The organism is Micromonospora ureilytica, from assembly GCF_015751765.1.
GTDB classification, from domain to species: domain Bacteria; phylum Actinomycetota; class Actinomycetes; order Mycobacteriales; family Micromonosporaceae; genus Micromonospora; species Micromonospora ureilytica.
Genome location: NZ_JADOTX010000001.1, coordinates 2067977 through 2179849 on the forward strand (window position 1 = coordinate 2067977; position 111873 = coordinate 2179849).

Sequence of the window (111873 nt, forward strand, 5' to 3'; positions counted from 1 at the left end):
TCGCCCCGACTTCGTCCTGGACGACGTCATCCTCGTACTCATGGCCAACAGCGGTATCCACACGACCTCGCCGACTACCCAGGTCAGCGCGTCCCGGCGCTTCGCCGCGCTCGCCATCTCGGCATTCCAAGCCTCCCCTGATGTCTCGCCGCTCCCACCCGTGGCGTTGTTGGCGCGCCCGGCGTCGGCATCCAGACGCAGCCCAGTGGGCTAGTACTCCCGACGACCCAGCCGGCCGGGATCCCGGCCGGCTGGGTCGTCGCGTCGATCATGCTCCGGGCGAGGTGGGGTTTGGTCGCGGAGCCAACCCAGCCGCGTCGGACGGTTCGCTGACCATGCTCAGCGGGCGCTGGCGCCGATGCGCGGGGGCGTGGCGGTGCCGTGCACCCGCTTGGCGTGCCGGGCGAACAGCCGGGGCGCGATGATCGGCATGAGCAGCCGTGCCGGCAGCGGGGCGTGCGCCAGCACCGCCTTGACCACCTCCGGGTCGCCCTCGTACATGGCCAGGCCGAAGGCCAGCGGCAGCTGCTTCTTCGGGGACTTGCTCATGCCGTGCTCGCCGAGTTGCATCCACTCCCGGGCGGTGATGTGCCGTTCCGCCAGGGGCAGGATCTGGCTCTCCTCCAGGGCCATGTGCTCGATCAGCGCGACGCGTAGCTGCTCCAGGGCGTCGGTGAGCTGCTCACCGCCGCGTCCGGTGCGGCGCCACTGGGGGAGGAGGGCGACCACCGCCGCGTGGGCGTCCTCGATGGCGTGGTGCTGCGCCTCCATGGAGGGGACGATCGCGGCGGCCTCCGCGCCTCCGCGCTCCAGCAGCCGAGGCCACAGCAGCAGGTCCTCGCCCTCGTGGTGCATGTGCAGGATGTGGCAGAGCATCTCGGCGTGGGCGCCGACGACCTCCGCGCGCGTGGCGTCGCCCGGCGTGACGCCCCGGACGAGCTGCGGTAGCAGGCTGAACTCGCGACGGAGCGCCGAGTGCGCCATGTACATGTCGCGCACGTCGGCCATGGCTTCGCGGTGGTTCTGGTTCACGGTGACCTTTCCGAGGGATCAACTGGCACAGATCTGTTGATCATGCTCGGTGTCACTTGGAACCGGCTTGGAATCCACACACCGTGACGGTCAGTCGGCCAGGGCCGCCGTCGCCTCGGCCAGCCAGTGCGGTGACTCCCACCGGCGGGCCACCCGCGCGGCGAGGGTGAAGTGCCGGGCCGCCTCGTCGGTGCGGCCCAGGAGCCGGAACAGCTCTCCGAGCGTCAACGCGACCGGCCGTACCACGGCCGCGGTGGTGGAGAAACCGGCCAGTTGGTCACGTACCGGGAGCAGCGCGTCGATCACGGGTTGGGCCAGGTCCCGTCGACCCAGCGCCACGATGACCATCCCGCGTACGGTGAGCAACGCCGATTCGAAGTAGTCCGGGCGGTAGGGGTGCCGCCCGATCGGCATGGCCCGCGCCTCGTCCACGCGTCCGCTTCCGATCAGCGCCAGTGCCAGCAGGTCGTCCACGATCGGGCCCAACGACGTCCGTATCCGCCGGGTGGCCTCCAGGTGTTCGCCGAAACGCCCCTGGCTGATCAGCAGGGTCCCGGTGGAGAAATAGTGGAAGGCTTCGGCGTGCAGTGAACCCTGCCGCCGCATCTGCACGGCGACCTGGTCGTAGTGTCGCCGCGCGGCGGCGAAGTCACCGGCGATGTGCGCGAGGGCGCCCAGCGAGCACAGGTTGATCGTCTGCGCCTCGTTGAGCTGGTACGTCTCGGCCAGCCACCCCTGCCGGGCGACGCTGCGGCGCAGTTCGTCCGGCTCGTTGAGCGCGGCTGCGGAGTGGCCCAGCGCCTGCTCGGCGACCGAGCGGTAGGTCACCAGCCCGTGCTCGTCGGCGAGGTCGCGCAACTCCAGGGCGAACATCCGGCGGTCCGGCGCCTCCCGCTCGTAGCTCATTGTGCGCAGCCGCGCGGCCAGCCCGAGGGCGCGCAGCTCGGGGTCGCCCAGCCGCCGCGACAGGGTCAGCGCCTCCCGTCCGGCCGCCACGCCTCGCGGATCGGACTCGCCGTCCAACTCGGTGGCCAGCGCTTCGAGCAACCGGCAGCGGGCGACCGGGTCCAGGTCGTCGGCGCGCAGCAGCCGGGTGAGCAGTTCGACGACGCGGTGGTCCACCACCCCGTACTCGTGGGTCAGCCACGGGGTGGGGACGGTCCACGCGGTGAACGCCGCGACCAGCAGGTCGTCGCGGCCGGACTCCGCGGCGACGTCGATCGCCCGAGCGCGGGTCTGCCGGGCGGCGGCCACCGCGCCGGCCCGCGCCTGGGCGCGCAGCAACCGTCCGAGCAGGTCGACCCGGAGCGGGTCGCGGTCCTCCCCGGGGACCGTGGCGGCGGCCGCGACGGCGTTGCCGAGAAACTCGATCGCGGCGTCGTACGCGTACCGCCGCTCGGCCAGCTCGGCGGCCCGGATGGCGTAGTCGACGGCGAGTGGCGCGGTGTCGGCCGACGCGGCGCGGGCGTACTGGTGGGCCAGGGCCGGGTAGTCGTCGGGCCGCAGCCGGCGGGTGGCGGCGGCGATCCGCGCGTGCAGGCGGGTGCGGCGCAGCTGCGGCAGGTCGGTGTAGATGGTGTCGCAGACCAGGCCGTGGACGAACCGCACCCGCCCGGGCGCCGGTTCGGTGAGCAGCCCGGCGGTCAGTCCGGCCTCCAGCGCCCGCAGGACGGTGCCCTCGTCGGTGCCGGCGGCGTCGACGAGCGTTCGTACGTCAGCCTCCCGCCCGACGGCCGCGGTGAGGCGCAGCATCGAGACGGCCGTCGCCGGCAGGCGGGAGAGTCGTCGGCGCAGCACGTCGCGTACGCCCTCGGGCACGTCGGAGGTGGCGACGAGCGTGCCCTCGGCGGCGAGTAGCCGCGCCGACTCCCGGACGTAGAACGGGTTGCCGCCGGTCCGCTCGGCCAACGCGCTGACGGTGTCCGGGTCGACGGTGGTCCGGGCCAGCGCGCCGAGCAGCCGTTCGACCTCGGACGTGCTCAGACCGCCCAACGGGATCCGGTGCGGTGACTTGCGAGCCAGGACGGCCATCGTCTCGGCGAGCCGCTCGGCGTTGTCCGCGGGTCGCAGCGCGGCGACGAACAGGACGGTGCCGGTGGTCATCTCGCTGACGCTCTGCAACAGGAGCAACGTCTCGGCGTCGGCCGCGTGCAGGTCGTCGAGGATCACGGCGACCGGTCTGCGGGTCGCGGCGGCATCCAACCAGACGCCAACGGCGCGGTGCAGCCGGAACCGGCCGGCGGTGACGTCGCCGCCGGGCTCACCGTCGCCCCCGCCGAGCAGCGGGGCGAGCGCGGGTGCCAGGTCGCCCGGGGGTGCCTGCTCGGCGAGTTGCCGCAGCGCCTCGACCCAGGCCCAGGCCGGCGGTGCGCCCTCGACCTCGGGGCAGCGGCCGACGGTGACCAGCCAGCCGCTGGCGGTGAGCTCCTCCCGAAACCGGGTGAGCAGGCTCGTCTTGCCGGCCCCGGCCTCACCGCTGAGCAGCGCGACGCGCGGGCCGCCCGCCACCGCGTCGGCGGCTGCCTGCCGGAGCGCCTCCAGCTCGACCTCCCGGCCGACGAAGACCTCCTCGGACGGCTGTCGCTCGACGCGCACCGCTGTCGCCGGCACGGGTGGCAGCAGGTCGAGCCGCTGGCCCAGGATCGCGGACTCCACCTCGACCAGCGCCGGGCCCGGGTCCAGTCCGAGCTGGTCCGCCAGGGTCGCCCGTGCCCGGCGCAGCGCGGCGAGCGCGTCGCCCTGCCGACCGGTACGCCACAACGCCAGCGCCAGCAGCCGCCAACTCTCCTCCCGCAGCGGCGCCTGCCGGGTCAACAGTTCCGCCTCCGGCACCGCCTCGGCCGCGTCACCGCAGCGCACCGTCACGTCGAGCAGCAGCTCCCGGGCGCCGAGCCGCAGCTCCTCCAGCCGCAGCACCTCCGGCTGCGCCCACGGCTCACCGGCGAACTCGGCGTACGCCCGACCGCGCCACAGCTCGAGCCCGCCGCCCAGCAGGTGACGTGCCCGGCCCGGATCGGCGGGGCCGACCGCACGTGCCTCGGCGAGCAGCGTCTCGAACCGAGCGGCGTCGACGGCGTCGGCGGGCAGCCGCAGCGCGTAGCCCGGTGGCGCGGTGATCAGGACCCGGGCCGGCGCCCGGCGCTCGCGGGCCGGCTCCAGAATGCGGCGCAGATGCGAGACGTACGCCTGGAGGGAGGCGATCGCCCGGGGCGGCGCGTCACCCCGCCACAGATCCTCGATCATCTGACCGACGGAGACGACCTCGCCACGGGCCGCGAGCAGGAGCGCGAGCACGGCGCGTTGACGGGGGCCGCCGAGGTCGACCGGCCCGCCTGTGTCGATCTCGACCTCAAGCGGCCCGAGCACCCGTAGCAGCATGACGGGACCAATCCTAGTCACGCTGGTGGGCTGCTCACCCGCTCCCGCTGGACAACGCCGTAGCGGTCGGCGACACCCCGGCCCACCCGGGTCGGCGGCATCGCGGCGAGAATGCGGCATGGAGTTTCTGTGTTACCACCGTGACCGGCCCGGCTCGGCGGCGTTGCGTGACGAACTGCTGGACGCGCACTGGTCCTACATGGACCGGTACGCGGCGGGGATGATCGCCCGTGGCCCGACCTTCGTCGGTGCCACGCCCACCGGCAGCGTGCACATCGTCGACGTGCCCGACCCGGCCGCCGCCCGAGCGTTCGCCTTCGAGGAGCCGAACTACCAGGCCGGCGTGTACCGGGACGTGGCGGTGCGCCGGTGGCGCAACACGTTGGGCCGCACCATGTGGGACTTCTCTGGCGGTCGGAACGGCGGCAACCGCTATCTGGTGCTCGGTCTCGGCGCCGGGCAGGCCGCCGACCTGGCCCTGCCGCCCGACCCGGACGAACTGATCGCGTACGGGCCGCTGCTGGCCGACGACGGCGTCACCTGGCTCGGCACCGCCGTGCTGCTCCGGGCGCCGAACCCGGACGCGGCGCGCGCCATCCTGACGGCGGACCGGTACGCCGACGTCGAGGTGCACAACTGGCAGTTCGGCGGGAGGCCGTCCTGAGCCGCCTGCTCCCTCGATCACGTGCTGCCGGGTAGTCGTCGAAGGGACCGGTCCGAGCCTCTTGGCATCACGTGATCATCGGAGTCAGGCGGAGGCTGCCAGGCCGTCCGGTCGGCGGAGCAACGGCGGGCGGGGTATCGCCCGCACCGGGCCCGGCGGTGTGCCGACGTCGGCGAGCGTCCAGCGCCCCGCCGCACCCGATGGCGTGGTGCGGCTCGACGCGGCGGGCCGTCCGATGTCCCGGGGCGAGTTACCGCCCGCACCGCGAGGAGACAGGGACGCCGCTGTGGCGGGCGTCGGCGCTACGTCGTCCGCCGCGGGGACGGCTCGGAGCCGGCGTGAGCCCGCCGTACGGTCGGTGCCGGAGCCCGACACGGCTGGACGGGCGGCCATCGTCGGGGCGGGGTTGGGTCGCCTCAGCGTCGTCGGGCCGGCGGCACCGCCCGGCTCCACCGGGGTCAGCGCCGCGAAGACGGCGTCGAGGCGTTCGGCCCGAGCGCCGACGGTGTCGAGGCGGACGATCTCGGCGCTCCTCGCCGCCGGGCCGTTGAGCGCAGCAGCGCGCCGGTCGGGCGGGTTGGCGTCCCGGTGGACGCTGTCGAGGTGCGGGGCACCGGCGGCCCGGCGCTGGAAGACGGCCCGCAGGGCGCGGGGCAACCGCTCGGCGGCGACCTGGCGCAGCGCGGGCGCGGCGAACGCGTACCCGTCGACGTGGTGGGGGAGCAGCAGCCCGGCGGCGACCAGCCCGCGTAGTGCGGGTAGTGACCGGCCGGGCGTCCAGCCGAGCGCCCGGTCCACGGCCGCGCCGGAGATCAGGCCACCGAGGGTGCCGGCGGCCATCAGCACCGCCCGCCGCTCACCGTCGAGGTGGTCCAGTTCCGCGCCGACGGCCCGGCGTACCGCCTCGGGCAGCGGGAGCGCCGCCGGATCGGCACCGTCCACGACCGACGTGACGTACGCCGCCGCGTGCCCGGGGCGGCCTCCCACCAGCGGCAGCAGCCGGTCCACCAGGGCCACCGGCTGCCCGGCCCGGGTGAGCAGGTGGCGCAGCAGCCGCCCGGACTGCACCGTGGCCAGCGGTCCGATCGTCACCCGTCGGGCCGGGCCGGGTCGGGTGTCGGCCCACTGCGGCTGGTGCACGGTGAGCAGGGCCAGCGGCAGCCCGCGCTCGGTCGCCGCGCTGAACAGCGCGTGCAGGAATCGGCTCACCGCCGGCGCGGCCCGGTCCAGGTCGTCGACCGCCACGATCAGCGGCCGGTGGGCGGCCAGGAGCAGCAGGACCTCCCGGCAGATCGCCGCGCCGGCGAGGGCGGCGGCCGAGCCGTCCGGGGTGGTCAGCATCCGCTGGAGCGCCGGGACCGCGGTGGCCACCCTGGTCGGCGGGAACAGCGGCGTCAGGGCGGCGACGAGCCGGTCGTGGACCGCTGCCGGGCCGTCGCTGGGCCGGATCCCGGCGAGGCCGCGGAGCAGGTGCGCGACCGGCGCCAACGCCTGATCGGGGTACGGCTGGCAGGTCGCCACGCACCAGCGGACCGCCATGCCGTCCACCGTGGTCAGCCCCCGGGTCAGCTCGTGCAGCAGCCGACTGCGGCCACTGCCGGTGGGGCCGACCAGGGAGATCCAACGTGGCGTTCTTTCCCGGATGGCCCAGCCCAGCTGGTCGCGGATGGTGGCCAGCTCGCGGCGTCGACCGATCAACGGGCCGTCGTGCCGGTCGACGCCGGGGCGTACCGGGCCGACGGCGTGCCAGACCGGCATCGGTGGCACCCGGCCGGCGACCGGCACCGGTGTCAGCTGGCGCTGGGCGATCAGCCCGGCGGTGGCGCGGGCGGTGGCCGCGCAGAGCGCGACGGCGCCGGGTGCGGCGTACTCCTGCAGGCGGGCCGCGGTGGTGATCACCGCGCCGCTGGCGACGCCGTGCCCGCCGGTGACGACATCGCCCAGGTCGACCACGACCTCGCCGGTGGCGACCCCGACCCGGACGCGCAGCCTGATGCCGCCGACCATGGACCGCCGGTCCAGCGCGGCCTGGATCTCGAGCCCGGCGCGCACCGCCCGGTACGCGTCGAAGCCGTCGGAGTGCCGAGCGCCGAAGAGTGCCATCACGGCGTCGCCGATGTACTTCTCCACCACCCCCTGCCAGCGGTGCAGCACACCGGCGACGGTATCGAAGTAGGCCCGCTGCAACGCTCGCACGTCCTCCGGGTCGAGCCGGTCCACCAGGGCCGTGGAGCCGACGATGTCCGCGAAGAGGACGGTGACGACGCGCCGCTCCTGGGGCACCGGCCAGAGCGGGGTGACGGTCCGTTGCGTGTCGACGATTATGCTGGTGGTCATGGGTGTCGCACCGGCCCTTCTTCCCGCTGTTGCCTGATCACCTCCGGAGATTGGCATTCCTGGGCCGACGGGGGATCTGCAGAACGACGTATGTCGGCCACCTGCAACCTTTAGTCGCAAAGTCGACGCGAGGAGTACCACAAGCGGTAGGCGGCCGTAGAACGGTGTGGGGCCCTGTGATTAGGCTGCGTGGCATGGCCAGCGATGTGGACACCGCACCGCTCGTGGGCCGGGCCGAGCTCGTGCAGACGGTTCGGTCCGCGTTGCTCGGTGACGGCGCGCACGGGCAGACCGCTGCGGTCTTCCTGACCGGCGAGAGCGGTGTGGGAAAGACCCGGCTGTTGGGTGAGATCGGCGACCGCCTGCGGGAACGGGGCGCCGTGGTGCTCACCGGCAGCTGTCTGGACATTGGCGACGCCTCACCGCTGCACCCGCTGTTGCAGGCGCTGCGCCGGTTCGACACCGAGGTGTCCACCTCGCACGCCCGCACCTCCTCGGCGGTGCGGGGGCTGTTGCAGATGTTCGCCGACGAGACCGCCGGCCCGGACGGCGCGGGCGCGTTGCTGGAGCGGGTCTCCCGGGGCCTGCACCTGATCGCCGAGGGTCGTCCGCTGGTGCTGATCCTGGACGACCTGCAGTGGGTCGACCGCAGCACCCGGCAGCTCCTGCTCTACCTGCTCGCCGGCCTCGGCGATCTTCAGCTGTCGGTGTTGGCCGCTGTGCGTGCCGAGTCGTTGCAGGGCGCGCACCCGCTGCGCCGGGTGCTCACCGAGCTGCGTCGGCTGCGCACGGTACGGGTGCTCGACCTGGTGCCGCTGGGACGGGCCGACACCGAGACGCTCGCCGCCGCGGTGGTCGGCCGGACGCTGACCGCCGACGCGGCCGAGCAGGTGTGGCAGCGCAGCGGAGGCAACCCGTTCGTCATCGAGGAGCTGGCCCGGGATCTGCGCGACGGCCGCGACGGCCTGTCCGAGACGCTGCGGGAGATCTTCCTCGACCGGGTCGACGCGCTGCCCCAGCACGCGCACGCCGTGGTGCACGCGGTGGCCGCCGGTGTCGAGCCGGTGCAGCACTGGCTGTTGGCCGAGGTGCTGCGGATGCCGGAGGACGAGCTGATCGCCGCGGCGCGGGCCGCGGTGGCGCACCGGCTGCTGGTCGGCGCCGACGACGGCTACCGGCTGCGGCACCGCCTCGTCGCCGAGGTGCTGGCCCACGAACTGCTGCCGGCCGAGCGCTCCGGGCTGCACCGCCGCTACGCCGAGGCGCTGACCACGGCGCCGGGTGAGCTGCACCAGGCCCGGCTGGCGCACCACTGGCGGCTGGCCGGCGAGCCGACGCGCGCCCTGCCGGCGGCGGTGGCAGCCGCCCAGGAGGCCGAGCGGCTGCACGGTTACGCCGAGGCGCACCGGCACTGGTCGGCGGCGTTGCAGTTGGCCGCCGAGCCGGGCCCGCTGACGGTGGACCGGGTCGAGTTGCTCGAGAACGCCGCCGAGGCGGCCCACCACTGTGGGGAGCACGCCCGCGCGCTGGCCCTGCTGGAGGAGCTGGCCGCGCTGCGGGGTGGCGAGCCGAGCTGCGCGCTGCACATCCGCCGCGCCCGCTACCTCGCCGCCGCCGGTCGCTCCGCGCTGGCCGAGGAGGAATACCAGCGGGCGCTGAAGGCAGGCGACTGCTCCCCTCGGGACCGGGCGAGCGCGGCCGCCCGTCTGGCCGAGCTGCTGCTGCACCTGGGTCGGTACGCCGACGCCGGCGAGCGGGCCCGCGAGGCGCTGGCGTTGGCCGAGAACGTGGAGGGCTCGGCCACCGAGATAGTGCTGGCCAGTTCGGCGTTGGGCTTCAGCGACGCCTGCCTGGAGGACCCGGACGCCGGTCTGGCGGTCATGCGCGACGCCCTTGACACCGCCGAGCGTGCCGGTCAGCCCGAAGACGTGGCGTGCGCGTACCTGCATCTCGCGGAGCTGTTGACCGGGCCGCTGAACGTCCTCGAAGAGGGCGTGGTGGTGGCGCGCCGGGGCGCCGAACGGGTGGCCGAGCTGGGGCTGGGCCGCACCTGGGGCACCCGCCTGCTGGCCATCGCCATCAACGGGCTGTTCCGGGTGGGCCAGTGGGCCGAGGCGGAGAAGGTGGTGGCCGCGGCCCTACGACACCGACCGTCCGGTGCGGACGCGGTGGAGCTGCTGCTGGCCCGGTGCCGGCTGTCGGTGGGCTACGGCGACATCGAGGCCGCCGGTCGGGACCTCGACGCGGTGGCGACCCTGCTCGCCGGGGGCGGGGCGCGACACGTCATTCCGCTGCTCACCCTGCGTTCCGGGCTGGCGATGTGGGAGGGCCGGCACGACGTGGCGCGGCAGGCGGTGCAGCGCGGCCTCACCGAGAGCCGCTCCGACGACGTGATGATCCTCTCCGCGTTGGTCTGGCACGGCCTGCGTGCCGAGGCGGAGGCGCACGCCAGCCGCACCGTGGAGGTGGACCCGACGGCGGTACGCCGGTTGCGCGACGTGGCCGAGCGGGTGGCCCGCAAGAGCGCCGGGGCGGCCCGGCCGGTGCGCTCGGTGGTGGAGGGCTTCCTGGCGCTGTGCGCCGCCGAGGTGAGCCGCCTCGACGGCAGCGACCCGGAGCTGTGGGCCGTGTCGGCCGCCGAGTGGGATCGACGCCATCACCCCTACCCGGCGGCGTACTCGCGGCTGCGGCAGGCCGAGGCGCTGCTGGCCCGCCGCAGCCGGGTGGCCACCGCCGGCAAGCTCCTGCGGGAGGCGTACCGGGTCGCCCAGGGGTTGGGCGCGGTGCCGTTGACCTCGGAGATCCGTGAGCTGGCCGGGCGGGCCCGGGTGTCGCTGGACGAGCGGGACACCCCCGCCGGCACGCGCAGCGCGCCGGCCGAGGCGTCCGACGACGAGTTGACGGCGCTCACCGCACGGGAGCGGGAAGTGCTCGCCCTGGTCGCGGAGGGGTTGACCAACAAGGAGATCGGCCAGCGGCTGTTCATCAGCGAGCGGACCATCGGTGTGCACGTGTCGCACATCTTCGACAAGCTCCAGGTCCGGACCCGGGTGCAGGCCAGCGCGATCCAGTTGCGCAACCAACGGGGCTGACCGAACCGACGTACGTATCCCGGCGCGTGTGCGCGCCGGGATACGTCGTTTTACTGATCCGTTGGCCCGGTGTCGGCTGAGAGGCTGGGCCGCGTCGACGACGGCACGGGGGATGCCGCCGACCACAATGGAGGAGAAATGATCGAACCGGTCTGGGGGCCCGTGCACCGGGACATCGTCGACCTGCTCGCCGATCATCCCGCGGACGTGCCGGCCGTGGTCGATCACCTGACCAAGCTCCAGGACATGCTGGTGCGGCTGCCACCGTTGGAGGCCAGTTGCCCACTGGCCGACTTCAACAGGCTCTACCTGACCATCACCAGCAGTGTGCTGGACGGGTTGTACGACGACCGCTTCGTCGACCCGGTCTTTCTCTCCCGGCTCGACGTCGAGTTCGCCGCCCGCTATTTCGACGCGATGCGGCTGTGGACCGACTCCAGCCCCGGCACCCCGAAGGCGTGGTCGTGTCTCTTCGAGCGGATGCAGGGGCCGGACGCTCGCCCGTTGCCGTCGGCGGCGGCCGGGGTGAACGCCCACATCAACTTCGACCTGCCGTTCGCCCTGGTGACCACGTTCGACCACCTGGAGTCGGAACCGGTCGATGGCAGCGACCAGCACCACGACTACCTCGAGATCAACAACATCTTCGCCGACAAGATCCCCGGCCTGCGTCGGGGCTATCTGGAGCGGTGGCAGCTGCTCATCGACATGCTCAATGGCGACATCGACGACTGGTACCAGGGGGAACTGGTCGAGTACACGCGCGATGTCGCCTGGCGCAACGCGCAGAAGATCTGGCGGTGCCGGCACGATCCGGACGCCCGCGAGTGTGAGCGCACACGGTTGGACGACAACGCCGCGGCGCTCGGCCGGCTGCTGCTCTCGCCCCTCGGGGCGTTCCTGCAGTAGCCGGGACGGGGGGTCCCCGCGCTCCGCCCCGTGGGGGGCGGCGGAGCGCGGGGGCGCGTCCCACCAGTTCCACCCCGCGTGGCCGCCCGAGGTCGGGTCGGCCAGGCAGGGGGACAGCCGGTCGGCCCGGGGGGTGTCGACCGTCTGCCACCGTCGGCCGGCCCGGGGGGTGCCGGCCGGCGGTGGGGGAGCGCCGGCCGGGGTCACGTCGAACGGCGTGCCGATCCGGGGGTGTCGGCGGGCCCGGATCGGGTACGCCCGCGCCATGACCGTCCTGGCCCGGCGTCGGCCCGCCGCCCGCCCCCGGCCCGCGCGCCCCGGCCCCCTGCGGCCGGGTGGCCCGGTGTCGCGGCCCACCGCTCGGCCCGGCACCCGGTGACCGGCGTCGCGACGCGGTTTCCGTTCCGCTTCGATCCGGTGTTCCGTCCGGTGCTGGCCCTGCTGGGGGTCCGCCCGGCGACGGCCTGGGTCGCCGTCACCGAGCGGGATCTGATGATCCGGTACGGGCCCTGGCGGCTGCGGACCGACCGGGGCAACGTCACCGCCGTCGAGCTGAGCGGACCGTACCGCTGGTGGCGGGCGATCGGCCCGCACCTGTCACTGGCCGACGGTGGTGCGACCTTCGGCAGCAGTACGGCCGGCGGGATCTGCCTGCGCTTCGGCGTGCCGGTGCCGGCGCTGGTGCCCGGCGGGCGGCCCCGGCACCCGGCGGCCACGGTGACCGTCGCCGACCCACCCGCGCTGGCCCGGCTTCTCGCCGTCCCGGACCTGTCCTGAGCAGGCCGAACAGGTGCCCGGTTCGGCCGACCGGGCGTCGGGACGCCGCCTACCGTCGGATCAGGACCTGTGAGGGTGGGACTGGCGATGGCTGACGAGCACCGAGCGAAACCACGACGCTGGAACGGACGCCGCCACGCGCCGACCGGGCCGGACCCGGCACTGCGAGCGGCCCGCGATCCGGCCCGCCCGCACCGCGGCGGCCGGCAGGGAGTCGTGGTGCCCGAACGCGTGGCCACCCCGACCCGCTCGGGGCCGCCGGCCAGTCCGCTGCGCCGGTGGCTCTTCCAGCACCAGGTGCAGCCCCCCGGCCCCGAGGCGACCGAGGGGCAGAACCGCCGGCACTCATGGTGGCAGGTGATGTGCCTGACCGGCGTGGACTACTTCTCCACGCTGTCGTACCTGCCGGGCATCGCGGCGGTGGCGGCCGGCGCGCTCTCCCCGCTGGCGACCCTGTTGATCGTCGTGCTCACCCTGTTCGGCATGCTGCCGATGTACCGCCGGGTGGCCCACGAGAGCCCGCACGGGCAGGGTTCGGTGGCGATGTTGGAGCGGTTGTTGCCGTTCTGGCGGGGCAAGATCTTCGTCCTCGTGCTGCTCGGCTTCGTGGCCACCTCCTGGATCATCACGATCACCCTCTCCTCGGCCGACGCCACAGTGCACCTGTTGGAGAACCCGTACCTGCCGGACGCCCTGCACGGATCCCTGGTGTCGGTCGTGGTGACGGTGGTGCTCCTGCTGATCCTCGGCGGGGTGTTCCTGCTCGGGTTCCGCGAGGCGGTGGTCGTGGCCATCCCGCTGGTCGCGGTCTTCCTGGTGCTCAACGCGGTGATCGTCGTGGTCGCGGTGGCCCGGATCGCCGAGGACCCGGGAATCGTGTCGAACTGGACGGCCGCGGTGACCTCGACCGGCGGCGGGCCGGGCCACGTGCTGCTCACCGCCGTGTTGGCGTTCCCGCTGCTGGTGCTGGGGCTGTCCGGTTTCGAGACCGGGGTCAGCATGATGCCCCTGATCGCGGCCGACGGCCCGGACAAGCAGGCCCGACTCGCCGCCCGGATCCGCAACACGCGTCGGCTGCTCACCACCGCAGCGCTGATCATGTCGGTGTACCTGATCTCGACGACCTTCGTGACCACGGCGCTCATCCCGGAGGAGGAGTTCCGGCCGGGCGGCGGCGCGAACGGGCGGGCGCTGGCGTTCCTGGCGCACACCTATCTGGGTGAGGTGTTCGGCAGCGTCTACGACGTGAGCAGTGTGCTCATCCTCTGGTTCGCCGGCGCCTCGGCGATGGCCGGGTTGATCAACATCGTGCCGCGTTACCTGCCGTCGTACGGCATGGCGCCGGAGTGGGCGCGGGCGGTCCGCCCCGTGGTGATCGTCTACACCGTCGTCAGCGTCGCCATCACAATCGCCTTCCGCGCCGACGTCAACGCCCAGGCCGGCGCGTACGCCACCGGGATCCTGGCGATGATGGTCTCCGGGGCGGTGGCGGTGACGATCTCCGCGGCCCGTCACCACCGGCGCGCCTCGGCGATCGGCTTCACAGTGCTGACGCTGGTGCTGCTGTACGCGCTGCTGGAGAACGTCATCGAACAGCCGGACGGCATTACGATCTCCGCGCTGTTCATCCTCGGCATCATCGTGGTCTCGTTGGTCTCCCGGGTCACCCGGACCACCGAGCTGCGCGCCGAGCGGATCGAATTCGACGAGGAGGCGCGTCGGTTCATCACCGAGTCGCTGGCGCACGACGGGCAGCTGCACCTGATCGCGAACAAGCGGCAGAAGGGGTCGGTGAAGGAGTACACGCTCAAGGAGCGGGCGCAGCGCGGGATGAATCCGGTGCCGGGGGCCGCGGACGTGCTGTTCCTGGAGATCGACGTGGTCGATCCGTCGGAGTTCAGTCAGGTGTTACGCGTGCACGGGATCGAGGTGGGCGGCTTCCGGGTGCTGCGGGCCAACAGCCCGGCCGCGCCCAACGCGATCGCCGCGATCCTGCTGGCCCTGCGTGACGCGACAGGGGTTCGGCCGCACGCGCACTTCGAGTGGTCGGAGGGGAGCCCGATCGCGCACCTGGCGCGCTACCTGATCCTGGGTCGGGGGGACACCCCGCCGGTGGTGCGGGAGATCATCCGCCGGACCGAACGGGACCCGCTGCGCCGGCCCGGCATCCACGTCGGTGGCTGACGTCGATGCCGGTCTGCCAGCTTTAAAGATGAAAGAGGGCACTATTCACGTTCACACCTTCCTGTCCGTATTGCGGACTTATCGTGACGTTTGGTGGTCGGCGAGCACGTCGAGCCCCCGCGCCCGGATCGACGCGCGGTCACGTCAGGTAGGCAGGAAGGTAGGCACCGTTGATGTCCACGTACCGAGAGGGAGACCGCGCCACCCGACCCAGACGGCGGTCCCGACGGTTCTTAGCCAGCGGTCTGCTGGCGGGGAGCCTGGTCGTGGGAGCGGCCGGAGCGGCCGCCGCCGCCGACCGCGCCCTCACCCTCCCCGGTCTGGCCCGGCTCACCCCGGCGGCCGACGACGACCGCCATGACGGCGACCGGCGGGCGCCGCAGCAGGGCCAGGACGGTGCCGAGCGGGCCCGTCCGGCGACCCCGGGCACCGGCAAGCGGGGCGTGGTGTCGGTGCCGTGCGACGCCGCGAAGCTGGTGGCGGCGCTGGTGACGGCCAACGCCGAGGGCGGCGGCGAACTTCGGCTCGCGCCCAGGTGCCGCTACACCCTCACTGAGGCGTTCCACGAGACCGACCAGTACGACGGCGGGATCCGTGACGCCCGGGAAGCCGCCGACGCGGCGGAGACCCCCGGCGACGCCGAGGCGCCGCCGCACAACCCGGCCGACGACACCGCCGGCCTGCCGGTGATCTACCAGGCCATCACGATCGACGGCGCGGGCGCCACCATCGCCCGGGACGCCCACGCCGCCCCGTTCCGCTTCTTCACCGTCCGTGACGGCGGCGAGCTGACCCTGCGGGACGTGGAACTGCACAACGGCCGCTCGGCCATCGAGGGCGGCAGCGTGCACGTGGTGCACGGCGCCACCGCCGTGGTGGAACGGGTCACCGTCACCCAGAGCACGTCGCTGTCGCCCGAGGGCGGCGGCGGAGGCATCTTCAACGACGGCAACATGGTGGTCACCGACTCCACGTTCGTCGGCAACAGCGCCTCCGGCGCCGCGGGCAAGGGCGGGGGCCTGCTCAACGGTGGTGTGCTGACGCTGAAGCGTTCCGAGTTCCACCGCAACAGCGCCAACGCCTATGGCGGCGGGCTCGGCAACTACCGTGGCGCCGCCGACGTGGAGAGCGTCTCCTTCACTCAGAACAGCGCCGCTCAGGGTGGTGGGCTGGCCAGCTTCTCGGCCCGCACGAAGGTCTCCGACACCGAGTTGCTGAACAACACCGCACAGGTTGGCGGCGGTGCCGCCAACTCCGACGCGGTGCTGGTGATGCGCACGATGACCATCCGCGGCAACACGTCCACAGTCAACGGGGGCGGCATCTCGACGGTGAAGGGCCTGACGCCGATCGACGACAGCGTGATCGAGGGCAACACCACTCACGGCCTCGGGGCCGGCATCTACGCCGAGAAGGCGAACCTGCTGGTCCGCGGCAGTGACGTGACCCGGAACGAGGCCGTCGGCGCCGCGTCCCAGGGTGGCGGCATCTACGCCACCGCGGGCTCGGTGGCGATCTACACCAGCAAGGTCACCCACAACGCGTCGACGGTGAAGCCCGGTGGCATCTTCGCCTCCCACGCCCAGGTCAAGATCGACGACGAGAGCGTGGTCGTCGAGAACGAGCCGACCAACTGCGAGGGCAGCCAGGCGCCGATCGCGCACTGCTTCCGCTGAACGTCGACCCCGCGCACCTCATCCCGCGCCGGCGAGCCGCCCCGATGATCGGTCGGGGCGGCTCGCCGCGCTCTGCCCTGGTCGGTTGCCGCCCGCCGGCGTCAGCCCATCGCCCGCCGGCGTCAGCCCATCGCCCGCCGGCGTCAGCCCATCGCGCGCAGCCGGCCGGACAGGTCGCCGGCGAAGAAGTCGAGGAAGCCGTCCGGGTCGGGGCCGGCGTTCTGCAGGACGATGTGGTCGAAGCCGGCCCCGACGTACGACCGGACCTTGGCGACGTGCGGTTCCGGGTCCGGGCCTACGGCGAAGAGTTGCCGGATGTGCTTCTCCTCGACGTACGCGCTGGCCGCGTCGAAGTTGACCGGGTTCGGCAGCTCGCTCATCACCTTCCAGCCGGTCACCAACCACCGGCTCGTCTGCAACACTGCCTGCACGGCCTGTCGTTCGTCGGTGGCCCAGGCCAGTGGCACCTCGGCGTAGCGCGGGCCCGAACCCTGTGCGCGTCGGTAGTGCTCGACGATCGACGCGTCTGGTTCGGTGGCGAACAGGCCGTCGCCCAATTCGGCGGCGAGCCGCGCCGACACTTCACCGCTGGCCGCCACCGCGATCACGGGCAGGGTGTCCGGCAGATCGAAGACCCGGGCGTCCTCCAGTTGCAGGTGCCGGCCCTCGTACGACTGGTAGCCGCCCTGCCAGAGCAGCCGGATGATCTCCAGCGCCTCGCGTAGTCGCTCGTGTCGGCCCCGCACGCTCGGGAAGCCCTGCCCGACCACGTGCTCGTTGAGCCGCTCGCCGGCGCCCACCCCGAGGGTGAACCGGCCGTCGGAGATCAGCGCCATGGTCGCGGCGGCCTGCGCGATGATCGCCGGGTGGTAGCGGACCGTCGGGCAGGTGACACCGGTGGCCAGGCGCAGGGTGCTGGTCTTGGCCGCGATGGCGCCGAGCACGCTCCAGGTGTAGGACGAGTGCCCCTGCACGTCCAGCCACGGGTGGAAGTGGTCGCTCATCTCGACGAAGTCGAAACCAGCCCGCTCGGCCAGGACGGCCTGTCGGATGATCTCCTGCGGGCCGTACCCCTCCGAGGCCAGCTTGTAGCCGATCTGCATGCCACGCTCCCGACTCCATCCGGCGACTGACGCCCGATCGTTTCCCGGCTGTGGCACCGACAAACGCCGCCGCACCCTGCGAACCAGCCTCCTAGGACGCCTCAGGGGGTGTGCCGGTCCGCACGAACAGATCCGAACACGCGGCTGACCAGCCCGAACATCCAGGTGACCGTTCGGAACAGAGCTCAACTCTTTCTCGGGTCGGCATGGGGCCATGACACTTCCTGGCATCCGAAAGGGCCAGCCGGAAGCCGAGCGCGGGCACCGGACCGCTGTCCGCCTCGTGCTGGTCGACAAATGGCGGGACCCGACGAATACCGATCAGTGCCGTCGCCCGGACAGGTCGCGGCAGAGCCGACAGGGGAGTGCCCGATGACCAACCGACTGTTCCGCCGTGCCGCCGCCGTGGTCGTGGCGGCCGTGCTCGGGGGCGGTGTAGCCCTCGCCGCCGCGTCACCAGCCCAGGCCGCGACTACCTGCAAGCACGGCGAAAACACGGTGGCCAGCCCGACCGGTGGGGCGGGAGCCACCGCAGCGGCGGGCATCTGCATCGACAGCACCGGTCACGCGTGGATCGACTGGTACGACTACAACTACGTCAAGGACCGTAAGGCCGACGGGTACGCCGCCCGCGTGTACGTCTACTGGGCGACGCGGTACACCGGAGCGATCGCCGTCGACGACACCGCCACCTCCCAGCCCGCCATGCTGAGCTGGGAATCCAACGGCGGCACCCAGTACCGCTGGACGGAGGTCTGGGTCTGCCTGGGCTTCGCCCAGCCCGAGGACGGCAGCGGCCGCTGCGCCCTGGTCGTCTACCACACCTGATCGGCCCTACCGAAGCGCACCGGCCCGTGCCCCTGACACAGGGGCACGGGCCGGGGTACGTCTGTCGTCTACTTGGAGGGCTCGGGCAGCTTGCAGTCGACCTTCGGGTTGGCGCCGATGTAGTTCAGCGGCCCGGCCACGATGGTGACCAGGATGGTGCCGGCCTCGGCGCAGTTGGTGTCGTCGCCGCTGTAGTAACCGCGCTGGCCACCGGCGATCGCGCCGATCACCAACCAGATCACGACGATGACTCCGAGAATCGAGGTGCCGCGCATCGCTGCCTCCTGAGGTATGTGGTGGATCTGAGGTGCAGCCGTTGTACCCAATCGGGTCGCGCGGCTAACGGTTGCGTGCTACAGCCTCCGCCGGATCCTCCATCCGGCCGATGCCGTCCACCGTTGTGTACCGCCTGGGCATCCGCCGCCCGCACCGGGTAGCGCCTGTCGGCTATCGGATCCGCGACCGACCTCGCCGTCATCAGGGTGAGTGGACGTAGAACTGCCTCACGGCCCCGCCGAGGAGGACTCATGGACGCCCCGACACCGCCCCTCTACATCGACCGCCCCGAAGACGTCGCGGTCGCGGCCCGCGCGCTGGCTGGCGGCGCGATCGTCGCGGCGGCGTTCGCCAACTTCTACGTCATCGTCACGCGTCCCGACGCGGCCACCGTCCGGCGGGTCAACCTGGCCAAGGGTCGACCGGTCCACCAGGTCGGCAGCATCACCACAGCGATCGGCCGGATCCCGGGGATGTTCGACTGGACGCGGATCTCGCCGCGCCTGCCGGTCGGTCGGGTGCGAGCGCTGATGGATGCCCTCTACGGGGCCGGGCCGTTCGGCTTCCGGGGGCCGGCGGCCGAACGGCTCCCCGACCACCTCACCCAGATCGACCAGGGGATGCGGACCACCCAGGTGATCGCACCGGGCCTGACCTGCCCGTCCAATGCCTTCTTCGAGCGGGCGCTCGCCGAGACCGGAACGGATCACCTCTACATCACCTCGGCGAACCGGTCCCGGCATCTGACCGGCGCGACGGAGGAGCCGGCGCACTGGAAGGCGGGAGCCCTTGCCGCCGACTTCGCCCACCTCGACGATCTGGTGGTGCTCGTCCACCGCAACGAGGCGGCGGCCCGCGCCGCGTACCCGGGTTACCTCACCACGTCGGTCACCCTGCTGTCGTTCCACGCACCGGAGGGTGACCTCGAGGAACCGCCGGTGCTCACCGTGGACCGGCACGGATCGCTGCACCTGGACGACGTCCGCCGGGCCGCCGCGCCGCTCGGCCTGCAGGTGCGCCTGGCCGGCGGCGCCCGGGAACGGTTGCAGGTCCGGGGGTACGCCGGGGCACTGGTGTGAGCGGCTACCGCGTCGGCCTGGTGGTGCCCAGTTCCAACACCACAATGGAAACCGAGATCCCGGCGATGCTGCGCCGACGCGAGGCCGTTGATCCGACGGTCCGCTTCACCACCCACGCCAGCCGGGTACGGCTGCGCCAGGTGACCCCCGACGAGCTGGCCCGGATGAACCGATCCGCCCTACGGTGTGTCGCCGAGCTGGCCGACGCCCACTGCGACGTGCTCGCGTACGCCTGTCTGGTGGCGGTGATGTGCGAGGGCGCCGGCGCGCACGAGCGGGCCGAGCGGCGGTTGGCCCGCGCGGCCGGTCGTGCCGGGCACGACATGCCGGTGGTCACCAGTGCCGGCGCGCTGGTCGCCGGGCTGCGGGCGTTGGGTGCCCGCCGGGTGGCCCTGATCGCGCCGTACCTGCCGCCGTTGACCGCGACCGTCGCTGCCTACCTCGCCGCGTACGGCGTACAGGTGACCGACGCGGTGAGCCTCGGCGAGCCGGACAACGTGGCGGTCGGGCGCATCCCCGCGGCACGCCTGGTCGAACTGGCGGATCGTCTGGACGTGACCGACGTGGACGCGGTGGTCCTCTCCGCCTGCGTGCAGCTGCCGTCGTTGGCGGCGGTGCCGCAGGTGGAGGCCCGGCTCGGTCGCCCGGTGCTCACCGCGGCGACAGCGACAGTGCATCAACTGCTCACCGGTCTGGGTGTCGAGCCGTACGTGCCCGACGCCGGCCGGCTGCTGGCCGGCCCGACTGCGGGGTGAGTGCGGGGTTGAGGAAGAGCGGTTGGCGGCGCTGAGGCCGAGGTCGGTGGGTCCGTCGTCGCGTCCTAGTCCTCTGGCTCCCAGGCGATCAGCTGGTCGAGGACGCGCACGTCGCCCTCGATCCGCAGCGCGTCCATCGTGATGCGGCCGTAGCAGAACATCACCAGCTCGTTGGCCGTGCCCCGGACGGAGACATGGGCCACCTCCGGGCCCTCGTCGGTGACCGGCGTGCGGAGGCGGGCGGTCCGGGCGCCGTCGGCGGAGAACCAGAGCCGCCAGGAACGGCCCTCGGTGGCGTGGTAGTCGACGACCGCGGGCTTGTGCGGCCACGCGGCCGTCGTCGCGACGCAGGTGGTCACGAACTCGTCGACACCGTCGAGGGCCACCTCGTCCGGCAGCGGCTGCGGGGCGCCCACGGCGACCTGGGCGTCGTAGGTGTGCACGGCGACCTGCTGGAGCTGGTGCCGGGCGACGGCACCAGTCGTCTGCGGAGACTGCGACGGACCCCACCACGTCCAGCAACCACGATCCGGGCCGGCCTCCCGCAGCGTGGCCAGCAGCTCCTCGGTCGACGCGGCGAACCAGGCCAGTAGGGCCTCGCGCTCGTGGGGCGCCACCGCGGCGGACATCGCCGGAGGAGCGTCGGCGGGCCCCGCGGCCACGATGGCAGCCCACTTGCGGCGCCCATCGCCCAGGTGCTGCACCAGGTCGAACAATGTCCACTCGGGGCAGGTGGGGACCCGCACGTCGAGGCTGGGTGCCGCGACGACTGCCGCCTGGAAGGCGGCCGATCGTTCGTCCATCAGCCGCAACAGGTCAGCGAACCCCAGAGTCTCTTCCACCGCGGCTTTGTACCACCCCCCTCCGCCAACCGACAGCGGATTACCCGCCTCCGGCGGCGGGGACACGCGGAAAATCCGTTGCCTGGCGGCCAACGGGTTGACGATGCTGACACGCATGGATCAGTGACCAGTGGCGCACGTGCGCGATGACGACGGGTTCGAGTCACCTCCCCGTCTCCGTCCGCCGCGCCACTCGAAGCCCGCACCGCAGGAGCGGTGCGGGCTTCCCTCACGCGACGTGATCTGCGACGTCGTCCCAGCCGGTGTGCTCCCCGCCGAGATGCCGGCTGCCCGCCACTGGATCCGGGAGGCCCCCCGGGGCGCGCCATCGCGCTGCCGCGCGCCTCCTGCCTAGACCTTGGAATGGCCGAAGCCATGAATAGTTCCCGTCATATCCGCGTCGCGGCCGACCGTCGCGGATCCGGCATCGACCGCAAAGCGCTGTGGGTGGTCAGCGAGCTCGGACTGCCGACCATCGTCAAAACCTGCGTGTCGTGCAGGTCCACCCGTCACCGTCCCACCGGGAAGATCCGAGTCAACGCGAACCACAAGCTGCTTGACGTGTGGCTGCTGATCTGTTGCGACCTGTGCGGCCGCACGTCGAAAATCCCCGTTCACGAGCGCGTGAACGTACGGGCGCTGGACAACGAGCGGCTGCTGAGGTTCGAGAACAACGATCCGGCCATGGTGCGACAGCTGACCATGGACGCGGCGCGATGACCTGCGCCGTGGGGCGGCCCCCGTACCAACCGGCCCGCCGGCCGTCGTGGTCGGCGGGCCGGCCCGGCGCGGAGCGCGGTGGTTCAGTGCGGCGGTGCGGGAGCCTCCGGCGGCTTGCCGTGGCTACGCCGGAAGTCCGCGTAGGCCACGCCGGCCAGCACCAGCAGCCCGCCGAGGGAGGCGAACACCGGGGCCAGGTACAGCAGGCCGGGGGCGATGGTCAGCAGCACCAGCACCCCGCCGGGTCGGGACCAGGACACCCGGCTGAACACCTCGTACTCGAAGGAGGCCCGGCCGGCCAGGAACAGCGCCGGGCCGCCGAGGATCACCGCCAGCCAGGCCGGCGGCGTGCGCCCGGTCGGCTCGTGCAACACCAGGTGGAAGCCGGCCGCCGTGGTGACCACACCGGCGATCATCAACAGATGGGTGTACGGGGCGCTGAACAGGAACTTGCTGGGTGACTTGGCGGCCTGGATGGCGGTCGGCAGCAGCTCGCCGGACTTGTGCACGTAGATCCGCCAGAGCAGCAGCGTGGTCAGGAACGCCACCGCGAACGCCCCGATGTTCTCGCCCTCGTTGTGTTCCATGCTGAACATGGTGCCGATCGTCAGGATGGCGTCGCCGAGCGCGATGATGAAGAACTGCTGGTAGCGCTCGGAGAGATGCTCCGCGGTGACGTTTCGCTGCCGCTCGGGCACCACTCCGAGCCCCGGCACCGGGTACGCGAGCCGGAAGCCGACGTAGTCGATGGCGAGCGCGGTGGCCCAGCACGCGATCCGGGCGTCCCCGCTGACGAATGCGCCGATGAGCCACGGGATCGCCGACACCGCGAACCAGATGAAGATGCGGGCCGCCCGGCGCTGGGTCTGCGGTTCGCGGCGTACCGCCGGCATCAGGAACAGCCCACGTCCCAGGTGGATCGCCACGTACGTGCCGGCGAAGACGAGCCCTCGATCGTCGAACGCCTTCGGGATCGCCGTGGTCATCAGCAGCGCGCCGAACATCACGGCGCTGATCAGCAGCTTGATCTCGGTGCGTTCCGGGTTGTAGAGGTCGGTGACCAGGGTGGTGATCGTCCAGGTCCACCAGACGGCGGCCAGCATGATCAGTGCCTCGGCGGCTCGGTGCCAGTCGAGCTGGTCGACCATTCCCCGGGAGATGAGCGCCAGCGCGACCACGTACACCAGGTCGAAGAAGAGTTCGAGGAGGGTGACCCGGCGCGGGGCCTCCGGGTCGCGCACCGGCGGACCGCTGGCCCGCGGCGACCCGGGCTCCGGCTCGGCGAGATGCACGGGTTACTCCTGCGGAACCGCTCGACTCGACGGACCTGTCCGGTCCACCTCAACGGACGGTAACGAGCGGGGGAGCGCGGGATCCCGCGTTCGCTCCCCGCTTCCCCCGACCGAGTTGATCGACAGGGGTTACCCCGGTTGCGGGGATGTCGAGTGGATCTCCTGCCCACGGGGTGCGGCGAGGGCGTCGACCAGGCGGCGGGCCGAGCCGGCGAGGTTCCATCGTTGGGCGAGCTCGAGCAGCCGATCCGGGTCGGCCGGCGCGGTCGGCAGCGCGGTGGGCAGCTCCGGCAGGGGCACGTCCAGGGCGACCCGGACCACCGTCGGCGCGACGCCCAGATAGTCGCGCGCCGCGACCAGCTTGGCACGCAGGCCCGGTGCGAAGGACGAGTCGGAGTCGTCGAGCGCGGCCAGGATTCCGGCGATGCTGCCGTAGCGCTCGATCAGCCGGGCGGCGGTCTTGTCGCCGACGCCGGCCACCCCGGGCAACCCGTCACTCGGATCGCCGCGCAGCGCGGCGAAGTCGGCGTACCGGTCGGCCGGCACGCCGTAGCGGGCCCGCACCGCCGCGTCGTCGCAGTCGTCGAGCTTGGCGACACCGCGCCCGACGTAGAGCAGCCGTACCGGTCGGGCGTCGTCGACGAGCTGGAACAGGTCCCGGTCTCCGGAGACCACCTCGACCGGACCCGGCTGGGTCACCGAGAGGGTGCCGAGCACGTCGTCCGCCTCGTAGCCGGTTGCGCCGACCGCTGTGATGCCCACCGCGGCCAGCACCTCCAGGATCATCGGCACCTGCGGGGAGAGAGTGTCCGGAACGACCTCGCCGCCCTCGGGGGCGACCCGGTGCGCCTTGTACGACGGCAGCAGGTCGACCCGCCACGCCGGGCGCCAGTCGTAGTCCAGCGCGCAGACCATCCGGTCGGCGCCCCGCACCCGGATCAGGGTGGCGAGCATGTCGAGGAAACCGCGCACCGCGTTGACCGGGGTGCCGTCGTCGGCCTTGGCGACGGACTCCGGAATGCCGAAGTAGGCCCGGAAGTAGAGGCTGGCTGCGTCGATCAGCAGGATCGGGGGTCGGTGTGCCACGCCGGACAGCCTGGCACAACCGTCCGACGATCTGGCGTACGCCCGGCCGCCCGGTGGTGTCAGCGCCGCTCGTCGTGCCGGTAGACGGTCTCCCGCCGGGCCAGGTGCTGCACGATGTAGCTGGTCACCAGCAGCAGGATCGCGACCACCACCTCGACCCAGGCGGCGACGCCGTCGGCGACGGTGACGCCGATGATCAGCAGGACCAGGCCGACGAGTGCGAGGACCCCGGCCCACAGTTGGTGGCGACGGCGGGTCGCCGCCCGGTTCGCCTCGTTTCCTGCCACGTCGGTCCTCCCGGTGGGGTCGCCCGCGCGGGCGACCCGATCCCAGGCTAGGGCCGCGCGGGCGCGCCGGGCCGGAAAACGCGGGCGGAGCACCTGCCCGGCCGGTGGGCGCGGTCGATCAGTACGTGCGCGGCGCCGATGTCCTCGGCGAACGGAACCGGTCGACGGGCGGAATGTGAAATCGCCCTTGTGGCGGAGGATAGGAAATTTGCTCTCACGCCGCTGGCGAGAGCCGGTGTTAGCACCTCTGTCATTAATGCGTCACTGTCAGTGACAGTCGCTTCGCGTTCACCGATGGAAGGCTGTCGATGGCAACCCGGCCCGCCGTGCGAGCCGTCCAGGGCCGAGCCGCCCGCCAAGGGGCAGACCTTTCGGCGTTCTTCTTCAGAAGAGGTGTCACATCATGCGAGACGGATTCGCGGATCGAACCAACGACGAGTTCCTGCAAGAGGTGCTGAGCAGGGTCAACGAACTGCGGGCACGGCACGGATCGTCGCTGCTCACCCTCGACCCGGAGCTCGTGGAGTACTCGAAGTCGCGGGCGTCCTTCATGGCCGAGAAGGACAACCTCACCCACGAGGGTCTGCGATCGGGCACCGGTGAGAACGGGGCGTGGGCGGGTGCCTCGACTGGCCCCACGGCAGGCTCCGGGATCGCTGCCGTCGACTCCTGGTACAGCGAAATCAGCAACTACGCCTTCGCCACGGGCAAGGCCATCGACTCCACGAAGGCCATCGGGCATTTCACGGCACTGGTCTGGAAGAACACCACGAAGCTGGGTGTGGGGCGGGTCGCCGGCCAGGGCACGAAATGGTGGGAGACCTACATCGTGGCCAACTTCTCGCCGCCCGGAAACATGGGAGGCCAGTACGTGATGAACGTGGTGCCCGCGAGCTGACACACCGACCCCTCGCGGCGGGCGTGCCGGCGGCAACCGGTGCGCCCCCCGCGCTGCCCCGAACTGCCATACGGGCCAGGCGACGGGCATGCCATCATCACGGCCTCCTTCCGCACACCCGACACCGGCCGGCCAGCACGTATGTCGTCGTCCCCGTCCGCCACAACAGTTCGTTCCAGACTGGAACGGACTATAGTCGGAGCGGGAGCGACGGAGGTGGCGGGTGCGGCGAGAGGATCTTGCCGATGCGGACTGCGGCATCGCGCAGGCGCTCGGCGTACTGGGGGACTGGTGGACGTTCCTCATCGTGCGCGACGTCGCCGGCGGAACGACGCGCTTCGACGCGCTGCAACGTGAGCTGGGCGTCAGCCGTCGGGCGCTGACCGAACGCCTCGGCGCGCTGGTCGAGCACGGCGTCCTGGAGCGCCGGGCGTACTCCCGGCACCCTCCGCGCTACGACTACCTGCTCACCGGCAAGGGCGAGGGGCTGCTGCCGGTGCTGATCGCCCTACAGGACTGGGGGACGAGGCATCTGATGGGCGACGGTGAGCTGACCGCGACGGCCGACGCCGGGTCTGCCGAGGCGCGCCGGGCGCACGACCTGATCGGGCGGCGGTTGCCCGAGGCCGTGCTGCCGGGCCTCGACGGTCAACCGGTGTCGGTGGCCGCGACGGGCGCCTGGCGCGTCCTCTATCTCTTCCCCGGGGCGTACGCGCCGGGGACGCAGGACTATCCGCCGGCCTGGTCGGAGATTCCCGGTGCCCGTGGCTGCACCCTGGAATCGACCACCTACGCCAAGCGGCACCCGGACTTCCAGGCCGCCGGGGTGCGGGTGTACGGGATCAGCACGCAACGCCCGGACCAGCTCGCCGACTTCGCCGCGTACGCCGGACTGCCGTTTCCCCTGCTGTCCGACCAGGACGGCCGGTTGGCCGCCGGGCTGCTGCTGCCCGTCTTCCGCGCCGGTGGGATGACCCGGTTCAAGCGGCTGACGCTGCTGGTCGACCCGACGACGGTGGTCCGAGCCGTGCAGTTCCCGGTCACCGACCCAGCGGGGTCGGTGGACGAGATGCTCACCCTGGTCCGCGCGCACCAGGTGTGAGCCCCCCGCTTGGGTAGCTGTCCCAGGCAGTCCCGCCGCGTCCCCGAGGTCGGCCCTCAGTCGGTTGCCGCGTGCCGCAGTGCGGCGAGCAATCCGTCGAGCGCCGGCTGGCCCAGCGATGTCTGCCGCACCGCCGCCTGGATCGCCCGAACGGGTTCCGGGTTGCGGATCTTGCGCATCACGACGCCGGGGTGCCGGTTGGCCAGCGCAAGCCACGCTCTGGGTAGGTGGTGCCGTGCTGACGGTGGCCTTCCTGCCCGTGTTTCTCTCGCCCCTTCGCACCCGCCGCGACTTGCCGGAATCGCCGGCGGGCAAGGACGACGACGGCGCCGATCAGCGAACCGGGTCGCTGGTGCTGGCCGGTGCGAACCGTCCGGTGGCTGAAACGCCGGGTCTGCGGTAAGGGCCACCACCGCCGAACACCGACCGCGCCATGATCAGGTAATTGGCGAGCTGGGACAGCAACCCAAGCGCGGGGCCGGTTCGGCAAGGGCCTCTTGTTGACGTGCGTACGTCAACAAGAGGCCCTCCTTACCCCTTGCCGTCAGGCCGGGAGCGTCCAGCGCTGGTTGGCACCGGCGAAGCAGTCCCAGATCTGTAGCCGGGTGCCGTCGGTGGAGCTGTTGTCGCTGGCGTCCAGGCACTTGTTCGACTGCGGGTTGCGCAGGGTGCCGTTGGACTGCGCCTGCCAGACCTGCGCGCCGCTGCCGTTGCAGTCCCAGAGCTGGACCTTCGCACCGTTGGCGGTGGAGCCGCTGGCGATGTCGGCGCACTTGCCGAGGGCGCGCAAGGTGCTGTCGCTGGCCACGGTCCAGGTCTGCGCGTTGGTGCCGTTGCAGCTCCAGAGCTGGACGGCGGCGCCGTTGGCGGTGCTGGCCGAGGCCACGTCGATGCACTTGCCGCCGAGGCCGGTGATCTGGCCGGTGCGACCGGTCGGCGGCGGGGTGGTGCCGCCCATGATGGTGTCGTACATGGCGCTGACCAGTGAGGTCGAGCCGCTGGTGTCCTGCGACAGCTCCCAGTTCATCACGCCGCCGGCGTTGGCCAGCGCCCACTGCGTCTTGCGCTTCACCGTCGGGATGCCGTTGTAGCACTGCTGCGCGCCGCCGGCGGTGGTGCAGTCCCGGTTGGCGTTGGCCGGGTCCAGCGCGACGAGCGCCGAGTAGGTGAAGTAACCGGGACGGCTGTAGAACGGGATGCCGAGGACGGCCTTGCTGGCCGGTAGGCCGCGGGCCTTCCACAGGTTGATGCTGTTGATCGACCAGTCGTAGTTGGCGTGCGGGCTGCCACCGTCGTACGCCATGATGTTGAGCCAGTCGACCTGGTTGAACACGGCCGTCTGGACGCCCTGGACGCTGCCGCCCTCGGAGACCACGGCGGCGGTGAGCAGCTTGCCGCGGCTGTGCATCGCGCTGCCGAGCTGCGTCATGAGCGCGGTGTAGTTGTTGGCCGAGGCGCCCGGGTCGGGGTATTCCCAGTCCATGTCGACGCCGTCGAGGTTGTACTGGTTGACGAAGTTGACCAGGTTGTTGACGAAGTTGGTGCGGCTGCCGGAGTTGGCGGCGAGCGCCTCGAAGGCCGAGTCGTTGCCGTCGTTCCAGCCACCGACGGCGATCGACACCTTGACGTTGCTGGAGTGCGCCCGGGAGACCAGCGAGGAGAGTTTGCTCGGGTTCTCCACCGCGCGCAGGCTGCCGTCGTTGTTGGGCAGCACGAACGCGTAGTTGATGTGGGTGAGCTTGTTGTACTGGATGGCGTTGACGTCGCCGGCCCAGGATGGCATGTAGCCGACGCTCTTGAAGTTGTTCGGCAGCACCACGGCCTGTGCGGCGGTGGAGGTGACGGTGAGGGTGGCGCCGGCAGTGGCCAGCGCGAGCAGGCCGGCGGCGAGGGCGCGGCGCAGTGGTGAGGACATCGGGGGCCTTCCCGTGGGCGGGGGACGACACCCGCCCGCGCAGGGTTGTCGCGGGCGGGGGGTGCGGGACGCAGGGACGGGTGGGCCTCGAGGCAGCCAAATCTTAAAGAGTGTTAACTGTCCGCGTCAATCAACATCTGTGGATTTCCGGTCGACCGGTGTCAATAGGGTGTTTCCCCAAACGACCGTTAAGCTGGCGGGGTGGGAATCGACGAGCTGTATCCGCCGGATCGGCTGATCGCCGCGCAGCGCGCGGCGGCCGCCGCCGGCCTGGACGCCCTGCTGCTCACACCCGGCTCCGACCTGCGGTATCTGACCGGGTACGACGCCCACGCGGGGGAGCGCCTGACCTGCCTGGTGCTGCCCGCCGAGGGCGAGCCGACCCTCGTCGTGCCCCGGCTCGAACGCCCGGCCGCCGAGGCGTCCCCGGCACCGACGACCGGGGTACGCATCGTCGACCACGTCGACGGCACCGACCCGTGCCCCCTGGTCGTCGCCGCCCTCGACGGCCCGGTCGCGACGGTCGGACTCGCCGACCGGATGTGGGCCGAGCAGGTCCTCGGCCTGCGCGCGGCGCTGCCCTACGCCACGCAACGGCTCGCCGGGGAGGTGCTGCGCGAGCTGCGGATCCGCAAGTCCCCGGCGGAGGTCGCGGCGCTCGCCGAGGCCGGCGCGGCGATCGACGAGGTGCACCTGCGGATGGGCGAGTGGCTGCGCCCCGGGCGCACCGAGGCCGAGGTCGCCACCGACATCGCCGCGGCGATCCGCGCCGCCGGGCACGTCACCGTCGACTTCGTCATCGTGGCGGCCGGGCCGAACGGAGCCAGCCCGCACCACGGCACCTCCGACCGGCCGATCGGCGTAGGTGAGCCGGTGGTGGTCGACATCGGTGGCACGATGGCGTCCGGCTACCGCTCGGACTGCACCCGCACCTACCTGGCGGGCGGAGCGGCGCCGGCCGACTTCCTGGACTACTACGCGGTGCTGCGCGACGCCCAGCGCGCCGCCGTCGAGGCGGTGCGGCCCGGGATCACCGCCGCGGAGGCCGACGCTTCAGCCCGGGCGCCGATCGCGGCCGCCGGCTACGGTCCCGCGTTCCTGCACCGCACCGGCCACGGCATCGGTCTGGACGGGCACGAGGAGCCGTACCTGGTGGCCGGCAACGACCGACCCCTCGAGGCCGGCATGGCGTTCTCCATCGAACCGGGCATCTACCTGGCGGGCCGGCACGGCGCCCGCATCGAGGACATCGTCGTCTGCACAACGGACGGCGTGCAACAGCTCAACACCACCCCCACGGAGCTCATCGCGCTATGACTGTCGACCGGATCCTCCCCACCGACGAGGCCCACGACCTGCTGGGTCTCGCCACCGAGCTCGCCGACCGCGAGCTCGCGCCGAAGGCCGCGGCCTTCGAGGAACGCGCCGAGTTCCCCCGCGAGGTGCTGCGCACGCTGGGCCGCGCCGGCCTGCTCGGCCTGCCCTACCCCGAGGAGTACGGCGGCGCGGCGCAGCCGTACGAGGTGTACCTCCAGGTGCTGGAGATCCTTGCCAGCCGCTGGCTCGCGGTCGCCGAGGCGGTCAGCGTGCACACCCTGTCCTGCTACCCGGTGGCGGCGTTCGGCAGCGACGAGCAGCGCAAGCTGCTGCCGGACATGCTCGGTGGCGAGTTGCTGGGCGCGTACTGCCTCTCCGAGCCGCAGGGTGGCTCGGACGCGGCGGCACTGACCACCCGGGCGGATCGCGACGGCGACTCGTACCTGGTCTCCGGCACCAAGGCGTGGATCACCCACGCCCGGACGGCCGACTTCTACAACATCTTCTGCCGTACCTCGGGGCCCGGTCCGAAGGGAATCTCCTGCCTGCTCGCCGACGCGGGCACGGCCGGCATCACCCCGCAGGCGGCCGAGCGGACGATGGGGCTGCGCGCCTCCCCGGTGGCGCAGATCGCCTTCGACGAGGCGCGGGTGCCGGCCGACCGGCTGATCGGCGGCGAGGGGATGGGCTTCACCATCGCCATGTCCGCGCTGGACTCCGGCCGGCTGGGCATCGCCGCGTGCGCGGTCGGGCTGGCCCAGGCCGCCCTCGACTACGCGGTCTCCTACGCCCGGGAGCGGCAGCAGTTCGGGCGCTCCATCATCGACTTCCAGGGGCTGGGGTTCCTCCTCGCCGACGCGGCCACCCAGATCTCCGCCGCCCGCGCGCTGACCCTGGCGGCGGCCCGGCTGCGCGACGCCGGCCGCCCGTACGCGATCGAGGCGGCCAAGGCGAAGCTCTTCGCCACCGACATGGCGATGCGGGTGACCACCGACGCGGTGCAGGTCCTCGGCGGCGCCGGTTACGTGGCCGACCACCCGGTGGAGCGGTACATGCGCGAGGCGAAGGTGTTGCAGATCGTGGAGGGCACCAACCAGATCCAGCGGATGGTGATCTCCCGGGCGCTGGCCAAGGACTGACGACGGCGCGTGGTGGCGCGGCTGCGGTGGGTGCGTCGCGGCCCGTCGCGGCCCGCCACCCGGGTACCTCGTCGCCGTGCGGCGGTTTTCCCGGTAGGTTGCACGCCGTGGAGGAGATCGACCGCGCTATCGTCGCCGCGCTGACCGCCGACGGCCGTCTGTCGTACACCGACCTGGCCGAGCGGGTGGGGCTGTCGGTGTCCGCCGTGCACCAGCGGGTCCGCCGGCTGGAGCAGCGCGGGGTGCTCAAGGGGTACGCCGCCCGGGTGTCGTTCGAGGCGTTGGACCTGCCGCTGACCGCGTTCGTGGCGATCCGGCCGTTCGATCCGTCGCAGCCGGACGACGCCCCGGAGCGGCTGGCCCACCTACCGGAGATCGATTCCTGCTACTCGGTTGCGGGGGAGGACTTCTACCTGCTGCTGGTGCGGGTGGCCAGCCCCACGGACCTGGAGCGGGTGCTGCAGGAGATCCGTACCTCGGCGAACGTCACGACCCGGACGACTGTGGTGTTGTCCACGCCGTACGAGAACCGGCCGCCGAAGATCAGCGCTGGGGCGCCGAGTCGGTCGCGGTCCCGGGCGCCGGGGGAGCCGGCTGGTTCCACCGCAGGATGACCTGCCGGCCGTGTTCGTGACCGAGCGCGCTGACCGTGGCGGTCTCCAGGCGTAGCCGTCCGCCGGCGGACGGGGGCAGGCCGATCCAGCGGGCGCCGAGCACCCGCAGGCTGTGCGCGTGCCCGACCAGCGCGACGGTGCCCCGGTCGAGCAGCGGGGTGACGCGGGCCAGCACCCGGTCGAGCCGTTCGCCCACCTGCGCGGGGGACTCCCCGCCGGGGCAGCCGTCGGTCCAGATGTTCCAGTGCGGATTGTCGTCGTGGATGTCGACTGTGGTGCGGCCCTCGTATTCGCCGTAGTTCCACTCGCTGAGGTCCTCGTCGACGGCGTCGACGGTGAGCCCGGCCAGCTGCGCGGTGCGCAGCGCCCGGGAGCGGGGGCTGGCCAGCACGGTGACGAAGCGCCGGCCGGCCAGGAACGCGGCCAGGGTGCGGGCCTGTCGCTCGCCGTCGGGGGTCAGCTCCAGGTCGGTGTACGAGGTGTGCCGCAGGCTGGCGCTCCAGGTGGTCTCGCCGTGCCGGATCAGCAGGAGCTCTCCCATGCGGTCAGTTAACCATCGTGGGGCCGGGCCGACAGGCGACCCACCCACAACCTATCTTCCTAGGATGCCCTACAGGGTGTGTGCCGCCCCGCACCACCGGTTTCGGCACCCGGAGACCGGGCAAGCGAGCCGGGACAACCGCCAGACCGAGGAGGCGCGATGAGCTTCACCGAGAAGGCCAAGAACAAGGCTGAGCAGATGGCCGGCGCCGCGAGGGAGCGCGTCGGCGACATGACCGACAACGAGCGGATGCGTGGCGAGGGCGCCAGCCAGCAGAGCGACGCGCGCGCCAAGCAGGCCGGTCAGAACGTCAAGGACGCCGGTCGCAACGTGAAGGACTCCTTCACGAAGTGACCTGAGCGCGTCCGCGGATCCCCGGGTGGCAGTTGCCACCCGGGGATCCGTCATGGCCGCCTCGGTGGCCAGGTGAGACTCTCTGCCCCGCCGATCTTGCACTTACTGTCCCGACATAAGGGACCTTCGACCCATGTCGGCAACCGAAGGCGCAAGATCGGCGGGGTTGGGCTTGAGCCCTGGGGGACAGTGAGGTCGTTTCGCGTCTGCGATGATCTGCGGCGTGATCCGACCTCGGCTCCGCCCATTGTGGTGTGGCGTACTGGTTGCAGTGGGCCTCGTCGGCGGTGTCGCGTGCTCGGCGTCCCGGGTGCCGCCGTCGGACCGTCCCGTCTTCGTCGGCTCGTCCGCCTCTCCGGCCGCGCCGACCGCCAGCGGCACGCCATCGCAGGCGGTTGCGACGCCGACGGCTCCCGCCACCCCGCAGGCTGTCCCGGGTGCCACGCGGGTGGGGACCAGGGCGCCGGTGGTGGATCACGGGCCCCGTACCGGTGCCAAGGTCGCGCTCACCTTCGACGCGGACATGACCGACGGAATGTTGGCCAGCCTGCGGGCCGGCCGAGTGAAGTCGTACGCGAACCTGCGCATCCTCGATCTGCTGGAGCGCGAGCGGGTGCCGGCGACGTTCTTCCTGACCGGCAAGTGGGTGCAGCGGTATCCGGACGTGACCCGGCGGATCGCCGGCAACCCGCGCTTCGAGTTGGCCAACCACACCTACGGGCACGCGGCGTTCACCGCCGACTGTTATGACCTGCCTCGGCTGCCGGTCGACAAGTTGGCCGCCGACGTGGCGAAGACGTTCGAGGTGATCGAGCCGTACGGGGGTCGGCAGACCCGGTACTTCCGGTTTCCGGGGTTGTGCCACGACGCGGCGGCGCTTGACGCGTTGGCGCCGCTGGGTGTGACGGTGGTCGACGGGGACGTAGTCAGCGGTGACCCGTTCGCGACGGCGTGGAAGCCGTTGGTGCGGGCGGTGTTGGACCACGTCCACCCCGGATCGGTGGTGATCATGCACGTGACCGAGGCGAACGCGGCGATGACCGATGAGGCGTTGCCGCACATCCTGGCCGGGTTGCGGGAGCGAGGGCTGGTGCCGGCGCCGTTGTCCGAGGTGCTGGCCGAGGGCTGAGGCTCAGCTTTCCCGCACGTCGTCGACGGTAAGGACGATCTTGCCGCGGCGGGGTCCGTGCTCGGCCGTCCGGTGTGCGTCGGCCGCCTTCTCCAGGGGGAAGGCGGCCCCGATCGGCACCGTGAACCGGCCCTCGGTGAAGAGGTCGGCTGCGGCGGGCAGGCCGTGGCGGCCGTCGGGTTCGCCGGCCAGTTGCCCCATGGACAGGCGGACGCCGTGGGTGGGGGCGGTGAAGTCGGCCACTGTGAGCACCGCTGTCGGGTCGCCGGTGAGGTGGAGCAGCTCGGTCAGGGAGCCGGCGCCGGCGACGTCGAGGGCGCGGTCGATCCGGGTCACGCCCAGGGCGTCGAGGCGGGTGGTGAGGTCGGGGCCGTAGGTGACAGGTGTCGTCCCGAGTTGGCGGAGGAAGTTGTGGTTGTCGGCGCGGGCGGTGCCGATGACGTGGACGCCGCGGGCGGTGGCGAGTTGGACGGCGGTGCTGCCGACGCCACCGGCGGCGCCGTCGACGAGGAGCGTCATGCCGGGCCGTAGGTCCAGCAGGTCGAGGGCACGGGTGGCGGTTTCGATGCTGGTGCCCGCCGCGCCCGCCTGGGCCCACGGCATGGTGGTGGGCTTGTGCGCCCAGAGCTGTAGTACCGCGAACTGTGCGCTCGCGCCGCCGAGTGTGGCCAGCTCGACGATGCCGAAGACATGGTCGCCGAGGGTGACCCCGTCGACGTCGTCGCCGATCTCGTCGACGATGCCGGCCGCGTCGACGCCGGGGATGTGTGGCAATGGCAGTTGGGCGCTCATCGGGGTGCGGCCGGAGCGGAGGCCGACGTCGACGGGGGAGACCCCGGCGGCGTGGACGCGGATGCGGATCTGGCCGGCCCGGGGCCGTGGCGGGGTGGTGGTGCCGAGGTGGAGTACCTCGGGGCCGCCGAACCGGTCGTACTGCACGGCGAACATCAGGGGCTCCTCTGCCTGGGGTGACGTGGTGGTGGTCGTACCGTAGGCATGGAAACGGAGCAGGCGTTCCGCTGTGGGGTCAAGTGAGAGGGGGCCGGTCGGAGATGTCTCAGATGCAGCGTGCCGATGCCCGGTCCAACCGTGATCGGGTGGTGGCGGCGGCACGGGAGGCGTTCGCGTCGGCGGGGCTCGAAGTGCCCATGCGGGAGGTGGCGCGACGGGCGGGGGTGGGTGTGGCGACCCTGTACCGGCATTTTCCGACGCGTACGGAGTTGGTGGCGACGGTCCTGGCCGAGCGGGTGGACGATTGCGGTGTGCAGGTGCGCCGGGCGCTCGATGACCCGGACCCCTGGCGGGCGCTGTCCTGCGTGGTGCGCGAGTTCGCCGAGCGGCAGATCCATGACCGGGCGCTCAACGAGGCGTTGTTGGGGCCGGGTGAGGTGAGTGCGGCGTTTCAGCGGGAGCGGCGGGAGCACGCGCAGGCGTTGAACGTGCTGGTCGGGCGGGCCCGGGCGGCGGGTGTGCTGCGCGACGGCGTCGACGTGGACGACGTGCGGGCCGGTCTGTTGGCCATCGCGTCGCTTCGGCGGTTGCCGGCGGCGACGAGCGCCCGGGTGATCGGTCGGGTCGCCGATCTGGTGCTCGCCGGTATCCGCGCCTGACTGGTGTGGGCTGTCGGCGGTGCTGGCCGGGGGTTGAGCCGGCCCGGGCAGCCAGGGTCTTTACGCTCGTTCCGCTTCGAGGGATGCCCTCTCGTCGTCACCGTGGCGGGTGGACCGCCGGGCGTCGGTCACCAGCATCAGCACCAGGATGGCGATGGTGGTGACGAGCTGGACGGTCGCCGGAAGAGTGACGCCGATGGCGGCGGTGGCCAACGCGGCCATCGGCGGCGAGTCGGGCCAGGGGGACGGGCAGGCGTAGGCGCGGCGTACGGCGGCGATGCCGACCAGGCAGAGCGCGCCGCCGCCGGTGGGAGCGTCGGGTAGTGCGACGGCGCTGAGCAGGAAGCCGGCCATGCCGGCGAAGAGCAGCAGTCTGGTGGCGTTCTGTCGGGGTGGCAGGTGGTTGTTGAGCCAGGCAGGGAGCGTCGTGGGTGGTGGTCGGCTGTGCCGGCCGCTGCTGGTGCCGCGCGTTGCGAGGTGGTTTTCGAGGGCTGTCACGGTTGGGGTCCTACCGGACATGGAGTGGATGTGAGCTCCGGCATTGAGTACTACGAGGACCGCTTCCGGCGCGTCTATCTTGAGCACTTCGAGCCGCTGTTGGCGTACGCGCTGAGGCGTGTCGCGCATCCCGAGGACGCGGCCGACGTCGTCGCGGAGACCTTCCTGGTCGCATGGCGGCGCAGGCATGACATTCCGGCCGACGATGAGGCTCGGCTCTGGCTGTACGGGGTGGCCCGACGGGTGTTGGCCAATCATCACCGGGGTGGGGTTCGCCGCCAGCGGCTGGGTGAACGGCTGCGTGAGCAGATCGCCGTCGCGGTCGCCGCCGATCCGGGCAGTGAGGTGCCCGAGCGGCTCGCTGTCCGGGCGGCGTTGGCGGGTCTGGGTGAGCTGGACCGTGAGGTGTTGATGCTCACCGTGTGGGAGGGCTTGCAGCCGCGCGAGGTGGCCGCGGTTCTGGGGGTCGGTCCCGCCGTGGTGCGGACACGGCTGTCGCGGGCGCGAGCGAGGCTGCGGGAGATGGTCGGTGACGACCTCGGGCCGCCTGGACATGTACTCGACGTGCTGACCGCAGCGACCCGGAAGGAGCAGAGATGACCGAGGAACATTTTGACCGGCTGGTTCGAGAGGCCGATCCCGCTCGGTTGGACCTCGTCGGACAGTTCGACGCGGTGAAGGAGAGCCTTCTGGGGGAGATCATGTCCGAGTCGACGCTCGGTCGGTTCGTGGAACCACCGCGACGGCAACCGAGAGTGCGTCGCTTCGCTGGCGTGGCGGCGGTGGTCGTGGTTCTGGCCGGCGTCCTGGCCGTCTCTGTTCTGCCGGGCGAGCCCGAAGAGGTCGGGGAGGTGGCTTCCGCTCCCAGCGCCGGTGCTCCGGTCGTCTACTCGCCGGTGGCGATGCGGGCCGCGGAAAAGAATCCGCGGTTGCTGATCAACCGGCCCGGCTGGAAGGCGACCAACGTGTCCGGGTTCACCCAGGAGGCGGGCACCATCACCTTTCGAAACGGTGGACGCGAGCTGGAGTTCGACTGGTATCCGGCTGACGGTTACGCCGACCGTTACGCCGACCGGCTCCACGTCAGTCGTCCGAAGGCTGTGCAGGTCGATGGCTGGCCGGGTGACCAGTTCGAGTATTCCGCCAGCGACTTCGAGGTGTTGCTCCGTCCCCGTGACGGGGTCTTCGTCGAGTTGCAGACCGGGGGTGACTGGTCCCGGAAGGAGTTCGCCCGGGTCCTCGCGAACGTCGTCCGGGCGGATGCGCGTACGTGGTTGGGCGCGCTTCCGCCGGAGATCGTCATTCCCGAGCGGGCGCGGGCGCGGGCGAGCGAGGTGCTCGCGGACGTGCCGCTCCCGCCGGGCTTCGACGTCGCGACCCTGGTTGACGTCGGCATCAACGATCCCTACCACTTCGGTGCCGCTGTGACGTCCCGGGTGGGTTGCGGGTGGATCGCGGAGTGGCAGCGGGCGCGGGCGAGCGGGGACGAGGCCGGGGTGCGGCGGGCCGTCGAGGCGCTGCGGAGCAGCCACGGGTGGCGGGTGCTGCGGGACATGGACAAGGCCGGCGACTGGCCGGAGGTGTTCTGGGAGTACGCCGACGAGATCGCGGCCGGGACGTTGCGGCCCTCCTATGTCCAGGGCCTGGACTGCCGGTGACGGAGGACGGCGGCGTCCCCGGGAAGACCACCCCGGGGGCGTCGCCGTCGGTGGGTCAGTCGTCGCGGTGGTCGTTCCACCACTGCTGGCCGCCGGCGGGCAGGGTGTCGATCGGGTCGTAGTAGGCGTAGCGCTTGTTGAGCGCCTCCAGGTCGGCGGATTCGATGGAGGTGCGGTAGTTCTTCGTCCAGTAGGAGATGCCGCGCTCACGGTCGTAGTCGGTGAGCATGTGCACCCAGCGCTTGCCGACGAAGGGGACGTCGCAGACGATGCGGGGGGTGGCGTAGCCGGGGAGGTAGCCCATGATGTCGTGCTGGAGTTGTTGGGCGTGCCAGACCGGGACCCGCCAGTGTTCGGCGTTGGGGATCATGTCGCACATGTAGAAGTAGTACGGCAGGATCCCGGCTTCGCCCTGGAGGGCGAAGCAGAGGTCGAGCAGTTCCGGGGTGGTGGCGTTGACGCCGCGCATGAGGACGCCCTGGTTGCGGACGTCGCGGACGCCGACGTCGAGGGCGGTCTGGGCGGCCTTGGCGACCAGTGGGGTGAGTGACTGGGCGTGGTTGACGTGGGTGTGGATGGCGAGGTTGACGCCGCGGCGGGCGGCGGTGCGGGCGACGCGCTCCAGGCCCTCGACGACGTCGGGTTGTAGCCAGTGTTGGGGTAGGCCCATGAGGGCCTTGGTGGCGAGTCGGATGTCGCGGACCGTCTCCAGTTCGAGCAGCCGCATGAGGTACGACTCGAGGTTGCGCCAGGGGACGTTGGCGACGTCGCCGCCGGAGACGACCACGTCGCGGACGCCGGGGTGGGCCTTGAGGTAGGCGATGTGGGCGTCGTAGCGGTCGACGGGCTTGAGGGTGAGTTTGAGTTTGTCGACGGCGGGGGTGGAGTTGCCGACGAGGTCCATACGGGTGCAGTGCCCGCAGTACTGGGGGCAGGTGGAGAGCAGTTCGGCGAGGACCTTGGTGGGGTAGCGGTGGGTGAGCCCTTCGGCGACCCACATGTCGTGCTCGTGGAGGCTGTCGCGGCTGGCGTAGGGGTGTGAGGGCCAGTCGGTGCGCCGGTCGGAGGCGACCGGGATCATGTAGCGGCGGATGGGGTCGGCGAGCAGCGCCTCGGTGGTGAGGGGCGCGAACGGCACCATCGTGTTGATCATCTGGGGTGGCACCAGCATGGACATGGTGGCCAGGGCCAACTGGTCGGCCTCGACGTCGGCGTAGAAGGTCTCGTCGATCAGGTCACCGAAGACGGCGCGGAGCTGCTTGATGTTCTTGACGCAGTTGACGCGCTGCCACTGGGCGGATTCCCACTGGTCGCGGGTGACGTGGCGCCAGCCGGGGAAGCGGGTCCAGTCGGGTTCGACCAGGGGGCGGCGGTGGTATTCGTAGGGCTGCCCGGCGGAAGGTGCGGCGACCGGGACCTGACGGGGTTGGGGGATGGTCTGGGTCACGGCCCCTCCTCGGTGTTACGGCTGATCATCGAAGCCCGAAGGCTACTGGAAAATATTCGGTACAGAAACTAGTCTGCCGTAAGTTTTCCCGTTACGCGAGCCTTGACCGGGGCTTCGGACGGCTGGGCAGGGGAGGTTGGCGTGACGTCACCGGTGGGACTGCACCGCGTCGTGCAACCGGCGGGGGTGCTGCCGCAGGCGGCCTGGCGGCTGGACGCGTCGGCGGCGATCGGGCCGAACGAGGTGCGGATCCGGGTGCAGCGGCTCAATCTGGACGCGGCGAGCTTCCGGCAGTTGTCGGAGAAGCACGGCGGGAACGGTGACGCGGTCCGCGCCGAGGTGCTGGAGATCATCGCGACCCGGGGGAAGATGCAGAACCCGGTGACCGGGTCGGGTGGGATGCTGATCGGCACTGTCGAGGAGGCCGGCCGGCGGTCCCCGCTGGGGCTCAGGGCGGGCGAGCGGGTCGCCAGCCTGGTGTCGTTGACGTTGACGCCGCTGGTGATCACCGACGGGTTGGCCCGTTGGGACGGGCGCAGCGAGCAGGTGCCCTGTGACGGGTGGGCGATCCTCTTCGCGCGGTCCATCGCCGCGGTGCTGCCCGACGACGAGGACCCGCAGTTGTCCCTCGCCGTGTTGGACGTGTGCGGGGCGCCCGCGCTGACCGCCCGGGTGGTGTCGCGCTATGTCGAGGAGCGTCGTCGTAGCGGTGATCCGACGCCGGTGCGGGTCGCGGTGATCGGTGGGGCGGGTAAGAGCGGGTCGCTGTCTCTCGCGGCGGCGCGACGGGCGGGCGCCGCGCGTACCGTCGGGGTGGTGCCGGTGGCGGCGGAGCGCGACGCGCTGACGGCCGCCGGGCTGGCGTCGGTGGTGGCGTTGGCTGACGCGCGTGACCCGGTGGGGTTGTCCACGGCGGTGACCACCGCGCTGGGTGTGCCGGCGGACGTGACGGTGGTCTGCGTGGACGTGCCGGGGTGTGAGCACGGGGCGGTGCTGGCCACCGCGGACGGCGGCACGGTGATCTTCTTCTCGATGGCGACGAGCTTCTCCGCGGCCGCGTTGGGCGCGGAGGGGTTGGCGGCGGACGTGACGATGCTGGTGGGCAACGGGTACGTGCCGGGGCACGCGGAGTTGGCGCTGGGGTTGCTGCGGGCCGAGCCGGGGGTGCGTCAGCTGTTCGCGGCGCGGGTCGCGGCAGACTGAGGCCATGACGAACCCCTCGACGTTGTACCGCGGCGGCGTGCTGCACTGCCCCGCCGACCCGAGCGCCACCGCGCTGCTGGTGTCCGGTGGGCGGATTGCCTGGTTGGGAACCGACGGTGACGCGCCGCCGGCCGACCGGGTGGTGGATCTGGGCGGGGCGTTGGTGACGCCGGCGTTCGTCGACGCGCACGTGCACGCCACCGACACCGGGTTGGCGTTGTCCGGGCTGGCGTTGTCCGGGGTGCGCTCGGCGGGGCAGCTACTCGACGCGGTGGCGGCGTTCGCGGCGGACCTGCCGGCGGACGCGGTGGTGCTGGGGCACGGCTGGGACGAGTCGGGTTGGTCGGATCCGACGTTGCCGGACGCGGCGGCGCTGGACCGGGCGGCCGGTGGTCGGCGGGTGTACCTGTCGCAGGCGTCGCTGCACGCGGCGTTGGTGTCGTCGGCGTTGCTGGCGGCGTGCCCGCAGGCGGTGCAGGCGACCGGGTACGACGCGTCAGGGTGGCTGCGGCGCGACGCGCACCACGTGGTGCGGGCGGCCGCGCAGGGGTCGGTGAGTCGGGCGCAGCGGGTGGCGGCGCAGCGGGTGGCCCTCGCGCACGCGGCGTCGTTGGGGATCGCTGCGGTGCACGAGTGCGGTGGCCCGGAGATCTCCGACGAGGAGGACTTCACAGGTCTGCTGGGCATCTCCGGCGCGGGGTTGCCGGAGGTGTACGGGTACTGGGGCGAGTTGGGTGGCGCGGCGCGGGCCCGGGAGTTGGGCGCGGTCGGCGCCGGTGGCGACCTGTTCGCCGACGGGGCGTTGGGGTCGCGGACGGCGCACGTGTCGCAGCCGTACGACGACGGTGACGGTGACGGCTGCGGGCACGGGTACCTGTCGGCCGAGCAGGTGCGCGACCACCTGCTGGACTGCGCGGCGCACGGCATGCAGGGCGGTTTCCACGCCATCGGTGACGTGGCGATCGGGACCGTCCTGGACGGGTTCGCGGCGGCGGCGCAGACGGTGGGTGTGGAGCGGTTGCGGGCGGCCCGGCACCGCATCGAACACGCGGAGATCATGAACAAGCGGTTGATCGCGCGGTTCGTGGAGTACGGGGTCGTGGCGAGCATGCAGCCGGCGTTCGACAGGTTGTGGGGTGGCGCGGGCCGGATGTACGAGGCGCGGTTGGGGTTGGACCGGTCGTTGGAGTCGAACCCGATGGGTGCGATGCACTCGGTGGGGGTGGCGTTGGCGTTCGGGTCGGATTCACCGGTGACGCCGCTGGACCCGTGGGGGTCGGTGCGGGCGGCGGCGGCGCACCACAACCCGGCGCAGCGGATGGGTGTGCGCTCGGCGTTCGCGGCGCACACCCGTGGTGGGTGGCGGGCGGTGCACCTGGACGTCGAGGGGGTCCTCGCGTTGGGTGCGCCGGCGACGTTCGCGGTGTGGTCGACGCCGGCGGGGGTGGAGCGGGGTCTGCCGGTGTTGCTGGCCGAGGACCCGGAGCTGCGGGGTCCGGACGACCCGACGCCGCTGCCGGTGTGCCGGCGCCTGGTGCTGCGCGGTGAGGTCATCTATGAGGAAGGGTCGTCATGACCGGGAAGCTTGATCTTGATCCGGTGCTGGTGGCGCGGGCGCGGGAGTTGGCGCGTCGGGCCGGGCAGCCGGTGGTGGACCTGGCGCGCAGCCACACCACCGTGTCGGTGGAACGGGCGGTCCTGCGGTTGGCGGGGGTGAGCGGCGCCGACCCGGACGGCATTCCGTGGGTGAACCGGCTCGTCGACGCGGTCGCCGCGGACGTGGGGTTGGGCCACGGGGTGGCGGTGCCGGTGTTCGACGCCCTGGTCCGCGAGGGCAGCACCGACGTGACGTTGCTGGCGCAGAAGGCCGCCGCCGGGTCGGTGCGGTTCACCCAGCCCACCGGGCGGGCGGCGACGGCCGCCCGGTCGGCGGCGCGTAAGGCGGTCGGCGCGGGTATCCGGCGCATCGACCGGCGGCGCGCCGAACGGGACCGCCTCGTGAAGCGTCACGGCGACCCGGCGCAGCGGCCGTGGATCTACCTGATCGTCGCCACCGGCGACATCTACGAGGACATCCCGCAGGCGCAGGCGGCGGCGCGGGCCGGCGCGGACGTGATCGCGGTGATCCGCTCCACCGGGCAGTCGTTGCTGGACTACGTGCCCGAGGGCGCGACCCGGGAGGGGTTCGCCGGCACGTACGCCACGCAGGAGAACTTCCGGCTGATGCGCGCGGCGTTGGACGAGTCGTCGAAGGAGGTGGGCCGCTACGTGCGGTTGACCAACTACGCGTCCGGGTTGTGCATGCCGGAGATGGCGACCCTGGCCGGGTTGGAACGCCTCGACATGATGTTGAACGATTCGATGTACGGGATCCTGTTCCGCGACATCAACCCGGTGCGCACGTTCGTCGACCAGCGGTTCTCCCGGCAGGTGCACGCCCGCGCGGGGATCATCATCAACACCGGTGAGGACAACTACCTGACCACCGCCGACGCGGTCGACGAGGCGCACACGGTGACGGTGTCGCAGCTGCTCAACGAGTTCTTCGCGCACGAGGCGGGGTTGGCGGACTGGCAGTTGGGGTTGGGGCACGCGTTCGAGATCAACCCGGAGGTGCCGGAGTCGTTCCGGTTGGAGCTGGCGCACGCGTTGTTGGCCCGGGAGTTGTTCCCCGACGCGCCGTTGAAGTGGATGCCGCCGACGAAGCACATGACCGGTGACGTGTTCCGGGGCAATCTGCTCGACGGGTTCTTCAACCTGGCGGGCGCGCTGACCGGTCAGGGGATCCTGCTGGTGGGGATGATGACCGAGGCGGTGGTGACGCCGTGGTTGTCCGATCGGGACATCGCCCTGCAGAACGTGCGCTACGTGCTGGGTGCGGCCGGTGGGCTGCACGAGGACTTCGTGCCCGCGCCGGGCGGGTTCATCCGCCGCCGCGCCAACCAGGTTCTCGGTGAGGCACTGGACCTGTTGGAGCGCATCGGGGAGCAGACGCTGCTGACGGCGATCGCCGAGGGCACCTTCGGGATCATGAAGCGGCCCGCGGACCGCGGTAAGGGTCTCGCCGGGGTCGCCGCGCACGAGGCCGACTACTGCAACCCGGCCACCGACATCCTGGAGGCCGCCGCGTGAGCAAGCAGATCGTGCGCCCGTACGGGGACACCACAGGTGACGGGATGGTGCAGGTGTCGTTCACCCTGCCGGTCGGTCACGACAAGCGCGCCGAGGGCGCGGCGGTGCAGTTGGCCAACAAGATGGGCATCGACCCGGCGATGGTGGTGCACGCCAAGCCGATGGGCGACGGGTTCACGTTCTTCGTCGTCTACGGGCGGGTCAACCACCTGGTCGACCTCAACGTCGTGCAGGTGGTGGAGCGTGACTTCGCGCTGCTGTCGGCGAAGGACGTCAACACGGTGATCAAGCAGCGGTTGCGGCGCAAGCTGTCAGTGGTCGGGGCGTGCATCGGCACCGACGCGCACACCGTGGGCATCGACGCGATCCTCAACGTCAAGGGCATCGCGGGGGAGAAGGGCCTGGAGTACTACCGGGAGTTGAAGGTCACCAACATGGGCGCGCAGGTCAGCGTGCCGGAGCTGGTGGAGACCGCCCGGGCGGAGAGGGCCGACGCGGTGCTGGTGTCGCAGGTGGTCACGCAACGCGACGCGCACCTGCACAACACCCGGGAGATGTCGGCGGCGTTCCGGGAGGCGATGCCGGCGGGCCGGCGGCCGCTGCTGATCGTCGGTGGTCCCCGGTTCGACGAGACGATGACCGACGAGTTGGGCGTGGACCGGATCTTCGGTCGGGGCACCACGCCCGGCGAGGTGGCCAGCTACCTCGTGCACGCCCTCATCACGAAACGGAAGGCGATGGCATGACCGACGCACGGCTCGGGTTGACGGTGACGCACCGGCGGTATGTGCCGTACTCGCATGCCCACTACGCCGGGAACCTCGTCGACGGGGCGTACGCGCTCGCGTTGTTCGGCGACGTCGCCACGGAGGTGTGCATCCGCACCGACGGCGACGAGGGCCTGTTCGCCGGGTACGCCGACGTGCGCTTCCACGCGCCCATCCACGCCGGGGACGTGGTGCAGGTGACCGCGCAGGTGTCGCGGGTGGGCACCCGCAGCCGCACCCTGGAGTTGAGCTGCGCGGTGGTGTGCCGGGGCCGTCCGGACCGTTCCGCGTCCGCCGCCGAGGTCCTCGACCCGCCGATCGTGGCGGTCACCGCGACCGGCACCGTGGTCGTCCCCGCCGCGTCGTGACCCTGGCGGTCTGCGCGGACGTCGGCTCCACGTACACGAAGGTGGCGGTGGTGGACCTGGCCGCCGGTGTCCTCGTCGGCGCGGCGTCGGCGCCCACCACGGTGGGCACCGACGTGCTGCACGGCCTGGACGCCGCGGTCGCGGCGGCCACCGCCGGGCTCGGCGTGCGCGACGTGCCGTGGTACGTGTGCTCGTCGGCCGGTGGTGGGCTGCGACTGGCCGTGATCGGCTACGAGCCGCTGGTCACCGCGCAGGCCGGCCGGCGGGTCGGGTTGTCCGCCGGCGCGCACGTGGTGCACGTCGCGGCCGGGCGGCTCGGCGCCGCCGACCTGACGGCGTTGCGGGCGGCCCGATGCGACGTGGTGCTGCTCGTCGGCGGCACCGACGGCGGCGACGCCGACACCATCACCCACAACGCCACCCGCCTGGCCCGGGCCCGGTGGCGCACACCCGTGGTGTACGCGGGCAACGCCGACGTACGCGAGCAGCTCACCGGGCTGCTGCGCGACGCCGGGGTGCCGGTCACCGACGCCGACAACGTCCTGCCGCGCATCGGGGTGCTCGCCCCGGCGTCGGCGCGGGCGGCGATCCGCGCGGTGTTCCTGCGCCACGTCATCGGTGGTAAACGACTGTCGAGGGGCGCCCGGTTCGCGCGGCTGGTGCGGGCGGCCACCCCCGACGCGGTGCTCACTGGTGTGGAGGTGCTCGCCGACACCCTCGGTGGTGACCTCGCGGTGGTCGACGTGGGTGGGGCCACCACCGACGTCTACTCGGTGCTCACGCCCGACGAGCGGGCCACCGGGCCGGGCCGGGAGGTCGCCGGCAGTCTGTGGCGGGCCCGCACCGTGGAGGGCGATCTGGGCATGCGGTGGAGCGCCCCCGGTGTCGTGCGCGCCGCCGCCGAGGAACGGCTGCTCGCCGCCGGCGAGTCCGACGAGCTGGGCGCCGCGGCGGCGCGCCGGGCGGCCGACCCGGCGTTCCTGGCCGGCGACGACGTCGAGCGGGCCGTGGACCGGCGCATCGCCACCCTCGCCGCGACGGTGGCGCTGCGCCGGCACGCCCGGGGCGCCGCCACCGGTGAGCGGGCCGGGCGGGACCTGCGCGACGTGCGGCTGCTGGTGGGCTCCGGTGGGGTGCTGCGGCACGCGCCGACGGACGTGTCCGGGCAGGTGCTGACGGCGGTCCTGGCCGACCACGCCGGCGGGTGGGCGCTGCCGCGCGCCGCCGCCGCTGTGGTCGACGCCGACTACGTGTTGGCCGCCGGAGGGCTGCTCGCCGAGGAGCACCGGGCGGCGGCGCAGGCACTGCTGCGTCAGCATCTGCGTACGCATTGAGACACGCCGACCCGACACGCCGTGGCGCAACACACGACAGGCCGGCTGCGGGTTGACAACCGACGGGGGTCGGCACGTACCGTCTTTGAGTCCTACCACGGGAAGCGGCTGTTGTTCGCTTCGTCCCTTCGTCCGCTGGCCGAGCGACATTTTCAGCGTCATCGTCGCGGCGGCCAGGTCCAGCGGGCGGGGGTCGGCGGGGCGGCGCGAACCGGCCGCGGTTACCGGTGTACGGGCAGGGTGAGGTGCACGGCCAGTAGACAACGGCCCGGCGGGGGCAGCCAGTCCACGTCCGGTCGGTCCGAAGGTCGTCGTGCCCCATCCTCGCCACACCGGCCGGGAAGGGCCTGGGAGCATCGGGGCGCGGCGCGAGCCGCGCCCCGATTTCATGTCTGCCGGGCGGTTCGTGCCCGACGGCCCGACGCGGTCGGTGCACCCGCCAGCCAGGTAACCTTCGCCCCGTGATCGAGGTGAAGCGGTGACGACCCTGGACCGGGATGAGACGCACACCCCGGCGGCGCTGCCCCGGCCGGTCGTTGCGGGTCGGCCGCTGCCGCTGAGGGTCGCCGTGCCCCTGGCCGTGGCCGCCGGGCTGGCCCTGCTGGTGGCGTTCCCCCCGTACGGGGTGTGGCCGCTCGCGCCCGTCGGGGTGGCGTTGCTGGCCGCCGCCGCGCACCGGCGGCGGTTGCGCGCCGGCGCCGGCCTGGGCTTCCTGACCGGTGTGGCGTTCTTCGCCCCGCTGCTGGCCTGGACGAACCTGCACACCGGCTACCTGCCGTGGGTGCTGCTGTCGCTGTTGCAGGCCGGCTACCTGGCGCTGCTGGGCGCGGCCACCGCCTGGGTGTCGCCGCTGGCCGACCGTTCCCGCTGGGCGTGGCCGGCGCTGACCGGGCTGCTCTGGGTCGGGCAGGAAGCGCTGCGCGACCGCACCCCGTTCGGCGGGTTCCCGTGGGGGCGGTTGGCGTTCAGCCAGGACACCTCACCTTTGCTGCGCCTGGCCGCGCTGGGCGGCGCCCCGCTGGTCACCTTCGCCGTGGCCCTCGTCGGCGGGTTGCTGGTCACCGCCGCCTGGCGGGGCTGGATCACCGCCCAGCGCCCCGCACCCCCGCACACCACCCCGCCGCCCCCGGACGGCACCCAGGACACCGTGGCGGGCCCTGACGGTCCGCTGGAGGCCCCGCCACGCGCCGCGGTCCCGGCGGCCCGCCGGTGGGCGCCGGTGGTCGTACCGGCCGTCGTGGCCGTCGCGCTGACCGCCGGGGGTCTGCTGGTGCCGGTCGCCACGGCCGGGTCCGGCGCAGGAGTCACCGTGGCGATCGTGCAGGGCAACGTGCCCCGGCTGGGCCTGGACTTCAACGCCCAACGGCAGGCGGTGCTCAACAACCACGTCGACGCCACCATCGAGCTGGCCGGTCGGGTCGCCGCCGGGCAGCAGCGGCAACCAGACGTGGTGGTGTGGCCGGAGAACTCCAGCGACATCGACCCGCTGAAAAACCCCACCGCCGGGGCGCGGATCTCCCAGGCCGCCGACACCATCGGCGCGCCGATCCTGGTCGGCGCGGTGCTGCTGGGCCCCGGCGCCGGGGAGGTCCGCAACGCGGGCATCCTGTGGCGCCCCGGCACCGGCGCGGACCTCGACCAGCTGTACACGAAACGCCACCCGGTGCCGTTCGCCGAGTACGTGCCGCTGCGCGACGTGGCCCGGATGGTCAGCAAACAGGTCGACCTGATCCGCAGCGACTTCGTCGGTGGAAGCACCCCGGGCGTGGTACGCGCCGGCCCGGCCGTGCTCGGTGACGTGATCTGCTTCGAGGTCGCCTACGACGAGGTGGTCCGCGACACCGTCACCGGCGGGGCGCAACTGCTGGTGGTGCAGACAAACAACGCCACCTTCGACGTGGCGGAGGCCCGCCAGCAGATGGCCATGGTGCGGCTGCGGGCGGTGGAGCACGGGCGGCCGGCGTTGATGGCCTCCACGGTCGGCGTGTCCGGGTTCGTCGCACCCGACGGGCGGGTAAGCGATGCCACCGGGTTCAACACCCGGGAGGTCGTGGTGCGGCAGTTGCGCCTCGACGACGGACGCACCCTCGCCACCCGCCTCGGCTGGTGGCCCGAGGTGGCGCTCGCCGCGCTGGCCGCGGCGGCCCTGCTCGGCGCGGCGGTGCTGCGCCGGCGGCAGCGGGTCATGCCCGGATAGCAACAGCCGGTACGCCGGCGGGAGCGGAGGAACCGTGATCCAGGCGACCGATACGATCCGACGCCCGGACGAGGTGCCCGGGGTGGGCCGGGTGCTGGTGGTGATCCCCACCTACAACGAGGCCGACAACATCGCCGCGATCGTGGGCCGGGTCCGGCGCGCCGCCCCGGCGGTGCAGATCCTCATCGCCGACGACAACAGCCCCGACGGCACCGGCGCGATCGCCGACGCCCTCGCCGACGGCGACGCGCACGTGCAGGTGCTGCACCGCCACGGCAAGCAGGGCCTCGGCGCGGCGTACCTGGCCGGGTTCGGGTGGGCGCGCGAGCGCGGCTATCAGGCGGTCGTGGAGATGGACGCCGACGGGTCGCACGCCCCGGAGGATCTGCCGGCGCTACTGGACGCCGCCCGCGACGCGGACGTGGTGATCGGCTCCCGGTGGACCAGCGGCGCGCGGGTGCTCAACTGGCCGTTGCGGCGGCTGTTGCTGTCGCGCTGCGGCAACCTGTACGCGCGCCTGGCGCTGGGCATGCCCGTGTCGGACGCCACCGGCGGTTACCGGGTGTACCGGATCAGCGCCCTCGACGCCATCGACCTGGAGTCGGTGACCTCGCAGGGCTACTCGTTCCAGGTGGAGCTGTCGCGGCTGGCGCACCAGGCCGGGGTGCGGATCGTGGAGGTGCCGATCACGTTCGCCGAGCGGGAGCACGGCGACAGCAAGATGAGCCCGAAGATCGTGGCCGAGGCGCTGTGGCGGATCACCGCCTGGGGTGTGCGCGACCGCCGTCAGGCGGTCCGCCGGGGTCTGCACGGCACCGCCACCGGCCAGGCACGGTGGCCGTGAACGGGTCAGGCGCGGTGGCCGTGAGCGCGGCCGTGTCATGCTGGATGAGCGGGGCACGTCCGTGGTGTCCGCAGGATTGGCGATGAGGTGAGATGCGCCGAGGACTGAGGTTCGTACCGTTGGCCCTGTTGCTGGCGGTGGTGCTGGAGCTGGCGGTGTTCGTCGGCGTGGGACGGGCGTTGGGGTTCGGGGCGGCGGTGTTGCTGGTGTTCGCCGCGTCCCTGCTCGGGTTGGTGCTGCTGCGCCGTGAGGGCATGCGCGCCTGGCGTGGGTTCCGCTCCGCGGCGGCGGCCGGGCAGCCCCCGGGTGGGCAGGTGACCGACGGGCTCGTCGGGTTGGCGGGCGCGCTGTTGCTGGCGGTGCCCGGTCTGGTCAGCGGGCTGGTGGGGTTGCTGCTGCTGGTGCCGCCGGTGCGTCGACTGGCCCGCGCCGGGGTGCGCCGTGCCACCGAGCGGCGGGTGTCGTCGATGGTCGCCGGTGACCTGTTCGGGCCCCGCACGGTGCGGGTGCGCCAGGGCGCGCCGCAACCGACCCCGCAACCGACTCCGGAGCCGCAACAGCCGGTGGTGGTCGACGGCGGTCGGGCCATCGAGGGCGAGATTGTGGAGCCCGGCCGGCACTGAGACCCAGGCCACCACCGCGCACAGACATGACGACGCCCCCGGGGTTTCCCCGGGGGCGTCGTCGTTGTACGTCGTGCGGCTCAGGCGCGGCCGCGACGGGTCCGAACCTCCTGCAGCCGCTCCTCGAGGATGTCCTCCAGCTCGGCGATCGAGCGCCGCTCCAGAAGCATGTCCCAGTGGGTGCGCGGCGGCTTGGCCTTCTTCTGCTCCGGCTCGTTGCCGTCGACGAGTCGGGCGACGCTGCCGTCGAACTTGCATTCCCAGGTCATCGGGACCTCGGCGTCGACGGCGAACGGCACCTCGAACTGGTGGCCCTTGGCGCAGAGGTACTCGCGGGTCTGACGCGGCGCGAGCTCCGTGTTGCGGTCGGATTCGTAGCTCACCGCGCCAAGGCGGCTTCCGCGCAGCATACGCTCGCCCATGATCGACTTCCCCTCGTTCGTGGTGCTGGTCTTCTGGGTGTAACGGTGCGTCCCCGCCGAGCCATTCCCGCCCGAGGGCGTGAGGCGTCCACGGGTGGGCCGGGACCAAGGGTAGCCGGCCGGGACGGTCACCCGGTGAGGTGATCCCCAGGCCGGTCGCGACGACGGTGTGTGTCCGCGGCCACCGGGGAGGTTAACCGCCCGAGCCTACCGAAGGTTGCGCCTCGATCATCAGGTGGCGTCGCTGGGAGCGGCGGCACCGAGGCGGGCCAGCGCCAGCGCCAGGTCGCTGACCTGGTCACCGAGCTGCGCCACCCGCCGCTGGGCCAGGTCCCGATCGGTCTCGGCGGCGTCGAGTCGTACCGTCAGGGCGGTGCGGTGACCCTCGGCGGTCGCGGTGGCCTGCCGGGCCACGGACAGTTCGGCGGTGAGCGTGTCGCGGTGGGCGGCCAGGGCGGCCAGCTCCGCGCGTAGCCGCGCGGCCAACTCCGCGGCCTCCTGCCGGGCCTCGTCGGCCTGCCGGGCGGCGACCTCGGCGCGGTCGCGGGCCCGGTCGGCCTGCTCGCGCGCCCGGGCGGCGTCGGCGGCCTCCGCGCGGGTGCGTGCCGCGTCGGCGCGGGACTGCTCGATCTGGCGCCGGACGTCCTGCACCTCGGCCTGCCACCGCCCGGCCCGCTCGGTCGCCTCGGCGGCGGCCCGGGTGGCCCGTTCGGCCTCGGCGCGCAGCGCGTCGCGTTCCACGCCCAGGTCGGTCACCCGCTGCCGTTCGGCGTCGCGTTGCGTGCGCAGGTCCCGTACCTCGGCGCGGGCCTGGTCGCGGTCGCGCTCGGCCTGGGCGCGCAGCGCCTCGGCGGCGCTGGCGTCGTGGCGCGCCTGGTCGCGGGCGGCCTCGGCGTGCTGCGCCTGTTCGTCGGCGGCGGTGGCCTGCCGCTGCGCCTGCTCGGCGCGCTGGCGGGTGTCGTCGGCCTCGGCGCGGGCGTCGCGGGCCTGCTCGCGGGAGCGCGCCGCGTCGGCCGCCGCCGCCTCGGCGTCATCGCGGGCCTCGTCGCGTTCGGTCTGCGCCGCCGCGATCTCGGTGGCGGCCTCCGCGCGGGCCTGGGCGAGCTGCCGCTGCACACCCACCGGGGACAACTCGGCGTGCAGCGACTCGGTCAACGTCTCGACGATCTGGTCGAGCCGGTCCACCGCCTCCCAGGTGCGGGCCACCTGCCCGGGCAGACCGGGGGCGTTGCGGTGCCGCATCCGGCTGTTGCGGGAGGCGCGCTGGCAGGCGCCGTCGTTGTCGCGGCAGTAGCGAAACGGTCGGCCCGCGCCGACACGCTGCGGCACCGGCCGTCCACAGTGGGCGCAGGGGCGGGTCTCGGTGGTGCTGGGCTGGGCGTCCATCGAGGGCGAAGTCTAGTGCCGGGCGGTCAGCTCGTCGCTCGGGCCGTCGCGTCCAGGGTGTAGCGGCGTTGCAGCAGCAGCGCCGCGAGCATCGCCACCGCCGGCAGCAACCCGAAGCCGTAGCGGACCGCCGCGAGCGCGGCGTCCGGCTGCACCGGCGACTCACCGGCCGTCGAGGCCACGAAACCACCAACGGTCAGGCACAGCGCGTACGCGTACGGGCCCAGCGCCGCGCCGGTGGCCTCGGTGGCCGTCCACACCCCGGTGTAGGTGCCGGCCCCGGTGGGTGCCCCGTCGGTGGTGCTGGCGGCGCGGATCACGTCGGGCAGCATCGAGAACGGCAGCAGCTGCATGCCGGCGAACGCCACCCCGAGCACCGCCACCGCGGCGACCAGCAGCGGCAGACCGGCCGGGCGGCCCACCGCCAGCACCAGCGAGCCGGCCGCGAACGCGCCCTGCGCGCCGAGCAGCGCCCGTTGCTTGCCGACGCGTCGGGCCACCACCAGCCAGGCCGGGGTGACCAGCAGCGCCGGCGCCACGAAGGCGGCCACCAGCACCGTGGTCAGCCGGGGCGCGCGCAGCTCGTACTCGGCGTAGTAGGGCACCCCGGCGAGCACCAGGTGGGTGGTGGTGGACATCGCCAGGTACGCGGCGACCAGCCACCGGAACTGCGGGTCGCGCAGCGCCGTGCGCAGGGCCCGCCACCCGCCGTGCCCGGAGGCGGCGGTGGTCGGCGCGGACCCGCGCAGCCGGGCGATGCCGGCGACACCGATGAGCATGGCCACCAGCATCCCCACGGCGAGGACCACGCCCATGCGCTGGTAGCCGCCCCGCGTCGCGGCGTCGCCGCCGGTGAGCAGCGGGGCCAGCAGCCCGGAGATCAGGATGCCCAGGGTCAGCACGACCATCCGGAACGCCATCAGCCGGGTGCGTTCGTGGTAGCCGATGCGCAGGTCGGCGGGGGTGGCCAGGTAGGGGACCTGGTAGGCGGCGAAGAGCAGGTTGCCGGCGATGAAGAACACCGCGACCCATGCCGCGGCGGGCGCGCCGGTCAGGCCGCCGGGCACGGCGAAGAGCGCGGCGAACGCGAGCGGCAGGGCGCAGCCGAGCAGCAGCAGGCGACGACGGTCGCCGCGTCGGGTCTGCTCCACGTCGGCGCGGTGCCCCACCCAGGGGTGCAGCAGCACGTCGGCGATCTTCGGCAGCAACAGCGCCAGGCCGGCCAGCCACGGCCCGACGGCCAGCACGTCGGTGAGGAAGTAGAGCAGCAGCAGGCCGGGCACTGTCACCCAGATGCCCATGCCGAGCGAGCCGGCGGCGAAGCCGGCAAGGGGGCCGCGCGGCAGCGTCGCGTCGGTGGCGGCCGTGGGCCGCCGGTCCAGCCCGGTCATCGCCGCATCCTCTCCGCAATCCAACGGTTGCTGGATTCTAGGGGCAGAATGGCGACCATGACCATGCCCCGCCGCCGCCCGGGTCGGCCCCGCCGCGACGAGACCCGGCCGACCCGCGAGGTGGTGCTCACCGCGGCGACCGCGCTCTTCGCCGAGCGGGGCTTCGACGCCGTCGGGCTGCGGGAGGTCGCCGCCGCCGCCGGGGTCGACGTCGCCACTGTCGCGCACCACACGGGTACGAAGGCGGCCCTCTACGACGCGTGCTTCGCCCGGGTGTTCGCCGCCGAACGGGACGTGCTGACCGAGGCCGCCGAGCAGGCCAGCGCCGCTCTCGACGCGGGTCCGGACGCCGCGCGGCGGGCCCTGCACGAGCTGGTCGACGTCTTCGTGGACTTCCTCGAGGACCGCCCCGAGACCACAGCGCTCTGGCTGCGCCGCTGGCTGGAACCTCAGCGACACGCCGAGCTCGACCAGCGCTACGCCGACCCGTTGTACCGGCTGGTCGCGGAGCTGCTCACCGCCGCCGCGGCGACCGGCGCCCTGGCCGAGCCGACCCCGCACATCACCGTGCGGAGTCTGGTGTGGGCGACGCACGGGCACGTGGTGGCGCTGGCCGCGGGCGCCCCCGGCGCTCGGGAACGGCGCGAGTTCCGGTCGTTCGTGCATCGCCTGCTCGACGGGCTGTACGGATCACCGACCCCTTGACGGACCACCGCCGCGCGACGATTATCCATCCGACGTTGGATTAATGGGGGCGGCAATGGGCGTACCACCTCGGGTGGCGGTGATCGGCGCCGGCGCCGCCGGGCTCGCCGCGGTCAAGGCACTACGCGACGCCGACGTGCCGACTGTCGGCTTCGAGGCCGCCGAGCAGGTCGGCGGCCTCTGGGTGTACGGGGCTCCCGACTCGCCCGCGTACCGCACGCTGCACCTCAACACCAGCCGTGGCCGCACCCAGTTCGCCGACCACCCGATGCCCACCGACTGGCCCGACTACCCCGACCACAGTCGCGTCGCCGGTTACCTCGCCGACTACGCCACGCGCTTCGGGCTGGCCGACACCATCCGACTGCGCCACACCGTCGAGCGGGTCATCCAGCACCCCGACGGCACCTGGACGGTGGCCGCCAGCGGTCCGACCGGCCCGGTCGAGGTCACCGTCGACGCCGTGGTGGTCGCCAACGGGCACAACCGGGTGCCCCGGCTGCCCGACCCCGGGTACCCCGGTGCCTGCACCGCGGAGCAGATCCACAGCCACGACTACCGGGGCCCGGAGCAGTTGGCCGGCAGACGGGTCCTGGTCGTCGGCGGCGGCAACTCCGCGATGGACATCGCCGTGGACGCGTCGTACGCCGCCGCCCGCACCCTGCTGTCGCTGCGCCGGGGCGTCTGGGTGGTGCCGAAGTACCTGCTGGGTCGCCCCTCGGACACCCTCAACGGGGCGCTGGCCCGCCGACTGCCGTGGCGCCTGCGCCAACGCATCAGCCAGACGATGCTGAGCGCCACCGTCGGCAACCCCGCCCGTTACGGGCTGCCCGCGCCGACGCACGGCTTCCTCCAGGACCATCCGACGCTCTCCGACGGGTTGCTGTCGCGACTGACCCACGGCGACGTCGAGGCCCGACCCGGCGTCGCCGCCCTCGATGGCGACCGGGTGGAGTTCACCGACGGCCGCAGCGACAGCGTCGACCTGATCATCTGGTGCACCGGTTACCGGGTGGACGTCCCGTTCCTCGACCCGGCGCTGCTCGCCGGGGGCGCCGACACCCTGCCGTTGTACCGACACGTGTTCCACCCCGACGCCCCCGGGCTGAGCTTCGTCGGGTTGATGCAGTCCACCGGTTCCGCGTTCCCGCTGGTCGAGGCGCAGGCCAAGCTGATCGCGGCGCACCTGGCCGGGCGGTACGCGCTGCCGGACCCGCAGCGGCAGCGCGCCGTCTGCCGGGCCGAACTGCGGGCTGCGACCGCCCGCTGGGGTCAGCGCCGCCCGGCGATGCGTGTGGACTTCGACGTGTACCTGGCCGAGCTGGCCCGGGAGTTGACCGCCGGGACCCGCCGCGCCCGCTCCGGCGCGGCCTCCTCGGTGGGGGCGCCCCGGTGAGCGGTCGGTCCCTGGCCGGTCGACGGGTGCTGGTCACCGGGGCGAGCGGGACGTTCGGCCGTCACCTCGGCGCCGCGCTGAGCGCGGGCGGCGCCCGGGTGGTGGGGCTCGACCTGCACGCCCACCCCGACGCCGACGTGCCGGTGCTCGGCTGCGACCTGACCGACCCGGACGCCGTACCGGCGGCGGTGTCGGCCGCCGTCGACCGGCTCGGCGGGCTCGACCTGCTGATCAACAACGCCGGGGTCGGAGGCCCCGCGCCGGCCGAGTTGCCGCCCGACGAGGTGGTCCGCCGGCAACTGGAGGTCAACCTGCTCGCCGCGTGGCGCACCACCGCCGCCGCGCTGCCCCCGCTGCTCACCGCACGCGGACGGGTGATCTTCGTGGCCAGCCGGATGGCGGTGCTGCCCCTCCCGCTCGCCGCCGCGTACGGGGTGAGCAAACGGGCAGTGGTCGCGTACGCCGACGCGTTGCGCCACGAGGTGGGCACCCACGTCGGGGTGAGCGTCGTCTACCCGAGCATGGTCGCCTCCCCGATCCACGACAGCACCGCCGAGGCCGGGCTGTCCCTGCGGGGGGTGTCCCGCCCCGAGCCCGTCGAAGGGGTGGTCGCGGCGATCCTGCGGACCGCCACCGCCCGGCGGGCGCCCCGCGACGTGGCGACCACCGCACGTGGGCGGCTGGAGATGGCCGTCGGCCGGCACGCGCCCGCGCTGGCCGACCGGCTGGTACGCCGTACCCTCGCCGCCCGGCTCGCCGCCGGTGACCTGGACGCCGCGCCGCTGGCCGCCGCGATGCTCGGCCGCCACCGGGGACGCTGACCGCCCGGGGTCAGGGCGTGGCGACGGCCGCGCGGGAGCGGTCGGCGGCGATGCGCACGGCCAGCGCCGCGAGCGCGGTGCCGGTCACCCACCGCTGTACCCGCAGCCACACCGGCCGGCGGGCGAAGAACCCCGCGAGGGCGCCGGCGCTGAACACGATCAACGCGTTCACGCTCAGCGCGACGGCGATCTGGGTCAGCCCGAGCAGCAGACTCTGCGTCGCCAGATGCCCCCGCGTCGGGTCGATGAACTGCGGTAGCAGCGACACGTAGAGGATCGCGATCTTCGGGTTCAGCAGGTTGGTGACCAGGCCCATGGTGAACAGCCGCCGGGGCGGGTCCGGCGGCAGCGGCGCGGGCGTGAACGGCGAGTGCCCACCCGGACGCAGCGTCCGCCAGGCCAGCCAGAGCAGGTAGCCGGCGCCGGCCAGCTTCACCACCGCGTACAGCGTGGGCACCAGGACGAAGACGGTGGCCAGGCCGGCGACCGCCGCCGCCAGGTAGACGCCGAAGCCGGCGGCCACCCCGAGCAGCGAGACCAGCCCGGCCCGGCGGCCCTGCGCCACCGAACGGGACACCAGGTAGACCATGTTCGGGCCGGGCGTGAGCACCAACCCCAACGCCACCAACGCGATGCCCAGCAGTGCACCAGTACTCACCACGATGCTTCCCCCGTCCGATGGATCCCACACCGACCGTAATCGGGATGAACGTCCTGACCCAGGGCCACCTGACGGGCCGTGGCCTGCGATCCGGGGTGATCCACTCGCGTTCGGGGCCCGGTGGGAATGCTCACCGTCGCGGGCGCGCTGACCCCTGGCAAGTGCGTGTCGCCGGCCGGAGGCGGCGCGTTACGGTGGCCAGGGAGGTGCCGCACGGTGACCGAAGCGTGGGAAGCGTCCGTGGAGGCGAAGATCCGGGGAGCCGTTCAGCGCGGCGAGTTCGACGACCTGCCCGGCATGGGCAAGCCGATCCCCGGTCGGGGCGCGCCGTACGACGAGGGGTGGTGGATCAAGAGCTTCCTGGAGCGCGAGGCGCTCCCCAGTGACCTGCTCCTGCCCACCTCGCTACAACTGCGCCGACGCGTCGAGCAGGTCCCCGACGAGGTCCGTGACCTGCCCACCGAGCAGTCCGTGCGCGACTTCGTGGGGCAGTTGAACGCGCAGATCGTGGCGTGGCTGCGCAACCCCGACGGCCCCCGGGTCGCGGTGCGCCCGGTGAACACCGAGGACGTGGTCCGCCGCTGGCGCGCCGAACGCGCCCACCCCAAGATCACCTCGACCGTCACGGAACCGGCGAGTGTCGTGCCGCCGTCGCGTCGGCCGCGGCGCGGTTGGTGGCGGCTGTGGCGTCGCCGTCGGGACTGACCCGCGGGCCACGGCCACGGCAGACTGTGCCGATGCTCATCGAATCGCGGACGCCCGGTACGCCCTCGACCCCGGGTGTCACCCTGCGTCAGTGGTGCGCCGACGACCTGGATGACCTGGTGGACGCGTACCGGGATCCGATCCTGCGCCGCTGGACCAGAGCCCCGGTGACGACCGCCGCCGAGGCGCGGCGTTGGCTGGACGGCGCACAGCGGGACTGGGCCGACGGCCGGCGGTACACCTTCGCCGTCCTCGACGAGCAGACCGACGGCCCCCGGCTGGTGGGCAACGTGGTGCTCAAGGGGGTCACGTCGGAGCGTCCGGCGCCGGAGGTGGGCTACTGGACGGCGTCGTGGGCACGCGGTCGCGGGGTCGCCCCGCGCGCGGTCACCGCGCTGAGCCGCTGGGCGTTCGACAGGTTCCCCGAGGTGACGCGTCTCGACCTGCTGCACCAGGTGGACAACGTGGCGTCCTGCCGGGTGGCGCAGAAGTCCGGCTTCGTGTTCCAGGAGATCCTGCCGGCCCGGCCGCCCTTCCCACTCGACGGCCACCGCCACACACTCGACGCCGGCTAGCCGGCGGTCCGAACCTGTCGCGAACGGATCCGAACAGGTCCGAACGCCTACTCCCGGCCTCGACCGCGTGAACGCGGATACGGTCTGGGCCAAGCGCCCAGACGACCGCCGGCGCGGAAGGGGCGGAGCGAGGTGACCGAGCGCGCCGCGACGTACGCCGAGGTGTTCGCGGTGCGCGAGTACCGCCACCTGTTCGGTGCGTACCTGCTGTCCCTGGCCGGCGACCAGCTCACGGCCGTGACCGTGGCGTACCTCGTCTTCACCGAAACCGGCTCGGCCGCGCTGGCGGCGGCCGCCTACGCCAGCTCCTACCTGGCCTGGCTCACGGGCGGACCGCTGCTGTCCGGTCTGGCCGACCGGTTTCCCCGGCGAAGCGTGATGATCGCGTGCGACCTGGGCCGCGCGGCGCTCATCCCGCTGGCGGCGCTGCCGGCCCTTCCCGCGCCGGCCCTGGTGGTGCTCCTCTTCGTGGTCAACCTGATGCGGCCACCGTTCGTGGCGGCGCGGGCGGCGTTGATGCCGGAGGTGCTCGACGGCGACCGCTACGCGGTGGCCAACGGCGTGGACAACATCTGCGCCCAGGTCGTGCAGGTGGTCGGCTTCGCCGTCGGGGGGAGTCTGGTGGCGTTGCTGTCGCTGCGCGGCGCCCTGCTGGTGGATGCCGGCACCTTCCTGGTCTCCGCTCTCCTGATCGGTATCGGCGTGCGTTCCCGCCCCGCGCCTCGACCGCCGTCGGGTCCGACCGGTCAGAGCCGGGCGGTCGGGCTGCGGATCATCTTCGCCGATTCCCGGCTGCGGTCCTACGTCCTCGTCCTGTGGACGGCAAGCGCCTTCACCTACGCGGCCGAAGGGTTGATGGCACCGCTGGCCCGACAGTACGGCGGCGGGGCCGGCACGGTCGGACTGTTGCTGGCGGCGGCGCCGTTGGGGATGGCCCTCGGCGGGGTCGCGCTCACCCGGTTCTGTCCACCGGCCGCCCGGCCACGGCTCATCCTGCCGCTGGCCGCGATGTCGGCCGGGGTGCTGACGGTCACCTGGCTCGTTCCTCCGCTGTGGATGATGCTCCTGCTGTTGGCGCTGGCCGGAGCGGCGAGCGCCTTCGCCATCCCCCTGAACGCGCTGTTCGGCCGGGCGGTGCCGAGGCAGTACCGGGGACGCGCGTTCGGGGTGGCCATCACCGGTCTCAGTGGGCTGCAGGGAACGGCGATGGTCCTGGCGGGTCTGGCCGCCGACCGGTGGGTGGCCACCACGGTGATCGGGTTCAGCGGATTGTCAGGCGCCGTGGCGGTTCTCGCCTTCGCGCCGCTGTGGCCGCGGCGACCTGCCTCCACACCTGCGACGTCCGAGTCCCCGGTCGAACAAGCCCGAACGACTCCGAACGCCGACATCCCTACCGCCGAAGCGGGCCGTGGCCGACGCTGAAATCAGCTGGCGGGCACGGGAACCGTCACCGAGGGGGAGGAGAAGGACATGCGCAGCGTTCGTAACCGTGGCATCAGCTGGACCTGACCGTAACGCTCCAACCGGGTGGTCGCCCGGCAGGCGACCACCCACCCCTCGACGCTGGTGCGAGTCAGTCGACTGCGGCCCGCCAGCTCCAGGAGGTGCGCCTTGCCCGGCCGGGCAGCTCACCGCGGCCGGTCATCCACAGCAGCACCTCGGGTGCCGCGCCGGCCGGGGCGTCCGGGAAGAGTCGGCGCAGCACCAGCGTGCTCAGTCGCTGCGGCGGTTGCCACGGCACGGCGAGGCCGAGGGTGACGTCGTGGGTGTGCAGCACGGTCTCGGCCACGCCCATCGCGGCGAAGCCGGCCGGATCGCACGGGCCCCAGTGCCAGGCCCGCGTGTCCGGCGGGGCGGCGTCGACGACGGCGGCGAGCAGCCCGGCGCAGGCCCGCACCACGGTGAGCACCTGTGCCGGGCTCGCGTCGGGGGAGACCCGCAGGTCGTACGGCAGATAGCCGTCATCCGGACGGCCGGTGACCTGGCCGGCGTACGCGAGGAGGTCGTGCGCGACGTGCGCCGCGGTGGTCCAGCAGCTCCAGCTCAGCGAGCCGGCCGGCACCGACCAGTCGCGTTCCCCGTGTGGCAGCAGCACCCGGGTCATCTCGTCGGCCGCCTCCAGCAGGTCGGCGCCGGTCACCGCCGACATTCGCCAACCCGCCGGGCAGCACCGGGCGTGGGAATCCCGTCATGGGTAAAGAGGGTCGAGGCATGCAAGAATCCATCTTCGCATATGAGGGGAGGCGAGCCGAGTGTTGCCCAACCAGGTGGTGGACACGACGGTGCTGCCTCCGGCGGAGCGGTTCGCGTTCTGGTATGCCCTGGTCGCGCAGGAGACGGCACCAGCGCACATCAGCAGCGGCCACCTGGACAACTTCGTCGCCTACGTCCAGGCCATCGATCTCGGTCGCATTCGGATGACCTCGCTGCGCTACCCGTCCCTGGAGGCGATCCGGCCCGCGAAACTGGTTCGCAGCGCCGAAGGGGACGTGTACCAGCTCACGCTGCCACTGACCGGTCGCAGCACCCTGATCCATGACCGCACCGAGTCCACGCTGGAACCCGGCAAGCACTTCACGCTCCTGGACCCCGCGCGGCGGCACGTCGCCCGGCACCACGCCGACGGCGCCGGTCTCGCCACCACGATCACCGTGCAGATACCGCACGCGGCGCTGCCCCTGGCGCCGGACCGGCTCCGCCGCCTGCTGGCCACGCCTTTGTCGTCGCACCTCGGCGTCGGTGGGCTGTTGGCCCACCACCTACGCAGCATCGCGGCGCACCCGGAGCAGTTCGAGCCGGCCCAGGCCGAGATCCTGGGCGGTGTGGCGGTGGACCTGCTCACTGCCGCGCTCGCCCAGTACCTCGACATCGAGGACACCCTGTCACCGGAGGCGCGGCACACCGCGCTGCGGGCCCGCGTCGTCGACTTCATCGACCGTCACCTCGACACTGACGAGCTCAGCCCTCGCAGCGTCGCCGCCGCCCACCACATCTCGCTGCGGTCGCTGCACCGCCTGTTCGAGGCGGAGGCGACGACGGTTGCCGAACTCATCCGTGCCAAGCGCCTGGAGCAGTGCCGGCGTGATCTCGGCAACCCGCTGCTGCGGCAGCCGATCCAGGCCGTCGCCGCCCGTTGGGGCTTCTCGGACAAGGCCCACTTCAGCCGCCTCTTCCGCGCCCACTACGGACGTTCACCGCAGGAGTACCGGATGGCCGTCACCCGCCAGGATCGGTGATCCGCCCGACCGACCGCTACCGCCGGCGGTCGGTCGGATCGTCGGCGACGAAGTCACGGACAGCGGCCCGGATGCTCTCGCCGTACGGGTCGTCAGGTAGCCGCACCAGGTGTTCGCGGGCCCGGTCGAGGTGCTCCCGGGCCGGGCCGACGTTGCCCAGGCGTCGGTGGCAGTCGGCCAGGTTGAGGTACAGCGACGGCAGGAACGCCTGGACCTGGAGTGAGGACAGATACCGCTGGGCGCGTTCGTCGGTCAGGTCGGCCACGGCGGCCAGGGCACGTTCGTCCCAGCTCAGCTCCGCCTCGGTGGTGTCCTGCAGGTCGGCGAGGTAGTGCGCCAGGGTGCAGCGGTGCAGGGCGTCACCGGTGGGGTCGAGCTCGTCCCACAACGCGGTGAGCAGCGCACGGGCCTGGGCGGGCGCGCCGTCCTGGCCGATCTGCACGGCCTCGATGATGCGGGTCATGGTCGGGTCGACGGTCGGTTGGTCGGTCATGGCGCCGATGTTCGGGCCTCGACCCGGTCGAGGGTCAAATACAACAGGCGTCGGGAAATTTCGGGTCTCTGCGCAAATCTTGCGCTCCACTGTCGACTTTACCTAGGCTGCCGGGGTGAGCGAACATCCGCTGGTCGAGGCGAGAGATCTGACCAAGGTCTATCCACCACGTGGGTCCACGGCGGAGTTCCGCGCGGTCGACGGCATCGACTTCGCGCTTGAGCGGGGCGAATCCTTCGGGCTTCTCGGCCCCAACGGCGCGGGCAAGTCCACCACCATGCGGATGATCGCCGCGACGTCGCCGATCAGCGGCGGTAGCCTGCGCGTGCTGGGCATGGACCCGATGACACAGGGGCCCGAGATCCGCGCCCGGCTGGGCGTCGTCACGCAGGACGACTACCTGGACAACGAGCTCACCGTGCGGGAGAACCTGCACATCTACGGGCGATACTTCGGCCTGCCGCGGGCCGTCATCCGGGACCGCGCGACCCGGCTGCTCGACTTCGCCCAGCTTCAGGAGAAGGCCGGCGACCAGGTCGAGACGCTCTCCGGCGGCATGCGTCGGAGGCTGACCATCGCCCGCTCCCTGATCAACGAACCGGAGATCCTGCTCCTCGACGAGCCGACCACCGGCCTCGACCCGCAGGCCCGCCACATCCTCTGGGACCGGCTCTTCCAGCTCAAACAGGAGGGCGTCACGCTCATCCTCACCACGCACTACATGGACGAGGCCGAGCAGCTCTGCGACCGGCTCATCGTTGTCGACCACGGCCGGATCGTCGCGCAGGGCTCACCCCGGGAACTGATCACCAGGTACGCCACCCGCGAGGTTCTCGAACTCCGCTTCCGCCTCGACGAACGGGACACCGCGGCGCAGAAACTCCGGACGTCGGTGCTGGCCACCGGCGGAAGCGACGCCGACGGCCGCGTCGAACTGCTGCCCGACCGGGTGCTCGTCTACACCAGTGACGGCGAGGCCGCCCTGGCCACGGTGCACGCCATGTCGCTCACGCCGCTCACCGCGCTGGTCCGCCGCGCGACGTTGGAGGACGTGTTCCTCAAGCTCACCGGCCGATCGCTCATCGAGTAGCGGGGGAGACCACTGATGCTTCGTGTCTTCCGATACTGGGTCACGCGCTACCGGCGTACCTGGCGGGGCTCGATCGTGATCAACGTGCTGAACCCGTTGCTGTTCCTCATCGGCATCGGCGCCGGCCTGGGCGCCCTCGTCGACGACAACGCGCCGGCCCAGATCGCCGGCGTCTCCTACGCGGCGTTCTTCGCCCCCGGCATGCTGGCCGCCGCCGCGATGCAGAACGCGTTCCTGGAAGGGGCCGCGGGGGTCGCCCGGGCCGCGGGCTTCGGGGCGTACCGCAGCGCCACACCGACACCGCTGAGGCCGGAGCAACTCGCCGCCGGGCACCTGCTCTTCATCACGTTCCGGGTGCTCATCGCCAGCGGGGCCTTCATCGTGGTGATGGCCGCGTTCGGGTTGATCCGGGGGTGGTGGGCCCTCGGCGCCCTGCTCGGCGCGACGCTGACCGGGGTCGCGTTCGCGGCGCCCGCCGCCGCGTGGGCGGTCGGCGTCCGCAAGCTACGCCAGATCGACACGGTGTTCCGCTTCGTCATCATGCCGCTCTACATGTTCTCCGGCACGTTCTTCGCGGTCTCGCAGCTACCCGAGTGGATCCGACCGGTGTCCTACCTGCTGCCGCTGTGGCACGGGGTGGAGCTGTGCCGCACGCTCAGCCTCGGCACGGCGACGATCAGCGGCAGTTCCGTCCACATCGCCTACCTGCTGGCGCTCGCCATCGGCGGCTTCCTGGTCGCCCGGGTCACGTACCGCCGACGGTTGCACCCGTGACGGCCCACGCCCCGAGCCTCGTGGAGGCACCATGACCACCGTCGCCGTACCCGCCTGGACGAGACGCCGGGCCCTGGCGCTCGTCGAACGCAACGTCATGATCTATCGCCGGTCGGTCACGCCGCTGCTCAACGCACTCGTCGAACCGATCCTGTACCTGTTGTCGATCGGTGTCGGCGTCGGGATGCTCGTCGGCACGGTCCCCGGCGTCGACGTCCCGTACGCCGCCTATGTGGCCCCGGCGATCCTGGCGACCACGGCGATGAACACGGCGTTCAACCAGACGAGCTTCGGTGTTTTCATCCGGATGAGGGTCGAGAAGACCTACGAGGCGATCCTGCCGACACCGCTCTCCGTCACCGACATCGCCGTCGGCGAGGTGACCAGCGCGATGATCAACGCGCTGCTGACGTCGATCGGGTTCCTCACCCTGATGGCCGTTGGTGGGCTGGTCACGTCGGCCTGGGTGCTGCTGGCCCTACCGGCGTCGGTGCTGATCTCGTACGCGTTCGCCGCCGGCGGACTGGCGGTCACGACGTACCTGCGCGACTTCCCCGACTTCCAGTACATCCAGCTCTTCATGCTGCCGATGTACCTCTTCGCGACGACGTTCTATCCCCTGTCGGTCTACCCGGAGGCGGTGCGGCCCCTGATCCAGGCGCTGCCGCTCTACCACAGCATCGAACTGGTCCGCGAACCCACGCTGGGCCACCTCGGCTGGGACCTGCTGATCCCGGTGGCCTACCTCCTCGCGTTCGGCTCGATCGCGATGTACGTCGCCACCCGTCGAATGACCCGCGCGATGCTGCGCTGATCGGCTCGCCGGTGCGTCAGCGCTGGGCGACGATGGCCCCGAGCACCGAGCGGACGGATGTGGGGCGGTGGCCGATGATTGTCTCCAGCGTCGGATCCGTCACGGCGAACTCCTTCTCTCGCGCCGCGCGGTACATGCCGAGAGTGAAGTCGGCCGCCGCCGCGGGCATGCCTCGCGCGATGGCGGCCGCCCGCCACTGGTCGTCATCCGCGACGACACGTTCGACGGTGCGGCCCGTGATGTCGCTGAGGATGGCGGCCACCGCTTCGAGGTCGAGTGCCTCCGCTGCGGTCAGCGCCGGCGTGATGCCGTCGAGCAGGCCCTCCTCGGTTAGCGCGATGGCGGCGGCCTCGGCCAGGTCGGCGTGCGCGGTCCAGGACACCGGGCCGTCCGCCGGCGCCACGAGTTGCCCGGTCTCCAGCGCCGTGCCGATGGAGAAGCTGAGCGTGCTCGCGTAGAACCCGTTGCGTAGGGCGGTGAAGGGAACCCCCAGTCCAGCAAGGTGTTCCTCGGTCGCGGCGTGCGTGGGCTGGGCGGCGAAGAGCGAGTCCCGGGAGGCGGCCTGGTGGCTGGTGTAGAGGATCCGGTTGACTCCCGCGGCGCGGGCGGCGTCGATGGCGGCGCGGTTCGCGACGAGCGCGCCGGGGCCGCGGATGGCGGCGGAGACGATGAGGACCTTGTCGGCGCCCTCGAAGGCGTGCGTCAGCGTGGCCGGGTCGGTGAAGTCTCCGGCGCGCACCCGCGCACCGCGCTCGGCGAGGCCGGCTGCCCTGTCGACGTCGCGCACGCTCACGCCCACGGCGTCGGGCGGTAGCCGGTCGAGCAGCCGGTCGACGATCTGGGACCCGAGGTTTCCAGTGGCACCGGTGACGACGATCATGATGAACACTCCTTGTTATCGGCGTTACGTCGCTGACGTTAGCATTGATAACTCACGGATAACAAGGCGCTGTTAGCATCGGTTCATGGTGATGACGCAGGACACCCGCGACGACGTCCGCGCGGGCATCGTCGCGGCAGCGACCCACCTGCTGCGCGAGAAGGGCGCGAACGCGGTGACGACGCGCGCGGTCGCCCAGGCCGCCGGCGTGCAGGCGCCGACCATCTATCGCCTGTTCGGCGACAAGGACGGCCTCATCGACGCCGTCGCCGAGCACGTCATGGCCACCTACGTCAGCGGCAAATCGGTCGCAACGGACGGCGCGACGGGCGACCCGGTCGCGGACCTGCGCGCCGGATGGCGCGCGCACGTGGAGTTCGGCCTGACAAACCCCGAGCTGTACGCGCTGCTCGCCACCCGGGGGAGCGGCGTACCCTCGCCGGCGACGGTCGCCGGCCTCGACGTGCTACGTCGCCGCGTCCGACGACTCGCCGCGGCCGGCCTCCTGCGGGTCGACGAGGAGCGCGCGCTCCTGATGATCCACTCCGCGGGCAACGGAAGCATCCTCACCCTGCTGGGAATGCCCGCCGACCAGCGCGACCTCGGCCTGGGCGAGGCCATGCTCGACGCCGTGCTCACCAGCATCCTGACGACAACTCCCGCGACACCCGACACGACCACGAACACGGTCGCGGTGACCTTCGCGACGGTGCTGCCCGACCTCCCGGGGCTCACCGACGCCGAGCGCGCGCTGATGGCCGAGTGGCTGCACCGATCGCTGACCCACCCGAAGCCGTGAGCACGTGCCGAGGAAAGAACTCGACGAAGTCGCGCTGGGGGATATAGCTTGCAGTTGACCGCGACACCGCCCGAGGAGGTGAGACCCATGAACGTTGAAGCGATGTGGGTGCTCCCCCTTGCCGTCACGGTCGGGCGATTGACGTAGGTGTCGCCGGGAGCGCCTTGCCGACACGGCACTCCCGAGAGGCAACACCCATGCGATTCACCGCCGAACCATCGTCGACCGACGCGGTAGAGCGCGACTCCACAGTCAGCGCCCGCCCGTCGTCGTCTGCCTCCGACACCGATCGCGTGCCCCACGCGTACGACGTGATCATCGCCGGCTGCGGGCCGACCGGGGCGATGCTCGCCGCCGAACTACGACTACACGACGTACGGGTACTCGTTGTCGAGCAGCAGACCGAGCCGGCGTCGGCCGTCCGCATCGTCGGCCTGCACATCCGCAGTCTCGAACTGATGGCGATGCGCGGACTGCTGGAACGCATCCTCCCGCACGGGCGGAAGCGTCCGGCCAGCGCCTACTTCGCCGCCATCGCCAAACCCGCGCCGCCGGGCCTGGATTCCCGGTACGCCTACCTGCTGGGCATCCCGCAGCCGGTCATCGAACGTCTGCTCGAAGAACACGCCGTCGAACTGGGCGCGCAGGTGCGGCGCGGTTGGGCGGTCGCCGGTTTCGAGCAGGACGACGAAGGCGTGACCGTCGAGCTGGCCGACGGGGAGCGGCTGCGGTCGCGCTATCTCGTCGGCGGTGACGGCGCACGCAGCACGGTACGCAAACTGCTCGGCGTCGGCTTCCCTGGCGAGCCTGCCCGGACCGAGAGCCTGATGGGCGAGATGGAAGTGGGCGTACCGCCGGAGGAGGTCGCCGTCACGGTGGCCGCGATCCGCGAGACCCATCAGCGATTCTGGCTGCGGCCCGCGGGCGTGGGGGTCTACAGCGTCCTGGTGCCCGCCGCGGGGGTCAGCGACCGGGCCGAACCGCCCACCCTCGAGGATTTCAAACAACAGTTGCACGCCGTCGCCGGGACGGATTTCGGCGTGCACTCGCCGCGCTGGCTGTCCCGCTTCGGGGACGCCACCCGGCTCGCCGACCGCTACCGGGTCGGGCGGGTGCTGCTGGCCGGCGACGCGGCGCACATCCATCCGCCCATCGGTGGGCAGGGCCTCAACCTGGGCGTTCAGGACGCCTTCAACCTCGGCTGGAAACTGGCCGCGCAGATCCACGGCTGGGCGCCGGAAACCCTGCTGGACACCTACCAGACCGAACGCCGTCCGGTCGCGGAGGCGGTACTGGACAACACCCGAGCCCAGACGGAGCTGTTGTCCACCGAACCGGGCGCACAGGCCGTGCGGAGGCTGCTCACCGAGTTGATGGACTTCGACGAGGTGAACCTCCATCTGCTGGAGAAGATCACCGCCATTGGCATCCGCTACGACTTCGGCACAGGCCCCGACCTGCTCGGCCGCCGCCTACGCGACATCGACGTGAAACAGGGCCACCTCTACGATCTGCTGCACCGCGGCCGCGGCCTGCTGCTGGACCGCACCGAACGCCTGACCGTCGACGGCTGGTCAGACCGGGTCGATCACCTCGCGGATTCCACTGCGGCACTGGACGCTCCATCCGTCCTGCTGCGCCCCGACGGCCACGTCGCCTGGATCGGCGACGACCAGCAGGACGTGAACGACCACCTCTCCCGCTGGTTCGGCAAGCCCGCCCACTGACCAGGCCGGCGACCTCCACAGCGCCGCAGAGGGATCCGCGCAACGTCGCTGTTCCTGCTGCTTCCTCGCGATGCGAGGCAGCAACATCCGCGACGGTGCGCGGATCACGGGCCGCCCATGTCCGGCACGGGATCGATCGCGTGGTGCCCCGCTGGTGCTGGCAGACTTGTCGCATGACAGGTCTGACCGCCGACCTCGTGGTCGATGGTCGTGACCCGCGGACCCCGGCGCTCGCCCCGAACGGACGTCTGCTCTGCCACGTCCTCGCTCCCACCAGCCGAACCGGTGACCACCTCGACACCGAACTCTGGCTCGTCGACACCGATGGCGCCGTCGCGGCGTGCCGAGCGACCGCCGACACCGCAACCGAGTCCCGGCCACGCTGGTCGGCCGACTCGGCGACGCTGTTCTTCCTGTCCGACCGCGCCGACCGCGGCACCCCGCAACTGCACGGGCTCACCCTCGCCGACGGCACGATGACCACGGTGACCAGCTGGCGCGCCGGCGTCATCGACCACCTCCCGCTCGCCGACTCCAATATGGTCGCTCTGCTCGCCGAGGACGAACCCACCGAGCAGGATGAGCGCCGCGCCCGGGACCGCGACGACGCCGTTGTCGTCGGCGAACGCGAACCGCGTGCCCGGCTGCACCTGCTCGACCTGCGCACCGGCCGGGTCACCACCCCGAAGGTGTTCGGTGACCGGCACGTCGTGGAACTGCGGCAACGTCCCGACGGTGGCCCCCTCGCCGTGCTGACCTGGGCCAGCGCCGACAACGACTACGGCCCGCGCACCGGCCAACTGCACCTGTTCGACCCCACGACCGGGACCGCGGAGAACCTCGGACCGGTCGGGGCCGACGCACAATCTCTGGCCTGGTGGCCGGGCGAGGACGGTTGGCACGTCGGTTACCTCGCGCTCACCCCACCGGTCCTACAGGCCGGCACCGCCGTGTTCGACCTGGCCATGGACAGCTGCGTCCTGCGCAACCGCACCGCTGGCCTCTCGATGTGCCCGACTGAACTCTGCCAGACCGATGCGGCCCCGTTCGTGGTGTTCGCCAACGGCCTGAACACGACAGTGGCCCGGCTCGACCCCACCGATCTCACGACCCTGTCGCATCACCCCGGCCGCCTCGACAACCTCACCACCACCCCTACCGGCGAGACGATCGCGGTGCTCACCGGCACCCGCTACCAAACCCCGAACGTTCACATCGGACCGCCAACCGGGCCGCTGCGAAAAATCACCAACACCCGTCCGGAACTAGACGGCATCGCGCTCGGCACGCAACAACCGCTGGCCTATCGCGCCGCCGACGGTCTCGACCTGGACGGCTTGCTGGTCCTGCCGATCGGAAGAACCGCATCGGAAGGCCCGTTTCCGCTGGTCACGATCGTGCACGGCGGCCCGTACGACCGCTACGCCGACCGTTGCCAGTTGTTCTGGTTCCCCAGCGCGCAGTGGCTGGCCGCCGCCGGCTACGCCGTGTTGCTGCCCAACCCGCGCGGCGGCCAGGGTCATGGCCACCAGTTCGCCGCCAGCGTCGCCGGCCGGGTCGGCCAGCAGGAGTGGACCGACATCCTGACCGGCATCGACCTGCTCATCGCCGAGGGCATCGCCGACCCCGACCGGCTGGGCATCGCGGGCTGGAGCCACGGCGGCTTCATGTCCGCCTGGGCCATCGGCCAGACCGACCGCTTCCGCGCCGCGCTGGTCGGCGCCGGCGTCGTCGACTGGGGCATGCTCGCCGCGACGGGGGAGAACGGCCAGTTCGAAGCCGCGCTCGGCGGCAGCACCGGCTGGTCCGGCATCGGGCCACATTCACACGACGCGGTCAGCCCGATCTCCTTCGCCAGCCACATCCGCACTCCGGTGCTTCTCCTGCACGGCGCCGAGGACACCAACGTCCCTCTCGGACAGGCCGTGTACCTTCACCGGGCGCTGCGCAACTTCGACGTCGAGCACGAGTTCGTGATCTACCCGAGAGAGGGCCACTCGATCCGGGAACGCAATCACCAGGTCGACGTCCTGCGCCGGACCCGCGCCTGGTTTGATCGCTGGCTCCGGCCCTGACCTGAGCTGACCATAAGGCTGGCGCCACCGGCGCCCACTCGACCCAGACCGATCAAGCCGGTTTGATGTATCTTCGTGTCATGGTGCCGCCGAGTCACACCGCGCCGCCGTTCGTCCGGCTGGCCGCACACCCGCTGCGCTGGCAACTGCTGACCGAACTCGCCCGTAGTGACCTGCGGGTCCGCGAACTGGTCAGCCTCCTGGCCCAGCCGCAAAACCTTGTCTCCTACCACCTACGGCTGCTGCGCGACGGCGGCCTGGTCACCGCCACCCGCAGCAGCTTCGACGGCCGCGACAGCTACTACCACCTCGACCTCGACAGCTGCGCCCACGCGTTGACAGGCACCGGCTCCGCACTGCACCCCGCCCTGCAGCTGGGCAACACTGCACCGGCCCCGCCGGTCCACCCGCCGCGAACCGTGCTGTTCGTGTGCACGGGCAACAGCGCACGTTCCCCCATCGCCGAAGCCCAGCTCCGACGCCACGCCGCCAGCGACGTACAGGTGACCAGCGCAGGAACCCGCCCCCGACCGCAGCTACACCCCCATGCCGTGCGGGCTCTGCGCGACCACTTCGGCGTCGACGTCGCGCGCAGGCACCCTCGGCACCTCGACACACTCGCCGGCCGCCGCTTCGACTACGTGATCACCCTGTGCGACAAGGCCCGAGAAGTCTGCCCCGACTTCGGTAACCCGGCCGGCCAGCTGCACTGGAGCATCCCCGACCCCGCCGCAGCCGGCGCCCGGGACGACTACCCCGCCTTCCTGCAGGTTGCTGCCGACATCGACACCCGTGTGCGGCATCTGCTGCCCGTCCTCGCTACCGATCCCCAGGAGGCCAAACCGTGAGCACACCCGAGCAATACGTCAGCGTCCGCTACCTCGTCGACGATGTTCACGCCGCCGTCGACTTCTACACCGCCCACCTCGGCTTTCACCTCAAGACCAGCGCGGCCCCCGCCTTCGCCGACGTGGTCCGCGGCCCGCTACGACTGCTGCTGTCCGGACCCGCCAGCTCCGGTGCCCGCGCCACCCCGGACGACGCCACCAGCCCCGGCCGCAACCGCATCCACCTCATCGTCGACGACCTGGACACCGAGATCGACCGGCTCCGCGACGCCGGCCTGGCGTTCCGCAGCGAACTGGTCTCCGGGCCCGGCGGCCGTCAGATCCTGCTCGCCGACCCCGCCGGTAACCTCATCGAACTTTTCCAACCCCGCGAAGCCACCCCCGCCAACACCTAAACCCAGTCGCACGTCGCCGCTAGCCCGCCAAGGCATAGTCGATGTTTCTCAGCGCCGACTCCGCCGCAGTCCAGCCACTCATGCGCAGGATCTCGCGCATCTAGGCGACATCCCGGCCCAACTGATCGGCGTGCGCGGTGATCCATCTCGCGTCGCGTCGGTAGAGCCCGACATGACTGCGAATGTTCTCCTGTCCCTGATCAGCCCGGGCCTTGGTGAAGGCGGCGAGGTCGTGTAGTCGATGGACTGCGACCTGGAGGATGCGAGCCGGTTCGTGCTCCGAGCCATAGGCATCGCAAAGCAGGCGCAGCCGACGTGCCCGCTCGCCCAGGCCACTGTCGATAGCGTCGCCGTTGTCGGGATGGGCCAACGGCACCAGCCGATAGGCAAGGTAGGCCAGATCCCACGACCGGGGACCGGGCGAGGCCGTGTCCCAGTCGACAACTCCGGCGAGCCGCCGGTCGGTGAAGACCATGTTGTACGGGGCGAAGTCGTTGTGACAGACGACCTCAGCTGGCTGCCGCACCGCAACTGCCACACTCCGCCGATGGCGTCGAAGCTCGCGCTGGCCTGGTGAAGTTGGGCGAGGTGGACACCGGCATCGGTGAGGACTTCCTCGCTCCAGATCCAGTCCGGCAACGGGTACTGCGGCACGATGCCCGGCAGGTACGAGACGCTGTCGCGTCCGTGCTCGTCGGTTCCCAGCGGCTGCGGAGCCCAGGTGACGCCGCGCTCACGAAGATGTCCCAGCAGCCGTTGAATCGTCGGGCTCCATGCCCCGGCGGGCCGCCGGACAGTGGCATCGACCCGTGTCGCACCCCCCATGTTGCCGCCAGGTAGTGCTTCCTCCTGCTCGTTGACCGCGTTCGCGCTGTGGTCACTCATGCCGACATCCTCAGCGCGTGAGGGCGGCAGCGCCACTGCGTTCCGGGGGCGGGCTGACCCGGAGGATCGAAGCCGTGATTAACGATTATCAGATTGACATTAACAATAATCCGATAAATACCTGGGACGAAAGGGACGTAACGTGCATGCATCATAATGACAGTTCTTGTGCGTAAGGAGTCAGGATGTTGTGTTGACGATCCCGCACCGCCCTACTGGTGAGAGCGACTCTTCGACTGTCGCAAGTTCTCGGCGTGCGGCCTGCTTTAGCCACTCTCCGTAGGCAGGGCGTCAAGGCGTTCCTGCAGCGCGCGGGTCTGCTCGTGGTCGGGGCCGCGCTGGCTGCGGGACGCCTCGACTGCGGCGCCGAGCTCGGTGCGGGCCTCGGCGGTACGGCCGAGCCAGTGCAGGATCTGGGCATATTTCACGCGGGTTGCGAGGGTGGCCTCGTGATGCTCGCCGAAGTCGCGGCGGCGCTGGGCGACGGTCGCCCGATAATCGGCCTCGAGCGCCTCCAGCGTGACGCGGTCGGCGCCGGGGATCACGCCGTGTCCGGCGACGATCTCGTCGAGCCACGCGAGGTAACCGGAAGGGTCGTTCTCACCGAGTGACGGGAGCGCGGCAAGGTACTGCGGCGAGCGCAGCGCCGGCCCGGCCCGCATTGCCAACTCCTGCGCTGCGGCGAAGTTGGTGTCGACGTAGACGTTGATCAGCGCGTTGGCGCACCTGGCCCACTGGACGACCTGTTCGTCGCCGCACCGGACGCCTGCGACGTCGTCGTGGGCCTCGACGGCCAGATCGACCCGTCCGGCGCGCAGGTGGCCGCACAATGCGCTGAACGCGACGAGCACCCGCGCCCGCCGCACGCCCTCGTCCCCGGTCGCGTCGGCGAGCGCGCCGAGCGCTCGGTGCGCCCGGGCCGCTCCCTCCGCGTCGCCGCGCCGGACGTGCACCATGACGGCCTCGAACCCGATCGCCGTGAGGTTGCCCAGGACGGTGTCGGCGGCCCGGTGCGGGCGGTAGGACGTGAGCAGCGAGACGGCGAAGCCGAGGAGGTCGTCGTCCGGGCCGCCGCCGGGCTCGGTGAGGACGAACAGCCGCCGGGTCCACGCGGCGGCCACGAAGACCTGGTCCGCGCGGTCCGGCTGGTAGAAGGCCGCAAGGTCGCGCACTGCATCGGCCTCGGCCCGGGCGGCCTCCTCGATCCGCCCCGCATTGGCCAGCCGGTTCGCCAGGCTGTTCGCCGCCACCGCCCGCGCCAGCAACGGCCCGTCCCTCGCCACCCGCACCGCCTCCCGGGACGCCGCCTCTGCCTCGGTGTCCGGACCGTCGGCGAGGCGCTCGTAAAGGCGCCCGCGGGCTATCAGCGCCCGCTGGAACGCAAGGCGCTCGTTGTCGTCGAGGGTCCGCCCGACCGCGACGGCGGCCTCGATGACGACGGCGGCCGCGTCGACCCGCTCGACCGGCTCCCCGCCAACATTGTCCAGCCAGGACAGCCCGAGGTCGACGAAGGCGTCGACGAGGACGGCGGCCGCCTTCGCGCCGATCTTGGTGAAGATGTTGACGGCGAACGCCGCGTACACCCTCATGCCGTTCAGGTCCCGCCGGCGCCCCCTGTCCCGGCACAGCTCGATCACGGCGGCAGGCAGCGCCTCGGCAACGGCGCCGCGCGCAGCGGCCACCAACGGATCGCTCTCGTCGGCGGCCTCGCGCCGGGCAGCCAGTGCGCGGGCCGCGGTGAGGATGGCCTGGGCGTGCTCGACGCCGTGGCCGTCCGGGGACTGCACCGCGTGCTCCCGGATTATGGTGACCGCGCGCATCGCCGGGTCCAGCGCCTCCTCCGGCCGGTCCGCGTCGATCAGGGCCTGGGCGCGGCCGAGAGAGACCAGGCCGAGGAGGTGGTAGGCCCCGCCGATGTCGCCCCGCTCGGCCGCGGCGGAGTCGATGGCGAGCCGGGCGTGGATCTCGGCGCTGTCGGACGCGGCGGCGGCTGGCCCCGCGCGGCCGGCGTTGAGCAGCCGCACGCTGAGGGTGTGCCAGGTCGTCGCGACCACGCCAGGGGAGCGGATGCCCAGCTCGGCCAAGGCGTGGACGGCCGCCTGGGCGGTGCGGATCGCGGCCAGGTGCTCGCCCGACGCAGTGTGGCACGCGGAGCGCACGCGGAGAGCTTCCAGCAGGTGTAGTCCGGGGTGTTGCCGTGCGGCCTCCACCGCCGTGGCCGCTACCTCGCTCGCACGTGCGAGGTCACCGGTCTCCAGGAGCCGCTCAGCGTGCTGCACGGCGAGTCCGGCATGCTCCGGCGTGCCGGCGCCGACTCCACGATCGAGCAGGATCCCGGTGATGACGGCATCGGTCGAGCCAAGCACCGTCGTGTGCGGCGGGATGCTCGCCCGCGCCGCGACGAGAACCTCGGTCGGCAGGTCGGTCTCGCGCAGGACCCGGTCGAGGTGGACCCCCATCGGCTGGCCGGTCTCCACCGCGACCCTGATCGCCGGGCCGACGAGCCGGGCTGGGTCGCGCAGCAGCGCGTCGACGATCCACCTCCCCACGTTCTGCTCACGCTGCGCGAGCCGGGTCAGCACGGTCAGGGCGTGGACGGCCTGCTCCTCAGTGAACGGCACCGAACGCCCCGAGCAGAAACGGATCGTCGTCGAGCGTCGCGGCGACCAGGTGCTCGCCGAGCAGGTCCGGCTGGACGCCCGCGAGCCAGGCCGCCGCGGGGTAGAGACAGTGCAACACTTCGCCGACGACGGCCAGCGCGGCATCGGGTTGGCCGCCGAGCAGCGGAGCCTGCCGCAGCAGCTCGACTGTCTCGGCCGGGCCGGCCGCCCCGCCGGCCATCGTGACCAGCGCAGCCGCCTGCCGCACCGCACGGCCGGCGAGCTGCGGCAGACCGGCGTCGCGCATCGCGCGGTCGAGGAAGCCCTGCTCGCGGCGCAGCGCGAAGTCGAGCAGCCCGTCCTGGGTGTGGGCCGGGTCGCCGAGGACGGCGGCGAGCGCGTGCAGGTGGATGAACAGCACGCGGTCGTACAGCGGCGAGTCGAGCGGTTCCCCGAGCACCGTGCCCGGCATGTCGAGGGCGGCACCGAACGCGACGACCGCCTGACGGTGGATGTCGGCGCGGGAGCGCGGATCGCTTGCCAGCGGCGCCAGCTCGTGCCGGGTCGCGGCGGGCCCGTTGACGAAGTCGCCGACCGGGCCCGGGGCGTGCCGCAGCTCCAGCCACCAGTCGCCGGCCGACCGGGCCAGCAGCACGATCCGGACCCGGCTGCGGCAGCCGAGCGCAGCCTCGATGAGGGCGGCGGTCGCGCCCCGGCGGATTTCGGCGTAGTCGACCGCGACCAGCACGCCGGCCGCCCCGGCGGCGAGCAGGTCGAGCTGCCTGGCGGTGACACGTTCGACAGTTGGGTGCAAGAACCCGGCCCGCCAGGAGTTGTCGCGGGCGCGGGCACACGCTTCGAGCAGGAGGCGGGTCTTGCCCATGCCGCCCGGCCCTGTGTAGATCCGCAGCGACGTCATCGGTCCGTCCGAGAGCCCGCCGACGAGGTCCTCCAGGGCCCGCTCGCGGCCGAAGAAGGGCACGATGCGGTACTGCGCTCGCAGCAGCGCGCTCGGCGGGTACTGCTCGCGCCACCAGGGCCACGCAGCGTCGTGCAGGACCGCCGACGCCTCGAGAACCTCCTGGGTCTCGCGCAGCTCGTCGGTGGCGGCGGCCTGCGCGGAGAGCCGAGACAGCACCGCACCCTGGAACTCGCGGGTGAGATCCGGCAGCTCGGCCGCTTCGGCGGCGAGGGCACCGACGGCCGCGTCGAGGGCCATTCCGGTCAGCCGCCGATCGGTGTCGTCGAGCCTGGTCAACGCCGGCTCGGCGCGGCGGCGCATGACTGCGGCCGCCCGGTCCGGGTCGAGGTCGGCGCCGGTGAGGTCGGCGATGGTCAGTGGATGCTCGGTCAGGATCTGCCGCACGTTCTCCAGCGCCCGGACGGTGGCCGCGGCGTCGATCCCCTCACCACGCGCGAATGCGACCAGGCCGGCCTCGATCCGGTCGGAGACCCTCGCGAACCGCTTCCGGGCGTCCGGCGGCGCGCCACCGAACGCCAGGTCGAGGGCGACCCCGCCGGCTTCTTGCAGGGCGGCGACCGGCCCGCCGAACAGCCCGGCGAGGGAAATCCGGGCGACGCGTTGCGCGAACCCGCGCGACTCCGGCGGCATGACAGCAAACCGTAGTCGATTCAGCACGCTCACGAGTTCCCGCCGATCCGGTTACTCAGCGAACTCGGTGCCCAAGACGGACCGGAGACGGCGCCGTACGCGCTCAGTCCACCTGCCGCCCGTAAGCCGCCCGTGCTGCGGCAACCTCTGCGGCCTGGCGGACGCGCCACCTTCTCTGGGCCTCGCTGTTGCACACACGACACACCTTGCGGTAGCGGCCACTCGTGGGATCGATTTCACGCTCGTGCCCCTGGCGGCAGCGCGGCTGCTGGGTGCGTTTGCGGCAGCTTTCGGCGTGTGTCACCTGCTGCAGATGAGTGGGCTCGATGCAGTCCGGCACGCCACAAAGGTGGTGCACGTCCAAACTCGGGTCGTAGCCACCCACGAAGACGACGTAGGCCGTGACGTGGGCCCAAGCCCTCCCGCCGACCTTCTGGTACACGCCCCGCTGGCTACCGTAGCCGCAGACGATCAGGCAGCCGTCGTCTCGACGAACCGAACGATCGATGAGGTACGCCCGCAGGGTCTCCTCAGTGAAATGTCGGGACAGGCCCTTCACCTGCGACAGCATCTCACCAGGCTAGGTTAGTGCTCCGACACCTTCGACCTGCTGGTACCCGATCCGTAGGGCGCCCTGCCCTGAGCAGGGCCGCGGCGACGCAGTGGGTGCCGTAGACGTCAATCGTTGACTGCGAACCGGTCGAGGGCTCGAAGGACGTGCTCCCGCGTCTCGGCGCTGCCGAGATGCCCCGCGCTCTCGACAACGATCAACTCCGCACCGGGCCAGGCGCGGTGCAGTTCCCACGCCGTCTGCAGCGGCCCACCCAGGTCGAGTCGACCATGGATAAGGACACCTGGGACGCCGGCCAGCCGACCGGCATCGTGCAGGAGTACGCCTTCCTCCAGCCACGCCCCGTGGGAGAAGTAGTGCGCGCAGATTCTCACGAAGGCCAGCCGCGCCGCGGAAGGGCGCTCGCCGTATGGATTTGCTGCCCCACCGGTCTCTTCAGACAGCACCGCGTCCTCCCAGGCGCACCAATCGGCCGTGGCCTTCTCCCGCACGGCGGGGTCCGGATTTTCCAGAAGTCCGGCGTAGGCCGCGACGACGTCACCGTCGCGTGGTGTGCCCGGGGCCCCATTGAGGAATCGCTCCCACTGCTCGGGGAAGAACCGGCCGACGCCCCGGTAGAGCCAGTCGATCTCGGACCGCCGGGTCATCGTGACGGCCGCGATGACGATCTCGGACACCCGTCGGGGGTGCTGTTGCGCGTAGGCCAGGATGAGCGTCGAGCCCCAGGAACCGCCGTACAGCAACCAGCTGTCGATGCCCAGGTGCCCGCGCAGCCGTTCCATGTCGGCGATCAGATGCCAGGTGGTGTTGTGCCGCATGTCAGTCGTCGGGTCGCTCGCGTGCGGCGTGCTGCGGCCACAGCCACGCTGGTCGAACAGGACGATCCGGTACCGGTCCGGATTGAAGTGCCGCCGCCAGCCGGTCCCACACCCTGACCCGGGTCCGCCGTGGACGACCAGCGCAGGCTTGCCGGCCGGGCTACCACACACCTCCCAGTAGACGAGGTTGCCGTCGCCGACATCGAGCATGCCCGTCTCGTACGGCTCGATCGGCGGGTACAGCTCGCCCAAGGCCCAGACCTCCAAGAAGCAGGAATCGCCACAGTGGCACCTCTCTACAACGATGGCGCATTCACTGAAGATCAGACGCCGCGAGGAGTCGGACCGCCGCGTCGATGCTGGCCGCAGCCGCTGGCAACATCGGCAGCCGCACTCTCGGGGTCGGGATGCGGCCTTGCGCGTGCAGCACTCCCTTGATCACGGCGGGGTTGGGCTCGGCGAACAGGACGACCGCTAGTCGCGTGAGCTGATGTCCCTCGCCCGGCTCCTCGGCGTGTGACCCGTCGCGGATGTCGCGGTCGGTGCTGCGACATCATTGGTTGTCATGTTCTCCGTAGAGGAACGCGACCTGATCCGGCAGCGGCTGCTGCACCTGGCGGAACACGACCCCGCTATCGTCGCCGCCGCCATCACCGGCTCGCACGCTACCGACGATGAGGACCGTTGGTCAGACATCGATCTGGCCTTCGCGGTCAGCGACCCGCTCGACGCCGTCATGCATCGGTGGACGCGACAGATGTATCAGGACTTCGCCGCGGTCCACCACTGGGACCTGACGGCCGGGTCCGCGATCTACCGGGCATTCCTGCTTCCTCACTGCCTGGAAGTCGACCTCGCGTTCAGCCCCGAAGCCGAGTTCGGGCCGCGCGGTCCGAGTTGGCGACTCATATTCGGGCAATCCACACCACCCCCGGCTGCCACGCCGAGCGGCCAGGACGAGATGGCCGGCCTGGCATGGCACCATGCCCTGCACGCGCGGATCAGCATCGAGCGAGGCAGATACTGGCAAGCGGAGCACTGGATCAGCGCCATGCGCACCCAGACGATCGCGCTCGCCTGCCACCGTCTGGGCCTCCCCACCAGCTACGCCAAGGGCGCCCACCTACTACCCGCCGACGTCACTGAACCGCTCGAAACGACAGTGGTCCGCTCCACCGAAGAGACCGAGTTACGGCGCGCGCTCCTGGCCGCCGCAACCGCCCTGGCCGCGGAACTCACTCGTACGGACCCGAAGCTGGCCGGTCGACTACGCCCGATTCTCACCGAACTCGCCACCACCACATGACGCCCTGAAGCAGCAACCCGCGCGCCCGTCGGCGTCACCGACCCGCACGTGTCGGTGACGCCGACGGGCTTCTCAGGTGCGGACGCGGTAGTGGAGGTGGACGACACCGCTGCCGAGTCGGCGACTGTCCAGAAGCTCCAGGCCGAGGCGGGTGCCGTCGGGCAACCCGGGCTTGCCTCCGCCGGTGAGGATGGGGTGGATCAGCAGGTGGCACTCGTCGACCAGTCCGGCCCGGAATGCCTGCGCCGCGAGGTGTGCGCCCCCGATCGTGAGGTCCTTGGTGGCCGAGGTTTTCATGGCGCGTACCGAGGCGGGGTCGAAGCTCGTTTCGAGTCGAGTATTGGCGGTCGAGGTCGTGTCGAGCGTGGTGGAGTAGACGACCTTGTCCGCTGTCTGCCAGACGTCGGCGAAGTCGGCCGTGAGCTTCGACTGTGCGGCCAGGGCGGGTTCGGTCTCCCAGAGGGCCATCGACTCGTACAGGCGCCTGCCGTAGAGGTAGGTGCCCATGGGCCGGACGAGATCAGTGATCAATGAGAGGTACTCGTCGTCGGGTGGGGTCCAGTCGAAGCTGCCGTGTTCGTCCTCGATGTAACCGTCGAGGGACACGTTCGTCACGTAGATCAGCTTGGCCATTGCGCTACACCTCGATGTCGACTGCGACGGGGTGGGCATTCCGCAGCGTGGTGTCCAGTTTGGAGAAGGCCTCGTTCCAACCCTGGTCGGCGGGGCCAACCACCCGCCCCGGGAGCCACTGACGGATCTCGAGGCGCGTCCGTCCATCGGCCTCGTCGTGGAACTCGACCCGCATCCTTGTCTCGTGCGGCTCAATGCCCTCCGGCAGCTGCCCGGTGACGTGTGCGACGCCGTCGAGCAGCTCACCGTCGGCGACGTCGGTGAGATCGATGTGAACCTCGACGCGAAGGCCGGGTTGGGCCGGGAAGACCTCGGTCCACCGCTGGTAGCCGCCGGGCCGGACGTCGAAGTCCATCTCCTCGCGGGGTATTGAGTTGCCGATCGGCCCCCACCATGCCGCCAGGTGGTCCGGGTCGGTGAAAGCTCGGTAGACCAGCTCCCGTGGCGCGTCCACCACGCGTGAGATGACGATTTGCGGGTTGTCGCCGTCCATCAATTCTCCTTGTCGTGAGGCTTGCCCGGGGAGTCGGAAGTCGACGGGCCGTGGGTCGTTCGGTCCGTCGCGCGACCGACGGCCTGCACGGCCGCGAGGTGGGCGTCGAGGCGGGTGAGGGACGTGTCCCAGAACCGGCGGTAGCGCTCGATCCACTCGGCCGCTTCGCGCAACGGGGCCGCTTCGATGCGACTCATCCGCAACTTGCCCGACCGGGTGCGTGAGATGAGCCCAGCGCGCTCAAGCGCCTTCAGGTGCCGCGACACCGCCGGCATCGAGATCGGCAGCGGAGCGGTGAGCTCGGTGACCGTGGCGTCGCGGTCGGCCAGCTCGGCGAGAATCGCCCGTCGAGTCGGGTCGGCGAGCGCCGAGAACACCGCGCTGAGTTGATCGCTGCCAGACACCGAACCCTCCCGTCACTTAACCAACACGTTAAATGTAGTGCGGGATGAACGCGTGTCAACACGCCGAGACAGCGTGCTGGCATGGAATTACCGTTCCGACTGCCCGCCCGCCGTCGGGCACGGTCAGCCGACCCGCTGCGAGGACCGCTGTCGCGTTCTGACTAGGTGAGGTGCGCCCATGCCGGTAGCCAGACCTCGGTGCCGGGTGCCCGCACCCGTCGGGAGCCGAGGTGGTTGCGGAGTGCGGCCAGGGCGGGGTGCGGGTTGTCGTCGCGCCAGATCAGTGACATGGGGTAGATCGGCGCCGGGTCACGCACCGGCACGCGTCGCAGGTCGTAGCTGTCCGGCCAGAGGTACCGGGTGCGTTCGCCGGCGAGGGTCGCCAGCTCCGCGGAGTCGGCGATCTCGGCCAGCAGCGCCTCGTTGCCGAAGACCGGCCCGACCAGGTCGATGGTGAGGCCGAACGCGGCGGCGAGTTCGTCGTAGTAGTCGGCCCATTCGGTGCCGGGGGCCATGCCGGGCATCCAGATGCGGTGGTCGGCGAGTTGCGCGGGCGTGACGAATCGGGCGTTGGCGAGCGCGTGGCGGGGGCCGACGAGCAGTTCGTGGTGCTCGTCGATCACGCGCGTGGTTCTGATCGCGGCCGGCAGGTGGCGTGCGGCGACGGTGACGGCGTGGAAGGTGGCGTCGACAGTTCCCGCCTCGACGGCGGCCATCGCGGCGTGGACGTCGGCGTCAAGGGTGACGACGTCCAGCTCGATGCGGGGATGCGAGCGGTGGAAGTCCTGCAGCAGTACCGCCGGTGCGATCCGTCGGCTGTGGACGTCGACGCGCAGTGCCCGTCGGCCGGGGCGTACGGAGGCGTCGGCGCGGGCCTCGGCCCGGAGCAGTTCACGGGCGTGCGGTAGGAAGGTCTGACCGTCGACGGTGAGATGCGTGCCGCGCGCCGTGCGGGTGAACAGGCGTACCCCGAGGTCTTTCTCCAGGGCGGCGATGCGCTTGGAGACGGCCTGCTGGGTGATCGACAGCGCGGCGGCGGCGTCCTGGAACTGGCCGGCGTCGACGGCGGCGACGAAGGTGCGTACGGCGTCGAGATTCACCCGGCAACCCTACTGACACAACGTCTGGTTGTGGCTCGCCCCGGAGTCGGTTGTTTGATCCTTGGTAACCGGCATTGCTTTGATTCCCACGGTCAACGTCGAGTTGTTGAAGCGGGAGGTGTGGGCTTGTCGGCGAGGCGGTCACTGGGACGGCGGTTCGGCTGGTTGTGGGCGTCGTACGCGGTCAGCGCCTACGGCTCGGGGCTGGGGTTCGGGGCGTTGCCGTTGATCGCCGTGCTGGTGTTGCAGGCCAGCCCCGCCCAGGTGTCCGTGTTGGCCGCGCTGGGGCCGGCGGTGGGCGCGCTGCTCGCCCTGCCGCTCGGGCCGTGGGTGGAGTTCCACCGCAAACGGCAGGTGATGATCGCGATGGATCTGGCCCGGTTCGCGGTCCTGCTGACGATCCCCGTCGCGTACGCCCTCGGCCGACTCAGCTTCGGGCAGTTGCTGGTCGTCTCGGCCGTGGTCGCCACCGCAAAGATCGCCTTCAACGCGGCCAGCGGCGCCTTCCTCAAGGCCCTCGTCCGGCCGGATGACCTGTTGGTGGCGAACGCGCGGTTCGAGTCGACGACCTGGAGCTCGATCGCGCTCGGGCCACCGCTGGGCGGCGCGGCGGTCGGCCTGTTCGGGCCGGTCGTCACCATCGTGGCCGACGCGCTCAGCTACCTGCTCTCGGCGCTGGGCATCACGGCCATTCGCGGCCACGAGGACCGCCCCCGGCGCACCTGCGCAGGCCGGGTCCGGGCCGGTGAGCTGCTCGACGGCTGGCGGCATCTGCTCACCCACCGCGGCCTGCGGGCGCTCTACCTCAACCAGTTGCTCGTCGGTGGACTGATCATGGCCACCGAGCCACTGCTGGCCGTACTCCTGCTCGGCGAGCTGGGTTTTCCGCCCTGGCAGTACGGCCTCGCGTTCGCCGTGCCCTGCGTCGGCGGGCTCATCGGGTCACGCCTGGCCCGTCGGGTGGTGGCGCGGCACGGCCAACACCGGATCATCCGTACCGTGGGCACGCTTCGCGCGATCTGGCTGATCGGCCTCGCATTTGTCCAGCCCGGCGTGGTCGGTCTCGCCACGGTGATCGCCGTCGAGTTCGCGATCATCATCAGCATGAGCCTGTACAACCCGGTGCTCGCCACCTACCGCCTGGAACAGACTCCGAAGGATCGCGTCGTCCGTACCCTCTCGGCCTGGTCGATCGGCAGCAGCGCGACCATCGCCATCCTCAGCGCGCTCGGTGGGCTGCTCGCGGAAGTCACCAGCCCTCGCACGGCGATCGCGGTCGCGGGGGTGGTGATCCTCGCGAGCCCGCTACTGCTGCCCGGGCGCCCGGAGACCGACCGACCGGCACCGGAGCGCCCCGCTCACGTCTCTACGATCGCGTGATGATCCAGCCGAGCTACCCGATCCGGACCGCACGGCTCGCCCTGCGCCCGGTCACGATCGACGACCTCGACGACGTGTACGCGTTTCAGCGCCGACCCGACGTCGTGCGCTGGGTGCTCGGTGCCGAGCCGCGTACCCGTGAGCAGTCACGGGCGTCGGTGCTCGCCATGGCGGGCGAGGACGCGTGGCGCGCTGAGGGTGACTGCCTGACGGTGGCCGCGGTCACCGATGCCGGGGTGATCGGGATCGTGGAGTTGGTGTGGCGCAGCCAGCTCGACCGTACCGCCGAACTGGGGTTTGTCTTCCACCCCGACCACGGTGGCCGCGGGTTGGCGACGGAGGCCGCCACCGCGTTGTTGGCCTGGGGCTTCGACGAGTTCGGGCTGCACCGGGTCTACGGTCGCTGCCACTGTCGCAACGGTGCGTCGGCCCGGCTGATGGGGCGACTCGGCATGCGGCAGGAGGCGCGCCATGTCGAGAGTTACAGGTTCAAGGGGGAGTGGGCCGACCAGCTCGTCTTCGCGATCCTGGCGCAGGAGTGGCAGACCCGCACGCCACCGTCGTGATCGTGTACGACGGCGACGTGCGGGCCGGTTGGTTCCTCAGACCTGACGGCCGAGCCACTCCCGGTAGGAGGTGGGCGCGATGACGGCGTCGTCGCCGGCGATGAGGACATCGCCGGACATGGCGGCGAACATGCCGGCGCCGTTGTCGGTGGTCACGGTGCGCTGGTCACCGCGGGCGGCGAGAGTGATCCGCCCCAACTCGTCGAGGGCGAAGACGTCGGGCCCGGCGACGTTGCGGACGCCCTGCAGCGGCGCGCCCATGGTCACCTCGGCGACGGCCTGCGCCACGTCGGCGGCGGCCATCGGCTGCACCGGCGTGCTGGGCAGGCGGACGGTGGTGTCGTCGGCCGTCCAGGACAGGATCGCCTCGACGAACTCGAAGAACTGGGTGGCGCGGACGATCGAGTACGGGACGGGACCGGCCTTGAGGATGTTCTCCTGAAGGACCTTGGCCCGGTAGTAGTCCAGGTCGGGCACCTGGTCGACGCCGACGATGGAGAGGATCACCGCGTGGCCGACGCCCGCGCGAGCGGCGGCGGTCAGCAGGTTGTCCATTGTCGTCTGGAAGAAGGCGGGCGAGGCCTCGTCGAAGGTCGGCGAGTTCGTCAGGTTGACGACGACCTCGGCGCCGACGAGCCCGTCGGACAGCCCCTGCCCGGTGAGCAGGTCCACCCCGGTGGACGGCGAGAGTGGCACCGCCTCGTGGCCCGCGGCCTGCAAGATCTTGACGACCTGTGACCCGATGAGGCCGGTCCCGCCCAGTACGGCGATCTTCATGCCCATACACCTTCCCGTGACTGTGTGGTCGTTTGTCCGGCTGCCGAAACGCTCGCCGATACTCGGACCTCTCATGTCCGAGAACTATACTCGGACACATTCAGTCCGAGTATCGGGAGGGCTGCCGCTCTTCTCAGGCGCCGGCGCCGCCGTCGACCGGCACGATCGCGCCGGTCACCATCGAGGCCCGGTCGCTGAGCAGCCAGGCGGCCGCCTCGGCGACCTCGCGGGGCTCGGCCATCCGGCCGAGCGGGGTCGCCGCGCTGCTGGCCTCGATGACGCCGGGGCTGGTCGCCTCCCACTCCTGCATCATCTCGGTGAGGGTGCCACCGGGGGTGAGGCCGTTGACCCGGATGCCGTCGGATGCCCAGGTCACCGCAGCGGTCTCGGTGATGCTGTTGAGCGCGCGCTTCATGGCACCGTAGGCGGGCAGGGCGGGGTTCGCGCGGCGGCTGCCGATGCTGGAGGTGTTGACGATTGCCCCGCCGCCGGTGCGACGCATCAGCGCGGCCTCGGCGTTCATGGCGGTCCAGTGGGCGAGGAAGTTGACAGCGAATTGTTCCTCGATGTCCTCGTCGCTTGTGGTGTCGAGCGGGCCGACCTGCCGCTGGACGACCCCGCCGTTGTTGAAGGCGCCATCGAGCCGCCCGTGCAGTTGCTCGACCCGGTCGACGGCGGCACGGATGCTCGCCCGGTCGGCCAGGTCCAGGGCGACCGCGTCGGCGACGCCGCCGCCGGCCCGGATCTCGGTCACGATGATGTCCAGGGCGGTGGTGTTGCGGGCGGCGAGCACGACGGCCGCGCCCTCCGAGGCGAAGAGCCGGGCGGCGGCCGCGCCGATGCCGCGGCTGGCGCCGGTGATGAGAACGACCTTGCCGGTGAGCAGGCCGCCGGGGGTGTTGTCGGTGCTGGGCGTGTTGTCCGTCATGACCAAATCATTCGACAGGATCTCGACCGGATTCAGGCACAGGCTGTACCAGGATCCGCCGGCGCGACGTGCGCATACTTGGCGCATGGACAAGCAGGAACTCGGGGCGTTCCTGCGCAGCCGCCGCGAGCGGCTGCGCCCGCAGGACGTCGGCCTCCCGTCCGGCCCGCGACGCCGGACGCCAGGTCTTCGCCGCGAGGAAGTGGCGGTCCTCGCGCATATCTCCACGGAGTACTACGTCCGACTCGAACAGGGCAGGGCACCACGGCCGTCGGGTGACGTACTGGCCGGAATCGCCAGCGCGCTGCGGCTCACCGACGCCGAGTCCGGCCACCTCCACGTCCTGGCGGGCACCGCGCCGCGCCGTACCGGACTGCACCGGCGCGACGTCCGCCCCAGCGTCCTTGCCCTGCTCCAGCGGCTGCCGCAAACGGCCGGCTTCGTGATGTCCGCCGCGTTCGAGGTCCTCGCCTGGAACGACCTCGCCGCCGCGCTCATGGAGGACTTCTTCCCGCTCACCCCCCAAGACCGCAACCTCGCCCGCCGAGCCTTCCCCGGGCCGCAGCACGATGCGAGGCTGTACGGGGTCTCCGACGCCGCCGAGTTCCGGCTCAGCGTCGTGATGCAACTCCACGCCACCCTCGCCCGCTACCCGACGGATCCCGCGATCACCGGTCTCGTCGACGACCTCCGCACCACGAGCGCCGACTTCAGCCGGCTCTGGGAACAACGCGACGTGCAGGCCCCGCCGATGCTCACCAAGACCTTCCGGCACCCGACCGTCGGGGAGGTCACCGTCGACTGCGACACACTCACCCTCACCGACCGTGACCAGTACCTTGTGCTCTTCACCGCACCGCCGGGATCCCCGGGCGCCGCGGCGCTGGCCCTTCTGAACGTCCTGGGAGCGCAGGCCAGCAACTATGTCCGGTAACGCCACGGCGTACAAGATCCACTTACGGCGGGTGTTGGCCCTTACCTCGGCCGCACCCCGACTACTGTGACGTCATGAAGATGTCCGGCGGGGTCGAGTGGGCGCTGCACTGCTGCGTGGTGCTCACGGCCAGCAACACGCCCGTTCCGGCGGCCAAGCTGGCGGAACTGCACGACGTCTCCAGCAGCTACCTCGCCAAGCAGCTCCAGGCGCTGGCCCGCGCCGGCCTGATCCACTCCATGCAGGGCAAGTCGGGCGGCTACGTGCTGACCCGCGCGCCGGAGAGCATCACCCTGCTCGACGTGGTCCGGGCCATCGACGGGCCCGGCCCGTCCTTCGTCTGCACGGAGATCCGCCAGCGCGGCCCCTTCGCGACCCCGGCCGCCTCCTGCACCACCCCGTGTCCGGTGTCCCGCGCCATGTGGGCGGCCGAGGACGCGTGGCACCAGGCGCTCGCCGCGGTCACGATCGCCGATCTCGCCCGCGACGTCGACGCCAACTCCGGCCCCGAGGCCCTGGTCGGCATCCAGGCCTGGCTGACCGGCGGAGCCTGACCCGACCCGGCAGACCTGGGCGGGCACGGTCAGCCGGTGTGGCGTACCTCGGTGTCCCAGATCTGCGCCCATGGACGCCGCAGCCCCCGGCACACGTGGATCGGGCCGCCGTTCTCGTCGTTCTCCACCTCGACCCGCTGGTCCACCCGCCCGGCGAGCGTGCACTGCTCGAACCAGGTGTTCAGCTGGTCGGGGCGCTCCCAGCCGACGGCGATGACCACGTCCGCGTCGGCGGGCGGCCGACCGAAGTCGACCATGCTGTTGTGCCCGGAGTACGCCCGGGGCAGACCACGGGCCGGCCCGTAGCGGGCCACCGCACCGGCCTCGCCGTAGTTGCCGGTCAGGACGACCGCCCGCGAACGCTCCTGCGGTGGCAGTCCGCGATGGACGGCGGCGAGTGAGTCGGTGAACTCCGGCCAACCGATCGTCTCGCCGGCGTCGTAGTTGACGTCGACCACGAAACCGGGCAGCCGGTCGGCCGGTAGCACCGGCAGCAGCAGCACGACGTTGGGCAGCAGGAACGGCACCACGCCCAACGCGAGCAACCCCCGACGCCACCAGGCCGACCCGCGCGAGGCCCACGCCACGGTGACCAACGCGCCGGCGGCGGTGAGGACCAGCAACAGCGGCGCGTCGTAGTAGCCCTTGCCGCCGGCGATCAGCACGATGCCGACAACCACAAGCCACGCCCAGCCCACCGCCCGGTAGGCCCGCCACGCCGGCCGGCGCAGCAGCGCGACGAGGCCAGCGATCCAGATTGGTACGGCGTACGGGCTGATGATGACGAAATGGAGGGCGAACGCCTCGAACCGACCACTGTAGGAGCTGTCGCCGCCGGAGATGGACCCGGCAACACCGAGCTGCGGGAAACCGTTGGTCGCCTGCCAGATCAGGTTCGGCGCGGCCAGTAGCACGAGGATCCCGGCGGCGACGAGCACCCACCGATCGCGCAGCAGCCGACGCGGCCCGGCGATGAGCACCCCGGCGACCAGGCCCACGGCCAGCAGCGCCGGCAGCAGCTTGCTGAGCATGCCCACACCGAGCGCCAGCCCGATCCCCAGCGCCCAGCGGCTGTCACCGGTGCGCAGCAACCGCACCGCACACCACGCCGCGACCAACCAGACCAGCAGGTCGACAGTGGTGGTGCTGAGCAGATGACCACTGGCGAGCACGATGCCGGAGAGCGCGGCGAGCACCGCCGCGAAGAGCTGCCCGCCCCGGCCGGCACCCAACTCGCGGGCGATGGCGGCGACCAGCAGCACCGCGCCGCCGGCCAGCAACGCCGACGGGGTACGCAGCACCACCAGGTTGCCCGGCGCGATCGCGTCGAGCAGCCGGGCCAGCGCCGGGACCAGTGGCCCCTGATCGACGTAGCCCCAGTCGAGGTGCCGGCCGGCGAGCAGGAAGTACAGCTCGTCGCGGTGATAGCCGTAACGGCCGGCGAGAAGCAGGAGCGTCACGGTGGTCGCGGCGGCCACCAGCCAGGGGCCACGGGCACGAACGCCAGGCTCCGGCGGCCGCCCCGACGGCGGCGACTGGGTCGGCTGGTGAGGTCGGTCGATCTCGATCGCGGGCTCGCTCACCCGCTCATGATGACCGGCGGCGTCGCCGCGTGGGTGCCTCAGCGGCGTTCGGCACTGTCCCGAATGCGGGTGGCCGAGGCGGGTGCGAAGATCAGCTTTGTCACTCGGACCGAAAGGACGATATGCGCTATCGCACTCTGGGCAACACCGGCACCGTGGTGTCCACCCTGTGTCTGGGCACGATGACCTTCGGCGCGGAGACCGACGAGGCTGGCAGCTTCGCCCAACTGGACCGCTTCGTCGAGGCCGGCGGCACGTTCGTCGACACCGCTGACGTCTACTCCGCCGGTGTCTCGGAGGACATCGTCGGGCGCTGGCTGCGCAGCCGACCCGACCTGCGTGACCGCCTGGTGATCGCCACCAAGGGGCGGTTCCCGATGGGTCCGGGGGCGAACGATGCCGGCCTGTCCCGGGTTCATCTCACCCGCGCCCTGGACGCCAGCCTGCGGCGGCTCGGCGTCGAGGCCATCGACCTGTACCAGGCGCACGCCTGGGATCCGCTGACCCCGCTGCCGGAGACCCTGCGGTTCTTCGACGACGCGGTCAGCGCCGGCAAGATCCGCTACGCGGGGGTCAGCAACTTCACCGGCTGGCAGTTGCAGAAGGCCGCCCTGCTCACCCAGCACCTCAACCTCACCCCGATCGTGACCCTGCAACCGCAGTACAACCTGCTGGCCCGGGAGATCGAGTTCGAGTTGGTGCCGGTCTGCGAGAACGAGGGCATCGGCATCCTGCCGTGGTCACCGCTGGGCGGCGGTTGGCTGACCGGCAAGTACCAGCGCGACAGCACGCCCACCGGCGCGACGCGGCTCGGCGAGAACCCGCAACGCGGCGTCGAGGCGTACGCGGGTCGCAACGCCGAGGAGCGGACCTGGCGGGTGCTCGACGCGGTCCGCCAGATCGCCGGGGAACAAGGCGCGTCCATGTCGGCGGTGGCGCTGGCCTGGCTGGCGGCCCGACCGGCGGTCACCTCGGTGATCCTCGGCGCGCGTACCACCGAGCAGCTCGACGACAACCTGACCGCCGCAGACCTGGTCCTCGACGCCGAGCAGATGCGGCTGCTGGACGAGGTGAGCGCTCCGCTGGTGGGCGACTACCCGTACGGCGGCGCGGGTGTACGCCAGCGCGCCCGCGACCTACCGACCGGGTCATGACGTCGTTCCCCGAGCCCACCAACCCGGCGGGCAGCCGCAGCGAGGTCTTCCTGGGCTACCTGGACTACTTCCGCGATTCCGTGATCGACAAGGTGTCGGCGCTGAACGAGCCGGAGCTGCGGCGCAGCCGGCTGCCGACCGGGTGGACCCCACTGGAGCTGCTGAAACACCTGCAATACGTTGAGCTGCGCTGGATCGGTTGGGGTTTCCAGGGCCGGGACGTCGCCGACCCGTGGGGCGACCGCCGCGACGACCGCTGGTACGTCGCGCCCGACGAGACCCGCGCGGATCTGGTGGCGGCGCTGCGAGCGCAGGGCGCGCACACCACGGCCGTGGTGACGGCACACGACCTGGCCGAGATCGGTGCGCCGGGCCCGCGGTGGAGAGGCGCGGACCCGGCGTCGCTGGAGCGGGTGCTGTTACACCTGGTGCAGGAGTACGCCCGCCACCTGGGCCACCTCGACGTGGTCGCCGAACTCGCGGACGGCCCGACCGGAGAGTGAGGCCGTCGGCCCGATAGTGGGTTGATGCCGCTGCTCGTCACCCCCGTGGCTTCGTTGCGTTGCTGATCACGAAGGTGGTGCCGTTGTTGTCCTGCTTGACCACCAGGTAGGGATGCGATTCGGGTGGCGCGAGGACCGCGCCGACTGAGGGAAGGTGGCGCATCTCGCCAGTCGGGCAGTGCACCACCAGATCTTGGACAGTTTCCGTTAGGCCGTAACGGAAACTGTCCAAGATCTGCGCGGAGTAGCGGTTGGTCGGGACGGTTACCTGGCTGTAGCGGCCAATGCGCGGGGGCCGGTCTCGAACGGCTCATCCGGCAGCGACACCAACAGCGGCCGCTCGATCGCGAACAGCTTCGAGGGCCGCGGCGGCATCGGCGTGCGCGGTGGCTTCAGAGGAGCGGATTCCATGAAGTTCCTTCTCACGTCGTCGGGCCTCAGTAACCCGAGCATCTCCGACGCGCTCGTCGACCTGCTAGGCAAGCCGATCGCCGAGTCCACAGCGCTGTTCATCCCCACCGGCATCTACCCCTTCCCCGGCGGAGGCGAGAGAGCGTGGAAGGCGATCCACGGCCAGGCTCCGATCCCGCTGACCCAGCTCGGTTGGAAATCCCTGGGGATGTTGGAGCTCACCGCGCTGCCGACCATTCGAGAAGAGAACTCGGTCCCCGCGGTCCGGGAGGCCGATGCCCTCCTCGTCTGGGGCGGCGACGTGCTGTACCTGACCTACTGGCTGCGCCAGTCGGGCCTGGCCGACCTCCTTCCGTCGCTGAGCGAGACGGTCTATGTGGGGGTCAGCGCCGGGAGCATCGCGGTCACCCCGTACAACTGCGACGCCGAATTCGACATTGGATTCGTCCCTGACGGCAGCGACATGGCGCAGGGCGCCGACCGGGGCGCTCGGGCTGGTGGATTTCACGCTGTACCCCCCCCACCTCAATCATCCCGACCTGATCAGCCCCTGACCGAGACGTCCCTTCAGCCGAGCCAGCCCTACACCGGGCGATCTGAGCACCCGATCTACTCGATGGTCGGCGCGGATAGCGTCGCGCCATTGGCGTCGGCGCGGCGCATCGTCCGCGGCAGTCGCAGCGCGACGACGCCGGTGGCCACCAGGCCGCCGACGCCCGCGACTATCAGGGTCACCGGGGCGGAGGTGGCGTCCAGCAGGACACCACCGGCCAGGTAGGACGTCGCGGCGGCGACCCCGATCGCACCGTACAGATTTCCGAAGACCCTGCCGAGCATGCCCGCCGGCACCGTACGTTGCAGCAGCGTGCTGGAGGCGACGTCCATGGCCGCCAACCCGAACCCACGGACGGCCTGCAGGGCGATCGCGGCGGCGACGGCCCAGGCGAACCCGGTCAGCAGGTTGCCGACACTGCTGACAGCGAAGCCCACGATCAGCAGCAGCGGCATCGACGCCCTGGTGCCCCACCTGGACAACATGGCGTAACCGGCCACGAGTCCGACCCCGACCGCCCCCAGCAGAAGCCCGACCGCCGAGTCACCGACGTGAAAGGTCTTTTGGGCCAGCAGCACCAGCGCCACGTCGTCGACCCCGTTGAAGGCGACCACCGCAGTGAAGCCAAGGAAGATCACCCGCACCGTCGGAACACTCAACAGATAACCGATGCCCGCTCTGGCCTGTCGCAGCAGGGACGGCTGGCGCCCGTCGCCGGCTGCCGCCGGAAGTGAGGGGAGCGTCGCGAGCAGCACGGCCGAGACAAGGAACGACACGGCGTCGACGAGCAGCACACCACGCAGTCCGACCAACGGGAACAGGGCCGCGGCGAGGAGGGGGCCGACCGCCTCTGCCCCGTTCGAGCCGAACCCGAGGGTGGAGTTGGCGGTCTCCAGGTCACGGTCGCCGACAAGTGCGGGCACCGCCGCCCGAGACGCCGGTTGAAAAAGCTGCGAGGCGGTGGCGCGAATCGCGACGAGGGCCAGCAGCACCGGCAGCGAAGGCATCGTCAGCACGATGACCAGCAGGACCGCCGCTTGGATGAGTTCGCAGACGACCATCAACCGCCGGAGATTGAGCCGATCAGCGAGGGCGCCGGTGAAGGGACCCAACAGGGATGGAGCAAAATCTCCGACAAGGAGCAGCAGCGCGACTGCCAGCCCCTTACCCGTCGTCTCGGCGACGTGGAACATCAGCGCGACAAGGCTGAGTGAATCGCCCGCGTACGAGACGAGCCTTGCCGAGAAGAGGGCTCGGAATGGCCTGTTGCGGCGAAGTAGCTGGGTAGGACGCAACGGCGCAGCGTCTGCCGTGGCGGACGCTGCGCCGGACATCTGGATCTCCCATTACGGCACCGTTCACCGACCAGCCTGTGGGTGAAGGTAGTCGTCAGAGGGTCGGTGAGCGCGGTATTTATGGTTGCCAGGGAATTGACTCAGGGAGCGACCGAGACGTTGGTGGGGGTTCCGTTGGCGTCGGTGACCCGTACGTCGGTGGCGGTCGCGGGCAGGAGCGCCGCGTTGCGGCCGGCGTCCTGCCACTGGCCGTCGCCGACCCGATAGCTCAGCGCCGACCCCTCAGCCGCGACGAGAACGCCCTGGTTGTCGGGCAGTCGTAGCCGCACGGGCAGGGGTGCCGACCAGTCCGCGGTCGTGCTCGCCACCGCCTCGAACGGAAGGTATTTGCCGGCGACTAGCGCGATGACGCGGGACGGTTCGTCGTCGTACTGGACAGTTTCCAGGAGGAGCCGCCGGCCGTCGGGGATTGCCCCGTAGACCCACAGGCGGGGAGAGCCGTCGTGCGTGTGCGCTCCGGCGGTGTCGAGGTATCCGGCGAGGGCTTCGGTTGGCGCGATCACTTCCTTGGCAGCCGGGTCCATACCCCAGACCTGTTCCGCGCCGGGCAACGTGTGGCGAATCAACGGCGGCGCAGGTCGGTCCTTGTTGCCGGGGAACAGGACCTCGCTCGTGCCCTCGATCGGCATCGCGTTCCGCTGTTCAACGGGAGTCCGGGAGAGCGCGATGGTGAGCTTCGTTCGCTGTGGCGGCACCGACAACACCGCCGCACCGTCTCGGAACGCCACCGGCTCGAAGGTCCGCTCGATCTTGCCATCGGGCGCATAGCGCAGTTGCGGGGAGAACTCCACAGGTTGCCCGGGGTCGAGCACAAGAAGCACGTCGCGCTGCGGTCCCAGCAGTACCGCCTGCTCGACGCCGTCTGTTCCGGTATCGGTGACCTGCGTCAGGGTGCCGACGCGCGGCCCGTCGGCCGTGGGTTTGACGAACCCCATCGTCATGCCGTGCGCGCTACGTTGGGCGACGTAGGCGGCCGGCCCAGCAGGCGTTCGTCCTGCCCACACGACGTTCGGCTCGCCGCGCGGCCGATCATCGGCCTGCTCGGTGCCGCGCTGCCACGCCGCGCGGACCTGCCGCAGGTACCCTTCGTCGGCGGCCAGATCACCGCGAGTGGGCTCGTCCAGCAGCGGTGAAGCGATCTGTGGATCTCCGGCGTTGCCGGGCAGGTCGAGGACGCCGGCCACGGGCACCGCCACCACGGCCGCGCAGACCGCCGCCAACACGGCCCGTCGGCGCACCACCCGACGCCGCCCGCCCCGACGCACCTCAGCGAGCAGGCCCGGTGGGCTGACCAGGTCATCGGTCGCGCGATGCAGGATGCCGCGCACGTCACTGTCGTTCATGGTCATCGCGAACTCCCGGTTCCAGTGGTGGGCATGACGAGACTCGATCCGGCCAGTACCTCTCGCAGCCGAGCCAACCCACGGGAGGCGTGACTCTTCACCGCACCCTCGGAGCAGCCCATCGCCGCCGCGACGTCGACGACCGGCAGGTCCTCCAGGTAACGGAGCACGACAGCGGCCCGCTGCCGAGCCGGCAGCGCCCGCAGCGCCCCGACGACCAACTCGCGAACCGCCACCGCCTCGGCGTGGTCCCGGGCAACCCCGTCGTGGTCGCCCAGCGACTGTTCCGGACGCCGGGCACGCCAGCGCCACCGGTTGATCGACCGATTGACCAGCGCACGTCGCGCGTACGCCTCCGGGCTGCTCTGCACCCGACGCCAGCGCACATACATCTGCTCCAGCACCTCCTGAAGCAGGTCCTCGGCAGCGTGCCGGTCCCCGGTCAGCAGGAAGGCAACGCGCAACAGCACCCCCGACCGTGTGCGGACGAAGTCGTCGAACTCCGCTCCACGCGAATCCCTCATCTGACCTCCTGGCCTCGTCAACCAGCAAGACACCACGTCGGCTCGCGGGGTTTACCGGGCAGGATGACTGCTTTCAGTAGGGGCAGGTACGGCCGTCGCGCACCATCTGCGCGTACTCGGCGCCGGTGATGCGCAGCCGTTCGGTCTTGGTGCCGTCCTTGGCCCGACAGTCGTTCACCGAGTTGAGGTAGGACCAGGTGTGGGCCGCGTCGTCCGCGCGTCCGGTCACCTCGAACGGGTTGTCGCCGGGTGCCGAAATCACCATTGTCTGGCGTCGTCCGTCGGCCAGGTAGTCCAACTCCAGTCGCAGCCTCAGCGGCTTTCCGCCCAGCCGACGAAACGCGGGGTCAGGTCGGGCAACGCGATGCCCGGGTTGAGCTTGGTGAGATCGGCGGCGGCTTCCTCCTGGACCTTTGCCAGGTGGATCAACAGGCCCGGCCGATCCTCACGGTACTGGCCGAGGAGGCGTAGTTTCGCCGCCGAGCACGGCCACAGGATGCCGCAGACCGGGCAGCGCCACGACGGCCGCAACGGGGAGTGCTTCGGACGCTCGGCCCTGAGATCGCCGCTCCATACCTCGTTCTGCACAGCTTCTCCTCCTCGTCGCAGCACCGTCTACACCGCACTTTGCCGGGGTTGCTGGACAAACACACAGCGTTAACTAATCTCTTCAGAGCAGCGGATTTGTTCCAGGGGAGGGACGGCATGAACCACGCATTTGTCGCGGCGATGGCCGCGGCGGGCCACACCGCCGAGAGCCTCGCGGGTCGGCTCGGCGTGCATCCGAAGACCGTCGCCAGGTGGGCGAACCCGGGGCACATTCCCCAGAGCCGACACCGTGCGACGGTGGCCGGGCTGTTGGCGAAGGACGCCGACGCGCTGTGGCCGGACGTGGTCCGTCGCCGTGAGCCGGTGTGGTTCCGGCCGTGGGTCGACCTCGAACGTGAGGCCGTGACGCTGCGGTCGTTCCAACTCGCGTGGGTGCCTGGACTGCTGCAGACCGAGGCGTACGCGCGGGCGACCCTGGCCGGTGGGGTGCTGACACCGGAGGCGGTCGCCGAGTTCGCCGAGGCACGGATCAGCCGGCAGGCGATTCTCGGTCACAGCGGCGGACCACTGCTGATCGCCGTGCTCGACGAGGGAGTGTTGCGGCGACGCGTCGGCGACGACCGCGCGTTGATGGCGGTGCAACTCGCCCGCCTGCTCGGGCACGCCGAGACGGGCACCGTGCAGCTGCACATCGTCCCGGCGGATGCGCCCAGCTACCCCGGGCTCGACGGCCCGTTCACCATCGCCGACATGCCGGACGGGTCGAGGGTCGCGCACGTCGACAGCGCGGCACAGGCGCAGATCCTCGATCAAACGTCGGATCTTGTTAGCCTGGAGCGACGGTGGGAGCGTATTCGCGGCGAGGCCCTGCCCCGAGGGCGTTCGTTGGAACTTCTCAGAGAAGCGGCAGCATCATGGACATGACCGGTGCGCGGTGGCGGAAGAGCACGAAGAGCGGCGGCAACGGTGGTGACTGCGTCGAGGTTGCCGACAACCTTCCGGGCGTGGTCCTGGTTCGCGACACGAAGGACCGCGACGGCGGCACGCTGACGTTCAGCCCACAGTCGTGGCGGGGCTTCGTCGCGATGGCCCGCGACGCCGGCTGACCGACCACTTAGTCCGAAAGGCTCCCGGCACCGGCCGGGAGCCTTTCGCGTGGACCGGGTAGGAATCCCACCACCCTTCAAAGAGAGCCCGAACGTCAGCCACCACCCCGACCTTCGTCAGGTCCGCCGTAGCGGGTCGCTGGTGAACCAGCGCTGCATCGACCGTTCAGTCGTCTGTGGCTGACGATCGGCCACTTCCATGGGCGCGTGCCCAGTCATTACGGCTACGAAGTACGGGTGACCAACGAGATAACCATTCCTCTGCTGCCCTGCGCGTCTATCGACGACATCGTCGCCTTCTACGAGGTGCTCGGTTTCCACACCACTTACCAGCAGCGCAAGCCCTACCCCTGCGTCGGATTGCAACGTGAGGATCTAAACCTGCAGTTCTTCGAGATCGCGGGGTTCGATCCCGCGCAGTCCTACGGTTCGTGTCTCGTGCTGACCTCGGACACGGGGCAGCTGTACCGGGCTTTCGCGGCGGGAATGCGCGCCGCGTACGGCAAGGTGTTGGTCTCCGGGACGCCACGGATGACCAGGCCCCGGGCGCGGAAGAACGCCGACGGGCTGAGCGGCTTCAGCCTCATCGATCCAGGCGGCAACTGGATCCGCGTCTTCCAGAACGCCCCGGCCACCCCCGCGTCGGCGCCGACTGGGCGGCTGGGCAAGGCGATGGCGAACGCCGTCGTGCAGTCCGACTCCAGAGGGGACGCCCGGCAGGCCGCTCGGATTCTTGACAGCGCGTTGGCCCACCCCGAGGCAGATGACGACCCGGTCGCGTTGGTGGAGGTGCTCGTCTACCGCGCCGAGGTGGCGATGGTCCTGAACGATCCGGCCACGGCGGTCGAGATGCTGGCCCGTCTTGACCGTGTCGCTTTGAGCGTGGACGACGCGACCCGGGCCGCTGCCGCGTATGAGGCCGCTACCGACCTTGCGGCAGCGCTGTCCTCGGCGCCGCATTCAGCCGACACCGCGCCCTGAGCGGGCCGAAAACGCCTGGCGGCCCGCGTACCCCTGATGGAAGGGTGACCGGCGTGACTGTGCATGCGCTGGCCGGAGCCCTGGCCGACGACGGACGGCGACGGATCTTCGCGGCGATCGTGCTGGGTGCGACAAGCGCGAGCGAGGTCGCCGCGCGGGCCGGCCTGCCGGCGCGGGTGGTGTTCACCGGGGTCCGCCGGCTCACCGATGCGGGCCTCGTGACCGGCGCGGACGGCGCGCTCGCGGCCGACGACGTGTCGCTGCGGGTGGCCGCGCGCGACAGCCGCCCGGCCGACGACGCCGACCCGGCCGACGACCCGGTGCTGCGGACCTTCCTGCGGGGCGACGTCCTGGTGGGCCTGCCGGCGCAGCGAGGCCGACGGCGGGTCCTGCTGGCGCACATCGCCGAGCAGTCGTTCGAGCCGGGCACCCGCTATCCGGAGCGGGCCGTCGACGACGCGCTCAAGCCGTGGTGCGCCGCAGGAGGGTCGGATCACGCGACGCTGCGCCGGTACCTGATCGACGAGCAGTTGCTCACCCGTGAGCACGGCGTCTACCAGCGCCCTGATCGTTCGCCGCGCGAATCGTCCCGTCGCGGAGGATCTTGCTAGCCTCGGCGCATGACCTCCTGCACGCCCTCCGACGGCCCGCCGGACCTGTTGTTCCTGCTCTCCTGGGCGAGCCACGCGTTGCAGACCGAGCACGCCGCAGGGCTGGCCGAGCTGGGCATCTCACCGAGGGCGCACTACGTGCTGGCGCAGGCCCGCACCGGTGATCTGACCCAGCGGGAGATCGGCGAGCGGTGCGGTGTGGACAAGACCACGATGGTCGTGACACTCGACCAGTTGGAGCGGGCCGGGCTGGCCGAGCGCCGTCCGGTGCCGACGGACCGACGTGCCCGGCTGGTCGCTGTGACTCCGGCGGGGGAGCAGGTGCTGCGGCAAGCGCAACAGGTGGTTCAGCGCATCCAGGACGACCTGCTCGCGACCCTGCCCGAGCAGGACCGGGAGGTGTTCCTGCGGGCGCTTCTGGCACTGGTGAGCGGACCACTGGCAAACACCTCCCCGTACGCGCCGGGGGCCCGCTCCGGCTGTTAGTTCCGAGAGAGATAGTTCCGAACAAGACTATCTGTTACGGTCGTACTCGTTCGTTTCCCCTGAACGAGGAGCCGTCATGAGCGCTGCCACCGTCACGACCCCCGCCCCCTCACCACTGCGCCGTCGCGCCCTCGGTGTCGCCGCCGCCGTCGTGGCCTGCCTGGTCATCTGGGCGATCGGCGCGGTGGCCGGAGTCGACTACACCGTCGAGAGCCCCGGCCAGCCCGCCACGGTCATCGGTGCCGGCGCGATCGTCACTGTCGCCCTGGGGGCCGCCCTGCTCGGCTGGGCGGCGCTGGCGCTCCTGGAGCGGTTCGCCACCCGGGTCGCACGACCGGTCTGGATCTCGGTCGCCATCGTCGTGACGGTGCTGTCCTTCGTCCCGCTGCTCAGCGTCGAGGCCACCGGCGGCGCCAAGCTTGTCCTCGGCGCGACGCACGTGGCCGTGGCGGTCGCCTTGATCGCGCTGCTGCCCCGCCCCCGCCGGTAACCAACCGCACTCTGGAATCACCCGCGCGCACCTCGAAGGGGCAATCTCCTTCCAAGATCGTCGGCGAGACTGCTTTCGAGGGCCGCAGCCGGCACGGGTTGCTGGCAGGGGTTTCACCGGCAGGACTGATTCATTTGCGGCATCAGCTCCACAGGTGACGCGGGAGGTCTCCCCGTCGGCGGGCCTTTGGCCCGGTCAGACCTTGAGTAATGCCGTTGACCGGGCGGTGATGATCAACAGGTGACCATCACCGCCCGACCAACCTGGACGACCAGCGCCAGCCGGCCCGATCACCCCGACGCGGTGCTGCTGCTGCGCGAGTACATGACCGAGATGGTGGTTCGCTATCACCGTCGCCCGGCCCTGCCCGGCGAGGTCGACGCGGCCCTGGCCGAGCTGCCCAGCGACGACCTGGCCGCGCCGAGCGGGCTCCTCCTGCTCGCGCACCACGGCACCGACCTGGCCGGCTGCGCAGGGCTGCGCTGGCAACTGGGCTGGGCCGAGCTGACCCGGGTGTTCATCCGCTCCGAGCATCGCGGCGCCGGTGGGGGCGCGGCGCTGCTGGCCGCCGTCGAGGAGTACGCCCGCGGGGCCGGGGCGGACCGGATCCGGCTCGACACCCGGCACGACCTGGTCGAGGCCCGCGCCCTGTACGCCCGGCACGGCTACGCCGAGATCCCGGCGTACTCGCGGGGCCCCTACGCCGAGCACTGGTTTGAAAAGCGGCTGCCCTGATCCGCCGCGGTGTCGGGTGGGACCGGCGCGCCTGCACGCCGATCCCACCCGAGACTGAGAGCCTTTTTCACATGGTGTTCCCCGACGCTCCGGTGCTCGCCCGTCCGCCCGCGCCACCGGCGCTGCCGAGCGGGCCGGTCGAGGTCACCGAGGCGTGGCTGCGCAACCGGCGCCTGTCCGAGCACACCCGCGACGCCTACCGGCGGGACGTCACCGGCTGGCTGCGCTGGTGCGCCGGCCGCGACCTGGACCCGCTGCGGGCCACGTTCCTGCACGTCAACGAGTACGCCCGCGCGCTGGAGAGCAGCGTCGGCGCCCGCAGTGGCCGCCCACTGACCCCGGCGACCGTCGCGCGTCGACTCTCGGCGCTGTCCAGTTGGTACGACTTCCTCGTCAAGCTGGGCGCCGTGCCGGCCAACCCGGTCTCCGGCGCCGACCGCCCCCGCGTCGACCGGGACCACTCCGCCACCGTCGGGCTCACCCCCGAGGAGGTGGACGCCCTACTCGCCGCCGCCGACGCGGACACCGGCGCGACCGCCGTACGCAACCGGGCGGCGCTCGCGCTCCTCGCCGACCTGGGTCTGCGGGTCGGCGAGCTGATCTCGCTGGACCTGACCGACCTCGGCACCGAACGCGGCCACCGCAGCGTGCGCTTCATCGGCAAGGGCGGCAAACAACGTCGCCGCGCCCTCACCCCCGGCACCGGGCACGCCCTGGACGCCTACCTTGCCCAACGGGCCGCCACCACCGGCGTGCCGGTGCCGCAACTCACCGGCCCGCTGCTGGTCACCGCCAGCGGTGCCCGGCTGGACCGGCACTCGGTGTTCCGGATGGTCCGGCGGCTCGCCCGCGCCGCGGGCATCCCCGCCTGGGCGAAGCTGTCCCCGCACTCGCTGCGGCACGCTTTCGCCACCACCGCCCGCTCGGAGGGCGTGCCGTTGGAGGACGTGCAGGACGCCATGGGGCACGCCGACCCGCGCACCACCCGCCGCTACGACCGGGACCGGCACAACCTCGACCGCGACCCGGCCTACGCGGTGTGGGCGGCGCGGTCGCGGCGGCGCGGCTGAGCGGCACCTGTTGCGCTGCCACGGCTGAGCGGCGCCTGCGGCGTCAGCCCTGTGGGCGGGGGCAGATGCAGAACGGCTGCCCGATCGGGTCGAGAAGCACCACCCACCGCTCACCGCCAGGCTGGAAGGCCGGCTTTGACGCGCCCGCGGCGACGAACGTCTCCTCCGCCGCCGCCAGGTCGTCGACGTAAAGATCGAGGTGGTAGCGCTTGTCGCCGGTCTCATCCGGCCAGGAGGGCGGCTGGTAACCCTCGACCAGGCCGAAGCCGATGGAGACGCCACCGGATTTGATCATCGCGTACTCCGGTTGGCTGTGGGTGACCTCCCAGCCCAGCGCCTCGTGGTAGAACGCGGCGTGGCCGGCGGGGTCGGAACTGTCGAGGTTGACCATCGCGAGGTCGGCAGAAGCTGTCATCCCGGCAGTATGCCGACGGGGCCCGACAACTACGGCCCCCCGACGCTCGCCGTGCCCGAGTGTCGGGATCAGGGGACGTCGAGGGGCCAGAAGGTCATGCGGGCCGTGCCGTCACGGCAGATCAGGCCGGTGCCGACCCGTCGGCAGTCGGTCAGACCCGCCGGCAGCACCGTGGACACCCGATGACCGTCGCGTCCCAGCGTGGCGACCAGGGAGCGCCTGCCGTCCGCCGCCATCCCCAGGATCACCAGGGGCTCCGCCGGCACCCGGGGGCCCGCCACCGTGCGCCAGCGCGCCCCGGCCGGCCACGTCCACACCCGCGTCCCGGTGCCCGCGTCGATCGCCCAGCGTCCCTGCTCGTCCTGCCCGCAGATCAGGCCCTGGCAGGGCCGCAGGGTCAGCTCACCCGGCTCCGCCGGCGCCTGCCACTGCGGTACCAGCCCCGGTAGGTCGTACCCGGTCAGCGCCACCGCGCCGCCGCTCGGATGGCGCAGCACCAGGTGATCGCCGACGACCTGCGGATTGTCCGGGCCATAGTTCGCCGGCGGAAGGCGTCCCCGCCCGCGCTCGGTGCCGTCACGGGCGTCGAGCAGCCGGGCCAGTCCGTTGTCCTGCACCAGCAGCAACTGCCCCGGCAGTGCCCGGAACACCGCCGTGGAGGGCACCGGGACCGACCATCGGGTCGCGCCGGTCGCCGGCTCGACAAAGTGCACGCTGCCCTCGACCCGCCGTCCCGGTTCGGAGGCGCTGCGCACCTCGCTCACCGCGACCGCCGCGTCCCCGACCGCGTACACCCGCTCGGGTCGCCGCCACAGCGGCTGGCCGGTACGCATCGACCGTGCGGTGGTCGCCCGTGCCCCGCGCGCCTGGTCGCGTTCGACAAGCAGCAGCAGGTCACCGGCGACCTCGGCGAACCATCCGGCGGCGGGTGGCACGGTGACCCGCCACCGCGGCGGGCCGTCCGGCACGGCCGCGTCGTAGGCGCTCAACGTCGGCGGGTTCGAGTCCGGGTCGACGACCAGCAGCAGCGGCCCCGCGCCGAGCACTGTTGCCCGGGCGGGCACCGCCAGCGCGACCTGGGGCGTCAGCCTCGCGGCCGGGGCGGCACCGCCGAGCAGCGCACAGACCGCCGCCAGCACCGCCACCCGCCACCGGCGGGACAGCCGCAACGGTGGCCGGTGCTCGTCCAGGGGCGTGCCCCGGTCGTCACCCAGCTCGATCAGCACCGACATCCGCCCACCCGTCCGCTCGCGCCGGCCGTTTCAGCAGAGCAGTTCCAGGTGGTGGTGGGCGTCCTCGGCGATCTCCTCGTGCCGCAGCCAGCGGCGCGCCCACAGCCGGGCCGCCAACTCCGCCTGCTCGTCACCCCACGCGGCGTGCTCGACGAGCAACGCGGTGGTCAGGGCGTACGCCAGACGCAACGCCAGACCACGGGCGCCCGCGAGCACCGTCGACGCACCCGGGTCGACGGTCACCGCCGTGATGGTCTCCTCCAACTGCGCCGCGGCGGTGGCCAGTGTGTCGGCCAGCACCGGCGACAGCGGCCGAGCGAGGTCGACGGCGGCGGCGAGCCGGCTCAGCAGCGGCGCCCCGGCGTCCTCCCGGGCCAGCGCACGCAGCACGTCCAGGGCCAGTACGTTCGTGGTGCCCTCCCAGATCGGCAGCACCTGCGCGTCGCGCAGCAGGCGGGGCACGCCGGTGTCCTCCACGTAGCCGGCCCCGCCGAAGCTCTCCACGTACTCGCTGGCGGAACTGACGGCGAGCCGGCCGGTGGCCAGCTTCGCCAACGGCGCCACGATGCGTAGCTCCGCCGCCGCCTCCGGGTCGGCGCCGACCTCGACCCGACCGAGTAGGGCGAACGCGTGACCGGCGAGGGCGAACGCGCCCGCCGCGTCGACCGCGAGGGTGCCCAGGGTGGCCCGGTGCAGGGGCGAGGACGCCAGCGGGCCGCCGGCGACGTGCCGCACGTCGGCGTACGCGCGGGCGTAGGCGAGACCCCGTCGCATCCCGCCGGCCGCCGCCGCCGCGTTGTGCACCCGGGTCACCACGACCAGGGTCATCGCCCGGACCAGACCGGGCACCGCCGGGTCACCCAGCGGCAGGGCGTACGCGTCACGCAGGCCGATCTCGGCGGTGGGCAGCGCCCGGGTGCCGAGTTTGTCCTTGAGGCGGTGCACTGTGACACCCGGTGCGGGTGCGCCCGGCGCCGGGCCGTCGGCCAGCGGTGAGTCGACCGCGTACCGGGGAACGAGGAACGGGGCGAGCACCCGGCTGCCCCGCCCGGCGCCCTCCGGTCGGGCCAACGCCACCGCCATCGCCGCGTCGGCGGCGGAGCAGAACCACTTCTCCCCGGTCAGCCGCCACGAACCGTCCGCCGCGGGTCGACCGATCGTGCTGGAGCGGCCCAGGTCGGAGCCGCCCTGCGACTCGGTCATCCACTGCCCGCTCGTGATCGCCGTGGCCGGGTCCGTGGAGATCAGCCGGGGCAGCCACGCGTCGCGGACCGTGGCGTCGACGTCGGGCATGCTGAGCAGCGCCGCCGCCCCGTCGGCCATCGCCACCGGGCAGGAGAAGGTCGCCGACTCCGGCCCGTACAGGTGCAGCAGGGCGTGTTGCACGACCCGCGCGGCGGCACCCCAGGTGCCCCGGGCGTCCGGCAGGTAGGGCAGCGCCACCACGGCGTGTCGGGCGGCGGCGGCACGCTGCGCCTGCCACCCGGCGGAGGTGTCGATGCGGTCGATCCGGGCGCCCCACGCGTCGTAGCGGACCAGCGTCGGCGGGTGCGCCTCCGCGTCGGCGTGCGCCGCGCGCAGCGGCCCGGTGACGTCGGCGGCCAGGTCGGCCAGGCGGCTCTTCGCGGCGGCGTGCCCGCCCGGGCCGAGGTGACGCTCCAGCCAGGACCGCAGCATTCCATCGCCGGCGTACGGGTCGACGGGGGGTGGTACCGGCTGCACGAAGCGGCTCATCGATCGGCTCCTGGCACTGCTCGGGGATGTGCGCCGACGGTAGACGATGCGGAGCCGCCGCGAACAGGGCACACCCGCCCATCGGGCGCACCCAGTTTCCGGCTTGTCGCCCGTCGGCGTGAGCGGGTTCTCTACGGTCGGTAGTCGTGGGTGCGGGCCAGCCGTGGAGCAGACCGGCCCGGCGTCACCGCCCGATGCGCACCGGGTTGGCGTTCGCCGGGTTCGGCGTGGCGCTGTGCTGCGTCGGGGTGGCCGGGTTGGGCGCCTGGAACCTGCAGACCGTCCGGCAGGCCGCCGGCCCGATCCGGGAGACCGCCGACGGTTTCCTCAGCGAGGTGGCCCTCGGCGACAGCGACCGGGCGTACGAGCGGCTCTGCGAGGACGCCCGCAGCCGGTGGAGCGCGATCGGCTTCACCAGTTGGGTGCGGACGCCGCCGATGGTCACCGACTACGAGATCACCGACGTGTCGGTCGCCACCCGCAGCGGACGACCGCACGGCACGGTGACCGTGAAGGTGACCCGCGACGGCGGGATCAGTGAGGAACGTCGTCTGCCGGTGGTCCGCGAGGACGGGAACTGGCGGGTGTGCGGTGACCCCTTCTAGGCCCCCGGTCGCCGCTCCGACACGCCCACAGCTGCTGCGACCACGCGAGGGGGTGCAGCCGACCACCTCCACGGAGCTCTTCTTCGACCTGGTCTTCATCTTCACCATCACCCAGTTGTCGCACTACCTGCTGGCGCACCTGGACTGGCGGGGCGCCGGGCGTACCGGCCTGTTGCTGGCGCTGGTGTGGCTCGTCTGGGTTTACACCACCTGGCTGACCAACTGGCTGAATCCGGACCAGGGGCCGGTACGGACGATGCTGATCGGGGTGGGGCTGGGCAGCCTGCTGTTGTCGGCGGCGATTCCGGAGGCGTTCGGCTCGACCGGCCTGCTCTTCGCGTTGGTCTACGTGGTCGTGCAGGTGGGCCGCACCCTGTTCGCGTTGTGGGCGGTGCAGGGCAGCCCGTGGCTGGTGGCCGGATTTCAGCAGTCGCTGCCGTGGATCGCCGGGACGTCGGTGCTCGTGGTCCTCGGTGGCCTGGTCGGCGGTGCCGCCCGGGACGCGGTGTGGGCGGCGGTGATCGTGATCGAGGTGGTCGGGCTCTCGATCGGCTATCCGCTGCCGGGGCGGGGACGCAGCCGACCCGAACGGTGGATGGTGGAGGGTGGGCACCTGGCCGAACGGTGCGCGGCGTTCGTCCTGATCGCGCTGGGGGAGTCGATCCTGGTCACCGGCAGCACCCTCACGTCGCACGTGGACCTGGTGACGACCGGGGCGTTCCTGCTGGCGTTCGGCGGTTCGGTGGCGCTGTGGTGGGTGTACTTCGCCCGCTCGGCTCCGGCCGCCACGGAGGTCATCGCCCATGCCGGAGAGCGCACCGGCGCGTTGAGCAGAGTCGCTTTCAACTTCCTGCACCCGGTGATCGTCGCCGGGGTCGTCGTCACGTCGGCGGCCGACGAGCGGTTGCTGCGGGAGCCCGGCGGACCGGCCACCACTGTCGACGTGCTGCTCACCCTCGGTGGTCCCGCCCTCTTCCTGGCCGGGCACGCCGCCTACAAGGCGCTGCTGTGGCGGACCCTGCCGACCAGCCGGGTCACGGCGGTGGTGGTCCTGTTGGCGTTGATGCCGGTCGGTGTGTGGCTGGGGGCACCCGTCGCGGTGTGCGCCGCGGTGGCGTTGGCGGTGACGGTCGCCGTGATCCTGACCGACCGGTTCCGGGTGCGAGCCGCCGCACGGCAACAGTCCTGACCATCCGGCCGCGTCGGGTCGGTTCTAGGACAACGGCACAGTAGGTGGGCCGGCGGATGGTTAGCGTGGGTCACCGGCCCTCCGGGTGACCTTCCGCAGTGCTCGGGCGAGCGGAGGCGACCCGATGACGACCGCGCAACAGACCTGGCCACAGCGATGGTTGGTGCTTGTCGCCGCCGCCGGCTACGGCAAGACCACCGCCCTGGAGACCATCGGCGGCGACGGACCGACAACCTGCCACCGGGCGACCGACCTGATCGGTGCGACGTCACACGCCAGCCCGCCGCCCCTGGAACGGGTCGCGGTGGACGAGGTGTCCGCGCTCACCGCCGACGACCAACTCGCCCTGGTTCGCCTGTTGACCGCGCTGCCGGGTCAGCCGGCGGTGACACTGGCCGCCCGGCAACCGCTCACCGCCGCGGCGTTGAGCGCCTGCGCCGTACCCGTCGTCGAGCGTGGGCCGGAAACGCTCGCCCTCAGCCGGGACGCGGTCGCCCGGATCCTGCGCGACGAGCACGCGGTGCCCGACAGCGACCTGGCCTACCTGGTGTACGAACTGACCGCCGGCTGGCCAGCGTGGGTGCACCTTGCCGGTGACGCCCTCGGCCGACAGGGCGTCGGCCGGCGGGAACTGCTCGCCGCCCTGACCGAGCCCGGCACCGCGGGCGGGCACTTCGCCCGCGACGAGGTCCTCGCCGACCTGCCTGCGCCGGTGGCGCGTCTGCTCGGTCGCGTCCACGACCTCGATCCGATCAGTGCGCCGCTGTGCGCGGCCGTCGACGGTCACGCCGCCGCCGAGGGCACCGCGGAGGCGCTGCGCTGGGCGACCCGTACCGGACTGTTGGTCGCCCACCCCCGCCGGCGCCCCGGTCGCACGCCGCCGACGTTGCACCTGGTCCGGGTGCTCGCCGAGGTGTTGGCGCAACAACCGGGCCGGCCCGAAGCCGCAGAACGCCGTCGGCGGAACGCCGCCGCCGACTGGTACCTCGCCAACGCGTACCCGCTGGCGGCGGCCCGAGCCCTGCACGACGCGGGGGACACCGCCCGGTGTGCCGACCTGATCGCACGCCACGGCGGGGAAATGCTCGCCGCCGGCGGGGCGCCGGACGTCACCGACCTGGTAAACGCGTTACCGCAGGCCGACCAGAGCCCCGACATCCGGCTGATCCACGGTGAGGCGCTGCGAATGTCCGGCTCGGTGACCCAGGCGGCACGGGTCTTCGCCCCGCTGCTGGCGCAGGCGGACCGCGACCGTCGCTGGCCGGCACGGTTGCTCTGGCGGGCGGCGATGGTGCCGTACCTGCGTGCCGACTATGCCGGCGCCCTGGCCGTGCTCGACCTGGTCGGTACACAGGCGCCGGCCACCCCGCCCGGCCCCGACGACGTGCTGGTGCTGGCCTGGCGCGCCAGCACCCTCGCTCAGCTCGGCCAGGTCGAGGACGCCATCACCACCGGGACCCGGGCGCTCGCCGTGGCGCAGCAACTCACCGAGGACGCCCCGCTCGCGGCGGCGCACATCGCGGCGGCACTGACCTCGTCCGGCACCCGCCGCGACGGGCACCTCGCCGAGGCCCTGGCGGCGGCGGAACGCGCGGGCGACCTGGTCCAGGAGGCGCGGGTCCTGGTCAACCAGGCGCACTGCCTGCTGCGGGAGGCCCGTTACCCGTCGGCGCTGGCCACCGCCGTGCGGGCCGTCCGCGCGGCGGAACTCGCCGGCCCGCCGGGTGTGCTGGTGACCGCCCTGCACAACGCCGGTGAGGCGCTGCTGCGGCTGGGGCGCTACGACGAGGCGACGCTGCACTTCAGCCGGTCCACCTCGGTCTCGCAACGGTTGGGACTGCGCCGGGCGGCGGCCGGTGTCTACGGGACAGCCGAGGTCGCTCGCCGTCTCGGCCGACGGGAGGAGGCGTTGGCGGCCTTCACCGAGGCGGCGGAGCTGGCCCGCGACGTGGGAGACCTGCAGGTGCTCATTCCGGCGCTCGTCGGCCTGGCTCGGCTGCGGTGCGAGGGCGCGGGCGCCGACCTCACGGCCGCCCGCGCCGCCGCCGACGAGGCGCACCGTCTCGCGCCGGCGTACCTGCTCTCGTCCGCGCTTGTCGCGACGGGCTGGGTGGCATACGCCGGGGGTGATCTGGGGGTGGCCCGGCGGCGGGCGGCCGAAGCGGTCGGCGCGGCCCGGGCCGGGCGTCAGTCCGACGCGTTGGCGGAGGCCCTGGAACTCACCGCCGCGGTCGCCGCGGAGCCGGAGGCGAGTCGCGCCGCGTTGCTGGAGGCCGCAGAGATCTGGCAGGCGGCGGGCGCGGGTCCGGCCGCCGAGCAGATCACCGTCCTGCTCGGACGCGTCCCAGGTGCCGACGGCGCGCAGCGGTCGGCGGCGCAGGTGGCCGCCGACCGGTTGGTGGCGCTCGGGGTCGAGACGGTCGACGGACGGCAGTTGTCCGAGACCTCCGCCGGCAGCGGTGCCGTCGAGGTGCGGGTGCTCGGCCGGTTCGAGGTCGTCGTCGACGGGCAGGAGGTCCCGCTGCCGGCGTGGCGGTCCCGGCAGGCCCGTACGCTGCTGAAGATCCTCGTCGCCCGGCGTGGCCGTGCCATGGGGCGGGCGGAACTGTGTGAGCTGTTGTGGCCCGACGACGAGCCGAGGCGCACCGCGCACCGCCTGTCGGTGCTGCTGTCCGCCGTGCGTGCCGTGCTCGACCCGCCCCGCCGGTGGCCCGCCGACCGGTACGTCCGCGCCGACCTGACCGGCGTACGCGTCGACCTGACCCGGGTGGTCGTCGACGCGGAGAGCCTCCTCGCCGACGTCCCCCGGGCCGAGCGCGTCGCCCGCGACGGTGACCCGGCGCGGGCCCGTGAGCTGCTCGCCGACGTCGACGCCGCCTATCGGGGGGACGCCTTCGCAGACGAGCCGTACGAGGACTGGGCCGACGGGCTGCGGGAACAGACCCGCTCGGTGTGGTTGCGGGCCCTGCGCGAACTCGCCCGCCTGTACCGGCGCGACGGTGACGCCGACCGGGCCGCCACCACCCTGGTCCGGCTGCTCGACGCCGACTCCTACGACGAGTGGGCGCACCGCGCGCTGGTCGGCACGCTCGTCGGCGCCGGCCGGCACGGTGAGGCCCGCCGGGCGTTCGACAGGTGGTCCGGGGCGATGCGCGCGATCGACGCACCGCCCCCGGATCCGGGTGTGCTGCGCGGCCGGGCCGGTCAGCAGCTGTAGAAGTTCACGCTGCCCGCGTCGGTCTGCACGTACGAGTAGAAGATCGCGCCGAGGTCGACCTCGTCGTCCTCCGCGCAGGTGTCCTCCCCGGGCCCACCGTCGAGGGTGTCGCCGCCGGTGCCACCCGTGACGGTGTCGCCGGCCACCCCGATCAGCAGGTCGGCGCCGTGGGAGCCGGAGAGGACGTCGTTGCCTTCCAGGCCGGCGAGCAGGTCCGCGCCGCCGCCGCCGGCGATGAAGTCCCCGCAGCCCTCACCGTAGATGGTGTCGTCACCCCAGCCGCCGTGGATCGTGTCGACGCCACCGCCGCCGTAGATGATGTCGTCGCCACCGAGCCCGTAGATCTCGTCGGGTCCGCCACCGCCGTAGATGATGTCGTCGCCCTCGGTGCCCATGATCGGGTCGCCGTCGGTGGTGGCGCACGGGTTCACGTTCGGGTCGGCGTGCGCCGTGCCGCCGCCGACCAGACCGGCGCTGAGCAGTAGGGCGGCCAGTACCGCCGCCACCGACGCTCGGGTACGCATGATGGAGCCTCCTGTTCGTGGGCTCCGTCCGGAGCCCGGCGACGCCACGATGACGTCAGGCGCAGGGTCGCAGCCGAACGTCATCGTGGCGTCAGTACGACGCGCTGCTGACGCCCTCCTGACGACCGTGCGGAGTCTGATCCCACAGCCGTCGTCGACAGTCGACGAGGCAGTGCGGAGGGAAAATCCAATGAAGCGGAAACTGGCTGGTCTGGCAGTGCTGACCGGCATGGCGGCGACGACGTTGCTCGTACCGGCGACCCCGGCGCAGGCATCGGTCGGCCTGTACCGGGTCGCCGCCACGAGCGTCCTGGACGCGACGAACGCCAAGACGATGCCCATCTCGTGCAACGGGGCCGACCAGGTGGTCGGCGCCGGCGGGCGCATCAACGACGGTCAGGGTGACGTCCTGATGACCCGCGTGTACGCCGACGCCACCCTGCACACGGTGACCGTGCTGGGCGTGGAGGCCAACGCCACGAACGTGCCCTGGTCGGTGGACGCGTTCGCGGTCTGCGCACCGGCCGGGGCGGTGGCCGGCCTGCAACTGGTCACCACCACGTCGGTCAACAACGCGCTGGACAAGGTGGCGGTGACCGCCGTGTGCCCGCCGGGCAAGAGCACCTTCGGCGGCGGGTACCGGGTGGACAACGCCAACGCCGCGGTGGCGGTGGACGAACTGGAGTTCACCTCGACGCTCGACTCGGTCTCGAGCACCGCGTACGTGTTCGGCGCGCCTGGCAACTTCACCCTGCAGACCCAGGCGTTCTGCGGCACCCCGCTGCCGGCGATGGCGTTGACGGAGGCGACGAGCGTGTCCAACGCGTCCGCGCCGAAGACGGCGACCGCGCCGTCCTGCCCGGCGGGTTCGCAGACCGCAGGGGTCGGCGCGGCCTTGACCGGGCTCACCGGGGCCGGCTCGGTGGCCACCCTGCTGCCCAAGGCGGCACTGGACAGCGCGGAGGCCACCGGCCGCGAGATCATCGCGTTCGCCTCGTCGTGGAGGATCAAGGCGCAGCAGGTCTGCGTCGGCTGACCGACCCGCAGCAGGACCGGCCGTCCCCACGCAGGGGGCGGCCGGCCAGCGCGTACGGCCGATTTTCGGCTTGTCGCACGTCGGTGTGTGGATGTTCTCTACGGTCGGTAGTCGTGGATGCCGGTGGTGCGCGACAGCGGTCACTGGCGGCTGTGCGGTGACTGGCGGGCCGCTTCACCCGCAGTTGTTGCGCCCGCGCCGGGGCGTGGAGCGGACCACCTCCACCGAACTCTTCTTCGACCTGGTCTACGTCTTCACGATCACCCAGCTGTCGCACTACCTGGCCAGGAACCTCAGCTGGCAGGGCATCGGACGTACCGCGGTGCTGTTGGGTCTGGTCTGGCTGGTGTGGATCTACACCGTGTGGGCGGGCAACTGGCTGCACCCGGACCGCACACCGGTGCGGGCCACGCTGCTGGTGGTGACGCTGGGCAGTCTGCTGCTCGCCGCGGCGCTGCCCACCGCGTTCGGCGCCAACGGTCTGCTCTTCGCCGCGGCGTACGCGGCGGTGCAGGTGGGTCGCACGGCCTTCTCCATGTGGGCGATCCGCGGCGAGCCCTGGCTGGGCGACAGTTTCCGGCAGTGTGTGGTCTGGATCTCCGGCACCTCGGCGCTGGCGATCGTCGGTGGGCTGGTGGACGCCCCGGCCCGGGAGCTGATCTGGATCGCGGTGATCGTCGTCGACTCGGTCGGGCTGGCGACCGGGTTCCCGGTGCCCGGGATGGGTCGCAGCACGCCGGAGCACTGGCAGGTGGAGGGCGGGCACCTGGCCGAACGCTGTCAGGCGTTCATCCTCATCGCGCTGGGCGAGTCGATCCTGATCACCGGTGGGACGCTGACGCAGCGGCTGGACCGGGTGACGATCGCCGCGTTCCTGCTCGCCTTCGCGGGTTCGGTGGCCCTGTGGTGGGTGTACTTCGACCGGGCGCAGGCCAGCATCGCGGCGTTGGCGGCCGCGGGTGCGCGGGCCGGCCGGCTCTCCCGGCTGGTGTTCAACTATCTGCACCCGGTGATGGTGGGCGGCATCGTCGTCACGGCCGTCGGTGACGAGCGGCTGCTGCACGACCCGGGTGAACCGGTCGGGTGGCCGAGCGCACTGGTCGTCCTGGGCGGCCCCGCGCTGTTCCTGGCCGGGCACGCCGCGTACCAGTTGGCGCTCGGTGACGCCGGGGTGGTCGCCCGGGTCGCGGCGACGCTGCTGCTGCTCGCGCTGTCCCCGGCGGCGGTGGCGCTGCGGGCGCCGATCGCGTTGGCCGCCGGGGTGGCGCTGCTGATCACGGTCGGGGTGATCGTGGCCGATCGGGGGTCGGCGCGGCGGGCGCCTCAGTCGCGGGGGCCGAGGTCGCCGCTGCGGTAGTGCCGGCGGCAGAGCACCTGGTAGCGCACCTCGGCGGTGTCGACGGTGTCACCGATGACGACCTGGGCGCCCTCGCGGACGACCCGCCCGTCGACGACGCGGGCGTTGAGCAGCCCTTCGCGGCCGCACCAGCAGAGCACCTCGACCTGGATGCGGGCCACCTCGTCGGCCAGCTCGAACAGGCGTTGCGCGGCGGGGAACATCCGCGACCGGAAGTCGGTGGCCAGGCCGAAGGCGAACACGTCGACGTCGTAGCTGTCGACCAGCTCGGCCATCTGCTCGACGTGCTCGACGGTGTAGAAGCACGCCTCGTCGCAGATGAGGTAGTCGACGCGTACCCCGTCGGCCCACCGGCCGCGCACCAGGGCCCGCAGGTCCAGGTCGTCGGTGACCTCGATGGCCTCGTGGGCCAGACCGATGCGGGTGGTGACCTGCGGGCCCAGCGACCTGTCGATGCGGGTGGTGACCAGCCCGCGCCGGCCCTGCCGGGCGTGGTTGTAGTTCATCTGCAACGCCATCGTGGACTTGCCGCAGTCCATCGGCCCCCAGAAGAACTTCAACGCCGCCGCGTGCACCGGACGCCCGTCGAGCCCGCGCGCGGCCGCGCACCCGGCCGGGGCGTGTGGCTGGCCGGGGAACGGGTGGGCCAGGCAGGTCGGGGCGGTGGCGGCGTCGTCGGTCACGGTCGGGCAGCCTAGCCCATTGACCGGCCCGAATCCGTCGGGCGCGGGACCGGTGCTCAGAGCACCCGGGGTGGGGTGTTGCCCGCGGCCACGATGGCACGGCGGATCGGCACGGCGGCGAGGAGCAGGAACCCGACCACGAAGAAGACCAGCAGTGAGACCAGGCCCACCCGGTACGAGGCGGTGAGTTGGAACACCAGGCCGAAGGCGAGCGGACCGAGCCAGCTGGTGCCCTTGTCGCTGATCTCGTAGAAACCGAAGTACTCGCCTTCCTTGCCGGCCGGGATGAGCTGGCTGAACAACGACCGGCTCAGCGCCTGGCTGCCGCCGAGGACCAGGCCGATGGCCGCGCCGAGGACCATGAACGGCACCGGCGCCTCGGCCGGCAGCCGGAACACGCCGATGATCACACCGGTCCAGAGGACCAGGCTGATCAGCACGGTCTTGCGGGCGCCGATGCGCCGGGCCAGCGCGCCGAGGCCCAACGCGCCCCCGAAGGCGAGGAACTGCACCAGCAGGATGGTGATGATCAGGGTGCTCTGCCCCAGCCGCAGTTCCTCGGTGCCGTACTGGCTGGCCAGGGTGATGACGGTCTGGATGCCGTCGTTGTAGACCAGGAACGCCAACAGGAAGAACAGCGTCAACGGGTACGCCTTGATCTCCCGC

Annotated in this window: 112 protein-coding genes and 1 pseudogene (2 of these 113 only partly in view); 67 read left to right on the forward strand and 46 right to left on the reverse strand. The window is 71.9% G+C overall.

Annotated features, from left to right (window positions below; all coding sequences use genetic code 11):
• On the forward strand, positions 1-214 hold the 3' portion of the coding sequence (locus tag IW248_RS09075; protein WP_196926577.1) for a TetR/AcrR family transcriptional regulator. Its footprint begins 434 nt before the window's first position; the window shows 214 of its 648 coding nt (coding positions 435-648); its start codon lies beyond the left edge, outside the window; it ends in the stop codon at positions 212-214.
• A 125-nt stretch (positions 215-339) separates the two neighbouring features.
• Here IW248_RS09075 and IW248_RS09080 read toward each other — a convergent pair whose 3' ends face one another.
• Both IW248_RS09080 and IW248_RS09085 read right to left on the reverse strand, forming a co-directional pair.
• On the reverse strand, positions 340-1032 hold the full coding sequence (locus IW248_RS09080; protein WP_196926578.1) for a hemerythrin domain-containing protein: 693 nt from the start codon (positions 1030-1032) through the stop codon (positions 340-342).
• Positions 1033-1122: 90 nt separating this feature from the next.
• A complete protein-coding gene (locus IW248_RS09085) occupies positions 1123-4410 on the reverse strand; it encodes an ATP-binding protein (protein ID WP_196926579.1) in 3288 nt (1095 codons plus the stop codon).
• Between the two features lie 118 nt (positions 4411-4528).
• Here IW248_RS09085 and IW248_RS09090 point away from each other — a divergent pair, with 118 nt between their 5' ends.
• Positions 4529-5074 (forward strand): YciI family protein, encoded by a 546-nt coding sequence (locus tag IW248_RS09090; protein ID WP_196926580.1) that lies wholly within the window; start codon positions 4529-4531, stop codon positions 5072-5074.
• 84 nt (positions 5075-5158) lie between these two features.
• On the opposite strand, the gene IW248_RS09095 is transcribed toward IW248_RS09090, so the two are convergent.
• Positions 5159-7411, reverse strand: a complete 2253-nt coding sequence (locus IW248_RS09095) for an AAA family ATPase (protein WP_196926581.1) — start codon at positions 7409-7411, stop codon at positions 5159-5161.
• A gap of 194 nt (positions 7412-7605) precedes the next feature.
• Here IW248_RS09095 and IW248_RS09100 point away from each other — a divergent pair, with 194 nt between their 5' ends.
• The 5 genes from IW248_RS09100 to IW248_RS09120 all read left to right on the forward strand — a co-directional run bounded on the left by IW248_RS09100 (position 7606) and on the right by IW248_RS09120 (position 16049).
• Entirely contained in the window at positions 7606-10503 is a 2898-nt protein-coding gene (locus IW248_RS09100) for a helix-turn-helix transcriptional regulator (protein WP_196926582.1), read from the forward strand.
• A gap of 138 nt (positions 10504-10641) precedes the next feature.
• Positions 10642-11412 (forward strand): DUF5995 family protein, encoded by a 771-nt coding sequence (locus IW248_RS09105; RefSeq protein ID WP_196926583.1) that lies wholly within the window; start codon positions 10642-10644, stop codon positions 11410-11412.
• 417 nt (positions 11413-11829) lie between these two features.
• Entirely contained in the window at positions 11830-12189 is a 360-nt protein-coding gene (locus IW248_RS09110) for a hypothetical protein (protein ID WP_307787871.1), read from the forward strand.
• An 87-nt stretch (positions 12190-12276) separates the two neighbouring features.
• Positions 12277-14373 (forward strand): APC family permease, encoded by a 2097-nt coding sequence (locus tag IW248_RS09115; protein ID WP_196926585.1) that lies wholly within the window; start codon positions 12277-12279, stop codon positions 14371-14373.
• A gap of 173 nt (positions 14374-14546) precedes the next feature.
• Positions 14547-16049: a right-handed parallel beta-helix repeat-containing protein gene (locus tag IW248_RS09120; protein ID WP_196926586.1), complete on the forward strand. Its 1503-nt coding sequence runs from the start codon at positions 14547-14549 to the stop codon at positions 16047-16049.
• 143 nt (positions 16050-16192) lie between these two features.
• Here the strand turns inward: IW248_RS09120 and IW248_RS09125 are convergent, their stop codons facing one another.
• Positions 16193-17152 carry a TIGR03557 family F420-dependent LLM class oxidoreductase gene (locus IW248_RS09125; RefSeq protein WP_196926587.1) on the reverse strand — a complete coding sequence of 320 codons (960 nt, stop codon included), beginning with the start codon at positions 17150-17152 and terminating at the stop codon, positions 16193-16195.
• A gap of 372 nt (positions 17153-17524) precedes the next feature.
• Here IW248_RS09125 and IW248_RS09130 point away from each other — a divergent pair, with 372 nt between their 5' ends.
• Positions 17525-17980 (forward strand): hypothetical protein, encoded by a 456-nt coding sequence (locus IW248_RS09130; protein WP_196926588.1) that lies wholly within the window; start codon positions 17525-17527, stop codon positions 17978-17980.
• 68 nt (positions 17981-18048) lie between these two features.
• Here IW248_RS09130 and IW248_RS09135 read toward each other — a convergent pair whose 3' ends face one another.
• Positions 18049-18255 carry a hypothetical protein gene (locus tag IW248_RS09135; protein WP_007460667.1) on the reverse strand — a complete coding sequence of 69 codons (207 nt, stop codon included), beginning with the start codon at positions 18253-18255 and terminating at the stop codon, positions 18049-18051.
• 252 nt (positions 18256-18507) lie between these two features.
• Between IW248_RS09135 and IW248_RS09140 the strand changes: the two genes are divergently transcribed.
• Complete coding sequence (locus tag IW248_RS09140; protein ID WP_196926589.1) at positions 18508-19335, forward strand: hypothetical protein; 828 nt, start codon at positions 18508-18510, stop codon at positions 19333-19335.
• The gene (locus IW248_RS09145; protein ID WP_196926590.1) at positions 19332-20090 is read left to right on the forward strand and encodes a maleate cis-trans isomerase family protein; all 759 of its coding nucleotides are present in this window, start codon (positions 19332-19334) and stop codon (positions 20088-20090) included. Before IW248_RS09140 ends, IW248_RS09145 begins: the two co-directional genes overlap by 4 nt.
• A gap of 65 nt (positions 20091-20155) precedes the next feature.
• Here the strand turns inward: IW248_RS09145 and IW248_RS09150 are convergent, their stop codons facing one another.
• Positions 20156-20932 (reverse strand): maleylpyruvate isomerase family mycothiol-dependent enzyme, encoded by a 777-nt coding sequence (locus tag IW248_RS09150; RefSeq protein ID WP_196926591.1) that lies wholly within the window; start codon positions 20930-20932, stop codon positions 20156-20158.
• Positions 20933-21295: 363 nt separating this feature from the next.
• Between IW248_RS09150 and IW248_RS09155 the strand changes: the two genes are divergently transcribed.
• Complete coding sequence (locus IW248_RS09155) at positions 21296-21652, forward strand: DUF1062 domain-containing protein (RefSeq protein WP_231396242.1); 357 nt, start codon at positions 21296-21298, stop codon at positions 21650-21652.
• 83 nt (positions 21653-21735) lie between these two features.
• Here IW248_RS09155 and IW248_RS09160 read toward each other — a convergent pair whose 3' ends face one another.
• The 3 genes from IW248_RS09160 to IW248_RS09170 form a co-directional block, all read right to left on the reverse strand.
• Entirely contained in the window at positions 21736-22944 is a 1209-nt protein-coding gene (locus IW248_RS09160; protein WP_196926592.1) for a low temperature requirement protein A, read from the reverse strand.
• A 129-nt stretch (positions 22945-23073) separates the two neighbouring features.
• The gene (locus tag IW248_RS09165; protein WP_196926593.1) at positions 23074-24030 is read right to left on the reverse strand and encodes a 5'-3' exonuclease; all 957 of its coding nucleotides are present in this window, start codon (positions 24028-24030) and stop codon (positions 23074-23076) included.
• Between the two features lie 59 nt (positions 24031-24089).
• The gene (locus IW248_RS09170) at positions 24090-24317 is read right to left on the reverse strand and encodes a hypothetical protein (RefSeq protein ID WP_196926594.1); all 228 of its coding nucleotides are present in this window, start codon (positions 24315-24317) and stop codon (positions 24090-24092) included.
• A gap of 403 nt (positions 24318-24720) precedes the next feature.
• On the opposite strand from IW248_RS09170, the gene IW248_RS09175 reads away from it, so the two are divergent.
• Together IW248_RS09175 and IW248_RS09180 are read left to right on the forward strand one after the other, a co-directional pair.
• Positions 24721-25215, forward strand: a complete 495-nt coding sequence (locus IW248_RS09175) for a CAP family protein (protein ID WP_196926595.1) — start codon at positions 24721-24723, stop codon at positions 25213-25215.
• A 223-nt stretch (positions 25216-25438) separates the two neighbouring features.
• Positions 25439-26317 (forward strand): winged helix-turn-helix transcriptional regulator, encoded by an 879-nt coding sequence (locus tag IW248_RS09180; protein ID WP_196926596.1) that lies wholly within the window; start codon positions 25439-25441, stop codon positions 26315-26317.
• A 56-nt stretch (positions 26318-26373) separates the two neighbouring features.
• Here IW248_RS09180 and IW248_RS33480 read toward each other — a convergent pair whose 3' ends face one another.
• Positions 26374-26496: a hypothetical protein gene (locus tag IW248_RS33480; RefSeq protein WP_269155061.1), complete on the reverse strand. Its 123-nt coding sequence runs from the start codon at positions 26494-26496 to the stop codon at positions 26374-26376.
• Between the two features lie 56 nt (positions 26497-26552).
• Here IW248_RS33480 and IW248_RS09185 point away from each other — a divergent pair, with 56 nt between their 5' ends.
• Positions 26553-26720 carry a hypothetical protein gene (locus IW248_RS09185; RefSeq protein WP_196926597.1) on the forward strand — a complete coding sequence of 56 codons (168 nt, stop codon included), beginning with the start codon at positions 26553-26555 and terminating at the stop codon, positions 26718-26720.
• Between the two features lie 141 nt (positions 26721-26861).
• On the opposite strand, the gene IW248_RS09190 is transcribed toward IW248_RS09185, so the two are convergent.
• The gene (locus IW248_RS09190) at positions 26862-28232 is read right to left on the reverse strand and encodes a glycosyl hydrolase family 18 protein (RefSeq protein WP_196926598.1); all 1371 of its coding nucleotides are present in this window, start codon (positions 28230-28232) and stop codon (positions 26862-26864) included.
• Between the two features lie 201 nt (positions 28233-28433).
• Here IW248_RS09190 and IW248_RS09195 point away from each other — a divergent pair, with 201 nt between their 5' ends.
• The 3 genes from IW248_RS09195 (at position 28434) to IW248_RS09205 (ending at position 31302) form a co-directional block, all read left to right on the forward strand.
• Positions 28434-29549 carry a M24 family metallopeptidase gene (locus tag IW248_RS09195; RefSeq protein WP_196926599.1) on the forward strand — a complete coding sequence of 372 codons (1116 nt, stop codon included), beginning with the start codon at positions 28434-28436 and terminating at the stop codon, positions 29547-29549.
• On the forward strand, positions 29546-30688 hold the full coding sequence (locus tag IW248_RS09200) for an acyl-CoA dehydrogenase family protein (protein ID WP_124815386.1): 1143 nt from the start codon (positions 29546-29548) through the stop codon (positions 30686-30688). The genes IW248_RS09195 and IW248_RS09200 overlap by 4 nt, the downstream gene beginning before the upstream one ends.
• Positions 30689-30795: 107 nt before the next feature.
• Complete coding sequence (locus tag IW248_RS09205; RefSeq protein ID WP_196926600.1) at positions 30796-31302, forward strand: Lrp/AsnC family transcriptional regulator; 507 nt, start codon at positions 30796-30798, stop codon at positions 31300-31302.
• Here the strand turns inward: IW248_RS09205 and IW248_RS09210 are convergent.
• Positions 31232-31843, reverse strand: coding sequence for a histidine phosphatase family protein (locus IW248_RS09210; protein WP_196926601.1), 612 nt, complete (start codon positions 31841-31843; stop codon positions 31232-31234). The two genes, IW248_RS09205 and IW248_RS09210, sit on opposite strands and share 71 nt — an antisense overlap.
• A gap of 159 nt (positions 31844-32002) precedes the next feature.
• Between IW248_RS09210 and IW248_RS09215 the strand changes: the two genes are divergently transcribed.
• Complete coding sequence (locus IW248_RS09215; RefSeq protein WP_196926602.1) at positions 32003-32197, forward strand: CsbD family protein; 195 nt, start codon at positions 32003-32005, stop codon at positions 32195-32197.
• A 469-nt stretch (positions 32198-32666) separates the two neighbouring features.
• Positions 32667-33326, forward strand: coding sequence for a polysaccharide deacetylase family protein (locus IW248_RS09220; RefSeq protein WP_307787875.1), 660 nt, complete (start codon positions 32667-32669; stop codon positions 33324-33326).
• Between the two features lie 3 nt (positions 33327-33329).
• Here IW248_RS09220 and IW248_RS09225 read toward each other — a convergent pair whose 3' ends face one another.
• Positions 33330-34274, reverse strand: coding sequence for an NADP-dependent oxidoreductase (locus IW248_RS09225; protein WP_196926604.1), 945 nt, complete (start codon positions 34272-34274; stop codon positions 33330-33332).
• Between the two features lie 113 nt (positions 34275-34387).
• Between IW248_RS09225 and IW248_RS09230 the strand changes: the two genes are divergently transcribed.
• Positions 34388-34936, forward strand: coding sequence for a TetR/AcrR family transcriptional regulator (locus IW248_RS09230; protein ID WP_196926605.1), 549 nt, complete (start codon positions 34388-34390; stop codon positions 34934-34936).
• Between the two features lie 60 nt (positions 34937-34996).
• Here IW248_RS09230 and IW248_RS09235 read toward each other — a convergent pair whose 3' ends face one another.
• The gene (locus IW248_RS09235; RefSeq protein WP_196926606.1) at positions 34997-35434 is read right to left on the reverse strand and encodes a hypothetical protein; all 438 of its coding nucleotides are present in this window, start codon (positions 35432-35434) and stop codon (positions 34997-34999) included.
• A 30-nt stretch (positions 35435-35464) separates the two neighbouring features.
• On the opposite strand from IW248_RS09235, the gene IW248_RS09240 reads away from it, so the two are divergent.
• A complete protein-coding gene (locus tag IW248_RS09240) occupies positions 35465-36034 on the forward strand; it encodes an RNA polymerase sigma factor (protein WP_196926607.1) in 570 nt (189 codons plus the stop codon).
• Entirely contained in the window at positions 36031-37092 is a 1062-nt protein-coding gene (locus IW248_RS09245) for a hypothetical protein (protein ID WP_196926608.1), read from the forward strand. Before IW248_RS09240 ends, IW248_RS09245 begins: the two co-directional genes overlap by 4 nt.
• A 55-nt stretch (positions 37093-37147) precedes the next feature.
• Here the strand turns inward: IW248_RS09245 and IW248_RS09250 are convergent, their stop codons facing one another.
• Positions 37148-38539 (reverse strand): KamA family radical SAM protein, encoded by a 1392-nt coding sequence (locus tag IW248_RS09250; RefSeq protein ID WP_196926609.1) that lies wholly within the window; start codon positions 38537-38539, stop codon positions 37148-37150.
• Between the two features lie 141 nt (positions 38540-38680).
• On the opposite strand from IW248_RS09250, the gene kdd reads away from it, so the two are divergent.
• The 9 genes from kdd to IW248_RS09295 all read left to right on the forward strand — a co-directional run bounded on the left by kdd (position 38681) and on the right by IW248_RS09295 (position 49007).
• Complete coding sequence (kdd, locus tag IW248_RS09255) at positions 38681-39742, forward strand: L-erythro-3,5-diaminohexanoate dehydrogenase (RefSeq protein ID WP_459541115.1); 1062 nt, start codon at positions 38681-38683, stop codon at positions 39740-39742.
• A 4-nt stretch (positions 39743-39746) separates the two neighbouring features.
• Positions 39747-41318, forward strand: a complete 1572-nt coding sequence (locus tag IW248_RS09260) for an amidohydrolase (protein ID WP_124822996.1) — start codon at positions 39747-39749, stop codon at positions 41316-41318.
• Entirely contained in the window at positions 41315-42874 is a 1560-nt protein-coding gene (gene kamD / locus IW248_RS09265) for a lysine 5,6-aminomutase subunit alpha (protein ID WP_196926610.1), read from the forward strand. Before IW248_RS09260 ends, kamD begins: the two co-directional genes overlap by 4 nt.
• On the forward strand, positions 42871-43620 hold the full coding sequence (kamE, locus tag IW248_RS09270; protein WP_307787876.1) for a lysine 5,6-aminomutase subunit beta: 750 nt from the start codon (positions 42871-42873) through the stop codon (positions 43618-43620). The genes kamD and kamE overlap by 4 nt, the downstream gene beginning before the upstream one ends.
• A complete protein-coding gene (kal, locus tag IW248_RS09275) occupies positions 43617-44009 on the forward strand; it encodes a 3-aminobutyryl-CoA ammonia lyase (protein WP_124822994.1) in 393 nt (130 codons plus the stop codon). Before kamE ends, kal begins: the two co-directional genes overlap by 4 nt.
• Positions 44006-45343: a glutamate mutase L gene (locus IW248_RS09280; RefSeq protein ID WP_196926611.1), complete on the forward strand. Its 1338-nt coding sequence runs from the start codon at positions 44006-44008 to the stop codon at positions 45341-45343. Before kal ends, IW248_RS09280 begins: the two co-directional genes overlap by 4 nt.
• Positions 45344-45830: 487 nt before the next feature.
• Positions 45831-47540: an apolipoprotein N-acyltransferase gene (gene lnt / locus IW248_RS09285; protein ID WP_231396964.1), complete on the forward strand. Its 1710-nt coding sequence runs from the start codon at positions 45831-45833 to the stop codon at positions 47538-47540.
• A 34-nt stretch (positions 47541-47574) separates the two neighbouring features.
• Positions 47575-48384, forward strand: coding sequence for a polyprenol monophosphomannose synthase (locus tag IW248_RS09290; RefSeq protein WP_088948163.1), 810 nt, complete (start codon positions 47575-47577; stop codon positions 48382-48384).
• A gap of 92 nt (positions 48385-48476) precedes the next feature.
• Complete coding sequence (locus tag IW248_RS09295) at positions 48477-49007, forward strand: FxsA family protein (protein ID WP_196926613.1); 531 nt, start codon at positions 48477-48479, stop codon at positions 49005-49007.
• 80 nt (positions 49008-49087) lie between these two features.
• On the opposite strand, the gene IW248_RS09300 is transcribed toward IW248_RS09295, so the two are convergent.
• The 3 genes from IW248_RS09300 to IW248_RS09310 form a co-directional block, all read right to left on the reverse strand.
• The gene (locus IW248_RS09300) at positions 49088-49429 is read right to left on the reverse strand and encodes an RNA polymerase-binding protein RbpA (RefSeq protein WP_030489777.1); all 342 of its coding nucleotides are present in this window, start codon (positions 49427-49429) and stop codon (positions 49088-49090) included.
• A gap of 231 nt (positions 49430-49660) precedes the next feature.
• Positions 49661-50815, reverse strand: coding sequence for a coiled-coil domain-containing protein (locus IW248_RS09305; protein WP_196926614.1), 1155 nt, complete (start codon positions 50813-50815; stop codon positions 49661-49663).
• 26 nt (positions 50816-50841) lie between these two features.
• Positions 50842-52206 (reverse strand): MFS transporter, encoded by a 1365-nt coding sequence (locus IW248_RS09310; protein ID WP_196926615.1) that lies wholly within the window; start codon positions 52204-52206, stop codon positions 50842-50844.
• Positions 52207-52263: 57 nt separating this feature from the next.
• Between IW248_RS09310 and IW248_RS09315 the strand changes: the two genes are divergently transcribed.
• From IW248_RS09315 to IW248_RS09325, 3 genes are read left to right on the forward strand one after another with little or no spacing between them, the layout of a single operon-like run.
• Positions 52264-52911, forward strand: coding sequence for a TetR/AcrR family transcriptional regulator (locus tag IW248_RS09315; RefSeq protein ID WP_231396244.1), 648 nt, complete (start codon positions 52264-52266; stop codon positions 52909-52911).
• 55 nt (positions 52912-52966) lie between these two features.
• Entirely contained in the window at positions 52967-54307 is a 1341-nt protein-coding gene (locus IW248_RS09320) for a flavin-containing monooxygenase (RefSeq protein WP_231396245.1), read from the forward strand.
• The gene (locus IW248_RS09325; RefSeq protein ID WP_196926617.1) at positions 54304-55128 is read left to right on the forward strand and encodes an SDR family NAD(P)-dependent oxidoreductase; all 825 of its coding nucleotides are present in this window, start codon (positions 54304-54306) and stop codon (positions 55126-55128) included. The genes IW248_RS09320 and IW248_RS09325 overlap by 4 nt, the downstream gene beginning before the upstream one ends.
• Before the next feature lie 10 nt (positions 55129-55138).
• On the opposite strand, the gene IW248_RS09330 is transcribed toward IW248_RS09325, so the two are convergent.
• Positions 55139-55789, reverse strand: a complete 651-nt coding sequence (locus tag IW248_RS09330; RefSeq protein ID WP_196926618.1) for a LysE family translocator — start codon at positions 55787-55789, stop codon at positions 55139-55141.
• A gap of 216 nt (positions 55790-56005) precedes the next feature.
• Here IW248_RS09330 and IW248_RS09335 point away from each other — a divergent pair, with 216 nt between their 5' ends.
• The 3 genes from IW248_RS09335 (at position 56006) to IW248_RS09345 (ending at position 58491) form a co-directional block, all read left to right on the forward strand.
• The gene (locus IW248_RS09335) at positions 56006-56494 is read left to right on the forward strand and encodes a DnaJ family domain-containing protein (protein ID WP_196926619.1); all 489 of its coding nucleotides are present in this window, start codon (positions 56006-56008) and stop codon (positions 56492-56494) included.
• A gap of 32 nt (positions 56495-56526) precedes the next feature.
• Positions 56527-57069 (forward strand): GNAT family N-acetyltransferase, encoded by a 543-nt coding sequence (locus IW248_RS09340; RefSeq protein WP_196926620.1) that lies wholly within the window; start codon positions 56527-56529, stop codon positions 57067-57069.
• 132 nt (positions 57070-57201) lie between these two features.
• Entirely contained in the window at positions 57202-58491 is a 1290-nt protein-coding gene (locus IW248_RS09345; protein WP_196926621.1) for an MFS transporter, read from the forward strand.
• 151 nt (positions 58492-58642) lie between these two features.
• Here IW248_RS09345 and IW248_RS09350 read toward each other — a convergent pair whose 3' ends face one another.
• A complete protein-coding gene (locus tag IW248_RS09350) occupies positions 58643-59218 on the reverse strand; it encodes a maleylpyruvate isomerase N-terminal domain-containing protein (RefSeq protein WP_196926622.1) in 576 nt (191 codons plus the stop codon).
• 103 nt (positions 59219-59321) lie between these two features.
• Between IW248_RS09350 and IW248_RS09355 the strand changes: the two genes are divergently transcribed.
• Positions 59322-60305, forward strand: coding sequence for an AraC-like ligand-binding domain-containing protein (locus IW248_RS09355; protein WP_196926623.1), 984 nt, complete (start codon positions 59322-59324; stop codon positions 60303-60305).
• A gap of 16 nt (positions 60306-60321) precedes the next feature.
• On the opposite strand, the gene IW248_RS09360 is transcribed toward IW248_RS09355, so the two are convergent.
• Entirely contained in the window at positions 60322-60798 is a 477-nt protein-coding gene (locus IW248_RS09360) for a hypothetical protein (protein WP_196926624.1), read from the reverse strand.
• A 115-nt stretch (positions 60799-60913) separates the two neighbouring features.
• On the opposite strand from IW248_RS09360, the gene IW248_RS09365 reads away from it, so the two are divergent.
• The 3 genes from IW248_RS09365 to IW248_RS09375 are packed head-to-tail and all read left to right on the forward strand — an operon-like array spanning position 60914 to position 63476.
• Positions 60914-61888, forward strand: a complete 975-nt coding sequence (locus IW248_RS09365) for an ABC transporter ATP-binding protein (protein ID WP_196926625.1) — start codon at positions 60914-60916, stop codon at positions 61886-61888.
• A 15-nt stretch (positions 61889-61903) separates the two neighbouring features.
• Positions 61904-62662 (forward strand): ABC transporter permease, encoded by a 759-nt coding sequence (locus IW248_RS09370; RefSeq protein ID WP_196926626.1) that lies wholly within the window; start codon positions 61904-61906, stop codon positions 62660-62662.
• A gap of 31 nt (positions 62663-62693) precedes the next feature.
• Positions 62694-63476: an ABC transporter permease gene (locus IW248_RS09375; protein ID WP_196926627.1), complete on the forward strand. Its 783-nt coding sequence runs from the start codon at positions 62694-62696 to the stop codon at positions 63474-63476.
• A gap of 16 nt (positions 63477-63492) precedes the next feature.
• Here the strand turns inward: IW248_RS09375 and IW248_RS09380 are convergent, their stop codons facing one another.
• A complete protein-coding gene (locus IW248_RS09380) occupies positions 63493-64356 on the reverse strand; it encodes an NmrA family NAD(P)-binding protein (RefSeq protein ID WP_196926628.1) in 864 nt (287 codons plus the stop codon).
• An 85-nt stretch (positions 64357-64441) separates the two neighbouring features.
• Between IW248_RS09380 and IW248_RS09385 the strand changes: the two genes are divergently transcribed.
• The 5 genes from IW248_RS09385 to IW248_RS09405 all read left to right on the forward strand — a co-directional run bounded on the left by IW248_RS09385 (position 64442) and on the right by IW248_RS09405 (position 70200).
• Entirely contained in the window at positions 64442-65155 is a 714-nt protein-coding gene (locus IW248_RS09385; protein ID WP_196926629.1) for a TetR/AcrR family transcriptional regulator, read from the forward strand.
• Between the two features lie 344 nt (positions 65156-65499).
• The gene (locus tag IW248_RS09390) at positions 65500-66882 is read left to right on the forward strand and encodes an FAD-dependent monooxygenase (protein WP_231396972.1); all 1383 of its coding nucleotides are present in this window, start codon (positions 65500-65502) and stop codon (positions 66880-66882) included.
• A 173-nt stretch (positions 66883-67055) separates the two neighbouring features.
• Entirely contained in the window at positions 67056-68957 is a 1902-nt protein-coding gene (locus tag IW248_RS09395; RefSeq protein WP_196926631.1) for a S9 family peptidase, read from the forward strand.
• Positions 68958-69037: 80 nt separating this feature from the next.
• Positions 69038-69805, forward strand: a complete 768-nt coding sequence (locus tag IW248_RS09400) for an arsenate reductase/protein-tyrosine-phosphatase family protein (RefSeq protein ID WP_196926632.1) — start codon at positions 69038-69040, stop codon at positions 69803-69805.
• A complete protein-coding gene (locus tag IW248_RS09405; RefSeq protein WP_196926633.1) occupies positions 69802-70200 on the forward strand; it encodes a VOC family protein in 399 nt (132 codons plus the stop codon). Before IW248_RS09400 ends, IW248_RS09405 begins: the two co-directional genes overlap by 4 nt.
• Positions 70201-70300: 100 nt before the next feature.
• Here IW248_RS09405 and IW248_RS09410 read toward each other — a convergent pair whose 3' ends face one another.
• From IW248_RS09410 to pip, 5 genes are all read right to left on the reverse strand, one after another.
• Positions 70301-70921 carry a phosphotransferase gene (locus IW248_RS09410; RefSeq protein WP_196930109.1) on the reverse strand — a complete coding sequence of 207 codons (621 nt, stop codon included), beginning with the start codon at positions 70919-70921 and terminating at the stop codon, positions 70301-70303.
• Positions 70922-71351: 430 nt separating this feature from the next.
• Entirely contained in the window at positions 71352-73706 is a 2355-nt protein-coding gene (locus tag IW248_RS09415) for a hypothetical protein (protein WP_196926634.1), read from the reverse strand.
• On the reverse strand, positions 73693-75297 hold the full coding sequence (locus IW248_RS09420) for an NACHT N-terminal Helical domain 1-containing protein (protein ID WP_196926635.1): 1605 nt from the start codon (positions 75295-75297) through the stop codon (positions 73693-73695). Before IW248_RS09420 ends, IW248_RS09415 begins: the two co-directional genes overlap by 14 nt.
• Before the next feature lie 103 nt (positions 75298-75400).
• Positions 75401-75868 carry an HNH endonuclease gene (locus IW248_RS09425; protein WP_124816729.1) on the reverse strand — a complete coding sequence of 156 codons (468 nt, stop codon included), beginning with the start codon at positions 75866-75868 and terminating at the stop codon, positions 75401-75403.
• A 107-nt stretch (positions 75869-75975) separates the two neighbouring features.
• Positions 75976-76938: a prolyl aminopeptidase gene (pip, locus tag IW248_RS09430; protein ID WP_231396246.1), complete on the reverse strand. Its 963-nt coding sequence runs from the start codon at positions 76936-76938 to the stop codon at positions 75976-75978.
• Between the two features lie 313 nt (positions 76939-77251).
• Here pip and IW248_RS09435 point away from each other — a divergent pair, with 313 nt between their 5' ends.
• Positions 77252-77992, forward strand: coding sequence for a nucleotidyltransferase domain-containing protein (locus IW248_RS09435; RefSeq protein WP_196926636.1), 741 nt, complete (start codon positions 77252-77254; stop codon positions 77990-77992).
• Positions 77993-78064: 72 nt separating this feature from the next.
• Here the strand turns inward: IW248_RS09435 and IW248_RS09440 are convergent, their stop codons facing one another.
• The 4 genes from IW248_RS09440 to IW248_RS32985 form a co-directional block, all read right to left on the reverse strand.
• Positions 78065-78625 (reverse strand): dihydrofolate reductase family protein, encoded by a 561-nt coding sequence (locus tag IW248_RS09440; RefSeq protein WP_196926637.1) that lies wholly within the window; start codon positions 78623-78625, stop codon positions 78065-78067.
• 4 nt (positions 78626-78629) lie between these two features.
• A complete protein-coding gene (locus IW248_RS09445; protein ID WP_196926638.1) occupies positions 78630-79118 on the reverse strand; it encodes an SRPBCC domain-containing protein in 489 nt (162 codons plus the stop codon).
• On the reverse strand, positions 79118-79522 hold the full coding sequence (locus IW248_RS09450; protein ID WP_196926639.1) for an ArsR/SmtB family transcription factor: 405 nt from the start codon (positions 79520-79522) through the stop codon (positions 79118-79120). The genes IW248_RS09445 and IW248_RS09450 overlap by 1 nt, the downstream gene beginning before the upstream one ends.
• Positions 79523-79683: 161 nt before the next feature.
• A complete protein-coding gene (locus tag IW248_RS32985; RefSeq protein ID WP_196926640.1) occupies positions 79684-80622 on the reverse strand; it encodes a LysR family transcriptional regulator in 939 nt (312 codons plus the stop codon).
• Between the two features lie 126 nt (positions 80623-80748).
• On the opposite strand from IW248_RS32985, the gene IW248_RS09460 reads away from it, so the two are divergent.
• Positions 80749-82002, forward strand: a complete 1254-nt coding sequence (locus IW248_RS09460) for an MFS transporter (RefSeq protein WP_231396247.1) — start codon at positions 80749-80751, stop codon at positions 82000-82002.
• A complete protein-coding gene (locus IW248_RS09465) occupies positions 82002-82568 on the forward strand; it encodes a GNAT family N-acetyltransferase (protein ID WP_196926641.1) in 567 nt (188 codons plus the stop codon). The genes IW248_RS09460 and IW248_RS09465 overlap by 1 nt, the downstream gene beginning before the upstream one ends.
• 36 nt (positions 82569-82604) lie before the next feature.
• Here the strand turns inward: IW248_RS09465 and IW248_RS09470 are convergent, their stop codons facing one another.
• Positions 82605-83345, reverse strand: a complete 741-nt coding sequence (locus IW248_RS09470; protein ID WP_196926642.1) for an SDR family oxidoreductase — start codon at positions 83343-83345, stop codon at positions 82605-82607.
• A 133-nt stretch (positions 83346-83478) separates the two neighbouring features.
• Positions 83479-84273, reverse strand: a complete 795-nt coding sequence (locus tag IW248_RS09475) for an SDR family NAD(P)-dependent oxidoreductase (RefSeq protein WP_196926643.1) — start codon at positions 84271-84273, stop codon at positions 83479-83481.
• 85 nt (positions 84274-84358) lie between these two features.
• Between IW248_RS09475 and IW248_RS09480 the strand changes: the two genes are divergently transcribed.
• Together IW248_RS09480 and IW248_RS09485 are read left to right on the forward strand one after the other, a co-directional pair.
• Entirely contained in the window at positions 84359-85207 is an 849-nt protein-coding gene (locus IW248_RS09480; RefSeq protein WP_196926644.1) for a helix-turn-helix transcriptional regulator, read from the forward strand.
• Positions 85208-85281: 74 nt separating this feature from the next.
• Entirely contained in the window at positions 85282-85761 is a 480-nt protein-coding gene (locus tag IW248_RS09485; protein WP_196926645.1) for an RrF2 family transcriptional regulator, read from the forward strand.
• A gap of 29 nt (positions 85762-85790) precedes the next feature.
• Here IW248_RS09485 and IW248_RS09490 read toward each other — a convergent pair whose 3' ends face one another.
• Complete coding sequence (locus IW248_RS09490) at positions 85791-87344, reverse strand: ArnT family glycosyltransferase (protein WP_196926646.1); 1554 nt, start codon at positions 87342-87344, stop codon at positions 85791-85793.
• Positions 87345-87466: 122 nt separating this feature from the next.
• On the opposite strand from IW248_RS09490, the gene IW248_RS09495 reads away from it, so the two are divergent.
• On the forward strand, positions 87467-88498 hold the full coding sequence (locus IW248_RS09495) for an aldo/keto reductase (protein WP_231396248.1): 1032 nt from the start codon (positions 87467-87469) through the stop codon (positions 88496-88498).
• Positions 88495-89001, forward strand: coding sequence for a DinB family protein (locus IW248_RS09500; RefSeq protein WP_196926647.1), 507 nt, complete (start codon positions 88495-88497; stop codon positions 88999-89001). The genes IW248_RS09495 and IW248_RS09500 overlap by 4 nt, the downstream gene beginning before the upstream one ends.
• Before the next feature lie 37 nt (positions 89002-89038).
• Here IW248_RS09500 and IW248_RS33490 read toward each other — a convergent pair whose 3' ends face one another.
• Complete coding sequence (locus tag IW248_RS33490; RefSeq protein WP_269155063.1) at positions 89039-89164, reverse strand: hypothetical protein; 126 nt, start codon at positions 89162-89164, stop codon at positions 89039-89041.
• 246 nt (positions 89165-89410) lie between these two features.
• On the opposite strand from IW248_RS33490, the gene IW248_RS32995 reads away from it, so the two are divergent.
• Positions 89411-90190 carry a Type 1 glutamine amidotransferase-like domain-containing protein gene (locus IW248_RS32995; RefSeq protein ID WP_231396249.1) on the forward strand — a complete coding sequence of 260 codons (780 nt, stop codon included), beginning with the start codon at positions 89411-89413 and terminating at the stop codon, positions 90188-90190.
• Here IW248_RS32995 and IW248_RS09510 read toward each other — a convergent pair.
• The 5 genes and pseudogenes from IW248_RS09510 to IW248_RS09530 all read right to left on the reverse strand — a co-directional run.
• Positions 90124-91299, reverse strand: a pseudogene (locus IW248_RS09510) (MFS transporter); the annotation flags it as partial. The gene IW248_RS32995 and the pseudogene IW248_RS09510 overlap by 67 nt on opposite strands.
• 101 nt (positions 91300-91400) lie before the next feature.
• On the reverse strand, positions 91401-92669 hold the full coding sequence (locus IW248_RS09515; protein ID WP_196926649.1) for a hypothetical protein: 1269 nt from the start codon (positions 92667-92669) through the stop codon (positions 91401-91403).
• Entirely contained in the window at positions 92666-93187 is a 522-nt protein-coding gene (locus tag IW248_RS09520) for a SigE family RNA polymerase sigma factor (RefSeq protein ID WP_196926650.1), read from the reverse strand. The genes IW248_RS09515 and IW248_RS09520 overlap by 4 nt, the downstream gene beginning before the upstream one ends.
• A 73-nt stretch (positions 93188-93260) precedes the next feature.
• Positions 93261-93452, reverse strand: coding sequence for a hypothetical protein (locus tag IW248_RS09525; RefSeq protein ID WP_196926651.1), 192 nt, complete (start codon positions 93450-93452; stop codon positions 93261-93263).
• 47 nt (positions 93453-93499) lie between these two features.
• Positions 93500-93775, reverse strand: a complete 276-nt coding sequence (locus IW248_RS09530) for a flavin reductase (RefSeq protein WP_196926652.1) — start codon at positions 93773-93775, stop codon at positions 93500-93502.
• A 117-nt stretch (positions 93776-93892) separates the two neighbouring features.
• Between IW248_RS09530 and IW248_RS09535 the strand changes: the two genes are divergently transcribed.
• The 8 genes from IW248_RS09535 (at position 93893) to IW248_RS09570 (ending at position 99215) form a co-directional block, all read left to right on the forward strand.
• Positions 93893-94660, forward strand: a complete 768-nt coding sequence (locus tag IW248_RS09535; protein ID WP_196926653.1) for a DUF5753 domain-containing protein — start codon at positions 93893-93895, stop codon at positions 94658-94660.
• Positions 94651-94842 (forward strand): DUF397 domain-containing protein, encoded by a 192-nt coding sequence (locus IW248_RS09540; RefSeq protein WP_112679871.1) that lies wholly within the window; start codon positions 94651-94653, stop codon positions 94840-94842. The genes IW248_RS09535 and IW248_RS09540 overlap by 10 nt, the downstream gene beginning before the upstream one ends.
• 237 nt (positions 94843-95079) lie before the next feature.
• Positions 95080-95823, forward strand: a complete 744-nt coding sequence (locus IW248_RS09545; RefSeq protein WP_196926654.1) for a DUF8817 family protein — start codon at positions 95080-95082, stop codon at positions 95821-95823.
• 53 nt (positions 95824-95876) lie between these two features.
• A complete protein-coding gene (locus IW248_RS09550; RefSeq protein WP_196926655.1) occupies positions 95877-96434 on the forward strand; it encodes a DUF2087 domain-containing protein in 558 nt (185 codons plus the stop codon).
• 9 nt (positions 96435-96443) lie between these two features.
• Positions 96444-96920, forward strand: coding sequence for a MarR family winged helix-turn-helix transcriptional regulator (locus tag IW248_RS09555; protein WP_196926656.1), 477 nt, complete (start codon positions 96444-96446; stop codon positions 96918-96920).
• A gap of 76 nt (positions 96921-96996) precedes the next feature.
• Positions 96997-97410: a DUF6069 family protein gene (locus tag IW248_RS09560; RefSeq protein WP_196926657.1), complete on the forward strand. Its 414-nt coding sequence runs from the start codon at positions 96997-96999 to the stop codon at positions 97408-97410.
• Between the two features lie 240 nt (positions 97411-97650).
• Positions 97651-98145, forward strand: coding sequence for a GNAT family N-acetyltransferase (locus IW248_RS09565; RefSeq protein ID WP_307787883.1), 495 nt, complete (start codon positions 97651-97653; stop codon positions 98143-98145).
• Between the two features lie 71 nt (positions 98146-98216).
• Positions 98217-99215, forward strand: coding sequence for a tyrosine-type recombinase/integrase (locus IW248_RS09570; protein ID WP_196926658.1), 999 nt, complete (start codon positions 98217-98219; stop codon positions 99213-99215).
• Positions 99216-99258: 43 nt separating this feature from the next.
• On the opposite strand, the gene IW248_RS09575 is transcribed toward IW248_RS09570, so the two are convergent.
• The 3 genes from IW248_RS09575 to IW248_RS09585 form a co-directional block, all read right to left on the reverse strand.
• A complete protein-coding gene (locus IW248_RS09575; protein ID WP_196926659.1) occupies positions 99259-99630 on the reverse strand; it encodes a VOC family protein in 372 nt (123 codons plus the stop codon).
• A gap of 68 nt (positions 99631-99698) precedes the next feature.
• Positions 99699-100862, reverse strand: a complete 1164-nt coding sequence (locus IW248_RS09580) for an outer membrane protein assembly factor BamB family protein (protein WP_196926660.1) — start codon at positions 100860-100862, stop codon at positions 99699-99701.
• Positions 100863-100892: 30 nt separating this feature from the next.
• Positions 100893-102596 carry an acyl-CoA dehydrogenase family protein gene (locus IW248_RS09585; RefSeq protein WP_196926661.1) on the reverse strand — a complete coding sequence of 568 codons (1704 nt, stop codon included), beginning with the start codon at positions 102594-102596 and terminating at the stop codon, positions 100893-100895.
• Between the two features lie 146 nt (positions 102597-102742).
• On the opposite strand from IW248_RS09585, the gene IW248_RS09590 reads away from it, so the two are divergent.
• The 3 genes from IW248_RS09590 (at position 102743) to IW248_RS09600 (ending at position 107607) form a co-directional block, all read left to right on the forward strand.
• Positions 102743-103201, forward strand: a complete 459-nt coding sequence (locus IW248_RS09590; RefSeq protein ID WP_196926662.1) for an Rv0361 family membrane protein — start codon at positions 102743-102745, stop codon at positions 103199-103201.
• Positions 103202-103253: 52 nt separating this feature from the next.
• Positions 103254-104390 (forward strand): low temperature requirement protein A, encoded by a 1137-nt coding sequence (locus tag IW248_RS09595; protein ID WP_196926663.1) that lies wholly within the window; start codon positions 103254-103256, stop codon positions 104388-104390.
• A 124-nt stretch (positions 104391-104514) separates the two neighbouring features.
• Positions 104515-107607, forward strand: a complete 3093-nt coding sequence (locus tag IW248_RS09600; protein ID WP_196926664.1) for an ATP-binding protein — start codon at positions 104515-104517, stop codon at positions 107605-107607.
• On the opposite strand, the gene IW248_RS09605 is transcribed toward IW248_RS09600, so the two are convergent.
• Entirely contained in the window at positions 107595-108131 is a 537-nt protein-coding gene (locus IW248_RS09605; protein WP_196926665.1) for a hypothetical protein, read from the reverse strand. The two genes, IW248_RS09600 and IW248_RS09605, sit on opposite strands and share 13 nt — an antisense overlap.
• Before the next feature lie 190 nt (positions 108132-108321).
• Here IW248_RS09605 and IW248_RS09610 point away from each other — a divergent pair, with 190 nt between their 5' ends.
• Positions 108322-109167 (forward strand): hypothetical protein, encoded by an 846-nt coding sequence (locus IW248_RS09610; RefSeq protein WP_196926666.1) that lies wholly within the window; start codon positions 108322-108324, stop codon positions 109165-109167.
• 157 nt (positions 109168-109324) lie between these two features.
• Positions 109325-110524: a low temperature requirement protein A gene (locus tag IW248_RS09615; protein ID WP_196926667.1), complete on the forward strand. Its 1200-nt coding sequence runs from the start codon at positions 109325-109327 to the stop codon at positions 110522-110524.
• On the opposite strand, the gene IW248_RS09620 is transcribed toward IW248_RS09615, so the two are convergent.
• Entirely contained in the window at positions 110491-111207 is a 717-nt protein-coding gene (locus tag IW248_RS09620; RefSeq protein WP_124821847.1) for a thymidine kinase, read from the reverse strand. The genes IW248_RS09615 and IW248_RS09620 overlap by 34 nt on opposite strands.
• A gap of 56 nt (positions 111208-111263) precedes the next feature.
• Positions 111264-111873, reverse strand: the 3' end of a protein-coding gene (locus IW248_RS09625; protein WP_196926668.1) for an MFS transporter. The gene runs 785 nt beyond the window's last position; the window shows 610 of its 1395 coding nt (coding positions 786-1395); its start codon lies beyond the right edge, outside the window — the gene reads right to left on this strand; its stop codon occupies positions 111264-111266.

Excerpts from the sequence above, each read along its gene's own strand:
- IW248_RS09085 (WP_196926579.1), bottom strand. The coding sequence starts at position 4,410 with ATGCTGCTACGGGTGCTCGGGCCGCTTGAGGTCGAGATCGACACAGGC.
- IW248_RS09090 (WP_196926580.1), top strand. The coding sequence starts at position 4,529 with ATGGAGTTTCTGTGTTACCACCGTGACCGGCCCGGCTCGGCGGCGTTG.
- IW248_RS09095 (WP_196926581.1), bottom strand. The coding sequence starts at position 7,411 with ATGACCACCAGCATAATCGTCGACACGCAACGGACCGTCACCCCGCTC.
- IW248_RS09100 (WP_196926582.1), top strand. The coding sequence starts at position 7,606 with ATGGCCAGCGATGTGGACACCGCACCGCTCGTGGGCCGGGCCGAGCTC.
- IW248_RS09105 (WP_196926583.1), top strand. The coding sequence starts at position 10,642 with ATGATCGAACCGGTCTGGGGGCCCGTGCACCGGGACATCGTCGACCTG.
- IW248_RS09115 (WP_196926585.1), top strand. The coding sequence starts at position 12,277 with ATGGCTGACGAGCACCGAGCGAAACCACGACGCTGGAACGGACGCCGC.
- IW248_RS09120 (WP_196926586.1), top strand. The coding sequence starts at position 14,547 with ATGTCCACGTACCGAGAGGGAGACCGCGCCACCCGACCCAGACGGCGG.
- IW248_RS09125 (WP_196926587.1), bottom strand. The coding sequence starts at position 17,152 with ATGCAGATCGGCTACAAGCTGGCCTCGGAGGGGTACGGCCCGCAGGAG.
- IW248_RS09130 (WP_196926588.1), top strand. The coding sequence starts at position 17,525 with ATGACCAACCGACTGTTCCGCCGTGCCGCCGCCGTGGTCGTGGCGGCC.
- IW248_RS09135 (WP_007460667.1), bottom strand. The coding sequence starts at position 18,255 with ATGCGCGGCACCTCGATTCTCGGAGTCATCGTCGTGATCTGGTTGGTG.
- IW248_RS09140 (WP_196926589.1), top strand. The coding sequence starts at position 18,508 with ATGGACGCCCCGACACCGCCCCTCTACATCGACCGCCCCGAAGACGTC.
- IW248_RS09155 (WP_231396242.1), top strand. The coding sequence starts at position 21,296 with ATGGCCGAAGCCATGAATAGTTCCCGTCATATCCGCGTCGCGGCCGAC.
- IW248_RS09175 (WP_196926595.1), top strand. The coding sequence starts at position 24,721 with ATGCGAGACGGATTCGCGGATCGAACCAACGACGAGTTCCTGCAAGAG.
- IW248_RS33480 (WP_269155061.1), bottom strand. The coding sequence starts at position 26,496 with ATGCGCAAGATCCGCAACCCGGAACCCGTTCGGGCGATCCAGGCGGCG.
- IW248_RS09190 (WP_196926598.1), bottom strand. The coding sequence starts at position 28,232 with ATGTCCTCACCACTGCGCCGCGCCCTCGCCGCCGGCCTGCTCGCGCTG.
- IW248_RS09200 (WP_124815386.1), top strand. The coding sequence starts at position 29,546 with ATGACTGTCGACCGGATCCTCCCCACCGACGAGGCCCACGACCTGCTG.
- IW248_RS09210 (WP_196926601.1), bottom strand. The coding sequence starts at position 31,843 with ATGGGAGAGCTCCTGCTGATCCGGCACGGCGAGACCACCTGGAGCGCC.
- IW248_RS09215 (WP_196926602.1), top strand. The coding sequence starts at position 32,003 with ATGAGCTTCACCGAGAAGGCCAAGAACAAGGCTGAGCAGATGGCCGGC.
- IW248_RS09225 (WP_196926604.1), bottom strand. The coding sequence starts at position 34,274 with ATGTTCGCCGTGCAGTACGACCGGTTCGGCGGCCCCGAGGTACTCCAC.
- IW248_RS09230 (WP_196926605.1), top strand. The coding sequence starts at position 34,388 with ATGCAGCGTGCCGATGCCCGGTCCAACCGTGATCGGGTGGTGGCGGCG.
- IW248_RS09245 (WP_196926608.1), top strand. The coding sequence starts at position 36,031 with ATGACCGAGGAACATTTTGACCGGCTGGTTCGAGAGGCCGATCCCGCT.
- IW248_RS09260 (WP_124822996.1), top strand. The coding sequence starts at position 39,747 with ATGACGAACCCCTCGACGTTGTACCGCGGCGGCGTGCTGCACTGCCCC.
- kamD (WP_196926610.1), top strand. The coding sequence starts at position 41,315 with ATGACCGGGAAGCTTGATCTTGATCCGGTGCTGGTGGCGCGGGCGCGG.
- kal (WP_124822994.1), top strand. The coding sequence starts at position 43,617 with ATGACCGACGCACGGCTCGGGTTGACGGTGACGCACCGGCGGTATGTG.
- IW248_RS09295 (WP_196926613.1), top strand. The coding sequence starts at position 48,477 with ATGCGCCGAGGACTGAGGTTCGTACCGTTGGCCCTGTTGCTGGCGGTG.
- IW248_RS09300 (WP_030489777.1), bottom strand. The coding sequence starts at position 49,429 with ATGGGCGAGCGTATGCTGCGCGGAAGCCGCCTTGGCGCGGTGAGCTAC.
- IW248_RS09305 (WP_196926614.1), bottom strand. The coding sequence starts at position 50,815 with ATGGACGCCCAGCCCAGCACCACCGAGACCCGCCCCTGCGCCCACTGT.
- IW248_RS09310 (WP_196926615.1), bottom strand. The coding sequence starts at position 52,206 with ATGACCGGGCTGGACCGGCGGCCCACGGCCGCCACCGACGCGACGCTG.
- IW248_RS09315 (WP_231396244.1), top strand. The coding sequence starts at position 52,264 with ATGACCATGCCCCGCCGCCGCCCGGGTCGGCCCCGCCGCGACGAGACC.
- IW248_RS09320 (WP_231396245.1), top strand. The coding sequence starts at position 52,967 with ATGGGCGTACCACCTCGGGTGGCGGTGATCGGCGCCGGCGCCGCCGGG.
- IW248_RS09340 (WP_196926620.1), top strand. The coding sequence starts at position 56,527 with ATGCTCATCGAATCGCGGACGCCCGGTACGCCCTCGACCCCGGGTGTC.
- IW248_RS09350 (WP_196926622.1), bottom strand. The coding sequence starts at position 59,218 with ATGTCGGCGGTGACCGGCGCCGACCTGCTGGAGGCGGCCGACGAGATG.
- IW248_RS09360 (WP_196926624.1), bottom strand. The coding sequence starts at position 60,798 with ATGACCGACCAACCGACCGTCGACCCGACCATGACCCGCATCATCGAG.
- IW248_RS09370 (WP_196926626.1), top strand. The coding sequence starts at position 61,904 with ATGCTTCGTGTCTTCCGATACTGGGTCACGCGCTACCGGCGTACCTGG.
- IW248_RS09375 (WP_196926627.1), top strand. The coding sequence starts at position 62,694 with ATGACCACCGTCGCCGTACCCGCCTGGACGAGACGCCGGGCCCTGGCG.
- IW248_RS09380 (WP_196926628.1), bottom strand. The coding sequence starts at position 64,356 with ATGATCGTCGTCACCGGTGCCACTGGAAACCTCGGGTCCCAGATCGTC.
- IW248_RS09385 (WP_196926629.1), top strand. The coding sequence starts at position 64,442 with ATGGTGATGACGCAGGACACCCGCGACGACGTCCGCGCGGGCATCGTC.
- IW248_RS09390 (WP_231396972.1), top strand. The coding sequence starts at position 65,500 with ATGCTCGCCGCCGAACTACGACTACACGACGTACGGGTACTCGTTGTC.
- IW248_RS09395 (WP_196926631.1), top strand. The coding sequence starts at position 67,056 with ATGACAGGTCTGACCGCCGACCTCGTGGTCGATGGTCGTGACCCGCGG.
- IW248_RS09400 (WP_196926632.1), top strand. The coding sequence starts at position 69,038 with ATGGTGCCGCCGAGTCACACCGCGCCGCCGTTCGTCCGGCTGGCCGCA.
- IW248_RS09420 (WP_196926635.1), bottom strand. The coding sequence starts at position 75,297 with ATGCCGCCGGAGTCGCGCGGGTTCGCGCAACGCGTCGCCCGGATTTCC.
- IW248_RS09425 (WP_124816729.1), bottom strand. The coding sequence starts at position 75,868 with ATGCTGTCGCAGGTGAAGGGCCTGTCCCGACATTTCACTGAGGAGACC.
- IW248_RS09435 (WP_196926636.1), top strand. The coding sequence starts at position 77,252 with ATGTTCTCCGTAGAGGAACGCGACCTGATCCGGCAGCGGCTGCTGCAC.
- IW248_RS09440 (WP_196926637.1), bottom strand. The coding sequence starts at position 78,625 with ATGGCCAAGCTGATCTACGTGACGAACGTGTCCCTCGACGGTTACATC.
- IW248_RS09445 (WP_196926638.1), bottom strand. The coding sequence starts at position 79,118 with ATGGACGGCGACAACCCGCAAATCGTCATCTCACGCGTGGTGGACGCG.
- IW248_RS09465 (WP_196926641.1), top strand. The coding sequence starts at position 82,002 with ATGATCCAGCCGAGCTACCCGATCCGGACCGCACGGCTCGCCCTGCGC.
- IW248_RS09470 (WP_196926642.1), bottom strand. The coding sequence starts at position 83,345 with ATGAAGATCGCCGTACTGGGCGGGACCGGCCTCATCGGGTCACAGGTC.
- IW248_RS09475 (WP_196926643.1), bottom strand. The coding sequence starts at position 84,273 with ATGACGGACAACACGCCCAGCACCGACAACACCCCCGGCGGCCTGCTC.
- IW248_RS09480 (WP_196926644.1), top strand. The coding sequence starts at position 84,359 with ATGGACAAGCAGGAACTCGGGGCGTTCCTGCGCAGCCGCCGCGAGCGG.
- IW248_RS09485 (WP_196926645.1), top strand. The coding sequence starts at position 85,282 with ATGAAGATGTCCGGCGGGGTCGAGTGGGCGCTGCACTGCTGCGTGGTG.
- IW248_RS09495 (WP_231396248.1), top strand. The coding sequence starts at position 87,467 with ATGCGCTATCGCACTCTGGGCAACACCGGCACCGTGGTGTCCACCCTG.
- IW248_RS09500 (WP_196926647.1), top strand. The coding sequence starts at position 88,495 with ATGACGTCGTTCCCCGAGCCCACCAACCCGGCGGGCAGCCGCAGCGAG.
- IW248_RS33490 (WP_269155063.1), bottom strand. The coding sequence starts at position 89,164 with ATGCGCCACCTTCCCTCAGTCGGCGCGGTCCTCGCGCCACCCGAATCG.
- IW248_RS32995 (WP_231396249.1), top strand. The coding sequence starts at position 89,411 with ATGAAGTTCCTTCTCACGTCGTCGGGCCTCAGTAACCCGAGCATCTCC.
- IW248_RS09515 (WP_196926649.1), bottom strand. The coding sequence starts at position 92,669 with ATGACCATGAACGACAGTGACGTGCGCGGCATCCTGCATCGCGCGACC.
- IW248_RS09520 (WP_196926650.1), bottom strand. The coding sequence starts at position 93,187 with ATGAGGGATTCGCGTGGAGCGGAGTTCGACGACTTCGTCCGCACACGG.
- IW248_RS09525 (WP_196926651.1), bottom strand. The coding sequence starts at position 93,452 with ATGGTGATTTCGGCACCCGGCGACAACCCGTTCGAGGTGACCGGACGC.
- IW248_RS09535 (WP_196926653.1), top strand. The coding sequence starts at position 93,893 with ATGAACCACGCATTTGTCGCGGCGATGGCCGCGGCGGGCCACACCGCC.
- IW248_RS09540 (WP_112679871.1), top strand. The coding sequence starts at position 94,651 with ATGGACATGACCGGTGCGCGGTGGCGGAAGAGCACGAAGAGCGGCGGC.
- IW248_RS09555 (WP_196926656.1), top strand. The coding sequence starts at position 96,444 with ATGACCTCCTGCACGCCCTCCGACGGCCCGCCGGACCTGTTGTTCCTG.
- IW248_RS09560 (WP_196926657.1), top strand. The coding sequence starts at position 96,997 with ATGAGCGCTGCCACCGTCACGACCCCCGCCCCCTCACCACTGCGCCGT.
- IW248_RS09570 (WP_196926658.1), top strand. The coding sequence starts at position 98,217 with ATGGTGTTCCCCGACGCTCCGGTGCTCGCCCGTCCGCCCGCGCCACCG.
- IW248_RS09575 (WP_196926659.1), bottom strand. The coding sequence starts at position 99,630 with ATGACAGCTTCTGCCGACCTCGCGATGGTCAACCTCGACAGTTCCGAC.
- IW248_RS09580 (WP_196926660.1), bottom strand. The coding sequence starts at position 100,862 with ATGTCGGTGCTGATCGAGCTGGGTGACGACCGGGGCACGCCCCTGGAC.
- IW248_RS09585 (WP_196926661.1), bottom strand. The coding sequence starts at position 102,596 with ATGAGCCGCTTCGTGCAGCCGGTACCACCCCCCGTCGACCCGTACGCC.
- IW248_RS09600 (WP_196926664.1), top strand. The coding sequence starts at position 104,515 with ATGACGACCGCGCAACAGACCTGGCCACAGCGATGGTTGGTGCTTGTC.
- IW248_RS09605 (WP_196926665.1), bottom strand. The coding sequence starts at position 108,131 with ATGCGTACCCGAGCGTCGGTGGCGGCGGTACTGGCCGCCCTACTGCTC.
- IW248_RS09610 (WP_196926666.1), top strand. The coding sequence starts at position 108,322 with ATGAAGCGGAAACTGGCTGGTCTGGCAGTGCTGACCGGCATGGCGGCG.